The 113,334-nt window shown below is 70.3% G+C and carries 103 protein-coding genes (2 of these 103 cut by a window edge); 57 read left to right on the forward strand and 46 right to left on the reverse strand.

The annotated features are described in order from the left end of the window. Window positions 1-234, reverse strand: partial view of a GNAT family N-acetyltransferase gene (locus RNB18_RS01620; protein ID WP_311712306.1) — the beginning only. It extends 693 nt beyond the left edge of the window; the window shows 234 of its 927 coding nt (coding positions 1-234); it begins with the start codon at window positions 232-234; the stop codon falls past the left edge of the window. Between the two features lie 418 nt (window positions 235-652). On the opposite strand from RNB18_RS01620, the gene RNB18_RS01625 reads away from it, so the two are divergent. The 9 genes from RNB18_RS01625 to RNB18_RS01665 all read left to right on the forward strand — a co-directional run bounded on the left by RNB18_RS01625 (window position 653) and on the right by RNB18_RS01665 (window position 8,882). Further along, window positions 653-1,840 carry an ATP-binding protein gene (locus RNB18_RS01625; protein ID WP_311712307.1) on the forward strand — a complete coding sequence of 396 codons (1,188 nt, stop codon included), beginning with the start codon at window positions 653-655 and terminating at the stop codon, window positions 1,838-1,840. Further along, a complete protein-coding gene (locus RNB18_RS01630; RefSeq protein ID WP_057613125.1) occupies window positions 1,837-2,238 on the forward strand; it encodes a roadblock/LC7 domain-containing protein in 402 nt (133 codons plus the stop codon). The genes RNB18_RS01625 and RNB18_RS01630 overlap by 4 nt, the downstream gene beginning before the upstream one ends. Next, window positions 2,235-2,612, forward strand: a complete 378-nt coding sequence (locus RNB18_RS01635; RefSeq protein ID WP_007386762.1) for a DUF742 domain-containing protein — start codon at window positions 2,235-2,237, stop codon at window positions 2,610-2,612. Before RNB18_RS01630 ends, RNB18_RS01635 begins: the two co-directional genes overlap by 4 nt. Next, entirely contained in the window at window positions 2,584-3,192 is a 609-nt protein-coding gene (locus RNB18_RS01640; protein WP_057613126.1) for a GTP-binding protein, read from the forward strand. Before RNB18_RS01635 ends, RNB18_RS01640 begins: the two co-directional genes overlap by 29 nt. A 52-nt stretch (window positions 3,193-3,244) precedes the next feature. Then, window positions 3,245-4,597 carry a cytochrome P450 family protein gene (locus tag RNB18_RS01645; RefSeq protein ID WP_311712308.1) on the forward strand — a complete coding sequence of 451 codons (1,353 nt, stop codon included), beginning with the start codon at window positions 3,245-3,247 and terminating at the stop codon, window positions 4,595-4,597. Between the two features lie 138 nt (window positions 4,598-4,735). After that, window positions 4,736-6,412 (forward strand): hypothetical protein, encoded by a 1,677-nt coding sequence (locus RNB18_RS01650; protein ID WP_311712309.1) that lies wholly within the window; start codon window positions 4,736-4,738, stop codon window positions 6,410-6,412. Between the two features lie 36 nt (window positions 6,413-6,448). Then, complete coding sequence (locus RNB18_RS01655; RefSeq protein ID WP_311712310.1) at window positions 6,449-7,420, forward strand: phosphotransferase enzyme family protein; 972 nt, start codon at window positions 6,449-6,451, stop codon at window positions 7,418-7,420. Between the two features lie 57 nt (window positions 7,421-7,477). Continuing rightward, complete coding sequence (locus RNB18_RS01660; RefSeq protein WP_311712311.1) at window positions 7,478-7,906, forward strand: OsmC family protein; 429 nt, start codon at window positions 7,478-7,480, stop codon at window positions 7,904-7,906. Window positions 7,907-7,925: 19 nt separating this feature from the next. Continuing rightward, on the forward strand, window positions 7,926-8,882 hold the full coding sequence (locus tag RNB18_RS01665) for a GlxA family transcriptional regulator (protein WP_311712312.1): 957 nt from the start codon (window positions 7,926-7,928) through the stop codon (window positions 8,880-8,882). Here the strand turns inward: RNB18_RS01665 and rox are convergent. Beyond that, window positions 8,866-10,329 (reverse strand): rifampin monooxygenase, encoded by a 1,464-nt coding sequence (rox, locus tag RNB18_RS01670; RefSeq protein ID WP_311712313.1) that lies wholly within the window; start codon window positions 10,327-10,329, stop codon window positions 8,866-8,868. The two genes, RNB18_RS01665 and rox, sit on opposite strands and share 17 nt — an antisense overlap. 290 nt (window positions 10,330-10,619) lie before the next feature. On the opposite strand from rox, the gene gap reads away from it, so the two are divergent. Beyond that, the gene (gene gap, locus RNB18_RS01675; RefSeq protein WP_311712314.1) at window positions 10,620-11,618 is read left to right on the forward strand and encodes a type I glyceraldehyde-3-phosphate dehydrogenase; all 999 of its coding nucleotides are present in this window, start codon (window positions 10,620-10,622) and stop codon (window positions 11,616-11,618) included. A 110-nt stretch (window positions 11,619-11,728) separates the two neighbouring features. Then, a complete protein-coding gene (locus RNB18_RS01680) occupies window positions 11,729-12,421 on the forward strand; it encodes a haloacid dehalogenase type II (protein WP_311712316.1) in 693 nt (230 codons plus the stop codon). Window positions 12,422-12,451: 30 nt separating this feature from the next. Here the strand turns inward: RNB18_RS01680 and RNB18_RS01685 are convergent, their stop codons facing one another. Further along, window positions 12,452-13,639 carry an acyl-CoA dehydrogenase family protein gene (locus RNB18_RS01685; RefSeq protein ID WP_311712317.1) on the reverse strand — a complete coding sequence of 396 codons (1,188 nt, stop codon included), beginning with the start codon at window positions 13,637-13,639 and terminating at the stop codon, window positions 12,452-12,454. Window positions 13,640-13,789: 150 nt separating this feature from the next. Here RNB18_RS01685 and RNB18_RS01690 point away from each other — a divergent pair, with 150 nt between their 5' ends. From RNB18_RS01690 to RNB18_RS01720, 7 genes are all read left to right on the forward strand, one after another. Next, window positions 13,790-14,335, forward strand: a complete 546-nt coding sequence (locus RNB18_RS01690) for an ATP/GTP-binding protein (RefSeq protein ID WP_311712318.1) — start codon at window positions 13,790-13,792, stop codon at window positions 14,333-14,335. A 196-nt stretch (window positions 14,336-14,531) separates the two neighbouring features. After that, window positions 14,532-16,841 (forward strand): glycosyl hydrolase family 95 catalytic domain-containing protein, encoded by a 2,310-nt coding sequence (locus tag RNB18_RS01695; RefSeq protein WP_311712319.1) that lies wholly within the window; start codon window positions 14,532-14,534, stop codon window positions 16,839-16,841. A gap of 25 nt (window positions 16,842-16,866) precedes the next feature. Then, window positions 16,867-18,756 (forward strand): glycoside hydrolase family 97 protein, encoded by a 1,890-nt coding sequence (locus RNB18_RS01700; protein ID WP_311712320.1) that lies wholly within the window; start codon window positions 16,867-16,869, stop codon window positions 18,754-18,756. Window positions 18,757-18,883: 127 nt separating this feature from the next. Beyond that, entirely contained in the window at window positions 18,884-20,116 is a 1,233-nt protein-coding gene (locus RNB18_RS01705) for a 4-hydroxybenzoate 3-monooxygenase (protein ID WP_311712321.1), read from the forward strand. 55 nt (window positions 20,117-20,171) lie between these two features. Next, complete coding sequence (locus tag RNB18_RS01710; protein ID WP_311712322.1) at window positions 20,172-21,125, forward strand: expansin EXLX1 family cellulose-binding protein; 954 nt, start codon at window positions 20,172-20,174, stop codon at window positions 21,123-21,125. A 67-nt stretch (window positions 21,126-21,192) separates the two neighbouring features. Continuing rightward, a complete protein-coding gene (locus tag RNB18_RS01715) occupies window positions 21,193-21,618 on the forward strand; it encodes a VOC family protein (protein WP_311712323.1) in 426 nt (141 codons plus the stop codon). A gap of 179 nt (window positions 21,619-21,797) precedes the next feature. Beyond that, the gene (locus RNB18_RS01720) at window positions 21,798-23,312 is read left to right on the forward strand and encodes an FG-GAP and VCBS repeat-containing protein (protein WP_311712324.1); all 1,515 of its coding nucleotides are present in this window, start codon (window positions 21,798-21,800) and stop codon (window positions 23,310-23,312) included. A 31-nt stretch (window positions 23,313-23,343) separates the two neighbouring features. On the opposite strand, the gene RNB18_RS01725 is transcribed toward RNB18_RS01720, so the two are convergent. After that, the gene (locus RNB18_RS01725) at window positions 23,344-25,104 is read right to left on the reverse strand and encodes a protein kinase domain-containing protein (protein ID WP_311712325.1); all 1,761 of its coding nucleotides are present in this window, start codon (window positions 25,102-25,104) and stop codon (window positions 23,344-23,346) included. A 297-nt stretch (window positions 25,105-25,401) separates the two neighbouring features. Between RNB18_RS01725 and RNB18_RS01730 the strand changes: the two genes are divergently transcribed. The 4 genes from RNB18_RS01730 to RNB18_RS01745 all read left to right on the forward strand — a co-directional run bounded on the left by RNB18_RS01730 (window position 25,402) and on the right by RNB18_RS01745 (window position 30,264). Continuing rightward, entirely contained in the window at window positions 25,402-27,846 is a 2,445-nt protein-coding gene (locus RNB18_RS01730; RefSeq protein ID WP_311712326.1) for a WD40/YVTN/BNR-like repeat-containing protein, read from the forward strand. 37 nt (window positions 27,847-27,883) lie between these two features. After that, complete coding sequence (locus RNB18_RS01735; RefSeq protein ID WP_311712327.1) at window positions 27,884-28,126, forward strand: ABC transporter permease; 243 nt, start codon at window positions 27,884-27,886, stop codon at window positions 28,124-28,126. Between the two features lie 132 nt (window positions 28,127-28,258). Beyond that, the gene (locus RNB18_RS01740; RefSeq protein ID WP_311712328.1) at window positions 28,259-29,269 is read left to right on the forward strand and encodes a zinc-binding dehydrogenase; all 1,011 of its coding nucleotides are present in this window, start codon (window positions 28,259-28,261) and stop codon (window positions 29,267-29,269) included. Window positions 29,270-29,556: 287 nt separating this feature from the next. Then, window positions 29,557-30,264, forward strand: a complete 708-nt coding sequence (locus RNB18_RS01745; protein WP_311712329.1) for a GAF and ANTAR domain-containing protein — start codon at window positions 29,557-29,559, stop codon at window positions 30,262-30,264. Window positions 30,265-30,290: 26 nt separating this feature from the next. Here RNB18_RS01745 and RNB18_RS01750 read toward each other — a convergent pair whose 3' ends face one another. Genes RNB18_RS01750 through RNB18_RS01760 form a run of 3 tightly spaced genes read right to left on the reverse strand, consistent with a single transcriptional unit; the run spans window position 30,291 to window position 32,738 of the window. Continuing rightward, on the reverse strand, window positions 30,291-31,061 hold the full coding sequence (locus RNB18_RS01750) for a class I SAM-dependent methyltransferase (protein WP_311712330.1): 771 nt from the start codon (window positions 31,059-31,061) through the stop codon (window positions 30,291-30,293). Between the two features lie 13 nt (window positions 31,062-31,074). Beyond that, window positions 31,075-31,887 (reverse strand): LLM class flavin-dependent oxidoreductase, encoded by an 813-nt coding sequence (locus RNB18_RS01755; protein WP_311712331.1) that lies wholly within the window; start codon window positions 31,885-31,887, stop codon window positions 31,075-31,077. Beyond that, window positions 31,884-32,738 (reverse strand): alpha/beta fold hydrolase, encoded by an 855-nt coding sequence (locus RNB18_RS01760; RefSeq protein WP_311712332.1) that lies wholly within the window; start codon window positions 32,736-32,738, stop codon window positions 31,884-31,886. Before RNB18_RS01760 ends, RNB18_RS01755 begins: the two co-directional genes overlap by 4 nt. A 96-nt stretch (window positions 32,739-32,834) precedes the next feature. Here RNB18_RS01760 and RNB18_RS01765 point away from each other — a divergent pair, with 96 nt between their 5' ends. Beyond that, the gene (locus RNB18_RS01765; RefSeq protein WP_449657631.1) at window positions 32,835-33,740 is read left to right on the forward strand and encodes a LysR family transcriptional regulator; all 906 of its coding nucleotides are present in this window, start codon (window positions 32,835-32,837) and stop codon (window positions 33,738-33,740) included. 88 nt (window positions 33,741-33,828) lie between these two features. Here RNB18_RS01765 and RNB18_RS01770 read toward each other — a convergent pair whose 3' ends face one another. After that, a complete protein-coding gene (locus tag RNB18_RS01770) occupies window positions 33,829-34,515 on the reverse strand; it encodes an alpha/beta fold hydrolase (RefSeq protein ID WP_311712334.1) in 687 nt (228 codons plus the stop codon). 103 nt (window positions 34,516-34,618) lie between these two features. Between RNB18_RS01770 and RNB18_RS01775 the strand changes: the two genes are divergently transcribed. From RNB18_RS01775 to RNB18_RS01800, 6 genes are all read left to right on the forward strand, one after another. After that, window positions 34,619-35,590 (forward strand): helix-turn-helix transcriptional regulator, encoded by a 972-nt coding sequence (locus RNB18_RS01775; RefSeq protein ID WP_311712335.1) that lies wholly within the window; start codon window positions 34,619-34,621, stop codon window positions 35,588-35,590. A 102-nt stretch (window positions 35,591-35,692) separates the two neighbouring features. Further along, window positions 35,693-36,277: a dihydrofolate reductase family protein gene (locus RNB18_RS01780; RefSeq protein ID WP_311712336.1), complete on the forward strand. Its 585-nt coding sequence runs from the start codon at window positions 35,693-35,695 to the stop codon at window positions 36,275-36,277. Next, window positions 36,274-36,687, forward strand: a complete 414-nt coding sequence (locus RNB18_RS01785; protein WP_311712337.1) for a VOC family protein — start codon at window positions 36,274-36,276, stop codon at window positions 36,685-36,687. The genes RNB18_RS01780 and RNB18_RS01785 overlap by 4 nt, the downstream gene beginning before the upstream one ends. A gap of 38 nt (window positions 36,688-36,725) precedes the next feature. Beyond that, the gene (locus RNB18_RS01790) at window positions 36,726-37,160 is read left to right on the forward strand and encodes a VOC family protein (RefSeq protein ID WP_311712338.1); all 435 of its coding nucleotides are present in this window, start codon (window positions 36,726-36,728) and stop codon (window positions 37,158-37,160) included. A gap of 180 nt (window positions 37,161-37,340) precedes the next feature. Next, complete coding sequence (locus RNB18_RS01795; protein WP_311712339.1) at window positions 37,341-37,865, forward strand: hypothetical protein; 525 nt, start codon at window positions 37,341-37,343, stop codon at window positions 37,863-37,865. A 98-nt stretch (window positions 37,866-37,963) separates the two neighbouring features. Next, window positions 37,964-38,113: a hypothetical protein gene (locus RNB18_RS01800; RefSeq protein ID WP_167362992.1), complete on the forward strand. Its 150-nt coding sequence runs from the start codon at window positions 37,964-37,966 to the stop codon at window positions 38,111-38,113. Window positions 38,114-38,169: 56 nt separating this feature from the next. On the opposite strand, the gene RNB18_RS01805 is transcribed toward RNB18_RS01800, so the two are convergent. Both RNB18_RS01805 and RNB18_RS01810 read right to left on the reverse strand, forming a co-directional pair. After that, window positions 38,170-40,191, reverse strand: coding sequence for a non-reducing end alpha-L-arabinofuranosidase family hydrolase (locus tag RNB18_RS01805; RefSeq protein ID WP_311712340.1), 2,022 nt, complete (start codon window positions 40,189-40,191; stop codon window positions 38,170-38,172). A gap of 55 nt (window positions 40,192-40,246) precedes the next feature. Beyond that, window positions 40,247-41,869, reverse strand: coding sequence for a glycoside hydrolase family 43 protein (locus RNB18_RS01810; RefSeq protein WP_311712341.1), 1,623 nt, complete (start codon window positions 41,867-41,869; stop codon window positions 40,247-40,249). Window positions 41,870-42,243: 374 nt separating this feature from the next. Between RNB18_RS01810 and RNB18_RS01815 the strand changes: the two genes are divergently transcribed. Together RNB18_RS01815 and RNB18_RS01820 are read left to right on the forward strand one after the other, a co-directional pair. Then, a complete protein-coding gene (locus tag RNB18_RS01815) occupies window positions 42,244-43,890 on the forward strand; it encodes a glycoside hydrolase family 27 protein (protein ID WP_311712342.1) in 1,647 nt (548 codons plus the stop codon). Between the two features lie 35 nt (window positions 43,891-43,925). Then, window positions 43,926-45,215 (forward strand): cellulose binding domain-containing protein, encoded by a 1,290-nt coding sequence (locus RNB18_RS01820; RefSeq protein WP_311712343.1) that lies wholly within the window; start codon window positions 43,926-43,928, stop codon window positions 45,213-45,215. An 18-nt stretch (window positions 45,216-45,233) separates the two neighbouring features. On the opposite strand, the gene RNB18_RS01825 is transcribed toward RNB18_RS01820, so the two are convergent. Then, complete coding sequence (locus tag RNB18_RS01825) at window positions 45,234-47,465, reverse strand: alpha-L-fucosidase (protein ID WP_311712344.1); 2,232 nt, start codon at window positions 47,463-47,465, stop codon at window positions 45,234-45,236. Window positions 47,466-47,722: 257 nt separating this feature from the next. Here RNB18_RS01825 and RNB18_RS01830 point away from each other — a divergent pair, with 257 nt between their 5' ends. The 7 genes from RNB18_RS01830 (at window position 47,723) to RNB18_RS01860 (ending at window position 57,963) form a co-directional block, all read left to right on the forward strand. Continuing rightward, the gene (locus RNB18_RS01830; protein ID WP_311712345.1) at window positions 47,723-48,448 is read left to right on the forward strand and encodes a FadR/GntR family transcriptional regulator; all 726 of its coding nucleotides are present in this window, start codon (window positions 47,723-47,725) and stop codon (window positions 48,446-48,448) included. A gap of 135 nt (window positions 48,449-48,583) precedes the next feature. Continuing rightward, window positions 48,584-49,147, forward strand: a complete 564-nt coding sequence (locus RNB18_RS01835; RefSeq protein WP_311712346.1) for an MBL fold metallo-hydrolase — start codon at window positions 48,584-48,586, stop codon at window positions 49,145-49,147. Window positions 49,148-49,160: 13 nt separating this feature from the next. Then, entirely contained in the window at window positions 49,161-50,318 is a 1,158-nt protein-coding gene (locus RNB18_RS01840; RefSeq protein ID WP_394817570.1) for a sensor histidine kinase, read from the forward strand. Next, window positions 50,315-50,983 (forward strand): response regulator transcription factor, encoded by a 669-nt coding sequence (locus RNB18_RS01845; RefSeq protein WP_311712347.1) that lies wholly within the window; start codon window positions 50,315-50,317, stop codon window positions 50,981-50,983. Before RNB18_RS01840 ends, RNB18_RS01845 begins: the two co-directional genes overlap by 4 nt. Before the next feature lie 150 nt (window positions 50,984-51,133). Then, on the forward strand, window positions 51,134-51,349 hold the full coding sequence (locus tag RNB18_RS01850) for a hypothetical protein (protein WP_311712348.1): 216 nt from the start codon (window positions 51,134-51,136) through the stop codon (window positions 51,347-51,349). Window positions 51,350-51,355: 6 nt separating this feature from the next. Continuing rightward, window positions 51,356-53,536 carry an MMPL family transporter gene (locus RNB18_RS01855; RefSeq protein WP_394817571.1) on the forward strand — a complete coding sequence of 727 codons (2,181 nt, stop codon included), beginning with the start codon at window positions 51,356-51,358 and terminating at the stop codon, window positions 53,534-53,536. A 353-nt stretch (window positions 53,537-53,889) separates the two neighbouring features. Then, the gene (locus RNB18_RS01860) at window positions 53,890-57,963 is read left to right on the forward strand and encodes a beta-galactosidase (protein ID WP_394817588.1); all 4,074 of its coding nucleotides are present in this window, start codon (window positions 53,890-53,892) and stop codon (window positions 57,961-57,963) included. Between the two features lie 86 nt (window positions 57,964-58,049). On the opposite strand, the gene RNB18_RS01865 is transcribed toward RNB18_RS01860, so the two are convergent. The 3 genes from RNB18_RS01865 to RNB18_RS01875 all read right to left on the reverse strand — a co-directional run bounded on the left by RNB18_RS01865 (window position 58,050) and on the right by RNB18_RS01875 (window position 60,669). Then, the gene (locus RNB18_RS01865; RefSeq protein ID WP_311712350.1) at window positions 58,050-58,550 is read right to left on the reverse strand and encodes a pyridoxamine 5'-phosphate oxidase family protein; all 501 of its coding nucleotides are present in this window, start codon (window positions 58,548-58,550) and stop codon (window positions 58,050-58,052) included. A gap of 107 nt (window positions 58,551-58,657) precedes the next feature. Next, window positions 58,658-60,286 (reverse strand): sodium/solute symporter, encoded by a 1,629-nt coding sequence (locus RNB18_RS01870; protein ID WP_311712351.1) that lies wholly within the window; start codon window positions 60,284-60,286, stop codon window positions 58,658-58,660. Then, window positions 60,283-60,669 (reverse strand): DUF485 domain-containing protein, encoded by a 387-nt coding sequence (locus RNB18_RS01875; RefSeq protein WP_311712352.1) that lies wholly within the window; start codon window positions 60,667-60,669, stop codon window positions 60,283-60,285. The genes RNB18_RS01870 and RNB18_RS01875 overlap by 4 nt, the downstream gene beginning before the upstream one ends. Before the next feature lie 357 nt (window positions 60,670-61,026). Between RNB18_RS01875 and RNB18_RS01880 the strand changes: the two genes are divergently transcribed. From RNB18_RS01880 to RNB18_RS01900, 5 genes are all read left to right on the forward strand, one after another. Next, window positions 61,027-61,215, forward strand: a complete 189-nt coding sequence (locus tag RNB18_RS01880) for a hypothetical protein (protein WP_394817572.1) — start codon at window positions 61,027-61,029, stop codon at window positions 61,213-61,215. A gap of 320 nt (window positions 61,216-61,535) precedes the next feature. Next, the gene (gene kdpF / locus RNB18_RS01885) at window positions 61,536-61,625 is read left to right on the forward strand and encodes a K(+)-transporting ATPase subunit F (protein WP_311712353.1); all 90 of its coding nucleotides are present in this window, start codon (window positions 61,536-61,538) and stop codon (window positions 61,623-61,625) included. A gap of 8 nt (window positions 61,626-61,633) precedes the next feature. Further along, a complete protein-coding gene (kdpA, locus tag RNB18_RS01890; RefSeq protein ID WP_311712354.1) occupies window positions 61,634-63,313 on the forward strand; it encodes a potassium-transporting ATPase subunit KdpA in 1,680 nt (559 codons plus the stop codon). Continuing rightward, the gene (kdpB, locus tag RNB18_RS01895; protein WP_311712355.1) at window positions 63,310-65,436 is read left to right on the forward strand and encodes a potassium-transporting ATPase subunit KdpB; all 2,127 of its coding nucleotides are present in this window, start codon (window positions 63,310-63,312) and stop codon (window positions 65,434-65,436) included. Before kdpA ends, kdpB begins: the two co-directional genes overlap by 4 nt. A 5-nt stretch (window positions 65,437-65,441) precedes the next feature. Continuing rightward, entirely contained in the window at window positions 65,442-66,110 is a 669-nt protein-coding gene (locus RNB18_RS01900; protein WP_311712356.1) for a potassium-transporting ATPase subunit C, read from the forward strand. 85 nt (window positions 66,111-66,195) lie between these two features. Here RNB18_RS01900 and RNB18_RS01905 read toward each other — a convergent pair whose 3' ends face one another. The 4 genes from RNB18_RS01905 to RNB18_RS01920 all read right to left on the reverse strand — a co-directional run bounded on the left by RNB18_RS01905 (window position 66,196) and on the right by RNB18_RS01920 (window position 69,538). Continuing rightward, window positions 66,196-67,014 (reverse strand): ABC transporter permease, encoded by an 819-nt coding sequence (locus RNB18_RS01905; RefSeq protein ID WP_311712357.1) that lies wholly within the window; start codon window positions 67,012-67,014, stop codon window positions 66,196-66,198. Continuing rightward, window positions 67,011-68,000 carry an ATP-binding cassette domain-containing protein gene (locus RNB18_RS01910; protein WP_394817589.1) on the reverse strand — a complete coding sequence of 330 codons (990 nt, stop codon included), beginning with the start codon at window positions 67,998-68,000 and terminating at the stop codon, window positions 67,011-67,013. Before RNB18_RS01910 ends, RNB18_RS01905 begins: the two co-directional genes overlap by 4 nt. A 73-nt stretch (window positions 68,001-68,073) precedes the next feature. Next, a complete protein-coding gene (locus tag RNB18_RS01915; protein WP_311712359.1) occupies window positions 68,074-68,922 on the reverse strand; it encodes a DUF4097 family beta strand repeat-containing protein in 849 nt (282 codons plus the stop codon). A gap of 97 nt (window positions 68,923-69,019) precedes the next feature. Further along, the gene (locus RNB18_RS01920; protein WP_311712360.1) at window positions 69,020-69,538 is read right to left on the reverse strand and encodes a hypothetical protein; all 519 of its coding nucleotides are present in this window, start codon (window positions 69,536-69,538) and stop codon (window positions 69,020-69,022) included. A gap of 273 nt (window positions 69,539-69,811) precedes the next feature. Between RNB18_RS01920 and RNB18_RS01925 the strand changes: the two genes are divergently transcribed. After that, complete coding sequence (locus RNB18_RS01925; protein WP_311712361.1) at window positions 69,812-70,333, forward strand: GtrA domain-containing protein; 522 nt, start codon at window positions 69,812-69,814, stop codon at window positions 70,331-70,333. A 138-nt stretch (window positions 70,334-70,471) separates the two neighbouring features. On the opposite strand, the gene RNB18_RS01930 is transcribed toward RNB18_RS01925, so the two are convergent. The 5 genes from RNB18_RS01930 to RNB18_RS01950 are packed head-to-tail and all read right to left on the reverse strand — an operon-like array spanning window position 70,472 to window position 75,769. After that, window positions 70,472-71,332, reverse strand: coding sequence for a 3-hydroxybutyryl-CoA dehydrogenase (locus RNB18_RS01930; protein ID WP_311712362.1), 861 nt, complete (start codon window positions 71,330-71,332; stop codon window positions 70,472-70,474). Between the two features lie 53 nt (window positions 71,333-71,385). Beyond that, window positions 71,386-72,354 (reverse strand): PDR/VanB family oxidoreductase, encoded by a 969-nt coding sequence (locus RNB18_RS01935; protein WP_311712363.1) that lies wholly within the window; start codon window positions 72,352-72,354, stop codon window positions 71,386-71,388. 19 nt (window positions 72,355-72,373) lie between these two features. Next, the gene (locus RNB18_RS01940) at window positions 72,374-73,564 is read right to left on the reverse strand and encodes an acetyl-CoA C-acyltransferase (protein ID WP_311712364.1); all 1,191 of its coding nucleotides are present in this window, start codon (window positions 73,562-73,564) and stop codon (window positions 72,374-72,376) included. Between the two features lie 30 nt (window positions 73,565-73,594). Then, window positions 73,595-74,200, reverse strand: a complete 606-nt coding sequence (locus RNB18_RS01945) for a histidine phosphatase family protein (protein ID WP_311712365.1) — start codon at window positions 74,198-74,200, stop codon at window positions 73,595-73,597. Window positions 74,201-74,230: 30 nt separating this feature from the next. After that, on the reverse strand, window positions 74,231-75,769 hold the full coding sequence (locus RNB18_RS01950) for an AMP-binding protein (RefSeq protein ID WP_311712366.1): 1,539 nt from the start codon (window positions 75,767-75,769) through the stop codon (window positions 74,231-74,233). 198 nt (window positions 75,770-75,967) lie between these two features. Between RNB18_RS01950 and RNB18_RS01955 the strand changes: the two genes are divergently transcribed. From RNB18_RS01955 to RNB18_RS01965, 3 genes are read left to right on the forward strand one after another with little or no spacing between them, the layout of a single operon-like run. Beyond that, window positions 75,968-77,206 carry an acyl-CoA dehydrogenase family protein gene (locus RNB18_RS01955; RefSeq protein ID WP_311712367.1) on the forward strand — a complete coding sequence of 413 codons (1,239 nt, stop codon included), beginning with the start codon at window positions 75,968-75,970 and terminating at the stop codon, window positions 77,204-77,206. Window positions 77,207-77,243: 37 nt separating this feature from the next. Next, window positions 77,244-78,008 carry an SDR family NAD(P)-dependent oxidoreductase gene (locus RNB18_RS01960; RefSeq protein ID WP_280860607.1) on the forward strand — a complete coding sequence of 255 codons (765 nt, stop codon included), beginning with the start codon at window positions 77,244-77,246 and terminating at the stop codon, window positions 78,006-78,008. A 3-nt stretch (window positions 78,009-78,011) separates the two neighbouring features. Further along, window positions 78,012-78,809: a ThuA domain-containing protein gene (locus RNB18_RS01965; RefSeq protein ID WP_311712368.1), complete on the forward strand. Its 798-nt coding sequence runs from the start codon at window positions 78,012-78,014 to the stop codon at window positions 78,807-78,809. Window positions 78,810-78,872: 63 nt separating this feature from the next. On the opposite strand, the gene RNB18_RS01970 is transcribed toward RNB18_RS01965, so the two are convergent. From RNB18_RS01970 to RNB18_RS01985, 4 genes are read right to left on the reverse strand one after another with little or no spacing between them, the layout of a single operon-like run. Then, window positions 78,873-79,916: an NAD(P)-dependent alcohol dehydrogenase gene (locus RNB18_RS01970; protein WP_311712998.1), complete on the reverse strand. Its 1,044-nt coding sequence runs from the start codon at window positions 79,914-79,916 to the stop codon at window positions 78,873-78,875. Then, window positions 79,916-81,037, reverse strand: a complete 1,122-nt coding sequence (locus tag RNB18_RS01975; RefSeq protein ID WP_311712369.1) for an ABC transporter permease — start codon at window positions 81,035-81,037, stop codon at window positions 79,916-79,918. Before RNB18_RS01975 ends, RNB18_RS01970 begins: the two co-directional genes overlap by 1 nt. Window position 81,038: 1 nt before the next feature. After that, window positions 81,039-82,595 (reverse strand): sugar ABC transporter ATP-binding protein, encoded by a 1,557-nt coding sequence (locus tag RNB18_RS01980; protein ID WP_311712370.1) that lies wholly within the window; start codon window positions 82,593-82,595, stop codon window positions 81,039-81,041. 15 nt (window positions 82,596-82,610) lie between these two features. Continuing rightward, window positions 82,611-83,756 (reverse strand): substrate-binding domain-containing protein, encoded by a 1,146-nt coding sequence (locus tag RNB18_RS01985; RefSeq protein WP_311712371.1) that lies wholly within the window; start codon window positions 83,754-83,756, stop codon window positions 82,611-82,613. A 404-nt stretch (window positions 83,757-84,160) separates the two neighbouring features. On the opposite strand from RNB18_RS01985, the gene RNB18_RS01990 reads away from it, so the two are divergent. Genes RNB18_RS01990 through RNB18_RS02005 form a run of 4 tightly spaced genes read left to right on the forward strand, consistent with a single transcriptional unit; the run spans window position 84,161 to window position 87,148 of the window. Beyond that, window positions 84,161-85,567 (forward strand): aromatic ring-hydroxylating oxygenase subunit alpha, encoded by a 1,407-nt coding sequence (locus RNB18_RS01990; protein ID WP_311712372.1) that lies wholly within the window; start codon window positions 84,161-84,163, stop codon window positions 85,565-85,567. Continuing rightward, window positions 85,552-85,878 carry a 2Fe-2S iron-sulfur cluster binding domain-containing protein gene (locus RNB18_RS01995; protein ID WP_266512634.1) on the forward strand — a complete coding sequence of 109 codons (327 nt, stop codon included), beginning with the start codon at window positions 85,552-85,554 and terminating at the stop codon, window positions 85,876-85,878. Before RNB18_RS01990 ends, RNB18_RS01995 begins: the two co-directional genes overlap by 16 nt. Before the next feature lie 3 nt (window positions 85,879-85,881). After that, window positions 85,882-86,100: a hypothetical protein gene (locus RNB18_RS02000; protein ID WP_057613201.1), complete on the forward strand. Its 219-nt coding sequence runs from the start codon at window positions 85,882-85,884 to the stop codon at window positions 86,098-86,100. A gap of 4 nt (window positions 86,101-86,104) precedes the next feature. Next, entirely contained in the window at window positions 86,105-87,148 is a 1,044-nt protein-coding gene (locus tag RNB18_RS02005) for an NADP-dependent oxidoreductase (protein ID WP_311712373.1), read from the forward strand. Between the two features lie 51 nt (window positions 87,149-87,199). Here the strand turns inward: RNB18_RS02005 and RNB18_RS02010 are convergent, their stop codons facing one another. From RNB18_RS02010 to RNB18_RS02025, 4 genes are all read right to left on the reverse strand, one after another. Beyond that, the gene (locus tag RNB18_RS02010; protein WP_311712374.1) at window positions 87,200-87,514 is read right to left on the reverse strand and encodes a putative quinol monooxygenase; all 315 of its coding nucleotides are present in this window, start codon (window positions 87,512-87,514) and stop codon (window positions 87,200-87,202) included. A 74-nt stretch (window positions 87,515-87,588) separates the two neighbouring features. Further along, window positions 87,589-89,325 carry a PEP-utilizing enzyme gene (locus tag RNB18_RS02015; RefSeq protein ID WP_311712376.1) on the reverse strand — a complete coding sequence of 579 codons (1,737 nt, stop codon included), beginning with the start codon at window positions 89,323-89,325 and terminating at the stop codon, window positions 87,589-87,591. 37 nt (window positions 89,326-89,362) lie between these two features. Next, window positions 89,363-90,154, reverse strand: coding sequence for an SDR family NAD(P)-dependent oxidoreductase (locus RNB18_RS02020; protein ID WP_057613205.1), 792 nt, complete (start codon window positions 90,152-90,154; stop codon window positions 89,363-89,365). Window positions 90,155-90,183: 29 nt separating this feature from the next. Further along, window positions 90,184-91,452 carry an aromatic ring-hydroxylating oxygenase subunit alpha gene (locus RNB18_RS02025; RefSeq protein WP_311712377.1) on the reverse strand — a complete coding sequence of 423 codons (1,269 nt, stop codon included), beginning with the start codon at window positions 91,450-91,452 and terminating at the stop codon, window positions 90,184-90,186. A gap of 342 nt (window positions 91,453-91,794) precedes the next feature. Here RNB18_RS02025 and RNB18_RS02030 point away from each other — a divergent pair, with 342 nt between their 5' ends. Genes RNB18_RS02030 through RNB18_RS02040 form a run of 3 tightly spaced genes read left to right on the forward strand, consistent with a single transcriptional unit; the run spans window position 91,795 to window position 95,248 of the window. Then, window positions 91,795-92,805 (forward strand): thiamine pyrophosphate-dependent dehydrogenase E1 component subunit alpha, encoded by a 1,011-nt coding sequence (locus RNB18_RS02030; protein WP_311712378.1) that lies wholly within the window; start codon window positions 91,795-91,797, stop codon window positions 92,803-92,805. Window positions 92,806-92,810: 5 nt separating this feature from the next. After that, window positions 92,811-93,836 carry an alpha-ketoacid dehydrogenase subunit beta gene (locus tag RNB18_RS02035; RefSeq protein WP_311712379.1) on the forward strand — a complete coding sequence of 342 codons (1,026 nt, stop codon included), beginning with the start codon at window positions 92,811-92,813 and terminating at the stop codon, window positions 93,834-93,836. Continuing rightward, the gene (locus RNB18_RS02040; RefSeq protein WP_311712380.1) at window positions 93,833-95,248 is read left to right on the forward strand and encodes a 2-oxo acid dehydrogenase subunit E2; all 1,416 of its coding nucleotides are present in this window, start codon (window positions 93,833-93,835) and stop codon (window positions 95,246-95,248) included. Before RNB18_RS02035 ends, RNB18_RS02040 begins: the two co-directional genes overlap by 4 nt. A gap of 42 nt (window positions 95,249-95,290) precedes the next feature. On the opposite strand, the gene RNB18_RS02045 is transcribed toward RNB18_RS02040, so the two are convergent. Next, window positions 95,291-95,902 carry a TetR/AcrR family transcriptional regulator gene (locus RNB18_RS02045; RefSeq protein WP_311712381.1) on the reverse strand — a complete coding sequence of 204 codons (612 nt, stop codon included), beginning with the start codon at window positions 95,900-95,902 and terminating at the stop codon, window positions 95,291-95,293. 120 nt (window positions 95,903-96,022) lie between these two features. Between RNB18_RS02045 and RNB18_RS02050 the strand changes: the two genes are divergently transcribed. After that, window positions 96,023-96,676, forward strand: a complete 654-nt coding sequence (locus tag RNB18_RS02050) for a TetR/AcrR family transcriptional regulator (RefSeq protein ID WP_311712382.1) — start codon at window positions 96,023-96,025, stop codon at window positions 96,674-96,676. A 61-nt stretch (window positions 96,677-96,737) separates the two neighbouring features. Here RNB18_RS02050 and RNB18_RS02055 read toward each other — a convergent pair whose 3' ends face one another. The 7 genes from RNB18_RS02055 to RNB18_RS02085 form a co-directional block, all read right to left on the reverse strand. Beyond that, entirely contained in the window at window positions 96,738-97,442 is a 705-nt protein-coding gene (locus RNB18_RS02055) for an SDR family NAD(P)-dependent oxidoreductase (RefSeq protein WP_311712383.1), read from the reverse strand. A gap of 21 nt (window positions 97,443-97,463) precedes the next feature. Continuing rightward, window positions 97,464-98,618, reverse strand: coding sequence for a thiolase family protein (locus RNB18_RS02060; RefSeq protein WP_311712384.1), 1,155 nt, complete (start codon window positions 98,616-98,618; stop codon window positions 97,464-97,466). Then, window positions 98,615-99,034, reverse strand: a complete 420-nt coding sequence (locus tag RNB18_RS02065; protein WP_311712385.1) for a Zn-ribbon domain-containing OB-fold protein — start codon at window positions 99,032-99,034, stop codon at window positions 98,615-98,617. Before RNB18_RS02065 ends, RNB18_RS02060 begins: the two co-directional genes overlap by 4 nt. A gap of 69 nt (window positions 99,035-99,103) precedes the next feature. Continuing rightward, on the reverse strand, window positions 99,104-100,234 hold the full coding sequence (locus RNB18_RS02070; protein ID WP_311712386.1) for an acyl-CoA dehydrogenase family protein: 1,131 nt from the start codon (window positions 100,232-100,234) through the stop codon (window positions 99,104-99,106). Continuing rightward, a complete protein-coding gene (locus tag RNB18_RS02075; protein WP_311712387.1) occupies window positions 100,231-102,825 on the reverse strand; it encodes a putative PEP-binding protein in 2,595 nt (864 codons plus the stop codon). The genes RNB18_RS02070 and RNB18_RS02075 overlap by 4 nt, the downstream gene beginning before the upstream one ends. Beyond that, the gene (locus RNB18_RS02080) at window positions 102,822-103,454 is read right to left on the reverse strand and encodes a hypothetical protein (protein ID WP_311712388.1); all 633 of its coding nucleotides are present in this window, start codon (window positions 103,452-103,454) and stop codon (window positions 102,822-102,824) included. Before RNB18_RS02080 ends, RNB18_RS02075 begins: the two co-directional genes overlap by 4 nt. A 126-nt stretch (window positions 103,455-103,580) precedes the next feature. Then, window positions 103,581-104,405 (reverse strand): enoyl-CoA hydratase/isomerase family protein, encoded by an 825-nt coding sequence (locus RNB18_RS02085; RefSeq protein WP_311712389.1) that lies wholly within the window; start codon window positions 104,403-104,405, stop codon window positions 103,581-103,583. Window positions 104,406-104,624: 219 nt separating this feature from the next. Here RNB18_RS02085 and RNB18_RS02090 point away from each other — a divergent pair, with 219 nt between their 5' ends. Next, window positions 104,625-105,854 carry an acyl-CoA dehydrogenase family protein gene (locus RNB18_RS02090; protein ID WP_311712390.1) on the forward strand — a complete coding sequence of 410 codons (1,230 nt, stop codon included), beginning with the start codon at window positions 104,625-104,627 and terminating at the stop codon, window positions 105,852-105,854. 89 nt (window positions 105,855-105,943) lie between these two features. Here the strand turns inward: RNB18_RS02090 and RNB18_RS02095 are convergent, their stop codons facing one another. Beyond that, complete coding sequence (locus tag RNB18_RS02095) at window positions 105,944-106,165, reverse strand: helix-turn-helix domain-containing protein (protein WP_311712391.1); 222 nt, start codon at window positions 106,163-106,165, stop codon at window positions 105,944-105,946. After that, window positions 106,165-106,656, reverse strand: a complete 492-nt coding sequence (locus tag RNB18_RS02100) for a DUF2975 domain-containing protein (RefSeq protein WP_311712392.1) — start codon at window positions 106,654-106,656, stop codon at window positions 106,165-106,167. The genes RNB18_RS02095 and RNB18_RS02100 overlap by 1 nt, the downstream gene beginning before the upstream one ends. 237 nt (window positions 106,657-106,893) lie before the next feature. Between RNB18_RS02100 and RNB18_RS02105 the strand changes: the two genes are divergently transcribed. Further along, the gene (locus RNB18_RS02105; RefSeq protein WP_266512695.1) at window positions 106,894-107,049 is read left to right on the forward strand and encodes a DUF6131 family protein; all 156 of its coding nucleotides are present in this window, start codon (window positions 106,894-106,896) and stop codon (window positions 107,047-107,049) included. Window positions 107,050-107,151: 102 nt separating this feature from the next. On the opposite strand, the gene RNB18_RS02110 is transcribed toward RNB18_RS02105, so the two are convergent. The 5 genes in view from RNB18_RS02110 to RNB18_RS02130 are tightly spaced (at most 54 nt apart) and all read right to left on the reverse strand, a layout consistent with a single transcriptional unit that may run on beyond the window. Then, the gene (locus RNB18_RS02110; protein ID WP_311712394.1) at window positions 107,152-108,909 is read right to left on the reverse strand and encodes a cellulase family glycosylhydrolase; all 1,758 of its coding nucleotides are present in this window, start codon (window positions 108,907-108,909) and stop codon (window positions 107,152-107,154) included. 54 nt (window positions 108,910-108,963) lie between these two features. Continuing rightward, a complete protein-coding gene (locus RNB18_RS02115; protein WP_311712395.1) occupies window positions 108,964-110,472 on the reverse strand; it encodes a glycoside hydrolase family 43 protein in 1,509 nt (502 codons plus the stop codon). Window positions 110,473-110,510: 38 nt separating this feature from the next. Continuing rightward, window positions 110,511-112,649, reverse strand: coding sequence for an alpha-galactosidase (locus tag RNB18_RS02120; RefSeq protein WP_311712396.1), 2,139 nt, complete (start codon window positions 112,647-112,649; stop codon window positions 110,511-110,513). Window positions 112,650-112,686: 37 nt separating this feature from the next. Beyond that, on the reverse strand, window positions 112,687-112,803 hold the full coding sequence (locus RNB18_RS02125) for a hypothetical protein (RefSeq protein ID WP_311712999.1): 117 nt from the start codon (window positions 112,801-112,803) through the stop codon (window positions 112,687-112,689). Next, a protein-coding gene (locus RNB18_RS02130; protein WP_311713000.1) for a beta-galactosidase trimerization domain-containing protein crosses the window boundary here: on the reverse strand, window positions 112,800-113,334 show its 3' portion. Its footprint extends 194 nt past the window's final position; only the last 535 of its 729 coding nucleotides appear in the window; its start codon lies off the right edge, out of view; its stop codon occupies window positions 112,800-112,802. Before RNB18_RS02130 ends, RNB18_RS02125 begins: the two co-directional genes overlap by 4 nt.

Consider the following 113,334-nt stretch of genomic DNA (forward strand, 5'->3'; position numbering starts at 1 on the left):
GTTGATGCGCTCGCCCTTCGAGTCGTCCCACACGAGGGCGTACGCCACCAGACGGGCTCCGTCGAAGGCCAGCCAGGAGTCGCGGTCGAGGTCGGTGTCGGGGTGCCCCAGATCGGACTCCACCGTGTGCAGATCGGTCTCGGGCCGCCCGACCTCGATCAGGTCGATCTCGTTGAGCAGCTCGGTGACGGCCGGCGCGTCGGTGGGCGCGGCAGCGCGCAGGAGATAGGGCATGGGGCAAGGGTCCGAGGCGGGCCCGGCGGCCGCAAACGAGTTTTCACCGAGGGGTCGGAGAGCGTTCTCGCCGCCTTGGTAGGCTCCGCGTGTTGATCATGAACGGAACGGTGGGCAGGGTGAGGGCGGGCGGCGGCGACTCCTGACGGTGGTCGATGCGGCCTTTGCGGGATCTTTGTGGAGAGTCGTCAAGTGTGGCCCCTGATACGCCTGTTGACACTGCGACGGCTGATAAGATCATTACACTTTTCAGTAGGCTGATGACGCGTCATACGCGCGTACGGGGACAGCCAAAACGGCCCCATCGTGAAGGAGTGACGGTTGGTCCGCCGGTAAGGTCCGCGCCGCACAGTGGCGGGCATTTCCGGGGCCCATGCATGGTCAGTCTCCCGACGCGAGGCGACTTGAAGAGAGTCTCATGACGTCATTGTTCGAAGATCCACTCCTGTGGGTCCTGCTCGTGGTACTCATCGCTGCGATTTTCGCAGTGATGCGCGCACGGAGAACCAACATCCAGCTCCGCGCGAACAACAACAAACTGCACGGCGACGTGGCGAGTGTGCGAGGTCAGCTCGCCGAGCTCCAGACGACCTACTCGTCGGTGAGCGCGCGGCACGCCGCGGATCTGGAAGAGGTGCGCAAGGACGCCGAGTCGGCGACGAAGGCGACCCTGAAGTCGGCCGTCGGCACCCTGGCGACCCTCGCCGAGGAGCAGCTGGCCCTGCTCGACGGCCTTCAGCAGAAGTACGGCGACGACCACGCGGTCCTCGGCGACCTGATGCTGGTCGACCACACCGGCAGCCAGTTCAGCCGCCGTACCAAGGGCATCTCGGTGCTCTGCGGCGGGTGGCTCGGCCGGCGCGACCGGGACGCCTCGGTGTACGACGTCGCCCGCAGTGCCCAGGGGCGGATCCGCGACTTCGAGCGGGTCAAGGTCCATTCGCAGGCCAACGTCGCGATCACCAGCCGCGCGGTCGAACCGGTCGCCATGGTCCTGGCCGAACTGCTCGACAACGCCACCAAGTACAGCGCCCCCGGCACCCCCGTCGAGATCAACATCCAGGCCGTCCCCACCGGGATATGCCTGATCGTCGACGACGCCGGTCTCGGTATGGACCAGGAGACCAAGGCCCGCGCCGCGTCCCTGCTGACCACCGGCGGATCCGTGGACATCACCAGCCTCGGCGACCCGCCCAAGTTCGGCTTCGCCCTCTCCGGGAAGCTCGCCGCCCACTACGGGTTCCACGTCTCCGTCGACGCGGTCTCCCCCTACGGCGGTGTGCGTGCCGTGATCCGGGTGCCCGAGAACCTTCTGACGGCGGACGTGCCCGCACCCGCACCCGTCGAACTCGACGAGCACGAGGGCGAGCCCACGGCGGCCAAGCCGGCCCCCGTCGCCTCCCTCGTCGTCGGACAGACCGCCGGAGGCCTCCCCAAGCGCCGCCGGCGGCGCAACGGCTCCGTCTCCGTGGTGGCCTCGCCCGGCGCGGACGTACCCGACCTGGACGCGGCCGGCGAAGAGACCGCCTCGCGGCTCAAGGCATTCGCTCGCGGGACCCTGCTCGGGCGGGACTCGGACAACACGGAAGGACCTCAGAACCAGTGAATCCCGATCTGTCGTGGGTGCTGAACGACGTGCTCGAGGTGCGCGGAGCCCGCCACGCCATCCTCGTCTCGGCGGACGGCCTGCTGATGCAGCGGTCCGACGGCATCGTCCGTGACGACGCGGAGCGCAACGCCGCCGCGATGAGCTCCCTGCAGTCCCTGTGCCGCAGCGTCGCCCCCTTCGTCGGCGGCGGCAAGGGCCTCTGGAAGCAGACACTGATCGAGTTCGACGGCGGATGGATCTTTCTCATCGCCGGGGGCAGCGGCTCCTACCTCGCGGTCTCGACCGCTCTGGACGTCGACATGGAGGCCATGTCGATCCGGATGCAGAAGACGGTGGGTGCGCTGACCAAGGCGATGAGCGCCATTCCGCGCCAGAACACCGGCGTAGACGCATGACCTGGCCTGGCGAGGACGCTCCGGTAACCAGCGACTTCGTCCGCTCCTACGTCATCACGGGCGGTCGTCGTCTCCCCTCCGACGACGACCTGGCCCTGCACACGCTGGTGTGCCTGGCCCCCGACCGGACCCTGCCGCTCGGGGCCGGACCCGAGGTGCGGGCGATCTGGGAGCTCTGTTCGGGCGGCTACCTGTCGGTCGCCGAAGTCGCCGGTCATCTGGGACTGCCGGTCGGCGTGGCCCGACTGCTGCTGTCCGATTTATTCGAACAGGGGCACCTCCTGCGTCGCGCTGAACCGGCCCCCGCCCAGCACGTTCCCCGAGCGATACTCGAGAAGGTTCTGCATGGACTCGAAACCCTCAACATCGGCTGACCCCGGGGCGAACGGCTCCATCTACGTGTCCGCCGACGTGACCACCGCCGCGAAGATCCTGGTGGTCGGACACTTCGCCGTGGGCAAGACGACCTTCATCGGGTCTCTGTCGGAGATCACTCCTCTGCGCACCGAGGAGAAGATGACCCAGGCGTCCATGCACGTCGACGACCTGCGTGGGGCGCCGGAGAAGGCGACCACCACCGTGGCGCTGGACTTCGGCCGGCTGACCCTGAGCGAGGAGCTGGTGCTGTATCTGTTCGGCACCCCCGGACAGCAGCGCTTCATGCAGCTGTGGGAGGACATGGCGCGCGGTGCGCTCGGCGCCCTGCTCCTGGTCGACCCCTCACGCCTGGAGGAGACCTTCCCGGTCATCGACCTGATCGACGAGTACGGCCTCGAGTACGCGATCGCCGTCAACACCTTCTCGCAGACCAGCCACTTCGAGGAGGACGAGATCCGCGAAGCCCTCGACCTGCTTCCGGACACTCCCGTCATCTACTGCGACGCCCGCGACCAGCGCTCCTCCGCCCGCGCCCTGATCGCCCTCGTGCGTCACCTCCTCGACCGCGCCGCCTGAACCACCACCCCCCGCCCGGACCACACGGTCCGGGCCACCAAAGGACACAGACATGGACGTTCACGACACGGCCGCCACCGGTGCGGCCAGATGCCCCATGTACGACGGCTCCTTCGCGGCAGATCCGCAGAAGGTCTACGACTACCTCCGGGCGCACGGACCCGCGGGCCCGGTGGAACTGGCCCCCGGTGTCGACGCCACCCTGGTCGTCGGACACGAGACGGCCCTGCGGGTGCTCCAGAATCCCGCACTGTTCGCGCGCGACGGCCGCCGCTGGACCGCCCTCAATGACGGCCGCGTTCCCCTCGACAGCCCCGTCCTGCCGATGATGGCCTACCGGCCCAACTGCCTGTTCACCGACGGCGCCCAGCACCTCAGGCTGCGCAAGGCGGTCACCGAGAGCCTCGACCGGCTCAACGTCACCCGCATCCGCCGCGACGTCGAACCGATCGCCGCCTACCTCATCGACCAGTTCAGCGAGCGGGGCCGGGCGGACCTGATCAACGACTACGCCAAGCTGCTGCCGTTGCTGATGATCAACAAGCTCTTCGGCTGCCCCGCCGCCATCGGTGACCGCGTCACGAGCGCGATGGCCGACATGTTCGACGGCAGAGACGCGCTGCGCGCCAGCGACGAACTCACCGCCTGCTTCATGGAGCTGGTCTCCCTCAAGCGCCGCGAACCCGGCGACGACATCACCTCCTGGCTGGTCCAGCACCCCGCCGGCCTCAGCGACGAGGAGCTCAAGGACCAGCTGGTGATGCTGGTCGGCGCCGGAGTGGAGCCCGAGCGCAACCTCATCGCCAACTCCCTCCTGCTGCTCCTCGACCGGGAGGGCGACAACGGGCCGAGCATGCAGATCGAGGACGCCCTCGACCACGTTCTGCTCAACAACCCGCCGATCGCCAACTACGCGACGCACTTCCCGGTGCAGGACGTCGACCTCGGTGGAGTGGTGGTTCAGGCGAACTCCCCCCTGGTCATCAGCTTCGCCGGAGCCAACAGCGACCCGGTGCTCACCTCGTCGGGGCAGGCCCACAGCCGCGGGGCCCACCTCGCCTGGGGCGCGGGGCCGCATGCCTGCCCGGCCAAGAGCCCGGCCCAGGTCATCGCGGTCACCGCCATCGAGCTGATCCTCAACGCCCTGCCCGACCTGGTCCTGAGCGTCCCGGCCCAGAAACTGGAGTGGCGTCCCGGCCCGTTCCACCGCGCCCTGGCCACCCTCCCCGTCCAGTTCAGCCCCACCCCGGCCACCCGGATGGCATCGGCGTACGGGTCCTCCACCGCGCCCCGCCCGGCCGCCGTCCAGCAGCCCGCCCCCGCGGCACGCGTCCCCGCGCCCGCGGCGCAGAAGCCGGCCAAGAAGGGCTTCTGGAGCAGTTTCCTCGAGATCTTCCGTGTGTGACGGCTTAGCGCCGCCCGGCCGGTGCCGGAGAGAGGACTGACGGTTTCACCAGTCCACTCTCCGGCACCTGCGTTCGTTCGGGCGACAGATCGGCTCCCGCGCGGCCGAAAGGCCCTCCTTCGGGCAGAATTGCGGCGCATGGAGTACTACGACCTCGGTTCCCACGGCCGACCCGTCACCACCGACTCCGCCGAGGCCCAACTCTGGTTCGACCGTGGCCTGGTGTGGACGTACGCCTTCCACCACGAGGAGGCCGTGGCCTGCTTCGAGAAGGCGGCCGCCGCCGACCCCGACTGCGCGATGGCCCACTGGGGCATCGCCTACGCCCTGGGCCCGAACTACAACAAGCCCTGGGAGTTCTTCGACGACCGGGACCTGGCCCGGACCGTCCGACGCACCCATACGGCTGTCGAGTCGGCGCACGACAAGGCCGCCGCCCGGGCCACCGAGGTGGAGCGGGCCCTGATCGGCGCCCTCCGTGCCCGCTATCCACAGGCGAAGCCCGCCGAGGACTGCGCGGTGTGGAACGCGCCGTACGCCGACAGCATGCGCGCCGTACACGAACTCGCCCCGGACGACGTGGACGTGGCAGCCCTGTACGCGGACGCGCTGATGAACCTCACGCCCTGGCAGCTGTGGGACCTGCGCACCGGCGAGCCCGCTGACGGAGCGCGCACCCGCGAGGCACGGGCGGTTCTGGAGCGCGCCCTCACCGGCGCCACCGGTCGCACCCACCCGGGCATCCTGCATCTGTACATCCATCTGATGGAGATGTCGCCCACCCCCGAACTGGCCCTGTCCGTCGCGGACCGGCTGCGCGGTCTGGTGCCGGACGCCGGGCATCTCCTGCACATGCCCTCGCATCTGGAGGTGCTGTGCGGTGACTACCGGCGGGTGGTGGCGGACAACAGCGCCGCGATCGCCGCCGACGAGAAGGTCCGCGCCCGGACCGGAGCGATGAACTTCTACACGCTCTACCGCTCGCACAACTACCACTTCAAGATCTACGGCGCGATGTTCCTGGGCCAGTCGGAGACCGCGTTGGAGACCGCCGCGCAGCTGGAGGCGTCGATCCCGGAGGACCTTCTGCGCGTCGAGAGCCCGCCCATGGCCGACTGGCTCGAGGGCTTCCTCGCGATGCGCGTCCACGTACTGATCCGCTTCGGCCGCTGGACCGACATCCTGGACCTCTCGCTGCCCGCCGACCCGCGGCTGTACTGCGTGACCACCGCGATGCTCCACTACGCCCGCGGTGTCGCCTTGTCCGCCCTCGGCCGCATCACCGAGGCGGAGGGCGAACGCGCCCTGTTCCATGAGGCGGTCGCCGAGGTCCCCGGTACCCGCATGCTCTTCAACAACACGTGCGCCGACATCCTGGCGATCGCCTCGGCGATGCTCGACGGTGAACTGGCCTACCGCAAGGGCGAGTTCGACACCGCTTTCGCGGCCCTCGAGCGATCGGTCGAGCTGGACGACAACCTCCCCTACGACGAGCCGTGGGGCTGGATGCAGCCCACCCGCCACGCCTACGGTGCCCTCCTGCTCGAACGGGGACGCCTCGCCGAGGCCGAGGCCGTCTACCGCGCCGACCTCGGTCTCGACGACACCCTCCCGCGGCCTCTCCAGCACCCGGGCAACGTGTGGGCGCTGCACGGGCTCCACGAGTGCCTGGTCCGCGGGAAGAAGGAAGGGGAGGCGCGGATCGTCGCCCAGCAACTGCGGATCGCCGCCGCGCTGGCCGACGTACCGGTCGAGGCGTCCTGCTTCTGCCGGCTGGAAACCGGTTCGGCCGAGGGATCGGGCTGCTGCGGATAGGCTGTGATCAACTGCGCGGCGGAAGCGGGGAGTTGCATGCGGAACACGGGTGAACTCGTCGCGGACGCCTATGCCCTCGGCGCGGGGGACTGGACGATGACGCCCGTCGCCCGCGGCGCCCTGGGACAGATCTGGAAACTGTCCGGGAACGGCACCGCCTGGGCGGTGAAGGAACTGCTCTTCGAGAAGGACGAGCCGGACGTCGGCGCCGAGTCCGCACTGCGCGACGCGGCGGAGACGCTGGGTATCTCCGCGCCACGCCTCATGCCCGACCGCTCCGGCGCCCATGTCGTACGGCTCCCCGAAGGTTCCTGGGTGAAGCTGTACGACTGGGTCGACGGCACCGCGGCCGACCCGTCGGACCCGGCGACCCTGAGCTGGTGCGGCCGTACGCTCGCCATCCTGCACAAGGCGGGAGAGGGCACGAGCGGGACACCGAGCGGCTGGTACGAACGGTGCAACCCGGAGTCCGACTGGGCCGAACTGCTCGGGAAGGTGGAGCGGGCCGGCCTGCCCTGGGCGGGGGAGCTGGGCCGGTTCGCCGCCACGACAGCCGTTGAACTGGCGCGGCATGTCTCGCCGTCGTCCCCCGGTGACGTGGTGACCTCCCATCTCGACATGCGGCCGCAGAACGTCCTGGTCGGCTCCGACGGGCCGGTCCTGCTCGACTGGGACAACGCCGGGCCCGTCTCGGCGGAGCGTGAACTGGCCCGTGCCGTCCACGTGTGGTCGGGCGGCAACCAGTTCGACGCCGATGCGGCACGGCGCCTGGTGCGCGCCTACCGGGACGCCGGGGGCCGCGCGGTGATCAAGAACCTGGACGCGTTCTCGGTGCTCTTCGCGACCGACCTCAACTACGTGTACGTACAGGCCGATTGCGCGGTCGATCCGGCGAGGACCGCCGAGCAGCGTGCGTTCGGCAGCCGCGAGGCCGTGGCCAAGCTGCGCAGCCTGCCCGATCTGAGCGCCGTCTCCCGGCTGGTGGAGGCGCTGGAGGCCGAGTGGTGACGTACCGGCACTGTCGCCCGCGGGCACCGCTCGGCACGTCCGACTAATGTCCTCGGCATGAGCGAAAACTCCGCGCGGTCCGTCACCGTCGAGCGCACCAGTACCGGCCATTTCGTCGCCACCAACACCCGTGGCGGCACCATCAGCTTCGGCACCGGTTCCGACAGCGAGTTCACCCCGGTCGAACTGCTCCTCGCCGCGCTCGGCGGCTGCACGGCGGTGGACGTGGACCTCGCCACCAGCCGCCATGCCGAGCCCGCCTCCTTTTCCGTCGAGGTGAGCGGCAACAAGATCAACGACGAGCTCGGCAACCGGCTGACCGACCTCGCGGTCACCTTCACCGTCACCTTTCCCGACGGCGAGGGCGCGGACCGGGCCCGCACCATCCTGCCCCGCGCGGTGAAGACCTCCCACGACCGCCTGTGCACGGTCAGCCGCACGGTCGAGATCGGCACGCCCGTCACCGCGACGGTCGAGGACGCCTGACTCTGCGTAGCCTGTCCCCGTGTCCGCCTCCCGCCTTCGCCGCGTCGCCGTTCTCGTCCTCGAAGGCGCCAAGCCACTCGACGTCGGCATCCCCGCGCAGGTGTTCACGACCCGCGCGAGCATGCCGTACGAGGTGCGGCTGTGCGGCGCGGCCCCGGGGCTGGTGAGCGGTGGGGACGGGCTGTCGTACCACGTCGCCCACGGTCTGGAGGCGCTCGCGTGGGCGGACCTCGTCTTCATCCCCGGCTACCGGTTCCCGGACCGCGAGGACCCGCCGCCGGCCGTCGTCGAGGCGCTGGTCGCCGCCCACGGCCGGGGCACGCGGCTGGCCGCCATCTCGACCGGCGCCTTCGCGCTGGCCGCGACCGGACTGCTCGACGGCAGACGCGCCACGACCCACTGGCACTACACGAAGGCGCTCGCGGCGAGGCATCCGCTCGTCCGTGTCGACGAGAACGTGCTGTTCGTCGACGAGGGCCGTGTGCTGACGTCGGCCGGCGCCGCCTCCGGCATCGACCTGTGTCTGCACATCCTGCGCGGCGACCTCGGCGTGGCCGCGTCCAACCACGCGGCCCGGCGCCTGGTCGCGGCCCCCTACCGCAGTGGCGGTCAGGCGCAGTACGTGCCGCGCAGCGTGCCCGAGCCGCTCGGCGAGCGCTTCGCCGCCACCCGGGAATGGGCCCTGCACCGGCTCGACGAACCCCTCACCCTCGACCTCCTGGCGAGCCAGGCCGCGGTCTCGCCGCGCACCTTCTCACGGCGCTTCGTCGAGGAGACCGGATACACGCCGATGCAGTGGGTGATGCGCGCCCGCATCGACATGGCCCGCGAGCTGCTGGAGCGTTCGGAGCGGAGTGTCGAACAGATCGCGACCGACGTCGGGCTCGGCACCGGGGCGAACCTGCGCCTGCACTTCCAGCGGATCCTGGGGACGACGCCGAGCGAGTACCGGCGCACCTTCACCCGGGGCGAGTAGCCGTGGGAGCTGAGCGGCGGTCTGGCCGGGCCGGGTTGCCGAACCAGCGGGAGAGATGGTCGTCCAGGTCCTGCTGATCGTCGCCGATCCAGGCGACGTGACCATCGGGGCGCAGCAGGACGCAGGGCACATCCAGGGCCGCGGTGGGGTCCGCGAGGTGATCGACCCGGTCCGCCCAGCCGCCGACGGTCAGGCGTTCGGTGCGGTCCAGCAGCAGGCCGCGGCCGCCATGCAGCAGACCGTAGAGGCGGCCGCTTTTCACGTCGGTGTCGGGCAGGCGGCGGCCGAGCAGGTCGGGACCTTCGCCGAAGTCGTAGCGGATGGCGATCGCGGTGATCTTCTCGATGAGATGGCGGTTCACCTCGTCGAAGTCCATCAGTTCGGTGAGCAGCCTGCGCACGGCCTGCGGGCCCGGTTCGGTGGAGTGCAGTTCCATCTGGGCGCGGGTGTTGTCCAGCACGTCCTCGGCGACCGGACGGCGTTCGGTCTGGTAGGTGTCCAGCAGTGTTCCCGGCGCCCAGCCGCGGATCTGTGCGGCCAGTTTCCAGCCGAGGTTGAACGCGTCCTGAACGCCCAGGTTGAGACCCTGGCCGCCGGTGGGCGGATGGATGTGTGCCGCGTCGCCGGCCAGCAGCACCCGTCCGACCCGATAGCGCTCGGCCAGCCGGGTGGCGTCCCCGAAGCGGGACAACCAGCGCGGGGAGTGCACGCCGAAATCGGTTCCGGCGATGGTGCGCAGCTGTTGTCTGAAATCCTCGAGGGTGGGCGGTTCCGCGCGGTCGCCGGCTCCCGCGGCGGGGACTACGACGCTGTATGCGCCTCCGCCGACGGGCCGGAGCCAGAAGCGCTTGTTGGTCCTGCCGATTTCGCTCACCTTGGCGGCGATCTCCTCCTGCGGCACACCCACTTCCATCTCGCCCATGAGCGTCTCGGTCCGCGAGGGTTCACCGGGGAAGCCGACACCGAGCAGTTTGCGCACCGTGCTGCGCGCGCCGTCACAGCCGACGAGATAGCGCGACCGCAGCTGTTCCCCGTCGGCCAGCTCGACGGTCACCCCCTCGTCGTCCTGTTCGAAACCGGTCACCGCACCACCGCGCCGGACCTGCGCACCCAGGTGGGTCGCATGCTCTTCGAGCAGACGCTCGATCGCCGGCTGCGGGATGCCCAGCAAATAGGCGTGCGCGGAATCCAGGCCCTTGGGCACGGGCTTGTCGATGGCGGCGAAGAATCCGCGGGCCGGACGCTTTCTTCCGTGTTCGAGCATGCGGTCCAGCAGTCCGCGCATGGCCATCAGCTCAAGACTGCGCATGTGCAGACCGACGATGCGGACGAACGACACGGGCTCGGTTTCCTTCTCCAGGACGAGAACCCGCACGTCATGCAGCCGTAGTTCGGCGGCCAGCATCGCGCCGGTCGGCCCGCACCCGGAAATGATCACGTCGAACATGAGGGGGTTGCCTTTCGGGAGTGCCTTGTTGTGGAGGCGCTCCCGGCGACACCTACGTCAGTCGCCCGACCGTGCCGGCAAGGGGGAGCACCCACATCGATACAGAGTTCATGGGTCTCACCTCCTCGGGTGGCGTCGCGGTCGACTGCAAGCTACAAGCCCACGCATTGCTCCGTCCAACCCTTTCCAGAGAACGTGTGGCGCGATCCTTTTGAACCATGGCGATCCCGCCACTGTCAGCGGTCGACGCCGCGCGCGAGCCTGGTGGGCATAGGGAAGGGACACCATTCATGACTCGCATCGCCATCAACGGATTCGGCCGCATCGGACGCAATGTGCTGCGTGCGCTCCTCGAACGGGACAGCGCCCTGGAGGTCGTCGCCGTCAACGACCTCACCGAGCCCGCCACCCTCGCGAGGCTGCTCGCCTACGACAGCACGGCCGGCCGTCTCGGCCGTCCGGTGACCGCCGACGGGAACACCCTGGTCGTCGACGGCCGTCGCATCACCGTGCTCGCCGAGCGTGAACCGGCGCAGCTGCCCTGGGCCGAACTCGGCGTCGACATCGTGCTGGAGGCCACCGGACGGTTCACTTCGGCCAAGGCCGCCCGCGCCCACCTCGACGCGGGCGCGAAGAAGGTACTCGTCAGCGCACCCTCGGACGGTGCCGACGTCACCCTGGCGTACGGGGTCAACACCGACGCCTACGACCCGGACGTGCACACGATCGTCTCCAACGCCTCGTGCACGACCAACGCGCTCGCACCGCTCGCCTCGGTGCTCGACGAGCTCGCCGGTATCGAGCACGGCTTCATGACGACCGTGCACGCCTACACGCAGGAGCAGAACCTCCAGGACGGCCCGCACCGCGACGCCCGTCGCGCCCGCGCCGCCGGTGTCAACATCGTGCCCACGACGACCGGCGCCGCCAAGGCGATCGGCCTGGTGCTGCCCAACCTGGAAGGCAAGTTGTCCGGTGACTCGATCCGCGTCCCGGTCCCTGTCGGCTCCATCGTCGAGCTGAACACGACCGTCTCGCGTGACGTGACCCGCGAGGACGTACTGGCGGCCTACCGCTCCGCCGCCGAGGGGCCCCTCGCGGGCGTCCTCGAGTACTCGGAGGACCCGCTCGTCTCCTCGGACATCACGGGCAATCCCGCCTCGTCGATCTTCGATTCGGCCCTGACCCGCGTGGAGGGCCGCCATGTGAAGGTCGTCGCCTGGTACGACAACGAGTGGGGTTTCTCGAACCGTGTGATCGACACGCTGGAGCTCCTGGCCAACGGCTGACCGGCTCCCGGACACGTGCAGCCGCGCGTGACCGTCTTGACCGGTGATGATTCTGAGTGGCAGGATCGTCACCGGTCGAGCAGGTGACGTCGGCGTGAACGGGAGTCCGCATGGCCGTGATCCGTGACATCGAGGTCGTCGTCTTCGATGTCCTCGGCACCCTCGTCGACGAACCGAGCGGGCTCCGGGCGGGGATCCGCGAAGCGGTGCCCACGTCCGACGAGGCGCAGGTCGACGAACTTCTTGCGCTGTGGCAGCAGTACGGCGAGCGACAGCGGCAACGCATCGACCAAGGAAACCGCGCGTACGCCAACACCTCGGTCATCGACACAGAGGCCGCTCAACTGGTGGCCGCCCGCGCCGGGTTCGCCGATCCGCCGACCGTGGCCCGGCTGGCCACGGCGGGGCAGCGCCTGCCTCCCTGGGGCGACTCCCTGGCCGGTCTCGAGCGGCTGTCCCGGCACTTCCCCGTGCTCGGGCTCTCCAACGCCGCACGCACGGCTCTGCTCCGGCTCAACACCCATGCCGGACTCCGCTGGCACCAGGCCCTGTCCGCCGAAATCGTCCAGGCCTACAAGCCGGCCCCGGAGGTGTACCAACTCGCCCTCGACACCGCCGGATGCGCACCGGACCGCGTCCTCATGGTGGCCGCCCATGCCTGGGACCTGAGCGGAGCCCGGGCGAAGGGGATGCGGACCGCCTATGTCCACCGGCCCGTCGGGGACCCGCCGACGGCCCGCGACGACTTCGACGGACGGTTCGACGGACTGGACGAACTGGTCGTCGCGCTGACGGGCGGGTAAGTCCCCGTCGCCCCGGGGTCCCGACCGGGGCTACAGGAACGGCGTACCGGCGTCCAACCCGGACAGCACCCTCCCGTACAGCTCCAGATTGGCGGCGGGGTTGACGAAGGAGTGCAGGTTCAGGGCGTTGAGATCCCGCACGGCACGCTGGACCGGCACCTCCAGCTGCAGCGACGACGCACCCGATGCGGAACCGATCAGGTCCACGGCCTCCTTGCACAGCCGCGCCACATAGCCGGACTGGGCCCGGATCCGGGCCCGTTCCTCCGGCGTGTACGGATTGCCGTCCGCGACCCGGGCGTCGATCAGGGAGACGAAGTCGGCGGTGAGCAGTTCGGCACAGGAGATCTTCATCGCGGCCTCGGCGAACTGCAGATGCGTCACCGGGGCGGCATGCTGATGCTCGTAGATCGTGTAGGTGATGCCTCGTTGATGGATGCGCTCGCCGAACTCCGCCAGTGCCGCCCGGGCCGGACCGAGGGCGCCGGCCGCTGTCCAGGCGCAGAACAGCAGGAGGACGGGCATGCCGTAGAAGGGGTCCGCGCTGTTGCGCCGCGAGGGGTAGGACCCGCCCAGCAACGGCCCCAGTGGCAGGACACGGTGGGGCGGCACATGGACGTCATGGGCGACGACACTGTTGCTGCCGCTCCCGGCCAGACCGGAGACGTGCCAGTCGTCGAGCATGTCGAGGTCGGTCATCGGAATGGCCGTCCACAGCCGATCCGGTGGGCGGCCGCCCCCGGAGTCCGCCACCGCGGTCAGCAGGTGCCAGTCGGAGTCCTGGCAGCCGGTGGCGAACGGAGAGGTACCGTCGACCACGTAACCGCCGTCCACCGGACGGGCCTTCGCCCTCGGTATGAGGGTGCCGCTGACCCGTACGTCGGGGCCGGTGAAGATCTCGTCCTGCGCCTCGTCCGGGAAGAGTGCCGCGATGAACGCGCACCCGGCCTGGATCAGCGCCATGAACCCCGTCGACCCGCTCGCGGCGGAGACCTCGCTCAGTACGTCGACCTGGGTACGCACCGAGGTCTGGTAACCGCCGTACCGGCGGGGCACGTTCATGCGAAGGACCCCGGCGTCCGTGAGCGCCGTGACGACCTCGCCGGTCACCCGGCGTTCCTGATCGGTGCGCAGGGCGTGCGAGCGGATGAGAGGCTGAAGTTTCCGTACGCGTTCGACGAGTTCGGCGTCCGAGTTCGGTGCGGATGAACCAGCCAAGGCAAGACCTCCGGGGCCCGGTGCGCAGGGAACCCTCACCGTGACGCCGAACCTGTTGCGTGTCAACGCCCCCTTCAGGCCGTGCTGTTGACGCCCGAGACGGTCCCGACAGGGCAGAAGAACCCACCCCTCCACGAAAGGCTCCCCACCATGCGGCGTTACGTCCTCACGGGCACACCCGGCGCGGGCAAGACCTCCCTCCTGCACCGCCTGGGCGAACTCGGTCACGCCGTGGTGGAGGAGGCGGCGACGGAGGTCATCGCTCGGGCTCAGGCCCGGGGCGAGGACGAGCCGTGGACGCGGGTGTCCTTCATCGACGAGATTGTCGCGCTGCAACGGCAGCGGCAGCAGGAGACGAGCGGGGCCGCCGCCCTCCAGGTCTTCGACCGCTCACCGGTCTGCACCCTCGCACTCGCCACCTACCTGGGACGTCCGGTGTCCCGGACACTCGGGGCGGAGCTCGAACGGATCACCTCCGAGGAGATCTACCAGCGCCAGGTGCTCTTCATCCGCAATCTGGGGTTCTGCGAGCCCACCTCGGCCCGCCGGATCAGCTACCAGGAGTCTCTGGTGTTCGAGAAGGTCCACGAGGAGACCTACCGCGAGCTCGGCTATCAGCTCATCGACATCCCCGCCGCTGCCATGCCCCACCGTCTCGCCGCCGTCCTGTCGGTGATTGCGCCACCCATGTCGTAAACGACGCGGATACATCGGATGGGTGAAAGGGCTGGCCTAGGCCTGCTGACATGGGTCTCCGTGGAGAGGGCCGCGTGAATGTCCTGACTGTCATGTGATTCGCATGGCGCTGAAGTCATTGACAGGTACACAAGGGCCTCTTAGGTTCCCCGATACACCCGATGTATCGAGGATCCGTCAGGTAGAGAGGACGACGATGACCTCACAGCCGGAGAGACACTCGCAGCCGGCCCGCAGAGCCGTACTCGGCACCGCGCTGGGCGGAGCCGCGGTGGCCGCGTTACCCGGTACGGCCCGCGCCGAAGAACCGATGTCCTCGCCAGGTGCCGCCGGACGCCCCTGGAAACTCCGGGACACGATGACCACCGAGGGCGCGTGGGCCCGCTTCCTGCGCGACCAGGACCTGCTCTGGACCAGGCTGCCCACCCTCTGGTACGAGGGCCCGTTCCTCGGCGACGGCCAACTCGGCAGCATGATCTATCAGGAGCCCGGCGCCAACCAGATCCGCTTCACCGTGCAGCACGGACGGGTCCAGGACCACCGCCCCGAGTTCGGCAGCGGCTGGGGAACCTGCCGTCTCCCCGTAGGCCACCTCACCCTCGAACCGGCCGGCACCATCACCGCCGTCGACTGGCGGCTGAGCCTGTGGAACGCCGAACTCACCGGCACGGTCACCACCACGGCCGGCACCCTCACCCTCGCCGCCCTCATCCACGACGAGGTCCTGGCCGTCCGGGTGAAGGCCGCCGGCGGTGAACGCGCGACCTGGACCTTCCATCCCGAGGAGGCGATCAGCCCCCGCAAGATCAGCGAAGCCCCACCCACCGGATACACCGCCAACCCGGCCTGGATCACCCGCACCACCACCGACGGCACCGCACAGGTCCTCCAGCCCCTCACCGGCGGCGGCCAGACCGCCACCGTCCACCGCCGCACCGGCGACGACCTGCTCCTCAGCGTCGGCCACAGCCACCCCTCCGACACCGCCGCGGAAGCCGACTCGCTGCGCAACCTCCGCCGCGCGAAGTCGTACAGCACGCTCAGGAAACGCCACACCGACTGGTGGCACGAGTTCTACCGCAAGAGCTTCGTCTCGTTCCCCGACCAGCGGCTCCAGAGCTTCCACTGGATCCAGCTCTACAAGGTCGCCTCCGCGAGCCGCGCCGGCGGCCCCGTCATGGCCACCTCCGGACCCTGGCTGGAGCCCACGCCCTGGCCCGCGGTCTGGTGGAACCTCAACGTCCAACTGGAGTACTGGCTCATCCACGGCTTCAACCACCCGGAGCTCGACTCCCTCGCCACCACGCTGCGCCAGAACCAGGAACAGCTCATCGCCAACGTGCCGGCCGCCTACCGCGCCGACAGCTCCGGCGTCGGCCGCAGCTCCGACATGTTCGCCAACCGCGGCGTCGGCCGGCCCGGCACCGGCGCCGAGACCGGCGATCTCACCTGGGCCCTGCACAACGTGTGGCTGTCGTACCGGCACTCCATGGACAAGTCCCTGCTGCGCGACACGCTCTACCCGGTGCTGCGCCGGGCCATCAACTACTACCTGCACTTCCTCACCCCAGGCAGCGACGGCAGGCTCCACCTGCCCAGCACCCTCTCGCCCGAATACCCCGTCGTACCGCCGCAGGACACCAATTACGACCTGGCCCTGATCCGCTGGGGCTGCCGGACCCTCCTCGACTCCGCCGAACTCCTCGGCATCGACGACGAGTTGGCCCCGCGCTGGCAGGAGGTGCTGGCCAGACTCACGCCGTACCCGGTCGACGCCAACGGCTTCATGATCGGTGCCGACACCCCCTACGCCCAGTCCCACCGCCACTACTCGCACCTGCTGATGGTCTACCCGCTCTACCTCGTCAACTGGGACCAGCCCGAGAACCGCGACCTCATCACCAAGTCGCTGGTCCACTGGCACGCGCTGACCGGAGCCCACCGCGGCTACAGCTACACCGGCGCGGCCTCCATGTACGCGATGAGCGGCGACGGCGACACCGCGATCACCTACCTCCGCAAGTTCTTCGACCCCACCACCCGTTACCCGTGCCGGGCCAACACCCACTACACGGAGGCCGGTCCGGTCATCGAGACCCCGCTGTCCGCCTCGCAGTCCCTGCACGACATGTTCTGCCAGAGCTGGGGCGGAGTGATCCGCGTCTTCCCGGCCGTCCCGACCGCCTGGGCGGACCTCACCCTGCACAATTTCCGTACCGAGGGCGCCTTCCTGGTCAGCGCCGTCCGCAAGGCGGGGACCACCCGTTTCATCAGGGTCAGGAGCCTGGCGGGCGAACCCCTCAAGCTCCGGCACGGCCTCACCGGGCACCTCACCGCGGTGCTGGACGACGGCACCCCGGCCCGCACCCACGACCTCGGCGACGGCACCCTCGGCATCGATCTGCCACGCGGCCGCGAGGTGCTCGTCCACACCGGCTCCCGCCCCGACCTGAGCATCGCGCCCGTCGCCGTCAGCGAGCCGGGAACGGCCTGGGGTCTGCCGTAAAGGCCACACAACTCGGAGGTATCCGATGGCAGTTCCGATCAGAACCGCGGTCGCCGCACTCTGCGCCTCGCTGGCCGCCGCACTCCTCACCACAGCACCCGCACAGGCCGAACAGCACGACCAGGCCTGGTCCCTGTCCGCGGGAGCACACGCCCCGCGCGCGCAGGTCACCCTCGACGACGCCACGGGCACGCTGAGCCTCGCCGTGTCCCGGGAAGGCCGTACGGTCATCGAACCGTCACCCGTCGGCATCGTCACCGAACGGGCCGACCTGTCCGAGGACTTGCGCTTCCTGCACCGCAAGAGCCGTACGGTGCAGGAGCGTTACCGCGCGAAGTCCGGCAAGCGCCTGGACCGCCTCGTCCGCATGAACGAGACCCGTCTCTCCTTCGCCACGGCCGCGGGTGCCCGCGTCGACCTGGTCGTCCGCGCCTCCGCGGACGGAATCGCCTACCGCTATGCCCTGCCCGCGGGATCCGGTGACGTCCTCGGCGAGACGTCCGCCTTCAATCTCCCGGCGGACGCGAAGAGCTGGCTCGGCACCTACCGCGTGGACAACGAAGGCCAGTTCGCCCAGTACACGGCGTCGACCGCACCCACCGGTGAGTACTCCGACCAGGCCCTGTTCGCGACCGACGGCGGCTACACCCTGCTCGCCGAGTCCGACCTCACCGGCGCCTACTCCGGTGCCCGCCTCGCCCACACCCAGGGCACCGGCACCTACCGCATCAAGCTCGCCGACGACCGGGTGAAGAGCGATGGCCCCCTCGTCACCCCCTGGCGGGCCATGGTCACCGGTGACCTCGCCACCGTCACCCGGTCCACCTTCACCGACGACCTCGCCCCGGCCTCCAAAGTCGCCGACCCCTCCTGGATCCGGCCCGGCACAGTGCTGTGGACCTGGCTCGCCGGCGGCCGCGAAGCCGGCCAGAGCCTGACGGCGCAGAAGGCCTTCGTCGACTACGCCGCGCAGCGGAACTGGCCCTACGAGGCCGTCGACGCGGGCTGGTACTTCAAGACCGACGAATGGGACACCACCGACCCGAACTGGCAGACCAACAGCTGGATGCCGGAGCTCGTCGACTACGCGCGCGCCAAAGGCGTCGGCATCATCGTCTGGATCCACCAGCGCGACCTCGACACCCCGGAGGAACGCGCCCAGTGGCTGCCGACCCTGGAGAAGTGGGGTGTGAAGGGCGTCAAGATCGACTTCATGAACTCCGAGGCGCAGCCCATGCTCCAGTGGTACGACGCCATCCTCAAGGAGACCGCCACCCACCACCTCATGATCGACTTCCACGGCTCCACGATCCCCAAGGGCATCCAGCGCACCTGGCCGCAGGTCATGACCCTGGAGGGGGTCGCCGGCGAGGAGAAGCGCACCAACACCGCCGCCCATCTCACCACCCTGCCGTTCACCCGCAACGTCATCGGCTCCATGGACTTCACGCCCGGCGCCTTCCAGCGCGTCGGTCTGCGGCCCAACTCCGACGCGGCCGAGGTCGGTCTCAGCGTCGTCTACGAGTCGGGGCTGCAGATGTTCGCGGGCACCCCCGAGTCGTACGAGGCCCGGCCGCTCGCCCGGGCCTACTTCGACCAGGTCCCCGCGGCCTGGGAGGACACCCGCCTCCTCGCCGGCGAACCCGGTCAGGAAGCCGTGCTGGCCCGCCGCAGCGGCGAGCGCTGGTTCCTGGGCGGCGTCTACGCCGGTGCCGCCCGCACGGCCGCGGTGCCGCTGGCCCTCGGTCCGGGCCGCTGGCTGATGGAGACGATCCGGGACGGCGCCGACGGCCTGGTCCAGGACCGGCAGGTCCTGCGCGGCGGCGACACGCTGAGCGTCGACGTCGTGGCCAACGGCGGCTTCGCCGCGCTCGCCTGCCCGTGGCGGCCCGGCCTGACCACCTGCTACCGCTGAGCCCACTGCTGTTCCGGGAGCCGGATCCGATCAGCGGCGCCTGCGCTGATCGGATCCGCCTCGTTTCGGCCACCGTCCTCGCTAGGCTGGCTCCGGAGGTGCCCAAGTGGCCGAAGGAGCAAGACAGTTGCAGGATTCCTCCGAATCGACGACCGTCGTCGTGATCGGCGCGGGGCCGGCCGGGATGGCCGTCGCCACGCTGCTGCGGCACAGCGGCATCGACTGCGTCGTCCTGGAACGCCGCTCCCGTGACCACGTGGCCCAGCGCCAGCGGGCCGGCATCGTCGAGACCCGCGCGGTCCGCATGTTCGACTCCTGGGGGCTGACGGACAGGGTCCTCGGCGGTGTCCCGTACGACGGCATCCTGGAGTTCCGGGTGGACGGCCGCAGCCGTCTGGTGTCCGACAGCGACGGCTCCGACGGCCCTCCGGCCCGCCTGTGCCCTCAGCAGGTCCTCGTGCAGAAGCTCACCGCCACCTATCTCGAGGACGGCGGCGACCTGCGCTTCGAGGCTGCCGACGTCTCCCTGCACGACCTGACCGGCGACCGCCCGACCGTCCGCTACCGCACCGCCGACGGGACGCCCCGCACGATCACGTGCGACTTCGTCGCCGGCTGCGACGGCGACCACGGCGTCAGCCGTAGGACCGTCCCCGACGGCGTCCTCACCGCGTACGCCTTCGACCACGGCATCGGATGGCTCACCGTCCTGGCCGACGCCCCGCCCCCGGCCCACCCCCTTCTGGCCGTCAGCCGGGAGGGCTTCGCCGCTCACTTCCCGCGCGGGCCGAGTGCCAGCCGCTACTACCTGCAGTGCCCGCCCGACGACGACCCCGACGCCTGGCCCGAGGGCCGCGTCTGGGACGCCCTGCGCACCAGGCTGGGCGACCCCGGCCTCGTGTCCGGTGCGATCACCGATCGCGAGATCTTCCGGCTCCGGAGCCTTGTCCACGACCCCATGCGGTACGGCCGTCTCTTCCTGGTCGGCGACGCGGCGCACATCGTGTCACCCATGGGCGGCAAGGGCATGAACCTCGCCCTGTACGACGCCGATCTCTTCGCCCGGGCCGTGCGCGACTCCGTCCAAGGCGACGACACTGCCCTGCACACCTACTCGGCGCGCTGTCTGCGCCGCGTCTGGAACGACCAGGAGTTCTCCCACTGGCTCACCCGGACCCTTCACGACGCGGGCGACGCCGAGCCCTTCCTGCGCAACCTCGCCCGTGCCCGCCTCGACCGTCTCTTCACCTCCCCGGCCGCCGCCGGTGCCTTCGCGGAACTCATGACGGGACTGGACCCGGCCGGGGACGCGGTGGCCCAAAAAGTCCCCGGCAACCTTTCCGCGCTCGGCGGCGACTGACGAGTCGGAAGCACCCTCCGCCGGAGGCTTGCACGGATCACCGAAGGACGCACCAGTGGCATCTCGTTCGCATCGTTCCTCGTCGTCGGGCAGGCGGCGCACGGCCCTCGTCTCGGCGGCCGTCGCCGTCGTCGTCGCGCTCGTGGCGGTACTGTTCGTCACCTTCGGTCCTGACCGCGAGACCGACGCCGTCGATTCCGCCGCGGCCACGGCCGTCGCCGGCACCCCTGGCACGCCCACCCCGACGGCACAGGAGCCGAAGCCCACCTCGGCATCACCTTCGGCGTCGGCCCGCACAAGCAGCCCGAAGGCCACCGCGAGCACCGCGTCGCCCCGGCCGTCGACGGCGCCGGCCTCGCGCCCGGAGCGAAAGGTGTCCGCTTCGGCATCGCTGACCGGACGGATCAAACCGGGCGTCTCCTACGACGGGGTGGCCACCTTCTACGACGTGGGCAACGGCGACGGCGCCTGCCTGTACGGCCCGACCAGCGACGTCATGACCGCGGCGATGAACCACACCGACTACGAGACGTCCAAGGCGTGCGGGGCGTACATCCGCGTCCAGGCCGGGAGCGGCGCCTCCGTCACGGTCCGCATCACCAACGAGTGCCCCCTGCCCTGCGCACCCGGCCAACTGGACCTCAGCCCGCAGGCGTTCGCGAAACTCGCCGCCCCCGTGCAGGGCCGGATCCCGATCACCTGGAGCCTGCTGAGCCCCAGCACCTCCGACACGGTCTCGATCCGGTACAAGACCGGATCGAGCCGCTACTGGTGCGGTGTCCAGGCGATCGGCCACCGCAACCCGCTGGCCCGACTGGAAGTCGAAACCGCCTCCGGCTGGAAGGAGTTGCCCCGCACGGATTACAACTACTTCCTTTCCGAGCAGGGCAGCGGATGCGGTGGCGCGATCCGGATCACCGACATCTACGGCGAGCAACTGGAAATCGACGGTCTCGGCGTGAAGCCGGACGTCGTGCAGCCGACCCGGGTCCAGTTCGCCCAGCACTGACCGTCAGTGCAACAGCTCGCTTCTGGCGCGCCCGGCACACGGCGGCGAACCGGCGCACAGTGGAGGTATGACCGCAGACGACAGGAACATTCTGGCCCGGGGTCGCGTGGCGACCAGGCTTCCCGCGCAGGACCTGGACCGGGCCCGGCGCTTCTACGCCGAGCAGCTGGGTCTCGAGCCCGTCGACGAACGCCCGGGCGGACTGCTGTACCGCTGCGGGGGCACGGACTTCGCCCTCTTCCGGTCGGCAGGGGCCTCGCCCGGCACCTTCACCCAGATGGGATGGGAGGTGGACGACATCGAGGCCGTCGTCTCCCAGCTGCGACAGCGTGGCGTGGTCTTCGAGGAGGTCGACCTCCCCGGCTTCCGCACGGAGAACGGCATCGCCGACATCGACGGCAACTACCCCAGCAAGAACGCCCGAGGAGAGCGCGCGGCCTGGTTCCGCGACAGCGAGGGCAACCTCCTGGGCATCGGTGAGCCGGTGCACTGAGCTTGTGGACCCGCCCCCCGGGTGTCGTGGTGCGGCAACAGATGTCACTGGCGTGTCACAGCACGCCAGGGCCCCACAACCAGTTCCGGGCTCGTCGTGTCGAACCCTGCGTTGCACCAAGACCAGTCGGCCGGACCAGTCGACTGACGGAGCGTCAACATCCCACGGGGGGAACAGACATGAGCATCACCACGCGCACCAAGCGACGTACCGCAGGCTCGGCCGCCGTCGCAGCGGCCTCCTTCCTGCTGCTGGCGGGAGCGGGCATCCTGGCCGCACCGACCGCGTTCGCGGGCGTCCCGGGCGGCACCTCCGCCGCCGACCGCAACAGCGACTTCAACGGCGACGGCTACAGCGACCTCCTCACCGGCGTCCCGGAGGGCACGGTCGACGGCAAGGAGGGCGCCGGATACGTCACCGTGCAGTACGGCGCCCCCAACGGCATCGGCACCAACACCACCGTGCCCAAGGGCCGGGTCCAGCTCGTCAGTCAGTCGACCAAGGGCGTGCCCGGAACCTCCGAGACCGGGGACCACTTCGGACAGGCGGTCGCGACCGGCGACCTGGACGGCGACGGCTACGACGACGCGGTCATCGGCACGCCCGGTGAGGACGAGGGCACCGTCGAGGACGCGGGCCGGGTGACCGTCGTCTACGGCTCGTCCAACGGCATCGACACCGGGCGCACCGCGACCGTCGCCGCCGCCACGCCCACCGAGGGCGCACGGTTCGGCCATTCGGTGGCCGCCGCCCGGTTCACCGGGGACATCGTCGGCGACCAGCTCGTCGTCCTGGACCAGAAGGCGGGCCTGCACGTCTTCACGTATCACGCCGGCGTGCTGCGGCAGGTCGGCACTCCGCACTCCACCGGCCACACCCTCCAGGCCGCCTACCTGACCACCGGCGACTACGACGGCGATGGTTTCGCCGACCTCGTGGTCTCCGGCTACAGCCCCGATGACGACTACGCCAAGGGCTGGTCCGCCTACTACGCGGGTGGCGCCGAAGGCCTGAGCTACGGGCGCGACCTGCACGGCGGCCTGGGCAGCGCCTCCGGTGACATCAACGGCGACGGCTACGACGACCTCGTGGTCGGCCAGCTGAGCGCCGTGGACGAAGCGGCCGGTGACGCGGAAGCGCCCGGCGGTCTGGTCGGCGTCTACTACGGCGGTGAGGACGGGCCCGCCGGCACGGAGGGCCCCGGCACCGCCCCGCAGTGGTGGTCGCAGAACTCCCCGGGCGTGCCCGGCGCGGGGGAGAGGGACGACTCCTGGGGCAACGACCTGTCCGTCGCGGACGTCGACGGTGACGGTTTCGCCGACGTGGCGGTCGGCGCGCCCGGCGAGGACGCGGACGGCGAAGCCGGTGCCGGCGCTGTGTGGCTGCTGCGTGGCGCGCAGGAGGGCCTGACCGGCACCGGCGCTCAGTCCTTCGACCAGAACACCCCGGGCATCCCCGGCGCCGTCGAGGCCGGTGACGGCTGGGGCGCCCAGGTGCGGCTGATCGACACCGACGGCGACGGGCGGGCCGAGCTGGTGGCCGCCGCGCCCGACGAGAACGCCGGCGACGGCGCGGTGTGGCTGCTGCCGGCGAGCGGCAAGGGGCTGCTCGCCGAGGGTTCCCGTTCCTACGGCGCCGCCGCCCTCGGCGGTAGCGCCCACGGCGCCCACTTCGGCTCGGTGATCGACGAGTGAGCGCGGCGCGTGGGCCGTCGGTCCGGGGTCGTCACCCGGCGCTGCGCAGGGCGACCCACGTGTCGTGCCCGACGACGCCGTCGGCGTTCAGCCCCCGCTCGCTCTGGAAGGCCTGGACCGCGGTCTCCGTGTCCGGACCGAACTCACCGTCCACACCGGTGCTTCCCACGCTGTACCCGCGCTCTGTCAGGATGCACTGCACCTGCTGTACGCGTTTGCCGCTGTCGCCGAGGCCGGTGCGTCCGTTGCCGGCGTAGTACGTGCACTCCGCGAGCCAGGGCGCGGTGTCGGTCCCGGCGGACGGGCTGTCGGCGGACGGCGTGGGGGAGAGCGCGGTGGACGGAGTGTCACCGGGAGGCACCGCGTTGTCGTCCTGGTCGCCGACGGAGCCCGAGGCCTCGGGCTCCGTCGAGGCGCTCCCCGTCTCGGCGTCGCGGTCCTCCTCGACGGCGCCGTCGACGTCCGCGTGGGTCAGTCCGCTCGTACTCGGGGACACCGAACCGCTGGAGGCGTCGCGGGGGCCGGTGCCGTCTGCCCTGGTGGCACCGGCTTTCGGGGATGCGGCCGCGGGAGGATCCTGACGGATGAGCAGTAAAGCCACGGCGGCCACGACGCAGATCGCGATGGCCGCGACGGCGACCCGTAACGCTCTCCTACGGCTCCGGGCGGGGACTTCCACCGGTCCCGGCGATCCGGGCAGGGGCGCGGCCGCGGAGCCCTCGTCCTTCTCCGGTGACCGCGAACCGGGCGGAGCGGCCTCGGGCACCCGCACGGACGGAGGCAGCGGCAGGTCGCCCGGCGACCGGAGACGGGTGATGCCCTCGACAGGCAGATGGTGCAGTGCCTCGTACGCCTGCTGCCGGGCGAGCACCTTGCCGCCCAGCGGCTCCGGCCAGGTCGCCGGCACGGGGCGTGACCCCGCGGCGTCGATCAGCTCCTGCGGAGTGGGCCGCCGCGCGGGCTCCTTGTCCAGGCAGGCGGTCAGCAGCGCACCGAGCTCCGCGTCCGCCTCCGCGATCTCACCGACCACCTCGGGGTTCGGGTCCTCGTACGCCACCCGGTGCATCACGTCGACCCCGGTGCCGTCGCCGAACGGCGCACGCCCCGTTGCCGCGTAGACCAGTGTTCCGGCCAGCGAGAACACGTCCGACGCCGTGTCGGACCGGCCCTCTCGCAGATGCTCGGGCGACATGTAGGCCGGCGTCCCCACCCGGTTGCCCGTGCCGGTGATCGCGCTCGCGTCGGCGGCCTTGGAAATACCGAAGTCGATCACATGCGCGCCCCGGACGGACAGCAGCACGTTGGACGGCTTCAGGTCGCGGTGCACGATCTCCTCGACGGCGAGGCCCGCGAGTGCCTGCCCCAGCTCCGCCACCAGCCGCCAGACCGCGGCCGTCTCCAGGGCGCCGTACGCCTTCACGGCTTCCGCCAGGTCGAAGCCGGGGAGGTACTCCGTGGCCATCCACAGCAACTCGTCCTCGAAGCCCGTGCCGCACAGTCGGGGTGCGTGCGGTGTACGAAGGCGGGCGTGCACGGCTGCCTCGCGCTCGAACCGGCGCCGGAACCTGGGATCCTCCGCGTACTCCGGCCTGATCACCTTCACCGCGACCAGGCCCGGACTGTCGTCCGCGGGACGTGCCAGATAGACCCGGCCCATGCCACCACTGCCGAGCAGCGCCACCGGCGCATAGGGTCCGACGCGCCTCGGGTCGCCGAGGCGCAGTGGTAAGGCACCGGTCTGCCGCAGTGCGGCAGCCGCGTCGTCCGCCGAGGCCGGCCGCTGTCCCGACAAGGAATCCCCCGAAGTCACGTTCGATGCACGCCAGTTCCCCCCAGCGGGTGATGAGCGTAACCCAGCCCGTGCACGCGTTCAGGAAATCGGCCGAGCGCGTGACCGTCGAGTTGGCACGCCCCGGCGCCCGGGGTGACGATGGTCGAAGGGCCGAGTGCACAGGCTTTGGCCATAGCCTGACAACTCATGCGGCACAAAGCGGAGTTATCCCACTCGCTTATCCGGACGGCATTGTCGAACCCTCATAAAGCGAGCAGTGTTCGGGGCAGGCTTCAGCGCGTCCTCTCAGGGGGCATCATGACCATCTCCGATGCACAGCTGGCACGGGCGAAGAACATCCGGATCGAACAGGTGCCGCTCCTGCGCAGGAGCCGTGGCGCGACGAACGAAACCCTCCACGGACTGCCGGACGCCGCGATACGGCGGGCACTGCGCCGTCTGAACCATCCCGATCTCCCCAACGCCCGACGGCTGTTCAGGCTCGAACAGGAACGCGGTGACGACGGCACCGTGCCCGCGCACGCCCAGGGGACCGCCCTCGACCGGATGCGCGCGCGCCTGCAGAGCGGCGAACCCCCTTCCGCGCAGACCGCGGGCATCCCCACCGGCCCAACCGGCGAGGGACTCGCGGGTGGTCCGACCCCGACGGCCGGGATGCAACTCACCCGGTGGGAATGGCTCGGCCCGGGCAACATCGGAGGCCGCACCCGCGGCATCGCGATCCACCCCGAGGACCCGCTGAAGATCTGGGCCGCGAGCGCCGGCGGCGGGGTGTGGCACACCCGCGACGGCGGTGGGCAGTGGGCGCCCGTCGACGACTTCCTCGGCAACCTGTCCTGCTCCTGCCTGACCATGGACCCGAGCACCCCGACGACGCTCTACGTGGGCACCGGCGAGGGTTTCTCCAACAGCGACGCCCTGCGCGGCAACGGCGTGTTCCGCACCACCGACGGTGTCGACTGGGCGCCGCTCACCGCCACACAGACCGCGGACTTCCGTGCCGTGACCCGGATCGCGGTCTCCCGCACCGGCGAGGTCGTCCTCGCGGCCACCACGACCGGCCTGTTCCGCTGCTCCGACGCCGAGCGCAAGACGTGGACGCAGGTCCTCGACGTCCCCGTCGGCATCGTCCTGTTCGACCCCACCGACGACAAGCGGGCCGTGGCGGGCGCGCTGGACGCGGGTGCGGCCTTCGTCAGCTCCGACGGCGGACAGACCTGGCAAACGGCGACCCACGAGAGCAAGCCGTGGTCGGGGCGGGTGGAACTCGCCTACGCGGCCAAGGACCCCGCCATCGTCTACGCCTCGGTCCAGATGACCAGCGGCCGAATCTGGCGCTCCACGGACGGCGGCCGGAGCTACCACCTCCGCAAGACCCTCGATTCCAGCGGCCACGTGGCCGACTACCTGGGCGACCAGGGCTGGTACGGCAACGCCGTGTGGGCCGGTGATCCGACGGACGAGAACCTCGTCGTACTCGGCGGCATCGACCTGTGGCGCAGCACCGACGGCGGCGACCACCTCACCGAGATCAGCACCTGGTGGCACGGGCGGTCGGTGCACGCCGACCACCACGCCATCGTCTCGCACCCCTCGTACGACGGGACCGACAACCGCACGGTCTTCTTCGGCAACGACGGCGGCGTCTTCAAGGCGGACGACCTGGCGCGGACCGGCACCGAGCCGCAGGCTCCGTTCGTCGACGGATGGACCGAACTGGACAACAACTACGGCGTCACCCAGTTCTTCTCCGGAGCCGGCAGCCGGCTCAGCGGAAAGATCATCGGAGGCGCACAGGACAACGGCACCCTCTGCTTCGACCCCGGCACAGGGACCGAGGGCTGGCAGGAGATCTTCGGGGGCGACGGGGGCTGGTGCGCCTCCGACCCGGACGATCCCGATGTCTTCTACGGCGAGTACGTCTTCCTGAACATCCACCGCAACACCGACGGCGGCACCAGCGACGACACCGAGGGCGACCGCTACATCAGCGGCCAGTTCTGGAACAACGACATCAGGGACTGGGACTGGAAGCCCCTGCCCTTCCACATCCCGGACGCGAAGAACAACCAGGCACTCTTCATCGCCCCGTTCGCGTTGGACCCCAACAACTCCGACCGACTGCTCGCCGGCGGTCTGTCGCTCTGGCGGACGAACGACGCCAAGGCGACCAACACGGCCGCGTCCGGGCCCAGTTGGCAGGCCGTCAAACCCAGCGCCGGATCGAAGATCAGTGCCCTTGCGGTGGCACCCGGCAACTCCGACCTGATCTGGGTGGGACACGTCAACGGCATGCTGTTCCGCACGGTCAACGGCACGGCGGCGACGCCAAGCTGGGAACGTGTCGGGGTGACCGGACCCAGCCGACTGCGTCCGAGCCGCTACTGCACCTGCGTCGCCGTCGATCCGCAGGACCTGGAGACCGCTTTCGTCGCCTTCGGCGGATTCGAACCGGACAACCTCTGGGTGACCCACGACGGCGGCGCCCGGTGGACCCAGCTCGCCCAGTCGCTGCCGGACGTTCCGGTCAGGGCGGTCGCCATCCATCCACGCCGTACCGAACTGCTCTACTGCGGTACGGAGGTCGGGCTCTTCGCCAGCGAGGACCGAGGGGTGACCTGGTCGCCGACCAACGAAGGGCCCGCCAACTGCTCCGTCGACCAGTTGTTCTGGATGGACGAGACGCTGGTCAGCGTCACGCACGGCCGCGGCATGTTCCGAATCGACCTGTCGACGGTCTGACCGGGCCGCGACTCGGCACTCATCGAAGGTGACGGCGATGACACGAAACATGCGGCTGCGGGGCCGGATCGAGGCGGTGGCCGCCGGCCTGTGCGGACTGCTCTTCCTGGTGACGCTGATCTGGCCCGACTGGATCGAGGAAGTCTTCGGAGTCGACCCCGACCAGCACAGTGGCGCCCTGGAGTGGGCGATCGTGGCCCTGGCCCTGTGCGCCACGCTGACGTTCTCACTGCTCGCGCGCGGCGAATACCGCAGAGCGCGGACCCTGACCACCGAGTGACACCGGACGCGATGACCACCTGGGCGGAATCCCAACAGGGGGAGATCCGGGACGAGTCGGGAATGAACCCGCAGCGGCCGCACGTTGACCACCGCCGACCGACTCTCCCGCCCCCGGGTAGAAAGCAGGCTCATGACGTCCTCGCCGAGCACCATGCGCGCCGTCCGGCTCTCCGCTCCCGGCCCCGTGGACAACCTGCGGCTGACCACGCTCCCGCTCCCGCCCGAGAAGGACGGCTGGGTACGGATCCGCGTCGAGGCGTTCGGCCTCAACCGCTCGGAACTGAAGCTCCGGCTGGGCCTGGGCGTCGGTGTCAGCTTTCCCCGCGTGCCCGGCATCGAGGCCGTCGGTACGGTCGATGCGGCCCCGGCCGGCAGTGGGCTGGCCCCCGGGCAGAAGGTCGTGGCGATGATGGGGGACATGGGGCGCACCTACGACGGCGGCTACGCCGAGTACACCTCGGTGCCGCTGTCCCAGGTCATCCCCGTCGACACCGACCTGCCCTGGGAGGTGCTGGGTGCGCTGCCGGAGATGGTGCAGACCGCCTATGGCTCACTCACCGTCGGCCTGGACCTGAAGCCGGGCCAGTCCGTACTGATCCGCGGCGGCACCTCCTCGGTCGGCCTGGCAGCCGCCGCGCTGGCCATCTGGCGCGGCGCCACGGTGCTGTCCACCACCCGGCGGGCCGACCGCCTCACTCTCCTGTCGGAGCACGGCGTCGACCATCCCCTCCTCGACACCGGCGAGGTCGCGCCCGCCGTACGCGAGCTGTACCCGCAGGGCGTCGACGCCGCCCTCGACCTCGTCGGCACACCGACCCTGCCCGACACTCTGCGCGCGGTACGCGTACACGGCACGGCCTGTTTCGGTGGCAGCCTCTCCAACCAGTGGACGGTGCGGGACTTCTCCCCGAACGAGTACCTGCCGAGGGGCGTACGCCTCGCGGGTTACTTCGGGGATGCCGCCGACCTGCCTCGGGAGGCCTTCCAGGAGATCCTCGACGCCGTCGCCACCGGCCGGCTGGCCTTCCCCGTGGACCGCGTCTACGACGGCCTGGAGCAGGTGCCGCGGGCCCACGACGACATGGAACACGACCGCGCCACCGGCAAGCTCGTCGTCCGCGTCCGACACGAGGACCGTTGAAAGGTTGATCACGTCCGGTGGCTGTCGGCCCACGTCCGTCACGGCATGCAGGCACCGGATTGCGCAGGAGTAACGCGGTCAGGGGTGGGGACTTGAAGGGCAGGCCGGGTGTGGCGGCGTACCCCATGGGGGCCGCTCCGGCCAGGCTTCTCCGGTTCTGCCAACGAGCCGGAGAGGCCGCGCCCAGGTGAGCCCGTCATGCTGCCCACGCCGGGGCGAGGCCGGTTCGGCCGATAGTGGAGAGCGGGTCGGCGGTAGGGTGGGCGCACCGAGGGGCGAGGTGGGTGATGGCGGTGGAGTGGCGGGAATTCGCCGAGGCGATGGCCCAGCTCGCGCGGACGTTGCTGGCGCAGGAGTCGGTGCAGGGGACGCTGGACGAGATCGCGGCGTCGGCGGTGCGGCTCGTGGAGGGCTGTGACGCTGCCGGGATCCTGGCGGTCCGCAAGGGCCGGGCGGTCACCTTGTCCTCGTGCGGCGACGTTGTGGAAGCATCCGACCAGCTGCAGGGCGAGCTGGCGGAGGGCCCGTGCTTCGACCTCGCGGCCCGCGCCACCGGCGGGGACGGGGAGCGCGTGTTCCGGATCGCGGACATCACCGAGCCGCAGCCGGCCTGGCCGCGGTTCGCCACGGCGGCTCGCGACCTGGGTATCGGCAGCATGACCGGGGTGCTGCTCTACACCCACGACGAGGACTTCGGCGCGCTGAACCTGTACTCCCGCAGCCCGGGCGCCTTCGGCAAGGACATCGAGACCGCCGGCTGGATGCTGGCCTCGCACGCCGCCGTCGCTCTGGCCGATGCCCGCACCATCGACCAGCTCGAGGACGCCATGAAGACCCGGCACGCCATCGGTGAGGCCATGGGCATCCTGATGGAACGCCACAAGCTGAGTGAGGACGACGCCTTCAACGTGCTGCGCCGCATCTCGCAGCAACACAACATCAAGCTGCGCGACGTCGCCCAGCGGGTCCGCACCACCCGCGCCGCCCAGGCCTGACCGCCCCTGCGTCCGCTCGCAGACGGTCAACGTCGGCGCGCGCCGACCAGCCAGGCGCGGGAGTCGAACCACACGCCGTCGCCGGTGTCGTGCGCGTCGAGCGTCGCGGACAGCCGATCGAGGGCGCGCTCGGTGGACGCGGCATCCAGATCGGCGAGCCATTCCTTCGCCATGCGCAGCTGGAGTACGGCAGCACGCGCACGGTCGGCATCCGGGCCGTACCGGACGGGCTCGCGTACGTCGACGACGTCCACCGCCGTGAAGCCTGCCGAGGTCAGAACCTCGGCCACGACGTCCGGATCGGCCAGCGTGAAGGGGTCGTCGGCCGTCGAGGCCGACGCCGATGACACATGCCCGCCGGCGAGCGCCGCCCGGATCGCGGTATGCCACTCCTGACGGTCGGCGGCCTGCCAGACCAGCTGCACGAAGCGCGCACCCGGACGCAGGGCTCGCCCGATGTTGGCGAACGCGACCACCGGGTCGGAGAAGAACATCGTGCCGAACCGACTGACGCCCACACTGAAGTACTCCGGCGGGAACGGATGTGCCTGGGCGTCGCCCTGTACGAAATCGACATTGCGGAGGCCTTCCGTCGCGGCCTGTCGGCGGGCCCGCGCCAGCATGGGGCCCGACACGTCGATGCCGAGCGCGCTGCCGGGCGACGCCGCTCGGGCCGCGTCCCGGGTGGTCCGGCCGGTGCCGCAGCCGATGTCGAGGACACGATCGCCGGGGCGGATGTCGAGGGCTTCCAGCAGTCGCTCGTGGTGGCGAGCGAGTTCCGCGTCGTAGTCGAACAAGGTGACCGTCTCCTCACGCCGCTGGGCCGTCGCGGAGTACGCCCCGCACGGTGTCGAGCCGTACCCCCGGCTCCAACTCTGGCAGCCACCACGTCGCGCCGGCTCGCGCGTACGGTTCGGGATCGACACCGAGGGGCAGCCCTACGGCGATGTCGTACGACGCCATCCGGCCCCGGCGCAGTGCGGCGAGGGAGCCCACGACCTCGGCGAGCTGGTCCGGGTGCTCGAGATTGGCCGGGAAGAAGCCGTCGAGTCGTGCGGCACGGCGGATCGGCTCGGCGTTGCCCGGGAATCCGGCCGCCCAGACCGGCACGCCCGGCCGCTGAACCGGCCGCGGCAGGAAGGCGAGGTCGTCGACGGTGTAGTGCTCGCCGCGGTGGCGCACCGGCTCGCCGGACCAGGCGGCGGCCAGGACGGCCAGGGACTCGTCGAGCATCCGCCCGCGCCGCCGGTCGTCGAGCTCCTCGCCGGTCCTGGACAGCTCGCCGGCGAACCGGTCGCTCCCCAGGCCGACGCCGAGGGTGAGACGGCCGTCGCTGAGCCGGTCGAGTGTCGCGCTCTCCCGGGCGACCTTGGCCGGCCGTCGACGGGGAAGCGCCGACACCATCGGGCCGAGCCGGATCCGCTCGGTCACGGTCGCGATCGCCGCCAGCGCGATCCACGGGTCGGCGACCTGGTGGACCGGCTCCCGCCAGCACAGCTGATCCCACACGAAGCAGCCGTCCCACCCGGCTTCCTCCGCGTCGGCGGCGAGGCGGGCAACCACCCGCGGATCGGCGAGGTCGTCGAAGAGCGGCAGCCAGAGTGCCGACCGCAGCCGGTTCATGAGCGGCCTCCTTCCGTGTGCCGCTCCAGAGCCGACACGAAGTCGTCCCACACCGGTCGCGGCAGGTCATGTCCGGCGCCCTCGAGGACCAGCAGCTCCGCACCTGGGACGGCATCGCGCAGCGCCTCACCGTGCGGCAGCGGCAGCAGTGGGTCGTGATCGCCGTGGACCACGAGCGTCGGCGCCGCGATGTCGCCGAATCCGCCGTGCGCCGGCCCGGTGGGCTCGATGGCGAAGTGGTTGACCAACGTCGACGCGTAGTTCCTGGCGCGCGCCACGTCGCGTTCGACCAACGCGCGGATCGCGGTCTCGTCGAAGTACGGCGAGCCACCGGCGTACGCCCTCGCGCCGGCGACCACGTACTCCACGACCGCGGCCGCGTCGGAGACGTCCGGCTCGGCCGGCATGGCCAGGTCGCTCGATGGCGCCGGCAGGTCGTCGGCACCGGTCGAGGTCGAAACGAACGTCAGCGACGCGACCCGGTCGGGATGATCCACACCGAGGACGAGTCCGAGCCCGCCGAACATCGACTGACAGACCACATGGGCGCGCTCGATGCCCAGGGCGTCCTGGATACCGAGGACATCGAGGGTCAGATCAGTGAACGAGTACGTCGGCTGTCCCGGTGGGCAGCAGGCCGACCGGCCGGTGTCCCGATGGTCGTACCGGACCACGAATCGGCCACGGGCGGCGATCTCTTCGCACAGGTCGGCGTCCCACCACAGCATCGAGGCGGCCGCCCCGGCGACCAGCACGATCGCCGGGTCCGCGCGGTCGCCGAAGGTCTCGGCACACAGCTCGACGCCGTTGATTTCGAGTAGTTGCTCGCCGTGAGATCGAAGTGAGGACATGTCCAGCACGCTAGAGTCCACGACTCCATGGTGAAAAGCGATGATTTCCGATCGATTCGATCGTTCATGCCAATGGACGTCGCTACGCTGGAGCGTGTGAGCAACTTCGAGCTGCGCCACCTCGCGGCGATGGCCGCCATCGCCGAGGAGGGCTCGTTCGGTCGGGCAGCCGCCCGTCTCGGGTACACCCAGTCGACGGTGAGCCAGCAGATCGCCGCGTTGGAGCGGGCCGTCGGCGGTCCGGTGTTCGACCGGCCGGGCGGCCCCAAGCCGGTGCGGCTCACCCCGCTCGGCTCCGTGGTCCTCGACCACGGTCGCGCACTGCTGGCGAAGGCGGCGGCACTGGCCGACGCCGTGGACCGGTTCCAGGCGGGGGACGGCCGTATCGACATCGGGACGTTCCAGAGCGTGTCCAACGTGATCCTGCCGTCGGTCGTACGCCGGCTGAGGGACGAGCACCCCGGCTGCGACATCAGGTTGTCCGAGGAGGAGCCGGATCAGCCGCAGATCGGCGACCTCGACCTGCTGTTCTACGACGGGCGCATCGACGGCGACGCCGAGCACCGCAAGCTGCTCGACGATCCGTACCTGCTGGTGGCACGCGTCGGCGCCTTCCCCGAAGGGCCGGTCCCGCTGGATCAGCTCGACGGGACCCCGATGGTGGCCTGGCCGCTGACCTGTGACCAGCCCTTGATGGAGCAGGCGGTCGCCCGCAGCGGCGCCCGTCCGCAGATCGTGTTCCGCTCCGCGGTCAACGACACCCTGCTGTCGATGGTGCGAGCCGGCCTGGGATCGGCGCTCCTGCCCTGGCTCGCCATCCTCGGAGCCGACGTGCCTTCCGACGACAGGCTCCGCATCCACGAGCTACGGCCCACCCTGCCGCCAAGGGAGATCTACCTGCACTGGCAGGCCGGACGCATCCACTCACCCCTTGCCGCCCACGCCGTCGACATCGCCCTCGAGGTCGCGGCCGAACTCGCACCGCCGCCAACCACTGCCTGACGCAAGCCGGTTGCCCCTCGGCGGGGGTGTCGACCTCACGCCGGCTTCCGAAGTCGTACGCGCGTCTGTGCGTGATGCCTGCGCGGGCTCAGGCGTCGGCGGCCGCCGCGGCCAGCAGCCTGGCGAGTTCGACCGGCTTGGTGAACATCGGCCAGTGGCCCGAGTCGATGTCCGCGAAGTCCAGGTGCCTGGTGCGGGTGACCTCGGGCACGTCACCGGCGTCGATCCAGTCCCGGGCCTGGGTAGGGGTGAACTCGGGGCACACGAGCAGCATCGGGACGTCGAACCTCCGCTCGTCCTTCAGCCGCACCGTGCCCTTGGCCACCCTCTCGGGCACAGGGATCGCCGCCGAGGCAAAGCGGCTACGCGTCTCCTCGTCGAGGTCGGCGGAGTCCGGTCCTTCGAACGGGCCCCAGCCGGGGAAGGGCATCACGCCGTCCTTGGTCTCGAAGAAGTCGGCGTACGGCTGCCCGTCGGTGGACGGGAAGCCTCCGACGAGGGCCACCTTGGCGACCCGCTCCGGCCGCGAGTCGGCGGCCAGCCAGGCCAGCGTGCAGGCGGCGGAGTGCCCGACCACCATGGGCTTCTCCGGTGCCGCGTCCACGGCGGCGAGCACCGCCGCCGCCTGGTCCTCCAGCGTGGCGGACGCAGCTCCGTCACCCTGACCGGGGAGGGTGAGCGCCACAGGGCGGTGGCCGAGTTCCTCGAGTGCGGGCACGACGCCGTCCCAGGCGGATCCGTCGAGCCACAGGCCGGCGATGAGCAGGATGTCCATGGATCAGTTCTCTTTCCGTGAAGCCCGTGAGGTCGGTGCCACGCTACGACTGGTTCCGGACAATCCACTTCCGGTATATCTCGTGACCACCTAATCTGCTCGGGTGCCGACCGATCTCAGCCCCACCGCGCGAGCCCTGCGCACCCTTGAGATCCTCCAGTCCCGCACCGCGGGAGTGACGGCCGACGAGATCGCCGCGTCTCTCGGGGTCACGGAGCGGGCCGCGCGCCGGTATGTCGGGATCCTCCGCGAGGCGGGCGTCCCCGTGCACTCGGAGCGGGGCCCCTACGGCGGCTACCGACTGGGGCGCGGGGCGAGGCTTCCGCCGGTCGTCTTCACGGAGCCGGAGGCGCTGGGCCTGGTCATGGCGGTCCTCGACGGTCAGCCGGCGGCCGCCGACCCCGATGCCGACGACCTCGTCGGTGCCGCCCTGGGCAAAGTCATCCGGGCGCTGCCCGAGAGCGTCGGCCGACAGGCGGCCGCCCTGCGCGAGCACGCGTCGGCGGCGCCCGACCGGAACGCGTCCCGTCCGGATCCGGCCCTCACGAGCACGCTCGTCGCGGCGAGCGCGGTGCGGCGCCGGGTACTGGTCACGTACCGCAGTGAGTCCGGCAACGAGTGGGAGGCCGAGGTGGACCCCTGGGCGGTCGTCGTCCGCTACGGCCGCTGGTACCTCCTGTGCCACTCCCACCACGCGAACGCGATCCGCACCTACCGGATCGACCGGGTCCGCGCGGTCCGGGAGACCGCCCACGGCTTCGAGATGCCCGACGGCCTCGACCCGGTGGCGGTGCTGGAGGAGAACCTGGGCAAGGGGTGGGAGTTTCCCACGCGGGTGGTGTTCGACGCCCCGATGGCCGAGGTACTGCCGTCGATCCGCCCGCCCATGGGGCGGCTCGAACCGTCGGGAGACGGATGCGTGCTCGTCGGCAGCACGCGGAATCCCACGATGTACGCGCAGGAGTGGCTGGCGCAGCTGCCGCTCGCCTTCCGCGTCGAGGGCGGGGAGGAACTGCGCGCGGCGGTGCAAGCGCTGGCCACGCGTTTCAGCGCGGCCGTGACGGACGAGACCTGAGCGTTCACCGCGAATGACCCATCTGAGCCTCAGCCGATGAGTTTGCCGGTTGCCTGAAGTCTCCCTTGTGACCCGTGTCATGGAGGAGAGGCGGAGGCCAGGATGAACAATCCGATTCGGCTGTACATGTCGATGTCGCTCGACGGCTATATCGCCGGCCCGGACGATCGGCCGGGGCAGGAGCTCGGACGCGACGGCGGACGGCTTTTCAACTGGCTCGACGACCGGGAGTCCGACGGTCCGAGCGGCCGGGTCTACCGCGAGGCGCTGGCGACCGGCGCGCTGATCTCCGGTCGTCGGACCTTCGAACTCGCGGGGCGCTGGCAGGGCGACCACCACGACGGCGTGCCGATCCTCGTCCTCACCCACCAGGTGGACGACGGGGACGTGCCACCCGGCCACGCACGTTTCGTCACCGACGTCGAGGACTGCGCCCGTCAGGCTCGCGAGGCCGCAGGGGGCCGGCCGGTCATGGTCCATGGGGCGGGGGCGGCCCAAGCGCTTCTCCGAGCCGGACAGTTGGACGAGATGGAGATCCACCTGGTGCAGGTCCTCCTCGGTGGCGGTCGACGGCTGTTCGACCACCTCGGTGGTGATCACATCGAACTCGACCTCGTCCGACGGCTCGAGGATCGAGACGTGACGCACCTCCGCTACCGGGTGCGCCGAGCGGAGGAGGCCGTATGAAGACGCTCTTCGTCGCCTACCGCGTCACCGATCTGGATCGCTCGCTCGGTTTCTACACCGCCTTGGGCTACGTCGAGCTGGGCAGGGTCGAGGCCGGCGACGGGGGCCGCCTCGTGATCCTCAAGTTCCCCGGCGAACCGGCGGCCTCGCTCGAACTGGTTCACCGTCCCGCCGACGGACGCGTCGACGTGGGCAGCGGAGTCGACCACCTCGCGATCCAGGTGGACACACTGACTGTCACCCTGAAGACGCTGGCCGAAGCCGGCCTGGAGCCGGAGCCTGTCCAGTACCCGGGCGGCCCTCACGGCCCGAAGACGTCGTGGCTCACGGACCCGGACGGCTACCGGATCGAGTTGGTGGAGTGGCCGCTCGGACATCCCGACGGCATCACCGCAGCAGACTTCTCCTGAGGTGGGGCCCTCCACAGGCCCCCTGCTAAGGTGCGCCGATGCCATCGATCAAGCAGTTCCAAGTCACCTTCGACTGCGCAGAACCGGAGCGCGTCGCTCGCTTTTGGTGCGAGGTGCTGGGGTACGTCGTACCGCCGCCGCCGGAGGGTTTCGCCACTTGGGAGGATTTCGACCGCTCCCTGGCTCCTGAGGAACAAGGTTCATGGTTTGCGTGCGTTGATCCCTCAGGTGTCGGCCCGCGGCTGTTCTTCCAGCGCGTTCCCGAAGGCAAGGTCGTCAAGAATCGGCTGCATCTCGACGTGCGGGCCGGCACCGGGCTCGTGGGTGCAGAGCGGCTGGCCACGCTTGAGGCCGAATGCGCACGACTGGTCGCGCTCGGTGCGGTCCGCGTGCGACTCCTGCCGGCCGACGACGACAACGAGTCGTGCATCGTGATGCAGGACATCGAGGGCAACGAGTTCTGCCTCGACTGAGTGGGGCCGACAACCAAGTGCCGGCCATGACTTGCCCTTCGTCGGTCCCACGGTAGTCAAACATTCAAAAAAGGGATCTCCGCGACCGGCAAAGAGGTCTACCCGCATAGACGACCTCAATGCTGTCATGCTCACGACCGCCCGGAACTCCTGCCGGGCACCCCTCCGGGAGATCCCCCCATGCCCCGAATATCCCGCTCCCTGGTGACCGCCCTCTCCTCCCTCGCCCTCGCCGCCGCAGGCCTCACGGTCGCAGCCGGCACCGCGCACGCGCAGAGCTGCAGCCAGGGCTACCTCCCCCTGCCCGATCCGAGTTGCCAGCCCGGCGACTTCAACCCGGATGTCACCCAGTCCACCATCGGCTCCACCATCTGCGTCTCCGGTTGGACCGCGACCGTCCGGCCGTCCAGCTCCTACACCACCGCGCTGAAGAAGACGCAGATCGTCGAGTACGGCTACACCGACACCAGCACCTCGGACTACGAGGAGGACCACTTCGTCCCCCTCGAACTCGGAGGTGCTCCCAAGAGTGCGCTCAACCTCTGGCCCGAGCCGGAGTACGGCACCACGACCGCCGCCAACAAGGACACCGTCGAGAACAAACTCAAGAAGGCCGTCTGCGCCGGCACCGTCAGCCTCGCCGACGCCCAGGACGCGATCGTCACGGACTGGACGACCGCCCTGTCGAACCTCGGCCTGAGCTGATCCCGTCCACATGGGTCGACGGCAGGGGTGGGACGGTGGGCGCGGGGTAACCGCGTCTGTACGAAGGCCTTGTCGTCGACCTTCCCAGGAGGACAGTCGTGCCTGGCATGTTGGAGAAGATCAAGCAGTTCAGCAGGAGCCCGCAGGGGCGACGTGCCGCCGAGCAGGTGCGCCGTGCCTCGGCCGATCCGCGTCGCCGAGCCCAGGCTCGGCAACTCCTCGGCAGGCTCCGGGGACGGCGCCACTGACACTCGCGACCCGTAGTCGTGGCATGGGCCCCGCACACCGTGCGGGGCCCACTCGGTCAGCAGGTCGAGTTGCTCTGGCTGAGCAGACCCAGTCGCCACGGCAGGTTGTTGTAGTCACCGCCGGCGTTGGGGTCCTTGCCCTGGTACAGGTACTGGAGCTTGCAGGCCGGGATCGTGAGCGTCTGGTCGTAGCCCGCGCGGATCATCTCACCGTGACTGATGTCCCGGGTCCAGGTACCGGCGGGGAACGTCACGTTGCTCGACTTGGCGAACGGGTTGCTCTCGGACGCGGCCAGGGGTGACCAGGAGCCGGCGAGGCCGCTCGCGGTCCAGGAGCGGAAGTAGCGCCGGCCGTCCGAGCTGATCGCCTCGACCAGGAGCAGATATTGGTTGCTGCCCTGCACCTTGTACACGTTGCTCGCCTCGAACATGGCGAACTTGGAGTCCTGGGCCGCGATCACGGTGTTGGTGAAGCCGTTCGGGAACTGGCCGACGGTCGTCTGGGAGCGGTACAAGTGGCCGTTGTCGTCGGAGGAGAACAGGTAGCAGTTGGCACTGTCGCAGATCACCCACATGTCGACCCAGTAGCCGTTGCCGATGTTCTGCTTGATGATGTCCGGCATCGACGAGTAGAAGTTCTTAGGGGCGCTCCACCCGTTGGGGTTGCTGATGTCGGGGTTCGTCGAGTACGAGGCGTTGCCGGTCTGGTAGACGAGGTACCACAGGCGCTGCTGGGTGTTGTAGAAGACCTGCGGCGCGGCCCGGTACCCGGCGCCGATGGCGCTGCGGTCCAGGTAGTGGTGCGTGGCCGAGCCCGCCTGGGACCAGTCGGAGAAGCTCAGGTACACCAGGTTGTACCCGGCCGAGCTCGCGGTGCTCGCGAACACGTGGTACTTGCCGTTGTAGTAGACGACCGACGGGTCCTTGATCCCCGCGATGTTGTGCGTCGCGTCCGGCTTCGGCGCGATCAGGGGGCCGCTCGAACTCCAGCGGAAGGAGGAGGGGAGTGCCGCGGCGGACCGGGGCGAAGGGGCGGCGCCCGTCCGCTGTGCCGCGGCACTGCCGCCCAACGCGGTGAGCGTCGGCTGGTAGGCGGGCTTCTTGTTGCCGTTGCGGTCGAACAGCAGCGGGTTCTCACCGCTGCGCCAGGAGTCGCTGTCGCGGATGCCCCAGACGGTGATGCCGGTGCAGCGCGCCACGTTCATGCAGGCCCGCACCGTGTTCGCGTACGCGGCTGTCGGCGCCTGCGCGATGTCCAGTTCGGTGATCTGGACGTCCACGCCGAGCGCGGCGAAGTTCGTCAGGGTCGTCTGGAAGCCGGCCGGCGGTCCGCCCGCCCCGAAGTGGGACTGGAGGCCGACGCAGTCGATGGGCACGCCGCGCGCCTTGAAGTCGCGCACCATGCGGTAGACACCCTGGGTCTTGGCGTCGCTCCAGTTCTCGATGTTGTAGTCGTTGTAGCAGAGCTTGGCCGACGGGTCGGCCGACCGCGCGCTACGGAAGGCCTCCTCGATGAAGCCGGTGCCCAGCACGTCCCGGAAGACCGAGCTGCGCATCTGGCCGCTGCCGCCGTCGGCGAAAGCCTCGTTGACCACGTCCCAGGCGTAGACCTTGCCCTTGTAGTGGTTCATCACCTGGGTGATGTGATTGTTCATCACGCCGCGCAGGGTGTTGGCGTCCCTGATGGAGCTGACCCAGCTCGGCAGTTGCTGGTGCCAGACCAGGGTGTGGCCGCGCAGGCGCTGCCCGTGCGCCGCGGCCCGGTTGGCGATCTGGTCGCCGGGGCCGAAGTTGAACGAGCCGCGAGAGCGCTCGATGGTGTCCCACTTCATCTCGTTCTCGGGCGTGACCGAGTTGAACTCGCGGTCCAGGATCCCGGTGTACGTGCCGTCACCGAGCCTTCCGGCGGCCACGGCGGTCCCGAAGTACCGTCCGGACTGGGCCGCTTGGGCGCCCAGAGTGGAGGCGCGGACGGCGTCGGGTGCGGCGGTCGCGGCGGCGGGCGTGACCAGGGTGGTCACGGCCAGCAGGGCTGATACCGAGGCTCGGCGACGGCCGAGCCGCTTCAGCGGGTTCATGGTTCTCCTCGTTGGTTCGGGTGGGGGGTTGCGCTGTGCGGTCGACGGGACGGGATCAGGGCGTCGACAGCTCGAACCGCAGGACGCGGACCGCGCCGCCGAGCGCCTGGGTGGCGTGGTTGAAGAGGGCGTATCGGTAGCCCATGAAGAAGCGCCAGTCGTTGCCCAGGGAGAAGGACGGGCCGAGGCGGATGAAGTTCGTGCCGTCGGTGCTGTAGAAGAAGGTCCCGGGGCGTGCCGAGCCGGGGCGGATGTCCGCGGTCGCGCGCAGCCAGACGCGGCCCCCTGAGACGGCCGTGCTCGCGAGCTCGGTGCCGGTGCCGGTGGTGTTCCAACTTCCGTCCATGGTGAGCCCGTTGACCATCGTCACCCGTGTCACTCCGCCGTCGCGCCTGACACCGATCCACGCGGAGGAGTCACGCAGCAGCGCGAGTCCCGCCCGGTCGCCGTCCCGCATCGCCGAGAAGTCGAGCTGGACCGTGGCGGTGGAGGTGGGGCCCTGGATGCGGTGCGTGAGCGTGTTGCGGGCCCAGTACAGGTCGTTGGTGACGGTCGCGGTGCGCAGCGTCAGGCCGTTGCCGGACGACCACTTGGTGTTGTCCGGGTTGTGGTTCCATTCCCACCTCGGCTTGAGGCTCGTACCGTCGAAGGTGTCGACGCCGGTCATCGGAGTGACCTGGCGGGGTGGGGTGGGCACGGCCGGCCCGGGATACGAGGTGCCCCAGGCACCGTCGACCAGTTGAACGACGGGCCAGCCGTCGGAGGTCCAGGTGACCGGCGCGAGGACCGGGACCCGGCCGCCGGGATAGGCGTCCACGAACGCCATGTAGTACCAGGCGCCGCCCTGGGTCTGCACCAGCCCGCCCTGGTGCGGGACACCACCGCCGGCAATCGGCCCGCGCAGGTCGAGGAGGACCTGTCGCATCGTGTACGGACCGAACGGGCCGCCCGACGACTTGAGGATGTACTGGCCGTTGGCCGGGCGGGTCAGGAAGATGTAGTACTGCCCGTTGATCTTGTAGAAGCGGGAGCCCTCAAGGGTTCCGACACTCGACGGTGTGGTGAACACCTGCTGGGTGCGGACCTGGTCGCGGCCGTCGGGGGAGAGCTGGGCCACGCTGATGGTGGTGTTGCCGTACGCCACGTACAGGGTGTCGTCGGTGTCGACCAGCAGCCCCGCGTCGTAGTACGGGGTGCTGATCGTCGTCAGCCTGCTCCAGGGCCCCTCGACGGCGGTGGCGGTGTAGACGTATGTCCTGGCGAAGTCGATCTGGCCGAGCCAGTAGAACGTCCTGTTGCTCGGGCGGTATGCCAGTGACGACGCCCAGATCCCTCTGACATAGCCGCGGGCACCGTTCAGGTCGTACTTGGCGCCGAAGTCGAGGACGGGCACCGCGTGACCGGCGATCTCCCAGTTCACGAGGTCGTACGAACGCAGGACGGGTGCGCCCGGTGAATAGTGCATCGTCGAGGCGGAGGCGTAGTAGGTGCCGCCGACGCGGATGACGTCGATATCCGCGAAGTCCTGCCAGATCACCGGGTTGGTGTACGGGGCTGGGGCCCCGGGGGCCGGGACCCGGGCGGGAGCGGAGGCGGCGGTGGGGGAGGGCCCCGCCAGAGACAGGAAGGCGCCGGTGGCCAGGCCGCCGGCGGCGGTCAGCGCCCGACGGCGATCCATCTTTTGGCGAGGGCATGACATATCCATGTGTCGTTCTCTCTGCGAGGGGGCTCGTTCGAGAGTGCGAACGCTGACTGATGTGTCGAGCAACCAGGATGATAGGAGGCTGACACATCCCGTCAATGCCTCACGCAGCATTCGCTGTTGACGTCGAAATGTTTCGGAGATCTGAGCAGTGTGTACATGCTGAAGTGAACAGTTGACTGCTCATCAGGTGTTGACATGTGCAGGACTCTCTCTAGCATCCGTACAGCCAACGCTCCGAAAGTCGACCGAAATTTCGAACTGCCGGCGAGTGTCGTATACGTGACACGGGTCGGCCCTGTGCAGTCGTCATCCTCTGTTTGCCCCATGTCCTTCGGAAGGAGTTCACGGTGCCCCGACCATCAGGCAGACAACTGCTCCGTTTCTTCGCGGCCACCGCGCTGGCGGTGACCGCGTCCTTGACGGCGTCTGTCCACTCCACCGCTTCGGCCGCCCCCGGCAGCCCCGCACTCACTCCGCCCCTGGGCTGGAACAGCTGGAACAGCTTCGGGTGCGGTATCACCGAGGCACAGGTCCGCCAGGCCGCCGACGCGATGGTGTCCTCCGGCATGAGGGACGCCGGCTACCGGTACGTCGTGGTCGACGACTGCTGGTTCGACCCGCAGCGTGACGCGGCGGGCAACCTGCGGGCCAACGCGACCAAGTTCCCCAGCGGTATGAAGGCGCTCGGGGACTACATCCACGGCAAGGGCCTGAAGTTCGGCATCTACCAGGTGCCGGGCGAGCGCACCTGCGCGCAGACCAGCGGCGCCTATCCGGGTTCGACGGGCAGCAGGGGGCACGAGGCCCAGGACGCCGCCACGTTCGCCTCGTGGGGCGTCGACTACCTCAAGTATGACTGGTGTTCGTCCAGCGGCACCCGTGACGAGCAGGTCGCGCGTTTCACCCTGATGCGCGACGCCCTGCGGGCCACGGGGCGGCCGATCGTCTACAGCATCAACCCCAACAGCTTCCACGCCATCACCGGCGCCACGTACAACTGGGGCGAGGTCGCCGACCTGTGGCGGACGACCGAGGACCTGCTCGACATCTGGCAGAACGGCAACACCAACAGCTATCCGATGGGCGTCGGCAACGTCCTCGACGTCACCGCGCCGCTCGCGGCGCAGTCGGGCCCGGGACACTGGAACGACCCCGACATGCTGGTCGTCGGCCGCCCGGGACTGTCACTGACCGAGTCCCGTTCACACTTCGCCCTGTGGGCGCTGATGAGTGCCCCGCTCATGGCCGGCAACGACATCCGCACCATGTCCGCCGACGTGAGCGCGATCCTGCGCAACCCCCGTCTGTTGGCGGTGAACCAGGATCCGCTGGGCGCGGGCGGGCGCAGGGTGCGCGACGACGGCAGCACCGAGGTGTTCGCCAAGCCCCTGTCCGACGGCTCGGTCGCCGTGGGCCTGTTCAACCGGAGCGGCGGCACCGCGACGGTCACCGCCACGGCCGCGCAAGTCGGCCTGTCCGGCGGGCCGTTCACCCTGACGGACCTGTGGACCGGTGGTACGTCCAGTACGTCCGGACAGATTTCGGCGAGCGTCCCCGCGCACGGCGTGGCCGTGTTCCGGGTGACCGGTGGCAGCCCGGTGGCCGCCACCACCTCCCGGCTGCGGGGCAACGCCTCCGGCCGCTGTGCGGACGTCGACAACGCCTCCACCGCGGCCGGGGCCACGGCACTGATCTGGGACTGCCACACGGCCGCCAACCAGCTGTGGACCACATGGGCCGGCGGCGAGATCCGCGTCTTCGGCGACAAGTGCCTCGACGCCTACAACCAGGGCACCACGAACGGCACCCGTGTCATCACCTGGCCCTGCAACGGCCAGGACAACCAGAAGTGGACCCTCGGCTCCGAGGGGACGATCCGCAACGTTCACGCCGGGTTGTGCCTCGACGCCGACCAGTCCGGCACCGCCAACGGAACGCCGCTGGTCCTGTGGAGCTGCACAGGCCAGGCCGGCCAGAAGTGGACCCGTACGTGACCCCGGCGTCCCCTGAACAGAAGGGCAGTAGCACGATGACAAGAACACGAACCCTCTTATGGCCCGCCATGGTCGCGGTGCTGGTCGTCCTGAGCATGGGCGGTACGGCACTGGCCCGCGGCCAGGGCGAGAGCACCGGGCCCACGGCCTCCGGCACGGCTGCCGCACCCTCGCGCGCCGCTGCCGCGAGCCCCGGTTGCGGCAAGGCGCCCACCCTGACGAGCGGTACGTACACGATCCAGAGCGGCGGCAAGAACCGCAGCTTCACCCTGAAGATCCCGGACGGCTACGACCGCAACCACCCCTACCGGCTGGTCTTCGGGTTCCACTGGCTGGGCGGCACCTCCACCGACGTCGCCACGGGCCGCACGGTGGAAACGGGCACCTGGGCCTACTACGGGCTCCAGCGACTGGCGAACAACAGCGCCGTCTTCGTCGCACCACAAGGCCTCAACAACGGCTGGGCCAACTCCGGCGGAGAGGACGTCACCTTCGTCGACGACATGATCCGGCGGATCGAGGCGGACCTGTGCGTCGACACCACGCAGCGCTTCGCGCTCGGCTTCAGCTACGGCGCCGCCATGTCGTACGCCCTCGCATGCGCCCGCGCGACGGTCTTCCGCGCGGTCGCGGTGCAGAGCGGCGGGCAGCTCAGCGGATGCAGCGGCGGAACCCAGCCCATCGCCTACCTCGGAGTGCACGGCCTCCGGGACAGTGTCCTCGGCATCTCCGGCGGACGGGCGATGCGGGACACGTTCGTCAGGAACAACGGCTGCACCCCTCAGAACCCGCCCGAGCCCGCCCAGGGCAGCCTGACGCACCGGGTCACCACCTACTCGGGCTGCTCGACCGGGCATCCGGTCGCCTGGGCCGCGTTCGACGAGGGACACATCGCCGCTCCACAGGACGGCGCCCCCGGTGACAGCGGCAGGACCTGGCTGCCGGGAGAGGTGTGGAAGTTCTTCACGCAGTTCCAGACCTCCGACCCGTCACCGGGGACCGCCACCTGCCGGGTCACCGGCACCGTCAGCGCGTGGAACAGCGGCCTGACCTCGAACATCACCATCACCAACACCGGCACCACCGCGATCGACGGCTGGTCCCTGGTCTTCACCCTGCCCGGCGGCCAGGCCATCACCTCCGGCTGGAACGCGGACTACGCGCCCGCCTCCGGCCAGGTGACGGCCAGGAACCTCGCCCACAACGCCACCATCGCTCCGGGCGCCTCCGTCGGCATCGGCTTCCAGGCCGTCCACACCGGCGACACGGCCATGCCGGCCTCCTACACCCTCAACGGCAACACCTGTGCCGGCACGGGCAGTTGAGCGAAGCCGGTACTCGGGTCACGGCGCCGTGAAGGTCCACAGCAGGTTCGTGCTGCTGCCGTAGGTCCATTGTTTGGTGACGGAGCCCGAGGCGACGTTGCCGCCGCCGTCGAGGACCAGGCCGGTGGTGCGGTTGGCGATGGAGTAACGGTCGCTGCCCCGGTGCGTGATCGTCCACTGCTGGTTGGTGCCGCCGTTCCAGGTGGCCTGCCGGGCCGCGGAGCCGTCGGCGGTGGCACCCCAGCCGTCGGCGACCATGCCGTTCGTGCGGTTGACCAGCTTGTAATAGCCGCCTTCGACAGCCTCCGCACGCCATTGCAGATTGGGACTGCCGTCCCAGGTCCACTGCTTGAGGTTGGAGCCGGAATCCACGGTGCCGCCGCTGTCCAGCGCGAGACCGTCGGTGACGTTGGTGATCCGGAAGTACGCAGCCGGGTTGAACTGGACCTTCAGTGAGGTGATGTGGTCGTTGTTGCCGGTGACCCTCAGGTCGGAGTTGTCGGCGGTGAAAGTCCACGCGGTGCCGGTGAAGTTGTCGCCGGAGTAGCCGATCACCTGGTAGCCGGGTGCCGGCCGGAGGGAGGAGAGGGTGCCCGGCCCCGGCCCGGCCGTGCGCAGGTCGGCCGCGGTGTAGTCGCCGACGGTGAGCACAGCGGCCGTGCCGGTGTAGTCGACGTCTGTGAACACGATGGCGCCGGCGAGCGGCCGCAGGCTGGGGATCGCGCCGGAGAAGGCGAGCTTCAGTACATAGGCGTTGGCGTTGTAGGGCGCCGAGGACGGCAGGGTGACGGTGAGGCCGGAGGAGCTCTGGGTCGGCGCCGCGAGGTCGATATAGCTGCCGGCGGTGGAGCCGAGGAGCTTCACCGAGGTCAGCGACGAAAGGTTGATCCGGTCCGAGCCGAGTGTCTTGATCGTCAGTGAGCTGCCGGGCCAGCCCAGGACGGTGGCGTACAGGACGTTGTTCGCCTTGTTGCGGGTGAAGCGGATGTCCTGCGCCGTACCGGCATGCGGAGTGGTGAACGAGCCGCCGCCCATCTTCGTCGGGCCCTCGCCGTACGCCGTCCAGGCGCGCGTCTCGTACACCGACTCGCCGAAGCGCTTCAGGTGGTCACCGATACCGAGCAGGATGTCCTTCTGTGCCTGAGGGACCGTGCCGTCGGCCATCGGCGCGATGTTCAGCAGCATGTTGCCGTTCTTGCTGACCCGGTCGATGAACGAGTGCAGCATCTGCTGGATGCTGTAGTAGCCGATGCCCTGGGTGTAGCACCAGCTGCTGCTGGAGATGCTGTCGTCGGTGAGCCAGTACGGGGTGGTGAGGTCGGCCGGGCCGCCGCGTTCGTAGTCGAAGACCTCGCCCTTGCCGTTCATGCCGTCCTTGTACGTGGCGACGACCTCGCGGCCCCAGCTGCCTGCCTGGTTGTAGTAGTACGCCAGGAAGTTCAGGCGCTGTGTCTCCTCGACGGCGTCCAGATTGAAGTCCTGCCACAGGATGTCGGGCTGGGCGCGATCGATGACCTCCTTGAGCTTGTCGAACCAGAGCTGGTTCTCCGCGGCCGGGCCCAGCTGCCCGTAGAGCTTCTTGAGGCCGGGGTCGGTCTGGGCGGGGGCGAACTCGTAGAAGCCGGTGAAGTTGTACGCGTGGTGCATGGCCACCAGCAGCTTCAGGCCCTTGGCGCGGATGGCCGTGGAGAAAAGCCGCAGCAGGTCGAGGCCAGGGCCCTTGTTCACCGAGTTCCACTCGTTGACCTGGCTGTCCCACATGGAGAATCCGTCATGGTGCTCGGCCACCGGGCCGGCGAACCGGGCGCCGGCGTCGGCGAACAGCTGCGCCCACTCCTCGGGATCGAACTTCCCGCCTGCCGACTTCAGCTTCGGCGCGAACTTCACGGTGTTGCCCGCCAGGTCCCGCGCCCCGTTGATGAAGTTGTGGTAGGGCCAGGCCGACGGTTGGCCGTACGTCGCGATGTGGTGCTGGTTGGCGTTGCTGCCCGGCTGGTACATGTTGCGCGGGTACCACTCGTTGTCGAAGGCCGGGACGCTGAAGACACCCCAGTGGAAGTAGATCCCGAACTTCGCGTCCTGGAACCACTCCGGGGCCGGCGGGTGCTGGTCGACCGAGTTCCAGTCGGGTGTGTACGTGGTGGACGCCGCCTGGGCGACACCGGAGCCGGTCGCGCTTCCGGTAACGGCCGCCGCGGCCACGCCGGTGGCACCGGCCAGCAATTGGCGTCTGCTGATCGAACTCGACATGGAGACATCCCTGGGGCGGAAGGGCAGCTTGTTACGCATGACGGTCTGTCATGTCTCCATGTGATGTCAATCGGCGTGCAGGGATGAATGTGACTGCGCGATAAGGCGACTTACCCCTTTTGTTGCGCTTTATTGTGTAATGCCGACAAGGAAACATCACATGTATTGCGGCGAACGCACCCCAGTATCATCAACGTCACCCTTGGCATGCGGACTGCGGCACGGGTCGGGGCGCAACGTGGAGAAAGGGATGCGCGGTGTCTCTGACAGACAAGGCGATCGAGCAGATCCGTGAGCTGATCCGGACCGGTGCCCTGCCTCCGGGGTCGAAGCTCCCTCCGGAGCCGGACCTGGCCGCACAGCTGGGACTGTCCCGCAACCTCGCCCGCGAAGCGGTCAAGGCCCTGGCCGTCGCGCGGGTTCTGGAGGTCCGGCGGGGCGACGGTACCTATGTGACCAGCCTGCAACCGAGCCTTCTCCTGGAGGGACTCGGCGGAGCGGTGGAGCTGTTGCAGGGTGACTCGGTCGCTCTCCAGGACCTCATGGAGGTACGGCGGCTCCTCGAACCGGTGGCCACGGGCCTTGCCGCGACCCGGATATCCGACGACCAACTGGCCGAAGTGAAGGGTCACTTGGACGCCATGCGCGAGGCCCGTGACGACGTCGAACGGCTCAATGCCCATGACGCGGCCTTCCACCGGGCCGTCGTGTCGGCCACGGGCAACGAATCCCTGCTCGCCCTCCTGGAGGGCATTTCCGGCCGCACGCTGCGCGCCCGGATCTGGCGCGGCCTGGTCGACATCCAGGCGGCGGGCCGTACCCTCGCCGAGCACGAGGCGATCTTCGCGGCCCTGTCCGCACGTGACGCGGCTCTCAGTCAGGCCGCGGCACTGCTGCACGTGAGCAACACCGAGAAGTGGCTGAGGGAGCACCTGCGCTCGGCCGAAGCCGAAGCCCTTCCCTTCGGCACGGCTTCGGGCTGACGGGCGAGCGACGCACCGCGGCGCCACGAGGTCGAGGGCCGAGCCGAGGATGAAGCAGATGATCTCCCACATGATCCGCCAGACCCCCGAGCCCGCGTTCGTCCGTTCCACCCGCCTTCACCCGAGGAGTACCTGATGACCGCCGCCTTCCACGTCCTGACCACTGGCTACGCCGATACGCGGGTGGCCGGCACCGTCACCCTGCTCGTCGACGGCGAGACGGTCGCGATCGTCGATCCCGGCATGGTCGCGGACCGCCGGCTCATCCTCGATCCGCTCACGCACCACGGACTGAGCCCGGAAGACGTCACCGACGTGATCTTCAGCCACCACCACCCCGACCACACGCTGAACGCGGCCTTGTTCCCCGAAGCCCGCTTCCACGACCACATGGCCATCTACCGCGACGACATCTGGGAGGACCGCGACGCCGACGGCTTCCGGCTCTCGCCGTCGATCGCCCTCATGACGACCCCCGGCCACACCGCGGAGGACGTCAGCACCCTGGTCACGGCCGCCGAGGGCCTGATCGTCCTGACCCATCTGTGGTGGACCGCCGAGGGGCCGGCCGATGACCCCTTCGCCCCCGACCGCGAGCAGCTGCGCACGGCCAGGGAGAAGGTCCTGGCCCTCGGCCCGGCCCTGATCGTGCCCGGCCACGGAGCGCCGTTCGTGCCGTCGTCGTCGACGCCCCTCTGAGGCGTGTGCACTTGTGTGTACGTCTCACCACCGGCCCCGATTCCGGCTGCTCCACGGCGCCCGAGCCGACGCAGCACTCGCGCTCGGGACGTTCGTGTTGGTGGCGGTCCCGGAGGGGCAGTTGCTGCGAAGCGGGGCGGGCTCGACGCCCGTGCGCCTCGCGTGCTGGCTGCTGATCGTCGTGGTGTGCGGAGTGCTGCTGTTCCGGCGCCGGTACCCGGTGGCGGTGGGCTGGTGCACGGCGCTGGGCACGGGCGGCTACTACCTGTTGAGCGACACCGACGGTCCGCTGGTCGTGGTGCCGATCGTGGCGTTGTACGCCATCGCGGCCCAGGGCCGGCTGCAGGCCGCCGTCGCCATGGCGGCGGCGATGGTGATCGGCATGTCCGCGGGCATCTTCGCGGGCACCAGCGACATCAACGGCACGGCGGTGTTCATGCTCACGGGCTGGCTGGTCGCCGTCGTCGCGCTCGGCACCGTACGGCACGGCCGGGCGGCCTATGCCGAAGAGGAGGCGCGACTGCGTGCCACCGAGGAACGGCTGCGTATCGCCCGTGAGGTGCACGACGTGATCGGGCACAACATCTCGATGATCAACGTGCAGGCAGGTGCGGCGCTGCACCGGCTGAAGAAGGACCCCGCACAGGCCGAGGAGGCGCTCGGCGCGATCAAGGCGGGCAGCCGGGAGACCCTGCGGGAGCTTCGGGCCACCCTCGGGGTGCTCCGCCGGGTCGACGAGGCGGCACCCACGGCACCCGCGCCGGGGCTCGCCCGGGTGGACGAGCTGGTCGCTTCGGCGAAGCTCGCCGGGCTCACGGTGCGGATCGTGCGGACCGGAGTGGAACGCCCGCTGCCCGCCCCGGTCGACCTGGCGGCGTACCGGATCATGCAGGAGTCGCTGACCAACGCCGCCAGACACAGCGGCGCCGGGCGGGTCTCCGTTCGGCTCTCCTACGAGGACGAGGAGTTGGCACTGGCCGTCGAGGACGACGGCCGGGCCACGCCGGCCGGGGCCGCCGGTGGCGGCAGCGGGATCGCCGGAATGACCGAGCGCGCGCGGGCACTCGGCGGCGAACTGACCGCAGGTCCCCGGCCGGAGGGTGGGTTCGCGGTGCGGGCCCGCCTCCCGTACGGCATGACACGAGAGCCGATGAAGGAGAGCGACGGATGATCAGGGTCCTGCTGGCGGACGACCAGAGGCTGGTGCGTGCGGGGTTCCGGTCGATCCTCGCGGACGAGGACGACATCGAGGTGGTGGGCGAGGCCGCCGACGGGCAAGCCGCGGTCTCGGCCTGCCATGAGCTGAGGCCGGACGTGGTCCTGATGGATATCCGGATGCCGGGGATGGACGGGCTGGAAGCCTCCCGGGCGATCGCCGGGGACGAGCGGCTGGCGTCGGTGAAAGTGGTCATCCTGACGACCTTCGATCTGGACGACTACGTGTACGGGGCGTTGCGCGCCGGGGCGACGGGCTTCCTGGTGAAGGACACCGAGCCGGAGGAACTCCTCCAGGCGGTGCGGGTGGCCGCCCGCGGTGACGCCCTGATCAGCCCGTCGGTCACCCGGCGGCTCATCGCCGAGTTCGCTGGGCGGGTGAAGGGCCCTCGGCCGGATCTCCGGCTCGGTGCCCTCACCGAACGGGAGCGTGAGGTCATGCAGTTGGTGGCCGCGGGGCTCACGAACGACGAGATCGCGGCGCGCCTCGTACTGGCACCGTCGACGGCGAAGACGCATGTCAGCCGGATCATGTCCAAGCTCGGCGCGCGGGACAGGTCGCAGGTCGTGGTGCTCGCGTACGAGTCGGGCCTGGTCAGCCCGGGCTGGCTGGCGGACTAGACCGCAGGCGCGGGCAGCCGGCGCACGGCCGGCTCGACTCCTCGCAACCTCTGGGGTACGGCCCGGCGGCGGCGTACATCCGCTGGGGTACGACGGGTGTCGGCCGGAGGCTGACGATTCGGGCCCCGCCGCGCAGGCACGATCGACGCCATGGACGCACCCCTGTTTCCCGGACGGGCCACGGCCGCGCTGGTCGGCACGCTCGTCGGTGCCGCCGCCGGAATCCTGCTGGTCTCGGCCGCCGGGGCCCTGGCCGTGGAGGTCGACGGCGTGTTCGCCCTCCTGGCGATCTGCCTGCCCGCGCTCTGCGGCGCCGTGGTGGGCGCGTTCGTCACCCGAGGCCACTCACGCTCGAATCCGAGGTAGTCACGCATGTCTTCCACCGCCGGCACGACCGCGCCCATGGCACCGCCCACACCACCACCGGACCGGCCGCGCGGCGGCCGGTTCGGCTCCCTGGCCGACTGGGCGCAACGGCACCGCGGGGCCGCCCTGCTGATCTGGGCGGTCGTCCTGGTCGCCGTCACGCTGGGATCGCAGGCCGCAGGCTCCGCGTACAAGAACGACTTCGCCCTGCCGGGCACCGATTCGCAGGCCGCCACCGACCTGTTCACGCATCACGGCTCGGCCCGGGCCGGGGACAGCGTCGACATCGTGCTCAAGGACAGGCAGGGCATCGACGTGCCCAGGGCGGCCGTCGAGAGGATGCTGGCCGAGGTCGGACGGCTGCCGGGCGTCGCCGAGGTTCGCAGTCCGTACACCGACGCCTCCGCCGTGTCCGAGGACGGCACGATCGGCTACGCCACCGTCACACTCGACGCGAAGGCCGAGGCCATGCCGAAGGAGGATGTCACCGCGATCATCGACACCGCGAAGAGCGCGGAGGGGGACGGTCTCCAGGTCGAGGCCGGCGGCGAGGCCGTGCGTGGCGCCGAGGAGAAGGGAAGCCCGACCGCGGAACTGGCCGGCGTCGTGGCCGCCCTGGTCATCCTCGGGCTGCTGTTCGGCTCACTGGTGGCGGCCGCCGTGCCGCTGCTGACCGCCCTCTTCGCGGTCGGCTCCGCCCTCGGGCTGATCGTTCTCGCCTCGCACGTCTTCACCGTCGCCGACTTCACACCGCCGATCACGATGCTCGTCGGACTGGGCTTCGGCGTCGACTACGCCCTGCTGATCTTCTACCGCTACCGGCACGAACTCACGCACGGCGCCGACCCCGCCGCGGCCGGCCGCAAGGCCCTGGACGCCGCCGGCCGTACGGTCTTCTTCGCCGGCTGCACAGTGATCATCGCCCTCCTCGGCCTGGTCGCCCTCGGCCTCGGCTCCCTGCAAGGCGTGGCCCTGGCTCTGGCGCTGACCGTGCTGACCACCATGGCCGCCTCGTTGATCCTGCTGCCCGCGCTGCTGGCGCTCTTCGCCGGGCGCATCCAGCGTCACGTGCTGAAGCACGCGGCCAGGGCGGAGGCCAAGGGCAACCCCGAAGGCCGCCGCTGGCGGGCCCTGGCCACCGCCGTACAGCGCCGTCCGCTGCCGTCACTCCTGGTCGCCGTGCTGGCCCTGCTGGCCCTGTCCGCGCCGGTCCTCGGCATGCGTCTCGGTTTCGCCGACGCGGGCAACGACCCGAAGACCACGACCTCCCGGCAGGCGTACGACCTGCTCGCCGAAGGTTTCGGCCCGGGCTTCAACGGTCCGCTGGTCGTCGTGACGCAAGGAGACGAAACAGCGGGCAAGGCCGTTCGTTCCGAACTGGCCAGGACCGAGGGCGTGGCGGCGGCAAGCCCCGCGATGCCCTCCGAGGACGGCGCCCTGTCCACCGTGATCGTCTACCCGAAGACGGCACCACAGGACGAAGGCACCACCGACCTCCTGCACCGTCTCCGTGACGACGTGGCGCCGAAGGCGGAGCACGACACCGGCGCGGAGATCCTGGTCGGCGGAGCCACCGCCGCGTCCCAGGACTTCGCCGACACGGTCTCCCAGCGGCTGCCGCTCTTCGTCTCCGTCGTCGTCGGACTGTCGTCCCTGCTGCTGATGCTGGTCTTCCGGTCGATCCTGATCCCCATCAAGGCAGCCCTGCTCAACCTGCTCTCGATCACCGCCGCGCTCGGCGCCATGGTTCTCGTGTTCCAGCACGGCTTGTTCGGAGTGCAGCCGGGCCCGGTCGAAGCCTTCCTGCCCGTGCTGATCTTCGCGATCGTGTTCGGACTCTCCATGGACTACGAGGTGTTCCTGGTCTCGCGGATGCATGAGGAGTGGGAGCGCACGAAGGATCACTCCCTCGCGGTACGGGAAGGACTGGCCTCCACCGGCAAGGTGATCACGGCGGCCGGTGCCATCATGATCGTGGTGTTCGGCGCCTTCATGCTGAGTGCCGACCGGATGCTCCAGCAGTTCGGCCTCGGCCTCGCGGTGGCGATCCTGATGGACGCCCTGGTCATCCGCTGCCTGATCGTCCCGGCCCTGATGCAGCTGATGGGCAAGTGGGCCTGGTGGCTGCCCGCCCCGCTCGCCCGGCGCCTCCCCAGGGTGGCGCTCGAACGCCCTGCGGACAGCTGACCACCGCGAACGGTTCCGCATGTGCGGCGAAGGGTCCCACGCAGAGCTCGCGGCTGGAACTCCGGTCGAGAGCTCTGCGTAGCGGGAAGGCCCGCCATCGGGCTGTGCGCTGACAGTCGCTCGGCCGTCAGCCGTCCCCTCCGCCCCATCCGTGTTCTACCGCCCCATTGTGCAGAGCCAACGGCCCCCCTACTGTTCGACTTTGCCTGAGTCTGTTTGATGCTGATTGCTCAGGCGATAGGGAGGCCGCAGTGTGGGGTAATCCGATCGATTCAGAGGCTGCGAGACCCGGTCGCCGTGGGTGGTGGAGGGCGGCCATCGCGACGGCCGCGACCATCGCCCTGGCCGTGGGCATGGCCGCGCCCGCCGCGGCGCGGGAGGCGGACGGGCCGGCACCCGCCGCCGCATCCGCCGCCAACGCCCAGGCGCACACGGTGACTCTCGACGGCTACTCGTTCCTCGTCGACGGCAAGCGGACCTACCTCTGGTCCGGCGAGTTCCACTACTTCCGGCTTCCGAGCCCGGACCTGTGGCGGGACATCTTCCAGAAGATGAAGGCCGCCGGCTTCAACTCCACCTCCCTGTACTTCGACTGGGGCTACCACTCGCCCAAGCCGGGCGTGTACGACTTCACCGGGGTGCGTGACGTCGACAAGCTCCTCGACATGGCCGAGGAAGCCGGGCTCTACGTGATCGCGCGCCCCGCGCCGTACATCAACGCGGAGGTCGACAGCGGCGGCCTGCCCGGCTGGCTGACCACGAAGGCCGAGAACAACCGCAGCGACGACCCGCGGTTCCTCAAGTACGCCGACGAGTGGCTGACGCAGATCGACAAAATTATCGCCCGGCATCAACTCACCAACGGCACCGGGTCGGTCATCGCCTACCAGGTCGAGAACGAGTACTACAACGGCTCCGCCGCCGCCCGCTCCTACATGCAGCACCTCGAGGACAAGGCCCGCGCCGACGGCATCACCGTGCCGCTGACCGGCAACAACAACGGCACCTTCAACTCCGGTGCCGGCGCCCTGGACGTGGACGGCCCGGACTCCTATCCGCAGGGCTTCGACTGCTCGAACCCCTCGAAGTGGAACGGTGTCCCCGACATCAGCTACGACCACCCCGCCGGCAAGCCGCTCTACTCCCCGGAGTTCCAGGGCGGCGCCTTCGATCCCTGGGGTGGTCCGGGTTACGACAAGTGCGCCGAGCTCATCAACGATCAGTTCGCCAACGTCTTCTACAAGCAGAACATCGCGGTCGGCGCGACCGCGCAGAGCTTCTACATGACCTACGGCGGCACCAACTGGGGCTGGCTGAGCATGCCGCAGAACTACACGTCGTACGACTACGGAGCCGCGATCCGCGAGACCCGCCAGCTCGATCCGAAGTACGACGAGGACAAACTGATCGGGTACTTCACCCAGTCGGTGGCCCCGCTGACCAAGACCGACGCGATCAGGACCACGCCACCGGACGACTCCGCGGTCGTCGACACCGCCCGGATGAACCCGGACACCAAGACGCAGTTCCATGTGCTGCGGCACGGCAACTCCACGTCCACGGCGGTCGACAGGACTCACATCTCGCTGGACTTCAACGCCCAGCCGGCCGGGGACACCAGCTACACCTGGGACGACCCGGACTCCGCGCTCCAGTACGCCGGTTCGTGGTCGCACGTGGCCAACCAGAGCTACACCGGAGGCGACTACAAGAAGACCGAGTCGTTCTCCAACAAGGCCGGTGACTCGGTCACCGTCCCCTTCGACGGCACCGCGATCCGCTGGATCGGCTCGAAGACGAACAACCACGGCAACGCCGACGTCTACCTTGACGGCACCAAGGTGGCGACGGTCGACGACTCCGGCAGCGAGAACCAGGCGGTGGTCTTCCAGAAGACCGGCCTGGCGGCCGGGGCGCACACGCTGAAGATCGTCGTCTCCGGGAGCCACAGCTCGGGGTCCACCGACAACTACGTGGCCATCGACGCCATCGACGTGCCCACAGGTGACGCCGCCGCGCAGCCGACCTACCCGGTCGTCCCCCAGCAGCCGGGCACCGCGATCACGCTCGACGGACGCGACTCGCACGTGATCGTGGCGAACTACCGTCTCGGGGAAGCGCAGTTGCAGTACTCGACCTCGGAGATCATGACCGGGGCGACCATCGGCGACCGGGACCTCGCCGTGCTCTACGGCGACCCGGACAGCGACGGCGAAACCGTCCTGCGCTACTCCTCCAGGCCCACGGTGACCACCAGCGGCGGCACCGTCACGAGCACCTGGGACCAGGCCACCGGTGACCTGCGGCTGAACTACACCCACAAGGGCCTGATCCGGATCAACGTCAGCGGCGCCGGACAGCGCCCGCTGCTGCTGCTCGTGGGCGACAAGGCCACCGCGAAGACGTTCTGGCGTCAGGACACCGCGACCGGTCCGGTCCTGGTGCGCGGCACGCACCTGCTGCGGACGGCGACCAGCCTGAACGGCGGCCGTACGGTGGCGCTCACCGGCGACAACGCCGACGACAAGAACATCGAGGTGTTCACCTCCGCGGCCCGCGTCACCTGGAACGGCCGGCCGGTGGACACCCGGGCCACCGACACCCGGAGCCTGACCGGCACGATCCCGACGGCCGCCGCGATACACCTGCCGGCCCTCACGAACTGGAAGCACGCCGAGGAGTCCCCCGAAGCGGCCCCCGGCTTCGACGACACCAGCTGGCAGGTGGCCGACAGGACGACCACCAACAGCGTCTCCGGCATCAACAAGCTGCCGGTGCTCTACGCGGACGACTACGGCTTCCACACCGGCAACACCTGGTACCGCGGCCGCTTCCGCGCCACTGGCAAGGAGACCGGCATCCACCTGGTCTCGGACTCCGGCGGAGGCGCACAGGCCTTCTCCGCCTGGCTCAACGGCACCTTCCTGGGCAGCTCGACCACGGGCAGCGCCGACTTCACCTTCCCGGCCGGTTCGGTCAAGACCGAGGGCGACAACGTCCTCTCCGTGCTCACCGTGAACATGGGGCACGAGGAGGACTACAACTCCACCAACGGCAACAAGACCGCGCGCGGCCTGACCAGTGCCTCCCTGGTCGGAGCCCCGCTGACCTCCGTCACCTGGCGCCTTCAGGGCGTACGCGGTGGCGAGGACCTGCAGGACACGGTGCGCGGCCCGCTCTCGACGGGCGGCCTGTACGGCGAGCGGGCGGGCTGGTCCCTCCCGGGTTACCCGGACGGCAAGTGGAACCGGGTCACCCTGCCGACGACCGACACCCGCCCGGGGGTGTCCTGGTATCGCACCGATGCCACTCTGGACCTGCCCCGCGGCCAGGACACCTCACTCGGCCTGACGTTCACCGACGACCCGTCCCGCAAGTACCGTGCCACGCTCTTCGTGAACGGCTGGCAGGTCGGCAACTACGTCAACTACCTCGGCCCGCAGCACACGTTCCCCGTCCCCAACGGAATCCTGAACCCGAACGGCCGCAACAGCATCGCCATCGCCGTGTGGAACCTGGACGGCAGCACCGGCGGCCTCGGCAAGGTTTCCCTCACCGACTACGGCAGCTACGCCTCTTCCCTGCGCGTGGCGCAGAACGACAGCCCACGCTACGACCCCCGGAAGTACGCGATGCCGAAGCGTCCGGGAGCGGGCGTCACCCTGGACGTGCCCGATACCGCTCAGCCGGGAGAGGCCTTCACGGCCCGGACGACCGTGCGGGTGCCGAAGGGCGCACCGCCCGCGTCCCGGCTGACGGCCTCGCTCTCCGCACCCGACGGCTGGAGCGTGAGCGCCACGAGCCCGGTGTCCCTCAAGCGCCTGCAGCCGGGCGGATCGGCCACCTTCACGTGGCAGGTCCAGCCACCGACCGGTGATCTGCCCTCCGCCTCGGCACTGACCACCACGGTGCACTACCTGCAGAACGGACAGCAGGCCACTGGTGTCGACGAGCGGATCATCGGCGGGATACCACCGGCGCCGCCGGCCGGGACGACCGCTGTGAGCGACCTGCCGTTCCTGTCCTCCACCAACGGATGGGGGCCGGTGGAGCGTGACAGCAGCGTCGGCGAGCAGGCGGCCGGGGACGGCCGTGCGATCAGTATCGGCGGAGTGGGGTACGCCAAGGGCATCGGCACGAATGCGCTCAGCGACGTCCAGCTCTACCTCGCAGGAAACTGCTCGCGGTTGACGGCGGAAGTGGGCGTCGACGACGAGACGGGTGGCGCGGGAACGGTGACGTTCTCCGTGATCGCCGACGGCAAGACGCTGATGACCACGCCGACGATCCGCGGCCGCCAGGCCGCCGTCCCCATCGACGTCGACGTCAGCGGCGCCCAGGTGATCGACCTCAAGGTCGGCGACGGAGGCGACGGCAACGGCAACGACCACGGCGACTGGGCGGTACCCACACTGACGTGCGGCTGACAGCCGTATAGGGGAAGTGGGTCCCGGATTCTGCTGCCCGTGCCTCGCGAGGCACGGGCAGCAGAGGCGCGTCACCGTGTCTGTGCTCAGGCCCGCTGACGCTCCTCCCGCTGCCGGACCAGTTCCTCGACCGCGCTCGGCAGGGTCGTCTCGAAGTCGATCAGCTTTGCCCAGGTCGGTGTCACGACGATCCGGACCATGCCGTCGTGGTAGAGCGAACGCACCTCCGCCTCCCACTCGACCCGTTGCTCGGGGGTCATGTCGTAGGTACTGGTCGGCTGGAGATACTCGTCCGGGATGCCGTCGACGAAGTCCAGCTCCACCCGACCCCGGATGAGAAGGATCTTGGGCGGGTGCACCTCGGTGTCGATCGTCAGGGCGACCGCCGGGTTCTCGCGCAAGGCCGGCAGCTTCGGGGCGTTCTTCGTGGTGCACATGACGATCTCCGAGCCGTTCCAGACGAACGCGATCGGGACGTTGCGGGGTGTGCCGTCCTTGGCGACGTACGCCAAGCGGGTCACATCGCGAGCCAGCAGCTCCTGGCTGATCGGTCGGTTCAGAACCTCGGTGATCTCGTTCGTGTCCACGGTTGTTCCTCCGTTGTCCTTCTCGGTCCGGCCGACGGCTCGTTGGGGTCGGTCATACCTGGGACGGAGCCGGCGCCACATTCTCGACACCCGGAACCAACTGAGTTCTAGTCGTTGTCGCTCCAGCTCGGGCGGCGCTGCGGAGGTCCGGCGAGGATCAGTTGCTCGATGCCGGCGTACCGTTCGCGTGCACGACGGGCGCTGCGGCGTCCGCTCAGGACGGTGCCCAGCCAGCCGCAGGCGAAGCCGACCGGTACGGAGACCAGGGCGGTGGTGGTGAAGGGGAACCAGTTCAGGTCGGCTTCCGGGAACGCTGATGCCGGGGAGCCGGAGACGAGCCGGGTGCCCGACATCAGTACGAGGACGGCGACCGAACCGCCGACCAGCGTGCCGAGCAGCCCGGCCTTGCCGAAGCGTCGCCAGAACAGCGAGTAGACCAGCGCGGGCGCGATGGCGGAGGCGCCCATGCAGAAGGACAGGGTGGCCAGCGGCTGAAGGCTGCGGTGCTGGGCCACGGCCGCCAGCAGCACCACCGGTACGCCCACGATCAGCGCGCCGGCCCTCGCCAGGGTCATCTCCCGCAGGGCCGGCATCCCACTGTGCCGGGAGGCCGCGACGTCGTGCGCCAGGGAGTTGGCGCAGGCGAGCGTCATCCCGGCGACGGACGCCAGGAGGGTCAGGAAGATCGCCGTGGTGACGGTGCTGAACACCAGGCTCTCGGTGCGGGAGACGTCGGGGCCGAACACGGCACGGGCGCCCAGCAGGTAGGCGGTGCTGCCGTGCGGGTCGGCGGCCGTGATCCGCTCGCGGCCGACCAGTGCGGTGGCGCCGAGGCCGATGACGGTGATCACCAGCATGAACAGGGCGACCGAGGACACCGCCCAGGACATCGTGCGCCGTACCTGGCGGGCGTTGCCCGCGGTGTACATCCGCATGGTGACGTGTGGCAGGCAGGCGCCGCCGAGCACGATGGCGACCTGTGTGCTGACCATGTCCAGTCCGGGGTGCGGCCCGTCCGCGAACTGCAGGCCGTACTGAAGGAACGCCTGACCGGTCCCGCTGCGCTGTGCGGCGGTGTCGACCAGCGTGCCCGGGTGCCAGCCGAAAGTGGCGAGGACGAGTACGGCGACCACGAGGCCGGATCCGAGGAGCATCACCGTCTTGATGATCTGGATCAGCGCGGTCCCCCTCATCCCGCCCAGGGCGGCGTAACTGATCATCAGGATGCCGGCGCCGGCGATGCAGCCGGTCTGCATGGCACGGTCGGAGAAGCCCAGGATGAACGCCAGCAGCTGTCCCACGCCCGCCAGTTGCACGATCATCATCGGGATCAGCGACAGCAGGGTCACCGCACACGCGGTGATGCGCACGGCCCGCCCGGGGACACGTCGGCTCAGTGCGTCGCCCATGGTGAACCGGCCGGTGTTGTGCAGGGGTTCGGCGAGCAGGAACATCAGCAGCAGCAGGGACAGCAGCGTGCTCAGGGCCAGGACGACTCCGTCGTAGCCGCACAGGGCGATGACCCCGCCGATGGTGAGCACGGTCGCGGCGGAGATGTAGTCGCCGGCGACCGCCAGGCCGTTGCGCAGCGGGGACAGTGTTCGGTAGCCGGTGTAGAACTCCTCCAGGTCGTCGCGGTCGGGGCCGGTCAGGACGCACAGCAGGAGCGTGAGGGTGACGACGCTGCAGAACGCGACCAGGGACCAGGACTGCGCGGAGCCGCCGAGGTCGGTCATGCCTGTGCCCGTCCGTCGTCGTCGGCCGGTGGCGCGTAGCGGCTGACCCTGCGGGCCAGGGGATCGACGAATCGCCGTGCCGAGTACTCGAAGAGCAGGACGGCGAGCCAGGTGACGGGGATCTGTACGACGGCGAGCAGCAGGCCGGTGGGAAGTTCGCCGAGGGCCGGGCGAGCCATCAGGGCGGGGGCCTCGACGGTGAGGGTGAGGAAGGCGGCGAAGTAACCGAGGGCGGCGAGGGTGGCCACGCGCCGCTGCCACCGGCAGGCGCGGCGCAGGACGCGCAGGGCGCGGTGGTAGCTGGACCACGGCGGCCGGTGCGCGGAGGGGACCCGTCCGTTGTGCCGGTGCGACAGGGATAATTCCGAGCGGTCGTAGGACATCCCAAAACTCCTAGCGCGGTGGGGGCGCGGTTCGGGTCACCGCACGTTATGCGGGTGTCCGGGCGGTGGATGGGTGTTCCGTTGAACTTTCTGCGGGGAGCCCCGAAGGCGAGCAGGTCGCGGTTGGTGTCTATGGTGCGGGTGTGGCGGGAGTGTCTCCTGTGTATCTTTTTGCTTGGAATTCGCTCACCTGTATGTCGTACGTCAGTCCCTGTCGACAGGGTGATGACCGGTACGTCGAATGCCGCAGTGGTGTGCCGTCCATCGAGGGGGTGGTACTGCTGGCATATGCCTGTCGACTATCGCACTGCCTGAACGGCGCGCTCCTCCGGCGTCCTTCCGACTCCGAATGCCGCGGTGAGGTCCGTAGCGGTGGTCCGAGCCGTCGACGAAGGCGATCTGCCCCCGCAGACCGATCCGGGACTGCTGGCCCGCTACGTCACCACCTTCGCCTACGGCATCGCCGTCCAGGCCGCGAGCGGTGTCGGCCGCGACGAACTCCCGGCGCTGGCTGACGCCGCTCTGCGCAACTGGCCCCTCTTCTGAGAGTTTCCCGGCTTACGTCGACGTCACGTGCGGCACGTTCCCGCAGGGCGGGCAGGTCGGGTTCCGTCGTGAGAAGCCCCTGCTGTGGCAGCGGCTGCTGCAGAACGTCCCGCGGCGTATGAGTCCCGTCAAAGGTGGGGGGGCCGCCGTAAGAGAGGCGTCAACGACCGCGGAATCGGGCCGGAAGGGCGTTTTCCTCTAATCGTCCGTTCCACCCGAACCTCACTCCAGGAGTTCGCGATGGCCGATCTGGCCTTCGTCGTCACCACAGTCGCGGTCTTCGCGCTGGTGGCACTCGTCGCCAAGGGGGTGACGAAGCTGTGACCGCCGAAAACGTCGTCGGCCTGATCGTGGCCGTCGCCATGCTGGGCTATCTCGTCCTCGCGCTGATCTTCCCCGAGAGGTTCTGAGACACAGCATGGGTCCCGTACTCGCCGGCGTGCTCCAGCTGCTCGCGCTCATAGCGGCGCTGGCGCTCGCCTACGTCCCCCTCGGCACCTACATGGCCAGGGTCTACTCCTCCGACAAGCACTGGCGCGTCGAGAAGTGGATCTACAAGGGCATCGGCGCCGACCCGAACACCGAGATGCGCTGGCCGGCCTACCTGCGCGGTGTCCTGGCCTTCTCGGCCGTGAGTGTCGTCTTCCTCTACCTGCTCCAGCGGCTCCAGGGCCACCTGCCCGGCTCGCTCGGCTTCAAGGCGATCGACCCCGACCAGGCGTTCAACACCGCCGCGTCCTTCGTCACCAACACCAACTGGCAGTCGTACTACGGCGAGCAGGCCATGGGCCACGTCGTGCAGACCGCCGGGCTCGCGGTGCAGAACTTCGTCTCGGCGGCCGTCGGTATCGCCGTGGCGGTGGCGCTCGTACGAGGGTTCGCGCGCTCCCGCACCGGCGAGCTGGGCAACTTCTGGTCGGACCTGGTGCGCGGTGTGACCCGCATCCTGCTGCCGCTCTCCGTCGTCGCCGCGATCGTCCTGGTCGCCTGCGGCGCCATCCAGAACTTTTCCGGCATCCACGAGGTCGGGCAATTCTTCAGTGGGCACAGCATGGGCGGCCACCAGCAGTGGAACGGCGGCGCGGTCGCCTCGCAGGAGGCCATCAAGGAGATCGGAACCAACGGCGGCGGCTACTTCAACGCCAACTCCGCCCACCCCTTCGAGAACCCGACCCCCTTCACCAACCTCTTCGAGATCTTCCTGCTGCTGGTCATCCCGTTCGCGCTGACCCGCACCTTCGGCATCATGGTCGGCTCCCTCAGGCAGGGCTACGCGATCCTCGCCACCATGGCCACCATCTGGGTCGGGTTCATCGCGCTGATGATGTGGACCGAGTTCGCACACCACGGTCCGGCGCTCCAGATCGCCGGGGGAGCGATGGAGGGCAAGGAGACCCGGTTCGGGGTCGGCGCCTCGTCGATCTTCGCGGTGTCGACCACGCTCACCTCGACCGGCGCGGTGGACTCCTTCCACTCCTCGTTCACCGGCCTGGGCGGCGGGATCACCATGCTGGGCATGCAGCTGGGCGAGATCGCGCCCGGCGGCACCGGCTCCGGGCTCTACGGCATGCTGGTCATGGCGATCATCGCGGTGTTCATCGCCGGTCTCATGGTCGGCCGCACGCCCGAGTACCTGGGTAAGAAGATCGGCACCCGCGAGATCAAGTTCGCGGCCTGCTACATCCTCATCACCCCGGCGCTGGTGCTCATCCTCACCGCCGCCGCGATGGCCCTGCCCACCCCGGGCCACTCGATGACCAACAGCGGTGCGCACGGATTCTCCGAGATCCTGTACGCCTACAGCTCGGCCGCGAACAACAACGGTTCGGCCTTCGCCGGTCTGAACGCGGACACCCAGTGGTTCAACAGCACGCTGGGGCTGGCCATGGTGCTGGGCCGTTTCCTGCCGATGGTGTTCGTGCTGGCGCTGGCCGGTTCGCTCGCCGAGCAGAAGCCGGTGCCCGCCACCGCGGGCACACTCCGCACCGAGAAGCCCCTGTTCACCGGCCTGCTGGTGGGCGCGATCCTGATCATCACCGGTCTGACCTACTTCCCGGCCCTCGCGTTGGGTCCGCTCGCCGAGGGGCTGGCGTCATGACGACAAACACGCAGAAGCAAGAGGACTCGATGTCCACAGCCACCCCTACCCGCCCACCCCACCAGGACGTCCCCACCGGTCACAAGGAGAGCCGTGTCGGCGCGGGCCTCTTCGATCCCAAGCAGCTGCTGAAGTCGCTGCCGGACGCCTGTCGCAAGCTCGACCCGCGAGTGATGGTCAAGTCACCCGTGATGTTCGTGGTGTGGATCGGCTCGGTGCTGACCACCGTCTTCTCCTTCAAGGACCCGGGTGACTGGTTCGGCTGGACGATCAGCGCCTGGCTGTGGCTGACGGTGGTCTTCGCCAACCTGGCCGAGGCGGTCGCCGAGGGCCGTGGCAAGGCGCAGGCGGACACCCTGCGCAAGGCCAAGACCGACACGGTGGCCCGACGGCTCGTGGGGGAGTCCGAGGAGCAGGTGCCCGGCACCGAGCTGCGGATCGGTGACCTGGTCGTCTGCGAGGCCGGCGACATCATTCCCGGCGACGGTGACGTCGTCGAGGGCGTCGCGAGTGTCGACGAGTCGGCGATCACCGGCGAGTCGGCGCCCGTCATCCGGGAGTCCGGCGGCGACCGGTCCGCGGTGACCGGTGGCACGAAGGTCCTGTCCGACCGCATCGTCATCAAGATCACGACGAAGCCGGGCGAGACCTTCATCGACCGGATGATCAACCTGGTCGAGGGCGCGGCCCGGCAGAAGACGCCGAACGAGATCGCGCTGAACATCCTGCTCGCCTCGCTCACGATCGTCTTCCTGCTCGCGGTGGCGACCCTGCCGCCGTTCGCCGACTACGCGGGCACCCACCTCACGATGGTCGTGCTGGTCGCGCTGCTGGTCTGTCTCATCCCCACCACCATCGGCGCGCTGCTCTCCGCGATCGGCATCGCCGGCATGGACCGGCTCGTGCAGCGCAACGTGCTGGCCATGTCCGGCCGGGCGGTCGAGGCCGCCGGTGACGTGTCGACCCTGCTGCTCGACAAGACCGGCACCATCACGCTGGGCAACCGGCAGGCGTCCGAGTTCGTGCCGGTGAGCGGGACGACGGAGGCCGAACTGGCCGACGCCGCCCAGCTGTCGTCGCTGGCAGACGAGACGCCCGAGGGCCGCTCCATCGTCGTACTCGCGAAGGAGAATCACGGCCTGCGCGAGCGCCACCAGGGCGAGTTGACCGACGCCGAGTGGATCGCGTTCACCGCACAGACCCGGATGTCCGGCGTGGACGTCGACGGGCGCAAGATCCGCAAGGGCGCGGCCGGTTCGGTCGTCGCCTGGGTCCGGGAGCAGGGCGGCGAAGTGTCCGAGGATGCCGGCGCGCTCACCGACCGGATCTCCGAGGCGGGCGGCACGCCTCTGCTCGTCGCGGTCGAGGACACCGACGGCGCCCGGGTGTTGGGCGTCATCCATCTCAAGGACGTCGTCAAGGAGGGCATGCGGGAGCGGTTCGACGAGCTGCGGCGCATGGGCATCAAGACCGTCATGATCACCGGTGACAACCCGCTGACGGCCAAGGCCATCGCCGAGGAGGCCGGCGTCGACGACTTCCTCGCGGAGGCCACCCCCGAGGACAAGATGGCCCTCATCAGGCGGGAGCAGGCGGGCGGCAAACTCGTCGCGATGACCGGCGACGGCACCAACGACGCGCCCGCGCTCGCCCAGGCGGACGTCGGCGTCGCGATGAACACGGGTACGTCGGCCGCGAAGGAGGCCGGCAACATGGTCGACCTCGACTCCAATCCGACCAAGCTGATCGAGATCGTCGAGATCGGCAAGCAACTGCTCATCACCCGGGGCGCGTTGACCACGTTCTCCATCGCCAACGACGTCGCGAAATACTTCGCGATCATCCCGGCGCTGTTCGCTGCGGTCTACCCGGGCCTGGACAAGCTCAACATCATGGGTCTGGCCTCGCCGGACTCCGCGATCCTGTCCGCCGTCATCTTCAACGCGCTGATCATCATCGCGCTGGTGCCGCTGTCGCTGAGGGGTGTGCAGTACCGGCCCGTCAGCGCGGACAAGATGCTCCGCCGCAACCTCACGATCTACGGCATCGGCGGCCTGGTCGCCCCCTTCGTCGGCATCAAGCTCATCGACCTGCTCATCTCCCTCATCCCCGGGATCGGCTAGAGGCCATGAACTACTCCGTAACCAACACCGTTCGGTTGCTCTGGGCGGGCCTGCGCGCCCTCCTCGTGCTGACCCTGGTGACCGGCGTCATCTACCCGCTGGTGGTGACCGGTATCGCTCAGGGGCTGTTCAGCGACCAGGCCAACGGCTCCGAGATCAAGGCGGACGGCAAGGTCGTCGGCTCGTCCCTGATCGGGCAGTCGTACAACTTGCCGCTGAAGAAGGGCCAGGAGACCCCGGGGCCCGACCTGAAGTGGTTCCAGGGGCGCCCGCAGAACGGACTCGGCACCAACAGCGTCAACACCCAGTACAAGCTGATCCTGTCCGGCGCGACCAACCGGTCCGCGGACAACAGGGACCTGATCGGCTGGGTGACCGCCGCCAAGAAGGCCGTCATAGAGGACAACTCCGTGAACGGCTACACGGTCAAGCCCTCCGACGTGCCCGCCGACGCGGTGACCTCCTCCGGCTCTGGCCTCGACCCGGACATCTCCCCGCAGTACGCGGACATCCAGGTCCACCGGATCGCCGAGAAGAACGGCGTCTCCGTGGCCCAGGTGCAGAAGCTGGTCGACGACCACACCGAGGGCCGCACCCTTGGCTTCATCGGCGAGCCCCGGGTGAACGTCCTCGAACTCAACGTCGCGCTCAAGGAACTCGTTTCGAAGAGCTGATGGCGTTACGGGGCGGTGTACACCGACGCAGTGCCGGAGTACACCGCCCGCGGGCGGGACGAGCTGTCGAAGGCAGTTCGCGCGGTCACTTCGGGTCGCGGTCGAACACCGCCTTCGACCAGCGGTAGCCGAGCGCCGCGAGGCCCACGCACCAGACGATCGTGATCCACCAGTTGTTGCCGATCTCGGTGCCGAGCAGCAGCCCGCGCAGGGTCTCGATGGCGGGCGTGAAGGGCTGGTACTCGGCGATCGGCTGGAACCAGCCCGGCATTGCGTCGACCGGCACGAAGGCGCTGGAGATGAGCGGCAGGAAGACCAGCGGCAGCGCGTTGTTGCTGGCTGCCTCGGCGCTGGGGCTGACCATGCCCATCCCGACCGCGATCCAGGTGAACGCCAGGGCGAACAGCGCGAGGAGCCCGAGAGCCGCGATCCACTCCAGGGCCGAGGCGTCCGTGGAGCGGAAGCCGATGGCCACACCGACGGCGCCGACGAGGACCACGCTGATGACCGACTGGAGCACGCTGCCGATGACGTGTCCGATGAGCACGGAGCCGCGGTGGATCGCCATGGTGCGGAAGCGGGCGGTGATGCCCTCGGTCATGTCCATGGAGACGGACACTGCGGTGCCGACCAGGGTGCCGCCGATGGTCATCAGCAGGATGCCCGGGACGAGATACGCGATGTACTCCGAGCGGTCGGCGCCGCCACCGCCGATGCCCGCGCTCATCACGTCACCGAAGACATAGACGAACAGCAGCAGCAGGACGATCGGTGTGAGCAGCAGGTTCAGGGTGAGAGAGGGGTAGCGGCGCGCGTGCAGCAGGTTGCGGCGCAGCATCGTGCTCGAGTCCCGCACGGCGAGCGAGATCCGGGTCGGGCGGGCGGGAGCCAGGGGGGAGCTCATCGGACGGCCTCACCTTTCTTGTCGGTTCGGTCGGCTCCGCCGGTCAGGGCGAAGAACACGTCGTCGAGGTCGGGGGAGTGCATGGTCAGCTCATCGGCCTCCACGCCGGCGGCGTCCAGCCAGTCGAGCAGGGAGCGCAGCTCGCGCTGGCTGCCTTCGCTGGGGATCTGGAGCGCGAGCGCCTCGTCGTCCGGGGTGGCCTCGCGCAGGGCGGAGGCAGCGGACCGGTATGCGGCCGGGTCGGTGAAGCGGAGCCGGACGTGCCCGCCGGGGATCAGCCGCTTCAGCTCGTCGGCGGTGCCCTCGGCGGCGATCCTGCCGTCATTCAGCACGGCGATGCGGTCGGCGAGTTCGTCGGCCTCCTCCAGGTACTGGGTGGTGAGGAAGACGGTGACGCCGTCGGAGACCAGTTCGCGGATGATCTGCCACATGTTGTGGCGGGAGCGCGGGTCGAGGCCGGTGGTGGGCTCGTCGAGGAAGATGATCCGCGGGCTGCCGACCAGGGTCATGGCGATGTCGAGGCGGCGCTTCATGCCGCCGGAGTAGGTGGAGGCGGGCTTCTTGGCGGCCTCGGTGAGGTCGAACCGTTCCAGCAGTTCGGCGGCGACCCGCCGCCCCTCGGCCTTGGGCAGGTGGTGCAGGTCCGCCATCAGGAGCATGTTCTCCTCACCGGTGATCAGCCCGTCCACGGCGGAGAACTGCCCGGTGACACCGATCGCGGCGCGCACGCCGTCCGGTGACGTGGCGACATCGTGGCCCGCGACCTGTGCCTGTCCGCCGTCGGCGGTGATGAGCGTGGAAAGGATCTTCACGGCGGTGGTCTTGCCGGCGCCGTTCGGTCCGAGCAGCGCGAACACCGTCCCGGCCGGGATGTGCAGATCGATGCCGTCGAGGACGGTCTTGCCGCCGTACGACTTGCGCAGACCGACGGTGGAGACGGCGGCGGGCGACTGCGGACCGTCGCCCCGCCGCCTGGGCGTGGGCATGACAGATGAAGGCATGGGGCCCTCCGATCGAAGGTGAAGTGAGTGGGGTAGGAGCTCGTTGACGATGTGGTGCTCAGGCCCTGGCGCGGCGGACGTCGATGTTGCCGTACTTGGTGCGGGCGCGGATCTTGACGGTGTCGTCGGTCTGTTCCGGGGTCTCGGACGCGGTGAGCGTGTTGCGCACCTGGCCCGAGCCGGAGCTGACGTCGAGCCAGGCGGCCGTGCCCTCGCGGACGCCGACGTCGATGGCGCCGTGGTTGGTCTCCAACTGGACGGTGCCACGGGCCACTTCGCCCACCCGCAGGGTGCCGTGGGCGGTGGTGGCGGTGACGGAGTCCTCGGCGCGACGGATCTCGATGTCGCCGTTGGCGCCGCTCACCCGCAGCTCGCCGGTCGCGGCGTCGACCGTCGTGGTGCCGTGTGAGTTCTTCAGGACGGCGGGGCCGTCGAGGAGGCCGACGCGCAGGCTGCCGGAGCTGGTGGTGATCTCGGCCCGGCCCTCGACCCGGTCCACGGTGATCGAGCCGTGCGACGCGGTCAGCTGGAGCGGGCCCGTCGTGTCGAGGCGGACGTCCCCGGACGAGGTCTTCACGTGGACCTCGCCGAGCCGGCCCTCGCCCAGCACCTGGGCCCAGGCGCCGGTCATGTCGATGCGCGACTCCGCGGGCAACTCGACCATCACGTCCACGGTGCCCGTGCGGCCGAGCCCGAGCAGATTGCCCTTGGGCGTCCTGACGGTCAGGACGCCGCCCGCGTACGTGACCTCGGTCTGCTCGGCCGCCCGTACGTCCAGGTCCTTCTTCGGGTCGCGGGGCCGCACATCGACGACCGTGTCGAGGCGGTCGCCCGCGGTGAACTGGATGGAACCGGCCTCCACGCGCGCCGTGACCGAGATCGCTTCGGGAGTGTCGAAAGAAGGCATGGCTGTCCCGTCCTCTTGAGTCATTGGGTCGTCCCCGCTGGTGGGACGTGGTGTGGGTGCGGTGCTGGTTTTTTTGGGGTGTGGGCGGGGAGCGCGGCTAGCGCACCCAGCCCGTGAAGCTCTGTCCGACGGTCTGGGCCTTCTCCGTCGTACGCGGCCGGGTGCCGCCGTCGACCGCGGCCGACACGGCGCGCACCAGCCACGCGTTGACCGACAGGCCCTCGCGGGTGGCGGCCTCCTCGGCGCGAGTCTTGAGGTGGGCCGGCAGACGCAGGTTGACGCGGGCCGTGCCCCCGTCGTCGCCGTCGGCCGGGACCGGGGCCCTGAATGCTTCGGCGGGCGCGGCCGGCTCAGCGGGGGCACCGCCATAGGTGGGCGGCGGTGTCACCACGAAGTCGGGGTCGAGCCCGCGCAGTCGTACGTCGACCGAGCCGGGGGCGAGTTCACGGGTGATCTCGTCCATCGCGGCGGAGAGCATGTTGAGCATGGTCAGACGGGTGGCCGACTCCAGGGGAGCGGTGAGCCTCTCGGCCAGCTCGCGGGCTTCTTCGCCGCCGGCTTCGGCGGCCACCGCGAGTTCGCGGCGGAGGGAGTCGACATACGGGGTGAGGTCCATGACGCCATGGTGGCACCAAACCTGTGCCACATGCAACCCCGGGTGGTGCCGCTGCCTGGTGGGCCGTGTTCTCTGGGTGCGCGGAATGGCGTCAGTGACACCTGCCGGTGTCGTCCGGGTCATCCGGTGCGCTGTGGCTTCACTGCTGGGGCGCCATTTTGGGCTCGCAGTGGTGCCAGAGATGTGCCATAGTGGCGTCATTGACGGCGCACCCCTGGTCTCGCAGGCCGGGGGTGCGCGTTTCGCTGAGTGAGTCATCGAAGGGGTCGGATCATGGAGTCAGCACACAGCCAGGAGCAGGCGGCGCCCGCGGCCTTCACCGCCTTCGCCCGCTTCGTGCTCCTCGGCGGTGGGGTGGGGATCGCCTCAAGCGTCGCCGTGGCGGCCCTCGCCTCCTGGATTCCCTGGGCTCTGGCCAACGCCCTGATCACCGTGGTCTCCACGCTCCTCGCCACCGAGTTGCACGCCCGGTTCACCTTCGGGGGCGGGCGCGCGACCTGGCGCCAGCATGCGCAGTCGGCCGGGTCCGCAGCGATCGCCTACGCGGTCACCTGTGCGGCAATGCTGCTCCTGCAGCAGCTGGTGGCGGCGCCCGGTGCGGTCCTCGAGCAGGTCGTCTACCTGTCCGCCTCCGCATTCGCCGGTGTAGCGCGATTCACGGTGCTGCGCCTCCTCGTCTTCGCGAGGAACCGCTCGCAGGCCGCGCCCACCGCGGGCACAGCCCTTCCCGTGCGGGCGACCGTGGCCCGCACCGCGGCCCCGGCCGGCCCCGCGGTCCTCTGCCACGCCGCCTGACCGTTCCGCCGGGCGGGAGGTCACCGGACCGAACCGGACCGGACCCCCACCTGCTCGGACCGGACTGATCACCTCACCGGGACGGCAATGCACATCCGGACGCCGAGGTCGAACCCGACCTCGGCGTCCGGATCTTGTTCAGCTGTCGTAGGTGTGAAACCCGCGACCGCTCTTGCGTCCGAGGTGCCCCGCGGCGACCATCCGGCGCAGGAGGGCGGGCGGTGCGTACAGCGGCTCCTTGTACTCCTCGTACATCGACTCGGCCACGGCCTGGGCGGTGTCGAGGCCGATGAGGTCGAGCAGGCGCAACGGCCCCATGGGGTGCGCGCACCCGAGTTCCATGCCCCGGTCGATGTCGTCCGGCCGCGCCGAGCCCGACTCCACCATCCGTACCGCGCTGAGCAGGTAGGGCACGAGGAGGGCGTTGACGACGAAGCCGGAACGGTCGGGCGCCTGGATGGCCTGTTTGCCCAGCTGCTCGGCGAAGCCGCGGGTCCGCCTCACCGTGTCCGCGCCGGTGACGAGGGAGGGAATGACCTCGACCAACTGCTGCACGGGGACGGGGTTGAAGAAGTGCAGGCCGATGACCCGTTCGGGCCGATCGGTGACGACGGCGAGATCGACGACGGGGATCGAGGAGGTGTTGGTGGCCAGGACCGCCGCAGGGTCTTCGATCGCCTTGTCCAGGTCGCGCAGGACACCGGTCTTGATGTCGCGGTTCTCGGCGACGGCCTCGATGACGAACTGGCGGTCGGCCATGTCACCGAGGTCACGGGTGAAGGAGAGCCGGGCGAGGGTCTGGTCTCGTTGTTCCTCGCTGAGCTTGCCACGCCGCAGACCTCGGTCGAGGGAGGCGGTGAGTCGGCGGCGGCCTGCCTCGACCGCGTCATGCGTGGCCTCGGCGACACGGACGTCGATGCCGCTGCGGGCGGCGACTTCGGCGATGCCGGAGCCCATGAGGCCGCATCCGACGACGCCGAGACGGGTGACGGGATCCATCCGGGGTCCGTCCTTTCTGGTGAGCGGGTCTGGTGAGCGAGAGGCGATCGGCGTCAGAGATCGAGGACGAGACGGGGCCCGCACGAGCGGGAGACGCAGATGAGCATGGTGTCGCCGGCGGCGCGTTCGTCCTCGGTCAACAGCGAGTCGCGGTGGTCGGGCGTGCCGTCCAGTACGTCGGTCTCGCAGGTGCCACACGTGCCTTCCCGGCAGGAGAAGTCGACCGTGACGCCGGCCTCCTCCACGGTTTCGAGCACCGAACGGTCCGGCGGCACGGTGAGGGTGAGCCCGGAACGGGCGAGCTCCAGCTCGAAGGCCGTGGCCGCGCCGGTCTCGGTCGTCGCGACCGGGGCGAACCGTTCGACGCCCAGCGTGCCGGGCGGCCAGCCCGCGCACTGCTCCTGCACCGCCCGCAGCAGGGGCTCGGGACCGCAGGCGTGCACCAGGGTGCCCTCCTTGGGCACGCCGAGGTGGGCGGCGAGGTCCAGGAGGCCGTACTCGTCCTGCGGACGGACGAGTACCCGGTCCCCGTGCGGGGCGAGACGGTCCAGGAACGCCATGGAGGTCCGGGTGCGCCCGCCGTACAGCAGACTCCAGTCGGCCCCCGCGGCCTCGGCGGCCTCGACCATGGGAAGGATGGGCGTGATGCCGACGCCGCCGGCGACGAACAGATGGCGGGTGGCCGGCCGCAGCGGGAAGTTGTTCCGCGGTCCGCGGACCCGCACGGTGGAGCCTTCACGCAGGTGGTCATGGACGTACGCGGAACCGCCGCGGCCCTCCGGCTCGCGCAGCACCGCGATCTGCCAGACCCCGCGGTCGGCCGGCTGTCCGCACAGGGAGTACTGACGGACCAGGCCGTCGGCGTCACCGTCCAGGAGTACGTCGATATGGGCGCCGGGCGTCCAGGCGGGGAGCATGCCGCCGTCGGGGCGGCGCAGGGTGAGGGAGACGACGCCGTCGGCGGCGAGGGTGCGGGCGGCCACCGTGAGGGTGGTCGGGACCGGGGGCAGTTGGTCGTTCATGCTGGTTCGGCTCCCGGTCTCAGGCCTGCGTCGGTACATGCAGCAACAGCGCGTCACCCTGACCGCCGCCCCCGCACAGGGCCGCCGCTCCGCTGCCGCCTCCGCGCCGGCGCAATTCCGTCGCGAGGGTCAGCACCAGCCGGGCTCCGGTCATGCCGACCGGGTGGCCGAGCGCGATCGCTCCGCCGTTGACGTTCACCTTGTCCACCGGGATGTCCAGTTCGCGCAGGGAAGCCAGGGCCACTCCGGCGAACGCCTCGTTGATCTCGAACAGGTCCAGGTCGGCCGTCTTCAGCCGGCCGTCCCGGTCCAGGGCGTCGCGGACGGCGCCGGCCGGCTGGACGAGCAGTGAGGGGTCGGGGCCCGCGACCGTGCCGTAGGCGCCGATCTCGGCGAGCGGTGTCAGGCCCTCCCGCCGGGCGCGCTCCGCGCTCATCACGACGACGGCCGCGGCGCCGTCGGAGAGCTGGGAGGAGTTGCCGGCGGTGATGGTGCCCGTGCCGGAGAAGGCCGGCCGCAGGCGGCCCAGGGTCTCGGCGGTGCTTCCCGGCCGTACGCCCTCGTCGGTGTCCACCACCGTCTCGCCCCGGTGTCCGGCCACCGTGACGGGGGCGATCTCCTCGGACAACGCGCCCGACTGCTGGGCGTGGGCGGCCCGTTGATGGGAGAGCGCGCTGTACTCGTCCTGTTCCTGCCGGGTCAGGGCGAACGGCTGCTGGTAGCGCTCGGTGGCCGCGCCCATGGAGACGCCGTCGAAGGCGCAGACGAGGGCGTCCCGGTCGAGGGCGTCCTCGACCGCGTTCGAGCCGTACTTCCAGCCGGCGCGTGATCCGCGAAGCAGGTGCGGGGCGCCGGACATGGACTCCATGCCGCCCGCGACGACCACCTCGTGACGGCCGGAGGCGATCATGAGGTCGGCCAGGGCGATGGCGTGCAGGCCGGACGGACAGAGCTTGTTGACGGTGCTCGCCGGGACGGAGAAGGGAATGCCGGCGAGGACCGCGGCCTGCCGGGCCGGGTTGGGGCCGGCGCCGGCCTGCACCACATGGCCCATGACGACGGCCTGCACGGCCTGCGGGTCCAGAGGGACGGCGGCCAGAGCCGCGCGGATGGCGTGGGCGCCGAGATCGACCGCGGACAGCGGGCTGAGGGCGCCCAGCAGTTTGCCGATGGGCGTCCTTGCTCCGGCGACGATGACGGATCCGGGCATGGCCGGGACCTCCTGGGGTGTGGGACGGGGTCAGGCGACGGGGTCGACGGCACGTTCGGCGATCATGTGGGCGGTCTCGTTCACCGAGTGCAGAACGACTCGGCCGCCGGGCATGCGCCGCACCCGGCTGACGGAGGTGTAGCCGGGGTGGAACCAGAACATCGTCGGCAGACCGAGCACCGTCGCGAGATAGGTGTTGGTGATGCCGCCGTGGCACACGGCGGCGACCCGTCCACCGGGATGGGCGTCAAGGATGGTGTCCATGGCGCGCACGGCCCGCCCGCGAAAAGCGTCCCAGTCCAGGTCGGGCACGAAGTCCTCGAAGCGTCCCTCGGCGAGCGCCGCCGCCCGGGGGTCACCCGTCCCGATCTGCTCCGGTGGGGTGTAGGGCTGGGACGCGTCCGTGTCCCACTCGCGCAGGTCGTCGAGGACGGTGGCCGTCATGCCGGTGAGCCGTTCCAGGGGCGCCACGGTCTCGCGGGCCCGCTGGAACGGGCTGACGTACAGGGCGTCGAGGTTCTCGTGTCCCAGCCAGTCGGCGAGGCGTTCGGCCTGGGCGGTGCCCTCCGGCGACAGCCCCGGGTCGAACACGCCCGCCACGGGGAGGCCGTGCCGGACGAGGAGGAGTTCGGTCATGGATGATCCTTAAGTACGGGAGGGAGCGGCTCAGCCGGCGATGGTCCGTTCCGAGCCCCAGTAGGGGCGGCGCATCGCGCGTTTGTCGAGCTTGCCCATGGCGTTGCGCAGCAGCTCGGGAACGATCTCGTACGACTTCGGGCACTTGTAGGCGGCGAGACCCTCGCGGCAGAAGGCGTCCAGCTCGCCGGCGGGCGGCTCGTCCCCGGCCACCACGACCAGCGCCCGCAGCGACTCGCCGAAGTCCGGGTCGGGCACGCCGATCACGGCGACCTCGACGACCGCCGGGTGGCGGCGCAGGACCGCCTCGCTCTCGGCCGGGTACAGGTTCACGCCGCCGGAGACCACGACGTCCGCGGCCCGGTCGGTGATGAAGATGTAGCCGTCGGTGTCGATGTAGCCGATGTCGCCGAGTGTGAAGACGCCGGGGGAGAGGTAGGCGGCCTTGGTCTTGTCGGGGTCCGCGTGGTAGCGGACACCTTGGTCGTCGGGCGCCCGGAAGGCCAGCAACCCGCGTTCCCCGGACGGCAGTTGCCCGCCCTCGTCGTCCGTGACGAGCACCTCGAACGGGGGCCGTACCCGCCCGACCGAGCCCGGGTGCGCGAGCCACTCGGTGCTGCTGATGCGGGCCACGGTTCCCGCTTCGCTGGCGCCGTACGACTCGGTCAGCACCGGACCGAACCAGTCGATCATGGCGCGCTTCACGTCCGGCGGGCACGCGGAGCCGGTGTGGGAGACCTGCCGCAGGCTGGAGACGTCGTACCGGGCGCGGATGTCTTCCGGGAGGGCGAGCAGCCGTTGGAAGTGGGTGGGGACCATCACCGTCGAGGAGACCCGCCACTTCTGCACCCGGCTGAGGAAGGACTCCGCGTCGTATCTGCCGAGGACGACCACCGGCTGACCGGCCGCCAGGTGTCGCAGCGAGGTCAGTGGCGCGTTGTGCTGCAGGGGGCCGCACACCAGGTGGGGTCCCGGCGGGAATCCGGGCCGGGCGGACATCGCGGCGAGGTAGGCGGAGCTGTCGGCGACCGGGCCGCTCACCCAGCGCACCTCCGTGCCGCGTGCTCGTCCGGTGGTTCCCGAGGTGTACACGAGCGGAGGCCGGGCGGGCCGGTCCGTCGGGAGGGTGTGTCCGGCGGGCGCGGCGGCCAGCCACTTGTCCCAGTCGAACGCGTGCCCGGCTGGCGGGGTTCCGTGCGTCACGATCGGCAGACCCAGTTCCCGGGCCGCGTCGAGGGCGGCGCCCGCGCCGGCCGGTCCCGCGACAATGCCGGTCACGCCCGCGTCGATGATCTGGTCGACGAGCTCGCCCGAGGTGAGGTTCCGGGACGTGGCCACGGTCCCCACTCCGGCTCGCAGGCCCGCCAGATGGGCCACCAGCGTCGGGATCGCGTTGTCGCCGAGGACGGCGATCCGGTCGCCGGGGCCCGGCGCGAACTCCAGCAGCCGGGCCGCCGCCCGGGCCACCTGGTCGGCGAGGCCGGACCAGGACAGCACTCCCAAGTCGTCCGCCAGGGCGGGCTCATCGGGTGTCTCCTGGGCGCGACGGTCGAGTGGCAGCAGCGACATGGCTCCTCCGGCGGCTCCGCGGTCCTCTCCCGATGTCGACGGGAGAGAGGGAATGCGGAGACTGTAGCGTTTATCAAGAAAGTACGGAACACTCTGACCTCAGACGAAGCCGTTCCCGCATGTTCCAGCGGTGAGAGAGACCTACGGCCCACTCATCGTTACTCAAACCGTCGTCTGGTAAGTACCCGAGGAGGAGCCATGTCCCAGCCCGATCCGGACGCATGGCGCCGGCAGGTCCGGCAGTGGCTGGCCACGGTGCTCGAACCGGCGCCGGCGCCGGAGTCCACCGCACAGGCCGCCGACCTCGCCGTGTTCCACAACCTTCCGGAGGACGAGGAACGCCTCCTGCTGGATCGCTGCCGCGCCTATCAGCGGGCCCGCTTCGACGCCGGCTACCAGGCGCTGACACTCCCCGAGGACAAGGGCGGCGCGGGCCTGAGCGCCGCGCACGTGGCGGTCTTCGCCCAGGAGGAGTCCGCGTTCGAGGTGCCGCCGTCCACCGAGCTGATCAGTGTCACGGTGCGCCTGGTCGCGATGGCCGTCTCCCTGTTCGGGACGGACGAACAACGCCACGGCCACGCCCGCGCGTTCCTGCGCACCGACCTGCTGGCCTGCCAGCTCTTCAGCGAACCCGGCGCCGGCTCCGACCTCGCGGCGCTGCGCACCCGCGCCCGGCAGGACGGCGACGAGTGGGTGATCGACGGCCAGAAGGTGTGGACCTCGGGCGCCCAGTTCGCCGACTACGGTCTGCTGCTCGCCCGGACCGACCCCGACGTCGTCAAACAGGCCGGCATCACCGCCTTCCTGGTCCCGATGGACGCCCCCGGAGTGGAGGTGCGCCCCATCCGGCAGATGAGCGGCGGCGCCTCCTTCAACGAGGTGTTCCTCAACGGCGTACGCGTCCCGGACCGGCTCCGGATCGGGCGGCCGGGCCAGGGCTGGGAGGTCGCCAACGCCACCCTCGCCTTCGAGCGGACCGCCTCCGGCAGCGGCAACCGCCGCAAGGGCGGAACCTTCCCGGACGTCCTCGCGCTCGCCCGCTCCCTCGGCCGGACCGGGGACCCATTGGTCCGCCAGCGCCTGGCCGACCTGTACGTCCGTGCCGCCCTGCGCGCGGCCACCGTCGACCGCGTCGCCCGGACGAGCGCCGCCGGCGGCCGGCCGGGTCCGGAGGCCTCGTTGACCAAACTCATGGCCTCCGAGCTGCTCACCCGCACCGGCCAGGTCGCCGCCGAACTGATGGGGGCGCGGATCAGCGCCGACACCGGGGAACCGGGCACCTTCGCCTGGACCCAGCATCTGCTCGGCGCCCCCGGCTACCGGCTGGCCGGAGGCACCGACCAGATCCAGCGCAACCTGATCGGCGAACGGGTGCTCAAGCTGCCGCCGGAACCCCGGGTGGACCGGGCGCCGTTCTCACAGCTTCCCGGCGACTAAAGGCTTCCAGAGGCTTTCTCACAAAGGAGTGACATCGATGGAACTGGGACTGACAGGCGCGAAGGCGCTGGTGACCGGCGCGAGCCGGGGTATCGGCCGGGCGATCGCCGAGACTTTGGCGGCCGAGGGCTGTGCACTGGCCCTGTGCGCCCGGGGCGAGGAAGGGCTGGCCAAGGCGGCCGCCGAACTGCGGGCCGAAGGGGCCACCGTCTTCGCGGAACCGGTCGACGTCACCGACCCGGCCGCCCTGGCGGGCTTCGTGGAGCGGGCGGCCGGTGAACTCGGCGGACTGGACCTGCTGGTGTCCAACGTCTCGGCGGGCAACGTCAAAGGGCCCGAGTCGTGGGAGGCCAGCCTGCGCGGCGACCTGATCCCGTTCGCCGGCCTCGTCGAGGCGGCTCTTCCCCATCTGGAGGCCTCCGACCGGGCCGCCGTCGTGGCCATCGGCACCACCAACGCCTCCGACACCGCCCGCCCGGCGGGCGCCAATTCCTACTCCGCGCTGAAGGCCGCCGTCGTCCAGCACGCCTCGGCCCTCGCCCATGCCCTCGCCCCGAAGGGCATCCGCGTCAACACCGTCTCGCCCGGCCCGATCGACTTCCCCGGCGGCGCCTGGGAGACCATCCGCACCAGCCGCCCGGAGGTCTACGAGGAGGTGCTCGCCAAGCTGCCGATCGGCCGCTACGGCACCGCCGAGGACGTGGCCGCGGCAGTGGCGTTCCTGCTCGGCCGGACGGGCTCCTTCTGTGTCGGAGTCAACCTCGTGGTGGACGGCGGGCTGCTGACCCGCGTCCAGTACTGAGCCGTGGCGGGCCCGGCAGGCCGCCTGGACGCCGTACTGGTCTGCGGCGGCAGATGGCACGACTTCGACCACGCGCGGCTCAGGCTGCTGGAGATGCTGGGCGACCACCCCCGGGTCCGTACCAGGGTCTACCAGGACTACGACTGCGTCCCCGCGCTGGAGCAGGCGGATCTGCTGGTCAGCTACACCTGCGATGTGCGGCCCCGCCCGGCCCAGCGGGACGCGCTGGCACGCTTCACCGCGCGGGGTGGGCGCTGGCTCGCCCTGCACGGCACCAACTCGGTGATCGAGGCGCCCGCTCCCGGCGGACCCCGGATGTTCTCCACCCCCCGGCTGCTCGGGCAGCTGGCCGAGGTGCTCGGCAGCCAGTTCCTGGCGCACCCGCCCATCGAGCCGTACGAGGTGCGCGTGACCCGGCCCGACCATCCGCTGGTCGCCGGGATCGAACCGTTCACCGTCACCGACGAGCTGTACGTGTGCGAGCTGCACGGGGAGCTGGAAGTGCTGCTGCACGCCGAGTACACCGGGCCGTGCCGTGGCTTCGAGGAGGGTGACACGGCGGCGCTGGACGGCGCGGCCCGTCCCGTCCTCTATCTGAAGCGGCACGGTCTCGGCGAGGTCTGCTACTTCACCCTCGGCCACTGCCGGGGCCGGTACGACATGCAGGACCTCGGCGTGGACGACACCGGGCGCGTGGACCGGGGGCCCTGGGAGACACCGGAGTTCCTGACGGTGCTCGGACGGTGTCTGGAGCGGGTGGTGGGCGCGGAGCGTCCGGTCACCGTACCGGCGGCGCACTGAGCGCGAAGCCGGACGTGTCCGGGCCCGGGTCCCCGCGGGGACCCGGGCCCGGACACGCGTGGCTCAGCCGTGCGGCAGCACGACCGCGCGCCCGCCCACCTCCCCGGCGTGCAGGCGCTCGTACGCCAAGGGGGCGTCCTCGATCGAGAAGGTCTCGACGTGGGAGGAGACGAGTCCCTGCCTCGCCAGTTCGAGGACCTCGATGAGTTCCCGGCGGCTGCCCCAGTAGGGGGCGCAGACGGACACCTCGAACGGCAGACCGCCGCCGAAGCCGACCGGGAGAGTGCCACCCCCGATACCGACGACGGTGACATCGCCCGCCACCGCCACCGAAGCGGCGGCCACGGCCAGGGTCGCCTCGGCCCCCACGAAGTCCAGCACCACCTCGGCCCCGATGCCGTCGGTCAGCTCCCGCACCCGGGCCGCCGCCTCGCCGTCGGAGAGCAGCGTCTCGTGCGCGCCGACCGCGCGGGCCAGTTCCAGCTTCTCCTTGCTGACATCGAGGGCGACCACCCGGGCCGGGGTCAACGCCCGCAGCAGTTGTACGGCGATATGCCCCAGGCCGCCGACGCCGACCACCACCGCCGTGCTGCCGGGCACGAGCTTGGGCAGGGACGCGCGGATCGCGTGGTACGGCGTCAGGCCGGCGTCCGTCAGCGGTGCGGCCTGCGCCGGGTCCAGCCCGTTCAGCGGCACCAGATGGCGCGGCGAGTCCACCACCATGTACTCCGCGAGCGCGCCCGGCGAGCCGAGCCCTGGCGGCATGATGCCGAGCCCGGCGGCGTGCGGGCAGGAGTTCTCCCTGCCCTCCGCGCACGCCCGGCACAAACCACAGCCCCACGGGCCGTACACCGCCACCTCGTCGCCCTCGGTCACTCCCGTGACCCCGCTGCCCAGTCCCGCGACGGTGCCGACGCCCTCGTGACCGAGCGTCATCGGCAGGGGATAGGGGAACTGCTCCTGCGGCCAGCTCATGACCGCCAGGTCCGAGTGGCACAGCCCCGCGGCCGTCACCTTCAGCAGCACCTGTCCCGGGCCCGGCTCGGGCACGGGAACCTCGACGACCTCGGGCGCGCTGCCCACCGTCCGGTACTGAACGGCCTTCATCATGTGAACTCCTTGTCCGGCGCGGATACGTCGTCAGTCTCGGCGACCGTGGGCGCCTTGTGGCGGCGCAGGACCGCCGGCAGGGTGATCCGCCCTCCCGTGAGAACGAGCGCGACGATGAGGACGGAACCGGTGAACAGACTCGCGGCCCACTGCGCGCTGGTGGCAAGTCCGAGCCCGGTGATGCCGGTGCCCAGCAGCAGCACCGCGATCACCGTCCCCCATGCGTTGAAGCGGCCCGCACGCAACTGGGTCGCCCCGACGAAGGCCGCCGCGTAGGCCGACAGCAGATACGGGGTGCCCGCGCTCGGCGATCCGGACCCCACCGAGGACGCGAAGACGACTCCCGCGAATCCCGCGAGCAGCGCGGACGTCACCAGGGTCAGAAAGCGCAGCCGGTTGGTGCGCACTCCCTGAAGGCGTGCCGCGTCGGCGTTGAAGCCGGTCGCGTACAACCGGCGTCCGGTCGCGGTGTGTTCCAGCAGGAACCAGATGGCCGTCGCGGCGAGCAGCAGATACAGCACCGGCAGGGTGATGCCGCCCGCGTCGAGCTGGGCGATGTTCGCGAACGGCTTGGCCAGCAGCTTCACACCGGTGATGGAGCTGTCGTTGGTGACCATGGTGATCAGGGACTGGATCAGCGCTCCGGTGGCCAGCGTGGCGATGAACGAGTCGACCCGCAGCACCACCACCACGACTCCGTTGACCAACCCGATCAGCAGGGCGGCGGTCATCGCCAGGGCGATCGCGGTGCCGGGGCCGAGCCCTTTGGTGACCATGAAGTAGGCGGTCAGCACACTGGTGAGGGACATGGTGAAGGCGACCGACAGGTCGAAGACGCGCGCCGCCAGCGGAAGGACGACGCTGATCGCCACCAGCCCGGCCACCGCGTTGCCGTTGAGGACCTGCTTGACCGTGGTGACGGTCGGGAACGTGTCCGGCGCCCACACGGAGAAGAGGACGATGATCAGCAGCCACACGTAGACGGCGCCGATGGTGCGGAACGACAGGGCTGCCACCGCCCGTCGGCTCAGCGTGCCCAGGGACCGTGCGCCGGACACCGTGGGCACCTCCGTTCCGCTCGGCCGGAACTCGGCGGTCCGGGTCGGGGTGGATGTCATGTCACTCGGTTCCTTCCATGGCGTGGACCAGCGCGGGCTCGGTGATGTCCCGGCCGCTGATCTCCCGTACGATCCGGCCGTCCCGTACCACCAGGACCCGGGTGCACAGGGCGAGCAGGTCCTCGGTGTCGGACGAGGACACGATCACGCCCATCCCCTCGTCGGCCTGACGCTCTATCAGGTCGTACAGCTGCAGACGGGTCGCGATGTCGACGCCCGCCGTGGGTTCGCACAGCACCAGTACCGGCGGCTGCTGGGCCAGGCAGCGGGCCACCACGACCTTCTGCTGGTTGCCGCCGCTCAGCGTGGTGATCCGGGCGCCGCGGCCGGCCGCGCGCACCCCGACCCGCCGGATCCATTCCTCGGCGAGTGAGGATTCGCGGCGCCGGTGCAGCCGCCCGGCCCGGGCCCGGAGCCGGTCGAGCAGCGGGAGGGTGAGGTTCTCGCCGACCGAGAAGTCACCGATCACGCCCTCACCGGCCCGGTCCGCGGGGACGAGAGGGACACCGAGCCGCCCCGCGTCCTTCGCGTCGACCCAGCGCGGGGAGCGCTCCGGTACCCGCACCTGGCCGCGCACAGGTCCGCCGTACGCCCCGCACACCGCGTACGGCACCACCTCGTGGCCCGAGCCGACCAGGCCGGTGATGCCCAGCCGCTCGCCCCGGGCCAGGGTGAAGTCGACGCCGTGCAGCGGACCGGCCGACAACCCGCGCACCTCCAGCACGGCCGCGGCGCCATCGGAAACGGGCCGCGGCCGGTGCTCGGTCTCCGTCTCCTCGCCCGCCATCAGCTCCGCCAGCGACCGGGGAGTGAGTTCGTCGACCCGGCGGGTGGCGATCCGGCGACCGCCGCGGATCACGGTGACCCGGTCGGCGAGCGCGAAGATCTCGTCCATCCGGTGCGAGACGTACAGGACGCTGGCACCGGAGTCGCGGATCTCCCGCACGATGTCGAAGAGCCGGGCCACCTCCCCGGGCGGCAGCACCGCGGTCGGCTCGTCGAGCACCAGGACGCCACGGCGGCCCTCCCAGCCCTGCAGGGCGGCGGCGATGGCCACCACCGCGCGCTGGACGGGGGTGGCAGTCGACAGGGGACGGCGTACGTCGATGCCGAGGCCGAAACGCTCGACCAGGGCGGTCGTCCGGCGTTCCATCTCCGGCCAGCGGATGTTGCCCAGGGCCGTACGGGCGAAGCCGCGGCTGAGCGCGAGGTTGTCCGTGGCGCTCAACTCGCCGACCAGGCCCAGCTCCTGGTGGACGAAGCGGAGCCGGTCGTGCCGGGAGCCGGTGACCTGTCCCAGGTCGAACGGCTCGCCGTCGAGTTCGGCGGCCGCTCCCGGGGCGGCGTGGTGATATCCGGCGAGGATCTTGATGAGGGTGGACTTGCCGGAGCCGTTGGGCCCGATCAGCGCATGGATCTCGCCGTGGGCGATGTCGAGGTCGACGTCCTGGAGTGCCTGGGTCGCGCCGAATCGCTTCGACAGTCCGGATACCCGCAGCACGGGCCGGTCGGTCTCCTGCGTCCCGGCCGACCCGAGCGGCGTTTCAGCGTGCACCATCGCTCCTTCCGGCGCTCAGCTCAGACCCCAGAGCGCCTTGAACTGCGCCTGGTAGTCCTCGACGAGCGGGAAGTCACCGTCGGCGGACGGGAGGTTGTCCTTGCCGGTGATCAGCATGTTGGGCAGCACCGCCTTCTGATCCACCGCCATGGACTGGCCGGTGAAGTGGCGGGCCAGCGCGTCGACCTGGAGCCAGGCGGTCTCGTGGGAGTTGAGGGCCATGGCGGCGTCGCTGAGACCGCTCTCGATGTACTGGTAGTTCTGCGCGTCGCCGACGTTCACCGCGATGTGCTTGCCGGTGATGCCGGCGGTCTTCAGTGCGGCCGGCACGCCCACGTTGAGCAGGCCCAGCGAGAAGACGATGTGGGTCACCTTCGGGTGCGAGCGGACGTAGGAGACCACGCGGTCCGGCATGTCCTTGCCGATCGCGGTGATCGGCACGTCGACGGTGTCCAGCCCGCAGCCCGCGCACCACTGCTGGTACTTGGCCGCGAACGTGTCCTTGACCGGCTTGAGGATGGTGTAGGCGGGCAGGTCGAAGTAGACGGTGTCGGCCTTGGCGCCGCTGTCCGACACCACCCACGAGGCGAGCATCTCGCCCTGGACGGCGACGTCCTTGGGCCCGTTCTTCAGCAGGGAGATGCCGTCGCCCGCCACGTCGTCGGCGTTGGACTGGATGACCGGGATCCCCGCCTGCTTCAGCTGCGCCAGCTGCTTGGCGTACACCGCGCGCGGGAACCCGGAGGCGACGACGGCGTCCGGCTTGTCGCGCAGTGCCTGTTCGTAGGCGGCCTGGACGGACTCCGGTGTGCCCTGCGTGGCGATCTGCTTGACGTCCCAGCCGAGTTCCTTGGCCCCCGCGGTGAAGAAGTCGGCCAGATCCTTGCAGGACTGCACACCGCACAGGATGAAGTCGATCTTCTTGCCCGCGGGGATCTTCTTGCCCACCGGTGCGGTGACGGGGATCTTGTCCGGGCGCGCCGAGTACTTCGTCATGGCCGCGCGGGCCGCGCTCAGCCCGGCGGGGTCGGCGCCCGCGGCCTTGGCGGAGTCGGCGGCCGGAGTGGTGTCGGTGCCGCACGCCGCCAGGGTGAGAAGGGCGGTGACGGGGACGATCGCGGTGAGCGCGCGACGGAGCGCGCGTCCGGGTCTGGGACTCATCGTTGAGTACTCCCGTGGTGTGGGCCTGCGCTGCGGCGGCCCGCGTCGCTTGTGCGTCCGCGGCGGCCGGCTCTGTCAGGCGGGATCCGTTGCCGCCCGGTCCGGGACGGCACGCATGGGTGATCGAAAGCTGCGTGGATCGCCGTGTGGGGTACGGCGCGGGCCGTCGGGGTGACCGGGCGGCGCTGTGGCCGAGACGGGCGGAACGCCACCTCTGGCCGTGGAGAAACTTTTGAGGCTCTACAGCCTCGGATGCGACGGAGTGTGACACGCCCCGACCGGCTTGGGGAGGGGTTGGTCACCACTAATTCAAGGTGGACGTCGCTTGGCTGATGTCGGGAGTGTTGCTCCTGGCCGCGATCGATAACTACACTCACTCTAAAGTTTCTGTCTGAGGAGCGAAGATGGACGATACGTCGGAGACGGGCACGGCGCGGTGCCCCGGACCCAGCGTCCAGGACTATCTCGACCGGGACAGCCGGCCGGTCCCCAAGGCGCTGAGGTTCGACCACAACGACCACATCGGCAGCGAGGACATCGACGCCGCCCGCTTCACCTCCCGCGCCTGGGCCGAACGCGAGATGGAACAGGTCTGGCGGCGCGTGTGGCAGTTCGCCTGCCTGGAGAGCGAGATCCCCGAGGTCGGCGACCACGAGATCTACGAGATCGGTGACGACTCACTGATCGTCGTGCGCACGGCACCCGAGGAGATCCGCGCGTACGTCAACGTCTGCCTGCACCGCGGCCGCAAGCTGCGCACCAGCGGCGGCAACGTCGGCGAGTTCCGCTGCCCCTTCCACGGCTTCGCCTGGAACCTCGACGGCAGCATGCAGAGTCCGCCCTGCGCCTGGGACTTCCCGCACGTCACCCCCGAGAAGTTCTCGCTGCCCGAGGCCCAGGTGGCCACCTGGCGCGGCTTCGTCTTCATCAACATGGACCCGTACGCCGAGTCCTTCGAGAGCTACCGCGGCACCTTCGACGACTACTACATCTGGCCGCTGGAGAACCGCTACAAGTCGCTGCACATCGCCAAGGTGCTGCCCTGCAACTGGAAGGTCGCCCAGGACGCGTTCATCGAGTCCTTCCATGTGATCGCCACGCACCCGCAGATGCTGCCGTGGCTGGCCGACGCCAACTCCCAGTACGACGTGATGGCGGACCAGCCGAACTGGAACCGGATGATCAACATCCAGGGCGCCCCGAGCCCCCACGTGGCCGACTCCGTCACGGAGGAGGACGTCCTGGAGACCTTCTACGACTCCCGTGCCTTCTACGCGGCGGCCCAGGGCCGGGATCTGGTGATCCAGGAAGGCGATGAACTGCCTTCGATCCCGCCCGGCGGCACCGCCCGCCAGGTCCTCGCCCAGCGGATGCGCGATCAGCTGGCGACCACCTCGCACCAGGACTTCTCGCAGACCGCGGACACCGAACTGCTGGACGCCATCAACTACCTGCTGTTCCCCAACTTCAACCCCTGGGGCGGCGCCAAGTCCAACATCATCTACCGGTTCCGGCCCCACGGCCTCGACCCCGACTCCTGCACCGCGGAGATCATCTTCATGTCGGCCCCGAAGAAGCGCGGCGAGATGCCGCCGCCGGTCAAGATCCGCTGGGTGCCGGACGACATGCTCTTCGCGGACATCCCCGAACTCGGCGTCCTCGGGCCGGTCTTCGACCAGGACTGCGAGAACCTGCCCTATGTCCAGCAGGGCCTGAAGGCGATGCGCAAGCCGGGCATCACTCTGTCCAACTACCAGGAGAGCCGCATCCGCCACTTCAACCAGACGCTCGACCAGTGGATGAACAAGTGACCCACACGGTGGCGGTCAGGCCCTCGGACGTCGAGATAGAAGTCCGCGACGGCGAGGACCTGTTCAGCGCCGCCCAGCGGCTCGGCTACCGCTGGCCCACCGTCTGCGGCGGCAAGGGCACCTGCCGCACCTGCTTCGTCCAGGTCGAGGAGGGCGCCGAGAACTGTTCTCCCGTGGGCCCGCTGGAGCGCGAGGGCATCGAGGCCCTGCGCAGGCCGGTGGACGGCCTGACCCGGCTCGCCTGCCGGCTCCGGGTCGAGGGCCCGGTGACCGTGACCAAACGCGGCGTACGCCGCCGACCGCAGGAGTGAGCCGTGAGCCCCAAGCAAGTGACCCATCCGCTGACCGGGCAGGTGTACCGGCTCACCGAGGACGGGCTGGTCGAGGTGACCGACCCACGGACCGGAGCCAGCGGCATCTTCGACTTCCAGGCCCGCTGGCAGTCGGGCGAACTGCGCCACGCCGACCTCCAGATGGCCGGCTGGGTGGGCCGTCTCGCCCAGCGGCGCGGCGCCACGCCGCCGGAGGCGTGAGCCGGTGCCGCCCCGCACCACCCGCGTGGTCTGCCTGGTGCGCCGGCCCGACGGGGAGCCGGCTCTCGGGGACTTCGCCGTCGAGGAGCGCCCGCTTGCGCCCCTGAGCGAGGGGCAGTTGCTCGTCCGCAACCTCTACATGAGCGTCGACCCGTCGATGCGCGGGCGGCTGGAGAGCACCGAGAAGCACTACACCCACAATTTCGCCCCCGGCTCACCGCTGGACGGCCGCGCCCTCGGCGTCGTGGTGGAGAGCCGCTGTCCGACCGTGCCGCCGGGAACCTTCCTGCGCCACCAGCTCGGCTGGCGGGAGTGGGCCGTGCTCGACGCGGCGGACACCGATGCCGCGGGCCGTATCGACCCGCAACTCGCCCCGCTGCCCACGTGGTTGGGGCTGCTCGGGCAGACCGGCTTCACCGCCTATGTCGGGCTCACGCGGATCGCCGAAGTGCGCCCCGGCGACACGGTCTTCGTGTCGGCGGCGGCCGGGGCCGTCGGCAGCGCAGCAGGACAGTTCGCCCGGCTGCTGGGCGCGGAGCGCGTCATCGGAACCGCCGGAGGGCCGGACAAGTGCGCCCTGCTGGTCAAGGAGTTCGGCTACGACGCCGCCGCGGACTACCGGGCCGAGCCGGTGCGCGACGCGCTCGCGCGGCTGGCGCCCGACGGCATCGACGTGTACTTCGACAACGTCGGCGGGGAGCAACTGGCCGCCGCCCTGCACGCGTTGCGGACAGGGGGCCGGGTCGCTCTGTGCGGCATGATGTCGCAGTTCGGCGGCGAGCGGCGGTCCACCGACATCAACCAGTTGATCCAGGCGGTCCTCAAGCGGCTCACCCTGCGCGGCTTCATCGTGCGCGACCACGACGACCTGCGGCCGGAATTCGAGAGCCGTGTCGCCGACTGGCTCCGCTCGGGCCGTATCACCGCCCGCGAGACGGTGACGGACGGCCTCGACAGCGCGGCCGGCGCCCTGCTGGCGCTGCTGGACGGTGGCAACGTCGGCAAGATGCTGGTCCGGCTGGCCGACGATCCGTACAGCCGCGCATAGTTCAGGGGGCGTAGGCCGCGCGGCCTACGCCCCCCAGTCACGCCCGTATGCCTACCGCATGGAGTGACTCGCCCCGATGCTGAAGACCTCCATGGAGACACCCACCCGCGTCAGCCCCGTCGTGGCCGCACGGAAGTCCTTGATGTGCGCGGTGGCGAAGTGCTCGTCGAGGGCCTGCTGGGACACCCAGCGCTCATACACCCGGATCCGGCGCTCGTCGGCGGGATCCGCGGTCATGGCGTAGTCCAGACAGCCGGGCTCGGCCGCACGCGTGCGCATTCCGACCTCGACGAGGTGGCCCAGCATCGTGTCGCGGTCCGCGGGCTCGTAGTCCATCCAGCCGGCGACGATGATTTCCTCTGCCACGGTGGTCCTTTCCGTACTCACGCCCGTGGGCCCGCCGCCCCCTGTCAGGAAGGAACGACGGGCCCGCGGGCCGTTCAGATGGCGAGTGCCGCCGGGACGCCGTCCACGGAGACCGTGCCCTTGGTGCCGTCGACCGTGATCACCATGCCGTCCCGCAGTCGCCGGGTACCGCCCTCGACGGAGATGACGGCCGGGATGCCCAGCTCCCGGCAGACCACGACGGCGTGGCTGTTGAGCGCGCCCACGTCCACCACGGCGGCCCCGGCGACCAGGAACAGCGGCGTCCAGGCCGCGTCGGTGATCGGCGCCACCAGCACCTCGCCCGGCTCCAGCGCCTCGCACGACGCGGGGTCGGTGACCACCCGCACCCGGCCGGTGTAGGTGCCCTGGCTGCCGCCCACGCCCGTCAGCACATCGCCTTCACCGGCGGACGTGATCCCGTCCTCGCTCCGCCGCGGCCAGGTGTCGATCGCCGTCTGGGCGTCCTGGGCGACGAAGAAGGGCGGTTCCAGCTCCCGCAGCCCGGCGTACTCCCCAAGCCGCTGCGCGATGACGGGGCCGAAGCGGCCCGGGTCGGCGACATAGTCGTCGAGCTCGCTCTCCAGCAGCATCATCACGTCCTCGGGCTCGGCGAAGAGCCCCGCCCCGACCCCGCGGCGGCCCAGTTCCCGTACCGCCATCCGGATCTCGTTGATGACGGTCACGCAGTTCGCCTTGGTCCGCTCGCGGGCCGGGATCCACACCTGGGAAGCGTGCATTCCGGCGTCGAACACCGGCTGGACGTCCTCGGGGAGGGCGTCCCGGATCTCCTTCGCGAGCCGTTCGCGGCGCTCGGTCAGCCGACGGTGGCGCGCGGCCGGGGAGTCGTCGTCCGGGCTGTGCCGGATGCGGTCGACGAGAGCCAGGACCTGGACCGGCGCCGCCTCCCAGGACAGCGCGTGGATGTCCCACTCGTTGGGGCCCCGGTCACCGGACGCAGCCAGGAACTCCTCGAAGGCGTCCCGGAACGCCTTCACGTCCCCGCTCGCCCCGTCGAGCGCCCGCTCCACCGCCGCCGTACCCCGGTCGAACAGCGCGGTCAGCTCGGCCGAGGTCACCACCTGGCGGGACAGTGCCCACAGCCCGGTGGAGGGGGAGGCCGAGTCGACGTCACCGAGACCGCCGATGAGGTCCAGCATGGCGCCGGGCCGGTCCAGACCCGCGCACAGCGGACCGAGGATGGCCGGTCCGACGGACGCCGGCAGCGACGACTCGACATGCCGCTGGAAGGTGGTCTCCACCTCGTCGAGGAGCGAGCGGGCATGTGCCACGAGTTCCGCGGCGGACAGCTGCGTCAGGTCGGGCCGCTCACGACGGATCCGGCGCAGCCGTTCCTGGTCGGCGTCCGCCTCGGGGAAGCCGGACTGTCCCAGCATCCGCTGCACCGTCGCCCCGGCCTTGGCCGTCAGCTCCGCGTCCTCGTCCTCCGGGTGCGCCACGTACACAGGCGTGTCGGAGCGCTGGCCGACGAAGGCCGTGTCGATCTGGTCCGCCGTCTGCCCCATACGGATGCCGAACAGCCGCATGTGCGACAGGTTGAGGTAGAAGTACCCGCCGAACATGCCGGCGAACGGCGGCCAGGGGCCGGCCACTTCCTCCTCGTGGTAGATGCCGAACCCGACGAAACCGCGGCGCCAGCCCTGCAGCCCGCGTCCCCACACCAGGGTCCAGCCCAGTGGGCTGGCGGGCTCCGGCAGGGTCTCGCCCGCGTTGGCGCGGGTGTAGTGGGGCAGCCGCTCACTGCGGCGCCCGTCCGTGATCCAGCTCTTCATGCCGAGGATCTCCTGCTGTCCGTGTCGGTGCCGGTCTCTACCATTGCGCCGTTCCGCCGTCCACGCTGATCAGCGTGCCCGTGATGCCCGCGCCGGCATCGCTCGCGAGGAGCGAGGCGACCGCGGCCACCTGCTCCACGGTGGTGATCTGCTTGGTGGCGGCGTGCTCGGCGAAGCGGCCCAGCCATTCCTCGTACGAGATGCCCTCGGCCTCGGCCGCGGCCGGACCCGCGGCCCGCATCAGGTCGGTGTCGACGGCGCCGGGGCAGATGGCGTTGCAGGTGATGCCCTGGGTGCCGTACTCGAAGGCGGTCGCCTTGGTCAGGCCGTGGATGGCGTGCTTGTTGGTGATGTAGTGGCTGATCGCGGGCTTGTTGGCCTGCTTGCCCTCGACGGAGGAGATGTTGATGACGCGTCCCCAGCCGCCCGCCAGCATGGTCGGCAGTGCGCGGCGGGTGCCGTAGAAGTAGGCGTTGAGGTTCAGGTCGAGGGCGTTGTGCCAGGCCTCGTCGCTGAGCTCGTGGACGGGGGCGAAGCCCGAGGTGCCGCCGACGTTGTTGACCCAGATGTCGAGCCGGCCGAAACGCTCGGCGGCGAAGTCGGCGAGGGCCTCGATGTCCGCCTGGCTGTTGGCGTCGCAGGGGTGGAAGACCGCCTTGTCCCCGGCGTCCAGCTCCTCCAGCGCCTGCTTGCCCTTGAGCTCGCTGCGGCCGCTGATGACGACCGTCGCGCCGTGGGCCAGGAAGGCCTCGGCGATGGCGCGGCCGATACTGCGTGTGCTGCCCGTGATCACCGCGACACGTCCGTCGAGGCTGCCCGTAGCCACCATGTTGTTCTCCTGCGAGGGTTGTCGGTGCGTCACCTGGCGGCTCTGCTGTCCAGGTGTGCGTGAACGGTGCGGTGGAAGTGCTGGAGTCCGGGCTCGTTGCGTCCGAAGACGAAGTCGGTCCCGTTCAGGGCCGCAAGCCCCTGCTGGACTCCGTAGGTGGTCGCGTAGTCCTCGTCGCGGACCACCTCGTAGAACCACTCGCCGAACTTGTCGGCGGCGTGCCGCTCCTCCTCGGTCACCGCGGGGTCGCGCAGCAGGATGATCTGCTGGGTCACCGACTCGGTGGCCGTCCGGGGGAGCACCAGGGACACGGCGATCTTGTGGCGCCAGCCGCCCGCGATCGCCAGACCGGGGTAGAGCCAGTAGATGGCTCCGACGCAGTCTCCGGGATCGCGTCGGTCCGCGGGCAGCTCCGCCGCCTGCGCGATGGGACGCAGGGCCGGTGCGATGCGCTGGTGGGCGCCCCAGGTGTCGTGCGCCATCATGTTCGAGAGGTTGGTCTCGAACACGGTCTTCGGGTGCAGCGAGGCGAAGTGGTACGTCTCCAGATAGCCGTCGAGCGTGACCTTCCAGTTGGGGCTGGTCAGCTCCTTGGTCGAGTAGTGGTGGCAGTCCGCGAGGCGCAGCCCCTCGAGGAGCGGCTGCAGATCCCCGAGCCAGGCGTCGAGGTCCGGCTCGGCCGCCGGGTCCAGTGACACGAAGACGATGCCGGCGCGCTCCCCGGCCGGGAGCCGTACGAGACTGCGCCCGGTGCGGGGCACGTCGCCGAAGGTCTTCTCGGCGTACACGCCCCGCAGCTCACCGGCCAGGTCGTAGGACCAGGAGTGGTAGGGACAGGTCAGCCGCTTGGAGACCCCGCAACCAGGCTCGATCAGCTTGGCCCCGCGGTGCCGGCAGGCGTTGATCATCGCGTGTACGGTGCCCTGCCGGTCCCGGGTGATCAGCACCGGCACACCGAGCACGTCGAGTGCCTTGTAGGTGTTCGGTCCGGGGAGTTCGGCGGACATGGCGAGCGGCAGCGGGACGGTCCGGTGGACGGCGTCCATCTCCCGTTGCCAGCGGTCGGCGTCGAGGTAGTTGGCGACGGGTTCCGTCCACTGGCCGTCCGCCTCGTGCGTCGAGTTGTTGCGGTAGTGCTCCAGCACGCGCTCGACGAGCTCGGCGGCTTCCTGCCGCATCGCCACGGCGGCGGCATCGGTGGACCGGTCCTGGCTGATCCACGAGGAGTACTCGGGAGCCGGGGGCGGCCGGCGATCGGCACCTGTCTCCCGGATCTCCGGTGAACTGGTCTGGACCACGATGTCCTCACAATCCTCTCAGCCGCGAACCGGCGAGGGGCTTCAGGTGCGGCGGCCGGGCTGTGAGCGACACGACAACAGGGGTAAGTGTTGTCTGTCAATAGAAAGTCCGGAACTCGCAGCTCGGTATACCGCAGGTCACATCACCTTCACCCGGGGCAAAGGGTTCCAAAACCGGTTCGATCTTTCTAGGGAGCGGCTCCAGTCACTCTCGCATGGCCGGACCGAGGCATAGTAATTAGAGAACCTCTCCAGTAACGTGCCCTTGCTGCTGGTTACTGTAGACCGGCACAACAAAGTCCGATTGCTGGAAACACCTCGCTCGGGGCGAAGGGGCGGACGATGGCTCAAAGGGCATCGAAGAAGTCGGCCGATCCGGCCGCGAACCACACATCCGCGCAGGTCGTCAGGGATCTGCACGAGCGCATGGTGCGCATCCGGCTGTTCGAGACCGAGGCGGGAAAGCTCATGGAGGCCGGCAAACTGCCCGGCTTCCTGCATCTCTACGTCGGTCAGGAAGCCGTGGCCGCGGGCGTGATGGCGGCCCTGCGCGACGACGACCAGATCACCTCCACCCACCGGGGACACGGACACGCCGTGGCCAAGGGGGTCAGCTTCAAGCACATGTACTCGGAGCTGTACGGCCGGGTCACCGGCGCCTGCCTCGGCCGCGGCGGAAGCATGCACATCAACGACGTCTCCCTCGGCATGCTCGGCGCCAACGGCATCGTCGGCGCGGGCGTCCCGATCGCCGTGGGCGCCGCCTTCGCCGCCCAGTACCGGGGCGAGGACAACATCGCCGTCACCTTCTTCGGCGACGGCGCCACCAACATCGGCAGCTTCCACGAGGGCGCCAACATGGCCGCGATCCTGCGGCTGCCGGTCCTGTTCATCTGCGAGAACAACGGCTACGCCGAGTTCACCCCGCAGTCCAAGCACATGCTGATCACCGACGTCGCCGAGCGGGCCGCGTCCTACGGCATGCCGAGCGTGATCGTCGACGGCATGGACGCGCTCGCCGTCCACCAGGCCACCCTCGAGGCCGTCGCACGCGCCCGGGCCGGCGAGGGCCCCATGTTCATCGAGGCCAAGACCTACCGCTACTACGACCACCAGGGCGTCAAGGGACTGCGTCACCCCTACCGCTCGGACGCGGAGGTCGAGGAGTGGAAGGCCCGCGACGCGATCGACCTGCTGGAGGCCCGTGCCCTCGCCGACGGCACCGCCACCCGTGCCGAGCTGGACGACACCTGGCAGCGCACCCGCGACGAGATCGCCGAGGCCATCGCCTACGCCGAGGCCAGCCCGCTGCCCGACCCCGCCGACCTCCTCCTCAACGTCTACTCGGGATGAGCGCCATGACCACCACCACCGAAGCTCCGGCCCTCGCTCCGGACGGCACGGGCCGCAAGCTCACCTACGTCAAGGCGTTCAACGAGGGCCTGGCGCAGGTCATGCGCGAGGACGAGAACGTCTTCGTCGCCGGGGAGGACGTCGCCGGGTACGGCGGGGTCTTCCGCATGTTCGACAACCTGCTCGACGAGTTCGGCCCCCGCCGCATGATCGACACCCCGATCTCCGAGGCCGCGCTCGTCGGCCTGGGCGTGGGCGCCGCCGCCCGGGGACTGCGCCCCGTCGTCGACCTGATGTTCATGGACTTCATCGGCGTCTGCCTGGACCAGATCGTCAACCAGGCCGCCAAGATGAAGTACATGTTCGGCGGCTCCGTGTCGGTGCCGCTCACCATCACCACCGCCTCCGGCGCGGGCCTCGGCGCCGCCGCCCAGCACAGCCAGAGCCTGGAGGCCTGGCTCGCGCATGTCCCAGGCCTCAAGGTCGTCATGCCGTGCGACGCGTACACCGCCAAGGGCCTGACTGTCTCCGCGATCCGGGACAACAACCCGGTCGTCGTCATGCTCAACAAGGTCCTGCTGGGCAGCAAGAGCGAGGTGCCCGAGGAGATCTACGGGATCCCGCTCGGCCAGGCCCACACCGCGCGGCAGGGCTCCGACGTCACCGTCATCGCCCTGGGCCGCATGGTGGGCGAGGCCCTCGCGGCGGCCGAGGAACTGGCCGCCGACGGCATCGAGGTCGAGGTCATCGACCCGCGTACCGTGCAGCCCCTGGACACCGAGACCATGATCGCCTCCGTGCGCCGCACCAACCGGGTCCTCGTGGTGCACGAGGCCGTGACCTTCGGCGGGCTCGGCGGGGAGATCGCCGCCCAGATCCAGGACGCGGCCTTCGACTACCTGGACGCTCCGGTCCTGCGCATCGGCGCGGCCTTCTCCCCGGTGCCGTTCTCCCCGGTGCTGGAGAAGGCCTACGTGCCCGACCAGGCCCGCATCGTGCAGGGCTGCCGTCGTCTCCTCGAAAGGTCGTGACCGAAGTGGCGGTCGAGGTTCTGCTGCCGAAGATCGGCCTGACCATGCAGGAAGGCACGATCGACGAGTGGCTCGTGCCGACCGGTGGCGCGGTCTCGGAAGGTGACGCACTGCTGCGGCTGGCCACCGACAAGGTCGACGTGGACGTCGAGGCGGAGGCCGGGGGCCTGTTCCACCCCGTGGTCCAGGCCGGGGCGACCCTTCCGGCAGGGGCGCTGATCGGCTGGCTGCTGGCCGAAGGGGAGGAGCTGCCGGTATCCGGGGGGTCCGTGCCTGCCGGGTCCGTGGGCGCCGGCACGGCGGACGAGGTGTCGGCTGACGCAGGAGTTCCCCCCGTGGCTGCATCCCTCAATGGGAGCGGTGGGCTCAACGGCTCGGGGGGCCGGCTCCTGGCTTCCCCGAACGCCCGGCGGGTGGCCGCCGAGACCGGCGTCGACCTGACCGTCGTACGCGGCACCGGGCCCGGTGGACGGATCGTCTCCGAGGACGTGGAGGAGTACCTGCTCGCCTCGGCGGCGCAGCCGCCCGTCGTCCTCCCGGCCGACCCGGTGACCCCCACCTCCCCCCTCGTCCGCCGGCTGGCGAAGGAACGGGGCATCGATCTCGCGGACGTACACCCCACCGGTGCGGGCGGGCGGATCAGACGCGCCGACCTCGACGCCGTCACCCCGGCGGCCGCACCGACTCCGGCGCCGGCCCGCCGGGCCATCGTGTCGCCACAGCCAGGGGACGTCATCCCGCTGACCGGGATGCGCGGCGCCATCGCCCGCCGGATGCACGCCAGCCTCCAGGAGATGGCCCAGCTGACACACGGCTACGAAGTGCGGATGGACGCCGTCGTGGCCCTGCGGGAGCAACTCAAGCAGGAGTGGGCCGACAGCGACCTGCCGGTGCCCAGTCTGGGCGACTTCCTGATGAAGGCCGCCGCACTGGCCCTGCGGGACCATCCGCTGCTCAACGCCGGGGTGCTCGAGGACGGCATCCACCTGTTCGAGGACATCCACCTCGGGTTCGCGGTCGCGGTGCCGAACGGCCTGCTCGTCCCGGTCATCCAGGACGCGGCGGACCTGTCGCTGCCCGAAATGGCGCGCTGCTCCCGGGAGTTGGCCGAGAACGCCCGCGCCGGCCGGATCTCCCCGACGCAGTTGGAGGGCGCCACCTTCACCGTCACCTCACTGGGTGGGTACGGCGTCGACTTCTTCACCCCCGTGGTCAACCCCGGCAACGTGGCCATCCTCGGCGTGGGCAGGCTCAGGGACGGCGTCGAATGGGTCGACGACCAGCCGCGGCGGACGCGCGTGCTCACCCTGAGCCTCACCTTCGACCACCGTGCCGTCGACGGGGCTCCGGCGGCCGAGTACCTGCGCACGCTCGGTGAACTGCTGCGCAAGCCGTTGCGGTTGCTGGTCTGACGTCGTCTCCGGGGCCGGCAGCCGTCTCTTCCGGCGGAGCGCTCAGCCCTCCGTCACCGGATCGGCGATCCGCTCCGCGAGGCGGCCCACCTCGCGGAGAAAGGAACGATGCCCCAGGGAGCGGTAGGCCTCGTCCCCCCGCGCCTGTGAGATCGCCGCGGTCTCCAGCAGCGCCAGCACACCCAGGCCGATCACCGCCGCCTCCGCGTCCGTGACCGGCCCACTGGCCTTGCGGACCAGCCGCACCAGGTCCTCCAGCAACTGCGTGCGGACCTCGTGCCGCAGCGCCTCCGCCTCCTGGCTCATGCCGGCCGAGGACACGAAGAAGACGGTGGCGGCGGAGCGGTGTTCGCCCAGCCAGGCCACCAGCGCCGTGATGGCAGCACCGATCTCCGTGCCGGGCGCGTGGGTCTCGGCGAGCGTCTCCACCTGCTCGCGCAGCGCCGCGGCGAACACCCGCATGCCCTCCACGAGCACCTGGTCCTTGGAGGAGAAGTGGTAGTACACCGCGGCCGATGTCATCTCCGCCCGCGCGGCGATGTCGGCCACCGTCACCTCGTCCGGAGGCTGGGTGGCGAACAGCTCCGTGGCCGCCTCGATCACCCACTGCCTGCGCGAGGGGCGGTGAGCGGCGCGGGTTCCGGATGTAGTCATGGTGTCAAGTATGCCGGGATCTTTCTGTGCCCGTACCGCACAGGCACCAGGAATTACGGTCCCGACCAGGCGGAGTTACTGGATAACATGGTGAGTACCGTCGGGCGTACAGGGAGCAGCATGGCCACGAAGCAGAACGGCAAGCAACCGGCCCACCGTCCCTCGCGGCGGCAGCACATCATCGCGGCCGCGGTCAGGGTCTTCGGGCGCAACGGTTTCGCCGAGACCAGCGTGCAGGACATCGCGGACGAGGCCCAGGTCGTGCCCACGGCCGTCTACTACCACTTCGCCGGCAAGGAGGAGCTGCTCGAACTGTCCATGCGGCGGGTCTTCGACCAGCTGAACGCGGTCGTGGAGGCGGCCCGGCCGGAGTCCGAGCCGGGCGACGCCGAGAGCCTGGTGCGGGTCATCGACGCCGTGTGGGACTGGGTGGAGAAGAACCCGGACGAGGCCCGGCTCTACCAGGTCCAGGTCGCCTCCGCCAACGGCAACCTCAAGGCGCTGCGCGACGAGTTCGAGCAGCGGCACATCCAGCGGGCGTACGACTATCTGCCGGACGGCGCCACCCGCAACCCGCGAGCGGCCAAGTCGCGCCATGCGTCGCAGGCGCTCGCCGTGCGCACGCTGATCAGTACGACCATCCTCGTCACCGCGCTGCGGGCGGAGGGCGGGCCGCTGTCGGAGCTGCCGTCCCGGTCCGTGCAGGAGGCCGTCAGGGCCCTGGCGCTGCGCATCGTCGCCGCCGACCGGGGGAGTGCCGCCGCCCCGGCCTGAGACCGCCCTCGGACCGTCTCGGCGGAGCCGGTCACCAGGGCAGCGGATCGCAGACCTTGGTTCACCAGGGCAGTGGCTCGCGGCCGGCGAACAGCCCGCCCGTCGTGTCGTCGCCGTCGGGGAGGGTCGCCAGCCAGACGGGCGTGTCCGCGCCCTCCTCCGGCCCGCGCGGAGCGGACGGACCGCCCATGCCGCTGCGGGTCCACCCGGGGTCGGCCGCGTTGACCAGGACGCCCGTGCCGGACAGCTCGCCGGCGAGCATCCGCGTGAAGGCGTTGAGCGCGGTCTTGGAGACGCGGTAGGCCGGGTGCCGACCGGAGTCCATCAGCGCCAGGGAGCCGTACGAGCTGGTGAGGTTGACCACGCGTCCATAACCGGCCCGCACCATGCCCGGGACGACCGCCTCGGCCACCCGCCAGGCGCCCACGAGATTGACGTCCAGGGTGGCACGCAGGACCTCCTCGTCGACGTACGGAGGCCGCAGCTCGCCGTCCAGGGACACTCCCGCGTTGTTCACCAGTACGTCCACCCCACCGCCGGTCAGCTCTCCGGCCTCCCGCACCGCTTCGGTGACGCTCTTCGCGGAACTCACGTCCAGGGCCAGCGGCAGCGCCCCCGGACCGATGGTGCGGCATGCCTCCTCGGCTGCCTCCAGCTGCCGTGCCGCGACCAGTACCCGCAGCCCCCGCTCCGCGAGTTGCCGGGAGATCTCCACACCGATCCCGCGAGCGCCGCCGGTGACCAGGGCGGTTCTGTTCTCGTTCATGGCCATTCCCTTCGACTGCGGTCAGACCGTCAGGACCGCGCAGGCGCTGATGCCGGGCGCCCCGTACACATGGGTGAAGCCCACCCGGGGACCGCCCGGCACCTGCACGCCCGGCGCGCGGCCCTGCAACTGCCGTACGACCTCGTGGAACTGGCGCAGCCCGGACGCGCCCACCGGCTCGCCGCCGGCCAGGCAGCCGCCGTCGGTGTTGACCGGGATCCGGCCGGTGGGGTCGGTGTCACCCGAGGCCAGCAGCTCCGGCTGCTCGCCGTGTCCGCACAGCCCGGTCTCCGCCAGGTGGATCAGTTCGGAACCGCTGTCGGTGTCCTGCAACTGCGCGACCTGGACGTCCGAGGGACTCAGACCGGCGCCGCGGAAGACGGCCTCGGCCGCGTCCACGCTGGGGCTGCGGTGCGGTCCCGGCGGCAGCCAGGGAGCGAACACCTCGAAGGAGCCGAACCGTCTGGTCCGGAAGGCCAACGAGGCCAGCTTCACCGGACGTTCGCACAGATCGAAGGCGCGGTCGCCACGGGCGAGGACCAGCGCGGCCGCGCCCTGGCCCGGAGAGCAGAACATGTACTGGGTGAGCGGCGGGCTGACCTCGGCGGAACCGAGGATCTCCTCCTCCGTCAGCTCCTTGCGCCGCCAGGCCAGGGGGTGGCGGGAGCCGTTGCGGAAGGCGCGTGCCGCCACCGTGGCCAACGCCCGCTCGGGGATGGCGTAGTCGTGCAGATACCGCTGCGTCTTCAGCGCGAAGAACTGGGTCGTCAACATCAGCCCGGTCTCCGCGTACCAGTCGCCGAGCCCGTAACGGGCCGCGGAGACATGGAACGCCCCCCGCTCGTGCTTGTCGAAACCGACGGCGAGTCCGAGCGACGCCTCGCCCGCCCGCAGCGCGTTGGCGACGGCGAGCACCGTCGAGGCGCCGGTCGCGCAGCCGTTCTGCACATTGACGAACGGCACGCCGGTCAGCCCCAGACGGCCCACCAGAGTGTCGGGTTTGCCGGACACGTCGGAGCCGCCGGCCGCGTACCCGATGTCGGCCCAGGCGACACCGGCGTCGGCCAGTGCCTCCCGTATCGCCCGTTCGGCCATGTCCATACCGCTGACGGTCTCGTCCCGGCCGAAGGGATGCATGCCGCATCCGACCACGTAGATCTCTTCGGGGCGGCTCATCGCTCGTCCTCGGCAGCCGAGCCGAAGGCGAAGGTCAGGATCTGGGTCCCGTCCTCGTCGCGGTACGCCTCCACCGTGGTCAGCCGGACCGGCAGCCCGATCCGGATCAGCCGGCGGGGTATGTCGAGGCGTGCCTCGACCAGGATCTCTCCGAGGTCGACATAGCCGAGGGCATACGGCTGGTGGCCCTCGGCCGGTGGGCGGTAGGGCTCTTTGGGCCGGAACGACTGCACCGTCCACGACCAGATCTCGCCACTGTCCGGCAGTACGTGCGCGGCCATCGCCCCGTCCGAGCACCGGGGGCAGGAGTCCTGCCGGGGGAAGACGACGGTGCGGCACCCGGTGCAGCGCGCGCCCACGAGGCGCGGCGGATCCGCGCCGTCGAAGAGGCTCTCGTCGATGAGTCTGGTGGTCATGCCGCCCGCCTTCTTCCTGCCGTCACCGGTCGGCCCTTTCCGAGATCACCGGTCGCTTCCGTCCTGCGGTCACCAGCTCAGGAGCCCGGCGAGTCGTTCCCGGTGGTGGGCCGAGCCGCCCAGCAGCACGGCGTCGGACTGCGCGCGCCGGAAGTACAGGTGCGCGTCGTGCTCCCAGGTGAAGCCCATCCCGCCGTGCAACTGGACGCATTCGGCGGCGACGAACGTGAACGCCTCGCCGCACCAGGACTGCGCCACCGCCGCGGCCTCCGCGAGCGCCTCCGGCGACCCGGCCGCCCGTACCGCCCGGACCACCGCGGACCGCGCGGACTCGACCTGGAGCAGCATGTCCGCGCAGGTGTGCTTGATCGCCTGGAAGCTGCCGATCGCCCGGCTGAACTGCGTACGGTCCCGCACATGCGCCACCGTCATGTCCAGGGCCGCCTGCGCCCCACCGAGCTGCTCGGCGGCCAGCGCCACGAAGGCCACGTCGAGGGCGCGGGTGACGACCTCCGTCCCCTCGCCCCCGGCGGTCAGCGCCCGCACCGGGGCAGCGGTGAAGGTGACCACGGCCTGGCCCCGGCTCAGGTCCAGCGTGGGTACTCGGCGGACCGTCACGCCCGGCCCGCGCGGGTCGGCGAGGAAGAGGTCCACGCCGTCGGGGCCGGCGGCCGCGACCACGAGGGCCTCGGCGTCGGCGCCGTCGAGCACGAAGGGTGCGATGCCGTCCAGCGTCGGGGTACTGCCCTGCCAGGTGACGCCGACCGGCACGGCGTCCGGCCGCCACACGCCGTCGGGCGCGGCCACGGCCAGGGCGTGCACCGTGCCTCCGGCCACCGCCGCCAGCGGTGCTTCGGCCGTACCGCAGCCGGCCAGCACCTGCCCGGCGAGCACGGTGGAGGACAGCAGCGGCACGGCGGCCGGCGTTCTGCCCAGTTCCTCGCAGACCACGGCGATCTCCGCCAGGCCGCCGACGCCTCCCACCGCGTCCGGCAGTCCGAGGGCCGCGAGGCCCACCTGCCGGCCGAGGGTGTCCCAGAGGCCGGCGTCGATGCCGGGGGCGTGCTCGTCGAGCCGGCGCACCGCGGTGATGCCGCCCGCGTCCGCGCACACGGACCGCACGGTCGCGCGCAGATCCTCGAGTTCGGCCTCCGAGGCCTCGGTCGTTCCGGCGGCGGGGCCGGTCACGGTGGTCGTCATGCCGGTGTCCCGTTCTCGTTGCTTCCGTTCCCGCTTTCGCTTCGGCTCTCGCGCAGCGCGCTGTGTGCCGCCGCCATCCGGGCGACCGGCACGCGGTGCGCGGAGCAGGAGACGTAGTCCAGTCCGACGTCGTCGCAGAACGCGATCGACTCGGGGTCTCCGCCGTGCTCACCGCACACGCCGAGCTTGATGTCCGGCCGTACGCTCCTGGCCCTTTCCACGGCCAGGGCGATCAGCGCGCCGACGCCGTGCGGATCGAGCCGGGCGAACGGGCTGGCGGTGAGGAATCCGCGCTCCTGGTACGAGGCGAGCACCTGCCGCTCCACGTCGTCCCGGGAGAATCCGTAGGTGAGCTGGGTGAGGTCGTTGGTGCCGAAGGAGAAGAACTCGGCGTGCTCGGCGAGTTCGGCGGCCAGCAGGGCGGCGCGCGGTGTCTCGATCATCGTGCCGAGCCGGTACGGCACCCGGACCCCGGTGCGGGCGGCCACCGTCTCGGCGGCGTCGCGTACGAAGGCGGCGGCTGCCTGCAGTTCCTCCGGCAGGCTGACCAGCGGGATCATCACCTCCAGCCGGGGGCGGACGCCGGTGGCGGCGACCTCCACCCAGGCGGAGAAGAGGGCTTCCGCCTGCGCCGGGTACAGCCGCTCGTGGAGCAGCGCCAGGCGTACCCCGCGCAGCCCGAGCATGGGGTTGGCCTCGCGCAGTGACGCGGCCCGCTGCTCGGCCGCCGCGTCCCCGGCCTCGCCGGGAGCGGGCAGGAATTCGTGCAGGGGGGCGTCCAGCAGACGTACGGTCACCGGGCGGTCCGCGACCGCGGTCAGCAGCGCCGTGAAGTCCTCGTGCTGTGCGTGCTCCAGGGCGAGCAGCGCCTCGTCGCGAGCCGCCGGGTCGGCGGCCAGGATGACGCTGCGGATCAGGGGCAGCCGGTCGCCGAGGAACTGGTGCTCGGTACGGCACAGGCCCACCCCCTCCGCGCCCAGCGCGACGGCCGTGGTCACCTCCGCCGCGGTGTCGGCGTTGACCCGTACTCCGAGCCGCCGGGAGTCGTCCGCCCACTCGAGCAGGGTGGACAGCTCCGGCGGCGGTCCGGCGACGCTGACACTGAGCGTTCCGGCGTACACCGTGCCGGTACGGCCGTCGAGCGACACCGCGTCGCCCTCGCTCAGCACTCGCTCCCCGATCCGTACCGTGCCGGCCGCCTTGTCCAACCGCAGCCCCTCGATACCGCAGACCGCCGGCTTGCCGGCGCCCCGCGCCACCACGGCCGCGTGTGAGGCGATGCCGCCGCTGCCGGTCAGCACCGCGGTGGCGGCCAGCATGCCGGGGACGTCGGCCGGTGTGGTCTCGTGCATCACCAGGACGGCGTGCGCGCCTTCGGCGGCCAGTTCGAGGGCGCGTTCGCTGGACAGGGCGACCGTGCCCGTCGCGGCGCCCGGGGACGCGGGCAGACCCCGTGCCAGAAGTTCCTCGTCGCCGGTCAACTTCAGCTGCGGATGCAGGAGTTCCTGCACCTGGGCGGGGCCGATCCGGCGTACCGCCGCGTCCTTGTCGAGGGCGCCGTCACGGACCAGGTCGACCGCCAGGCACACCGAGGCGCGCAGCGGCGGGCGGCTCTGCGCCGAGGCGGCGAGCAGCGAGACCTCGCCGTCGCGCACCTCGAAGTCGACGGACACGGGTGCGTGCAGATGCCGTTCGAGAGTGAGCAGGGCATGCTCGAGGAGCACCGTGCCGCCCGAGAGCTTCTCCAGCGGTTCGCCGGTGTGCGGGGGCGGTGCGCTGCGGCGTACGCCCCGGAAGAACGAGCCCTGCGGCGAGAAGCGGCCGGTCTCGGGGTGGCGGCTGACCGCCGTGCCGTAGCCGGAGCGGTCGGCGGGACCGATGCGCAGCGCCTGGACGTGCAGCGCGATGTCCAGGTCGGCGGGAAGCTTTTGAGCCTTGCGTGCTCTTCGGGCCCTTGGCGAGTCCCAGCGGGCGAGGACCGCGCGGGCGGCCAGCGCGAGCTGCTCGGCCGGGTCGTCGGGGAAGGGCCGTCCGGCATGTCGAGCGACCACGGAGAGCAGTGCCTCGACGCGGGCGCGGGGGGCGGGGCTGTCGAGGAGGGCGTCGTCCAGCAGCGCGGCCGGTACGTCGAGGCCGTACTCGGCGATCATCCGCACCGTGGCCGCCCAGACCTCGTCCAGGGCGTCCGCGCGGCCGATGACGGTGCACAGGTCCCCGGCGCTGTCGGGGGTGACACCGAGACAGGCGAGATCGGGCGGCAGCCCCGCGATGTCCGTCGGCGCGCTGGCCGACAGCCGCAGCAGCAGCGGCCTGGCGGAATCGCCGACGCGGCGCCCGGACAACTGCTCGACGAGCTCGACGGCCGCACGGGCGGTGCCGGGCTCGCCCAGCGAGGCCGCGGTGCCCGCGGGCACGGTCAGCCCCGGTACCACCGTCAGCCCGAGGGCCACCAGCCGGTCCATCGCGACGCCGTGCGTGCCCAGCGCGTCCGCGTCCAGTCCGCGGGTCCGTCCCTGGCCGTACGGCACCAGGGCGAGACCGGGGGCCTGCGGCGACGCGGCGACGCCGGGGCGGGGGTCGGTGATGTTCACCCGTGGCTCCCTCGGACGAGCTGCTCCTCGCGGGCCTCGTCCTCGGCGCGGCTGATGCCCAGGACCAGCAGCAGTTCCTGGTGCAGCCGCATCCACACGGTGTGGTACGAGTCGCACAGGGGGGAGGCCAGCCACTGCCGGTCGCCGTCGTCGAACCGGTCGAGAGCCTCCTCCAGGCCGGTCAGATACCGGCCGCTGTCCGCGAGCAGCCGCTCCAGCCTGCGCAGTACCGGCTGGATGGCCTCGTGCACATCCTCCAGCAGCTCGCGCACCTCGGCGTCGTAGACGCTGTCGCCGTGGTCGTTGACGCTGCCGTCCGGGCGGCACTGCCAGGCCGTGCAGACCTCGCGGATCTTCCTGTTGATCGGCAGGAACGCCTCGTAGACCGCGGTGATCTGCGCCTCCTGCCCGGAGCCGGCCGGGATCCGCAGCATCTGCGCTGCGGCCTGCTTGGCGGACTCGGTGGGCAGCACCATCGGGCCCTTCACCATGGCCAGCCCGGCGTCGACCAGCGGGCGGTGCACGGACTCCTGGGTACCGCGCCACATGCCGCGCAGGACGAGGTCGATGACGGCGTCGGCGAGGGACGGGTCGATGGTGTCTGTCCGCTCCACGGCAGCAGAATGCATCTCCACACCTTTGTTCCTGTGGGGGCGCGGACTCAGGCCGCGCGGCGACGGATGCCGGGTCGCAGGGAACTGCGATCTGTGTTGCCCGGAGGTTACGCTCCAGCGACCCTGTTAGTGAAGAGGAACTCAAGAAACACTTTGCGGCTCATGGTCTGCCGGCCGGTCGGCCGACGCCCTGCCGCGGCGCCGGGCGGCGAGGAAGGACTCCATCGCGTCCTGGGCCTCCGTGCCGCCCGCCAGGACGGCTATGGAGCGCGCCTCCTCGGCGAGTTGGTCCTCCAGCGGCGTTTCGGCCGCCGCTCGCAACAGCGCCTTCGCGGCCCGCAGCGCGCCCCGTGACCCCGCGGCCAGGGCGGCGGCCGTCCGGTAGGCCGTGTCGTCCAGTTCGGTGTCCTCCACGACCCGGGACACCAGACCCCATCCCTCGGCGTCGTCGCCGGTCAGCACGCGATTGGTGAGGATCAGATCCGCGGCCCGTCGTGGGCCCAGCAGGCGCTGCAGCACCCAGGACGCGCCGCAGTCCGGGGTGAGCCCGATCGCCGTGTAGGCCAGCCGGAAGCGTGCCGAGCGGGCCGCCACCACGATGTCGCCCGTCAGCGCGAGCCCTACTCCGCCGCCCGCCGCGGCGCCGCGCACGGCGGTCACCACCGGCACGGGCAGCCCGTGCAGCGTCTGCACGGCCCCGTGGGCGGCGGTCGCGACCGCGTGCACGTAGGAGCCGGTTTCCGTGCCCCGGCCCGCGAAGGCGCGCAGGTCACCGCCGACGCAGAAGTTCCCGCCCGCCGCCCGCAGCAGGACCGCGCCGCCGGGGTCCCGGGCGATGTCGGAGGCAGCGTCCCGCAGCGCCTCGGCGGTCGGAAGGTCCAGTGCGTTTCCGCGGCCGGGATCGTCCAGCAGCAGTTCGACGACCCCGTCGGAGTGGCGGACGACCCGGACCGGTTGGGTGCTCATCGGAGGTCTTCTCCCATCGTTGGCACAGCTCGTCGGGGATCGGGCTCACATACTGGGCCCGCCCTAAAGTTTTGGTGACCGCAGGTCCTCTTCTGGTCACAAATGAGGGCTCTTCAGAAGAGGATCGCCGCCACCCCTCGGGAAAGATACTTGACCCGTTGTACAGTTTCTACGACGCGACGGGCACCGGCGCCCGTACGCCCGTCGGCCGGAGGAACCATGCCGATCCAGTTCGATGTCGATCCGTCCGTCGCCCGGCTCGCCGAGGCCACCGCCGAGTTCGTCCGCGACGTGGTGATCCCGGCCGAGCGCGAGTGCGGCGGGTCCGTCCACGACGCTCCGCACGCACTGCGGGAGACCCTGCAGAAGGGCGCCCGTGAGGCGGGCGTCTTCGCGCCGCACCTTCCCGAACGGTGGGGCGGACACGGCCTGGACCTGCGGGGGCAGGCTGTGGTGTTCGAAGCCGCCGGGTACTCGGTGCTCGGCCCGCTGGCACTGAACTGTGCGGCTCCCGACGAGGGCAACATGCACCTGCTCGAGAAGGTGGCCACCGAGGAGCAGCAGGAACGCTATCTGCGCCCGCTGGCTGCCGGTGAGTACCGTTCCTGCTTCGCGATGACCGAACCGGCGCCCGGCGCCGGAGCCGACCCCCGGGCGCTGCGGACCACGGCAGTGCGGGTTCCCGGCGGCTGGCGCATCGACGGGCACAAGTGGTTCATCACCGGAGCCGGCGGTGCCGACTTCACCATCGTGATGGCCCGCACCGAGGGCGGCCCCGGCAGCCCGGGCGGTGCGACCATGTTCCTCGTCGACGCCGGCACCCCCGGCATGCGCATCGTCAGGAACATCGACACCCTGGACGAGAGTTTCTTCGGCGGTCACGGCGAGATCGTGTTCGAAAACTGCGTGGTCGCCGAGGAACAGGTACTCGGCCAGGTGGACCGGGGTTTCGAGAACGCCCAGGTCCGCCTCGGCCCCGCCCGGCTGACGCACTGCATGCGCTGGCTCGGGTCCGCGCGCCGCGCCCAGGACGTCGCGCTGGAACACGCGGGGAGCCGCGAGGCCTTCGGCTCGCTGCTGGGCGACCTCGGCATGGTGCAGCAGATGCTCGCCGACTCCGAGATCGACATCGAGGCGAGCCGCGCGCTGATCTGGCGTACCGCATGGGAGTTGGACACCGGCTCCAGAGTCGCCGCCCAGTTCTCCTCGGTGTCCAAGGTCTTCGTGGCGGAGGCGGTGGGCCGGGTGGTCGACCGGTCGGTGCAGATCTGCGGGGCGCTCGGCATCTCGGCCTCGGACGCCCCGCTGGCGCGGCTGATCCGGGAGGTGCGGCCGTTCCGGATCTACGACGGCCCGTCCGAGACCCACCGGTTCGCCATCGCCCGCCGCGTGGTGAAGCCGTACCGGCAGTCGCGTCCGGCGGGATCCGCCGGTTCTGCCGGATCCTGAGGGGTGGTCACCCGCGGCTGTAGTTTCTGTTCATTGACTACAGCGTCGGGGCGACCAGGGACAGTTGACCGGGGCGAGGGCGGTCCACGTCATTCGCCCGCGGCGTCCTCGGCCTCCCAGCGCAGCAGGTCGCCCGGCTGGCACTCGAGTACGTCGCAGAGCGCGGCGAGCGTCGCGAAGCGTACCGCCTTGGCGCGGCCGTTCTTGAGTACCGCCAGGTTGGCGGGCGTGATCCCCACACGGTCCGCGAGCTCGCCCACGGACATCTTCCGCCGGGCCAGCATCACGTCGATGTCGACGGCGATCGGCATCAGATCACCTCGTCCAACTCGGCCCGCATCTGCGTCGCTTCGACGTCACGAGCAACGGCCTGGGCGAGCAGCATCCGCAGCACGAGCACGATGAGCGCGACCCCCAGGATGGCCACGCCGATGCCGCCCATGATGACGGTGACGCCCGGGTCGTCCCGCTGACCGGGCGCATTGACGAGGGTGACCGCGAACCACACGAGGGCGGCCGCCACGATGGCGCCGATCACCCCGTCCACGTACCGGAAGGCGGCGTGGGAGAACACGGTTCCGCGTCGCACCATCGTCACCAACCGCCCCACACAGGCCGCGGCGATCTGGACCGACACCATGCCCAGAATCGTGATCACGCGCAGTGCGGTGAGCGGGAGTGACCCGTCCTCCGGATCGCTGCCGCTCACCAATGTCCACACCATCAACGCCTGTACCAACACGGTGCCGAGGAGCACCACCACGAGCACAACGCGCAGCGCACCCACGGCCAGCTTTCCCATGCCCTGTCCTTCCATCGAATCGCGATGGAAACCTATCGAAATTCGATAGGTCAGGCAAGAGCTGGGATGAAAGACGCCCTCGTGCCGACCGCCGGAGGGCTGACGGCGGGCGGGGCCGGGAGGCGACCCCTGCCCAAAGTCCCGTCGGCAGTTGCCTCTTGCTCGCCGGGGTGGGGTGAGGTTGCCGGTTCGGGGCACTCGGGAGGTAACACATCAGCTCACGCCAGGAGGTACGTCATGATCGCGCTCGGCATCATTCTGCTCATTGTCGGTTTCCTCACCGGCATATCGATCTTGTGGACCCTTGGCATCATCCTGGCCGTGGTGGGCGCCGTTTTCTGGGTGATGGGATCCGCAGGGCACGCCGTCGCCGGCCGACGCCACTATTGGTGACCGCGACTGTCTCGAACGGCGCCTGACTCAAGGGCTGGTCCTTGAGAAGCGATGCTTCGGGCGACCCCGGGTGCCGCCTTCGGCACCCGGGGCGAGGGACCGTCAGCCGACGGTGCCGGTCACCGAACTGCCGGACTTCGTCACGTGGTACGTCACGGTGGCTCCGCTCCAGAAGTGGAAGGTGAGTGTCACCGGCGCACCGTCGCGCAGTGCGTTGAGGTAGTCAGGGGTGAGGGTGAGGGCGTTGTTGGGGTAGTCGGGGGAGAAGGCGCCGTTGAACTCCTGGTAGGGGGTCCAGTCGGTGTTGCCGGCGTTGGTGCCGTCGGCGTAGGTGGACTCCATGGTCGCGAGCTGGTCACCGCGGTACTGGGTGGGGATGGTGAGACCGCCGGTGGTGCCGGTGGCGTTGGAGAGCGCCGGGCGGTCGTAGGTGATCACTCGGATCGGCCAGGCGAGACCGGCGGAGAACCTGGCCTCGATGGTCGCGTTGGTCCCGTAGGCGCGGTTTCCGGCCAGTCGGGTCAGCGCGGAGGCCGTGAGGGTGAGCTGGTTGCCGGAGACGTTGTAGTCCCGGCCCTGGGCGAGTTGGGTGCTGCCCTGCCAGAGGCCACGGAACGTGAGGCCGTTGGGGTTGAGGGTGAGCGTCTGGGCGGTGATCGCGCTGGACTTCGCCAGGAAGACCTGGTCCGAGGAGGCGGTTCCCGAGCGGGTGGTCCAGCTCGACCTGATCCGGTTGATCAACTCCGGGTCGGTCCACTGCAGCGTGCTGCGGCTCAGGTAGGCGAAGGTTCCGGGGTCCCACAGGGCCGTGGTCACTCCGGCGGCGCGGGCCTCGTAGCCGAACTGCTCGAAGTACTTGAAGGCCTCGCCCCGTTCGACGCGGGAGGGGTGGTTGCTGTCGGGGTACGCCAGCAGTCCGTACTCACCGAGGTAGACGGGGATTCCCTTGGAGGTGAAGGTGGCGCGGAGCCGGTTGAAGTTGTCGGTCATGTCCTGCTGCGAGGTGGCGTCGAAGCGCGTGCCGCCCGCGACGTTCACACTGAACGGGTAGTAGCCGTAGTAGTGCACGGTGACCACGAGGTTGGGGTCGTTGAGCGACTTCATCTCGCTGGACAGGGCGTCCAGGAAGGTCTGCCCGGAATTGGTGTGCAGGGTGGGCAGCACGAGCAGACGGGTCGCGTTGTTGCCGCCGGACTGGCGCACGATGGTGTGGAACGCGGTGTTCAGCTCGTCGTTGTACTGGATGCCCTGGGCGTCGGTGGTGTTGTTGAACTGCGGCTCGTTGTTGCTCTCGAACAGCAGGGTCTGGGAGGAGTCCCTGAACTTGGCGGCGATCTGGGTCCAGGTCGCCTTGAAGCGGGCCAGGACGTTGTCGTGGTCGGTGGGCATGGAGGAGATCCACTGCCACGAGTCGTGGTGGACGTTGAGCACGACGTAGAGACCGTCCGCCTGCGCCCAGTCGACCACCTGCTTGACGCGGTTCATCCAGGTCGCGTCGATCGTGTACGGGGCCGTGGCGGACTGGTGGCCCGACCAGGTGACGGGAAGGCGGACGCTGCGGAAGCCCTGGGCCTTGATGGTGTCCAACAGGGGTTTGGTGACCGCGGGGTTGCCCCAGGACGTCTCGTCGGGGATGGCGTCCAGGCTGTTGCCCAGGTTCCAGCTGGGCTGCATCGCGGCCACGGCGCTCATGGGGCTGAGTGCCTTGGGACTGAGCGGCGCGGACGCGTCCTTGTGGGCCGGTGCCGCGAAGGCGGTGGTGCTGGTCAGCCCGATCGCGGCGATCAGCGCCACCACGAGGCCGAGCAGTCGGCCGGGGCCGCTTCTGCGTCGGCCGGTGGGGTAGTGCGTTCCCTTCATCTTCGATCCTTCTCTGTTGGCGAGCGGACGTTCCGCCCGTGGGGGGAATGGAGTTCAGGGGACGAGCGGCTCGTAGTCGAACCAGTCGAAGTGGACCGTGCCGGCCGCCGCGTACAGGCCGATGACCCGTCCGGTGAACCCGCCGGCCACCTCGGTCGACAGGTAGCGGCCGTCGAGCTCGCCGAGAGCGATGAAGGTGCCGTCCGGCTCCTCGATGCCGAACGTGAGGACGTCGGGACCGGTGCGGGGGCCCTTGGGAGGGGCGTCGGAGACCTGGAGGCGGAGCACCACGGGACCGGCGGGCACGGACCGTGCTCCCACGACCGTGCGCAGCGTTCCCACACGGCTGAGGACGCGCACCTCGCCCTCGGCCGCCTCGATCTCGAAGTGGTGCTCCTCGTCCAGGCGGACGGCGAGACCACCGCGCCCCTCGACCGGTTCGATCAGGGCCCGCACCCGGCAGGACAGGTGCTTCTGGCGACGGCCGACGAACACGACGTCCGGCTCGTCCAGGGAGTCGCCGCGGGCACGCAGGGTCAGGTGGCCGGACCGCTCCTTGGTGGTGCAGTACTCGGCGGGACGGTCGCGTACGGAGATCCACTGCGGCCGCAGCTCGCTGAGGTCGAAGTCGTCCCGGACCTCCTCGGCGGGGCCGGGGACGAGCGGCCAGGCGGGCACGGGCAGGACGGACGGCACCTCGTCGACGACGGGCCAGTCGTCCACCCACCTCACCGGCGCGAGGAAGGTCTCGCGGCCCAGCACATGCCAGCCGGGGGTCCCGCCGCGCGGCCGGACGCCCAGCAGCACCATCCACCAGGAGCTGTCAGGCCCTTGGACCAGATCCGCGTGCCCGGTGTTCTGGACGGGGTGGTGGGTGCCGCGGTGGGTGAGGACCGGGTTGTCCGGGCACGGTTCGAAGGGGCCGTCGGGCGTGCGGCCGCGTGCGATCGAGACACCGTGACCGCGCTCGGTGCCGCCCTCGGCGATGAGGAGATACCAGTAGGCGCCGATGCGATACAGGTGCGGGGCCTCGGGGGCCATCGCACCGGGGGTGCCTGCCCAGACCCTGCGAGGCGGTCCGAAGGTCTCCCCGGTGTACGGGTCGATGCGGACCTGTGCGCCGCCCGCGGAGGTGCACCAGCAGATGCCGTCCTCGTCCCAGGCCAGGTCCGGGTCGATACTCGGAACCCCGGGCAGACGGACGGGATCGGACCAGGGACCGGCGGGGTCGGTGGCGGTGAACAGCATGTTGCCACCGCCCTCGGTCACATTGGTGACGATCAGCCAGAAGCGGCCGTCGTGGTGGCGCAGGGTGGGGGCGTAGATGCCGCCGGACGACGGAGCGGCGGTGAGGCTGAGCTGGCTCGGCCGGTCCAGGGCGTTGCCGAGCTGTGTCCAGTGGACCAGGTCGCGGCTGTGGAAGACGGGGATGGCGGGGAAGTACTCGAAGGTGGAGCAGACGAGGTAGTAGTCGTCTCCCACGCGGCAGACGCTGGGATCGGGGTGAAAGCCGGGGATGACGGGGTTGGCCGCGGTGGCATCCGCCCGCAGTGTCTCTGACACTCGGTCAAGTCCCTTCGGAATGGGGTGGGTCGGCATGTTCAGGGGGTGTCCGGCGCCGCGTGGGCAAGGCGGAGCAGCACCGCCGAAGGGGCCGCGGGCAGCGTGAGGGTGAGGTCGGCGGTGTCCGGGTGCCAGGAGGTGACGGCCTGGCTCGCGGCGGGGTAGAGGACGTCGACGCGGGCCGCGCGGCCGTGCAGATGAGAAAGAGGGAGGGCGGCGGTGGTCTCCGCACCGGGGCGGCGCCAGACCGTGAGATAAGTGGTGGCCGGGGTGTGGAGCGCCAGAGCGAGCCACAGGTCGTCCCAGGCCGGCAGGCCCAGCGGCCAAGCGGGCACGGCCTGGGCCAGGTCGGTCCGGATGGCCTTGTACACGGTGACGGCCTCGTGGACCAGGGCACGGGCCTCGGGCGGCAGGTCCGGGAGCATCCCGGACAGGTGGATGCGGCCGAGGAGGGCGTTGGCCATGGTGAAGGCCACCTCGTCCGAGGAGTCCTCCGGCTGTGGATAGGCCCATACGGCACCCTGTTCGGGGGTGACAGCGGTGGGCGCGGAGGCCGCGATGGGGGCGTACAGCTGGAGGTTCTGCTGGTCGCTGGTGGACTGCAGTTGCAGCCGGGACAGCAGCGCGTAGTCCCAGCGCATGCCGCCGGAGGAGCAGTTCTCCACCACCAGGTGCGGATAGCGGTCCAGGATGCCGTCGAGCCAGTCGAGGTGCGCCCGGTTGTGGCCGAGCAGTCCGGCGCCCGGGGTCTCGCCGGGGTGGGCGCTGGTACCGGAGCCGGGGTCGATGTTGTGGTCGAGCTTGAGGTAGCCGACGCCCCACTCGCCGACCAGGCGGTCCACGACCTGGTCCAGGTGGGTACGGGCGGCAGGGTGGCGCAAGTCCAGGTGGTGGCGGCCGGTCTCGGTGACGCGGACGCCGTCGCGGCGGAAGAAGGCCTCGTCCGGAAGGGACTTGGCCATGGGGCTGCGGACGCCGATCACCTCCGGCTCCAGCCACAGACCGGGCACCATGCCGCGCTCCCGGATGTGGTCCAGCACCTCGTGGATCCCGCGCTCGCCGGGGAACCGGGACGCGGCCGGCTCCCAGGCTCCTACGCTGTCCCACCAGCCGCCGTTCTCGCCGTCGTACCAGCCGGCGTCGATGACGAAGTACTCCGCGCCCGCCTCGGCCGCCGCGTCGATCAGCGGCAGCAGCTTCTCCGTGGTGGGATCGCCCATCAGGCAGTTCATGTAGTCGTTGAAGATGACCGGGAGCCGCAGGTGGTCGGCGTGCGGGCGGCGGGCGGCCCGGCGATGGCGGGTGAGCGCGGCGAACGCCTCGTCCGGGCCCCCGTCGTCGCTGAACGCGAGGGCGACGGGCACGGTGCGGAACTCCGCGCCCGGCTCCAGTGGATGCCGCCAGCCGTGGTGGGTGTCGGTCGGGCCGAACAGGGCGAGGTAGGCCAGCGTGTCGCGCTCGCCGCACTCCCAGTGCCAGCCGCCTCCGTTGTGCTCGATCTGCCACAGCCACGTGCGGCCCATGCGACGGTCGGTCAGACCGCCCATGGGCAGCCGGCCGCAGCTCGACCACACACCCCGCCCGGTCCGGGTGAACTCGCCCTTGCCGTTGTCGTAGACCACACGGCCGGCGAGGACCGGCGAAGTCACCCGCATCGGCCGTCGCTGCCAGCGGCATTCGGCGACCCAGTCGTTCTCGGCCCACAGCAGGTCGGCGCCGTCGATGGCCTCCGGGCCGTCGGCGAGGGGACCGACGACGAGGGAGGAGACGGACTCCAGATGCAGGGTGGCGTCCCCCTCGTTGCGCAGGACCACCTCGCTGCGCAGTACGGGCACTCCGTCCGGCGAGCGGTAGATCACCTCGGCTGCGAGCCCGGTCTCCGGGTCGTGGAGTTCGACGGTGAGCACATGCCAGTCACCGTCGCGGGTCGCACGGTGCGCGCGGTGACGCAGCCGCCCGCCGATGTACGAGTCGATGAGGCGCCCGCCCGACCAGGCGCGGCCGTGGCCCGCCGCCGTCACCTCCACGAGGGGCAGCGAGGGCCACGACCGCCGCTCGGGATGCAGTCCGCCGGGGACGCCGAGACGTGCGAGACGGGCGATGCCGTCCTCGTCGACGACGATCTCGGCCTCCAGGGCCCGGTGGCCCCATCGGACGATCGGGGGTGCGCTGGTCATTGCTGCCTTTCCGAAGAGAGGGGGAAGGAGACGGTGCTCAGGAGATACGGAGTACGGCACTGCCGCCGGCGGCCAGTTCGGCGACCGTGCCGCCCGTGAGCAGGTCGTGGGCGGGCCCGGGCAGAGGCACGGGCTCGGTGCCGTGGTTGATCAGGAAGCGCCGGCGGCGGCCGTCCGCGGCGTGCCGGGTGACGGCCTCGACCTGCGGGTCAGCCCTGGCGTCTCGGGGCCCACTCCGGTCTCGTCGAGCAGCCGGGCGACCAGTGCGCCGTAGCCGACGTGGTCGGGGCGGGTCGAGAGATACCAACCGCGCCCGGTACCGAAGGCGTTCCGGGTCACCGCCGGGCTGCCCGAGGGCATCCCGTGGGTGTAGGTGGCGAGTGTCTTGGCGCCCTCGGCGTGCAGGGACTCGCTCCACGCGGTGCCCTGCGTGCCGTCCGACAACGTGATCCGTTCGTCGCGCCGCAGCGGCCGGTACTCCTCGACCCGGATGCCCAGCGCCTCACGCAGGGGGCGGCGGGACAGCCGTCGAGGCGGGCGCGGAGGCGGTCGTTCACGTAGCCGCTCGCGTGCTGGACGAGGAGTGTTCCGCCGCCCGCGACGTTGGGGCGCAGATTCTCGGCGGACCCCTCGGACAGCAGGAACAGGGCCGGGGCGATGACGAGCGGGTTGCTTGTTCGACACC

It is taken from the genome of Streptomyces doebereineriae (genome assembly GCF_031845645.1).
GTDB lineage: Bacteria > Actinomycetota > Actinomycetes > Streptomycetales > Streptomycetaceae > Streptomyces > Streptomyces canus.

Excerpts from the sequence above, each read along its gene's own strand:
- RNB18_RS01870 (WP_311712351.1), bottom strand. The coding sequence starts at position 60,286 with ATGACCGACCTCGGCGGCTCCGCGCAGTCCTGGTCCCTGGTCGCGTTC.
- RNB18_RS02110 (WP_311712394.1), bottom strand. The coding sequence starts at position 108,909 with ATGAAGGGAACGCACTACCCCACCGGCCGACGCAGAAGCGGCCCCGGC.
- RNB18_RS01820 (WP_311712343.1), top strand. The coding sequence starts at position 43,926 with ATGACAAGAACACGAACCCTCTTATGGCCCGCCATGGTCGCGGTGCTG.
- RNB18_RS01975 (WP_311712369.1), bottom strand. The coding sequence starts at position 81,037 with ATGACATCCACCCCGACCCGGACCGCCGAGTTCCGGCCGAGCGGAACG.
- RNB18_RS01845 (WP_311712347.1), top strand. The coding sequence starts at position 50,315 with ATGATCAGGGTCCTGCTGGCGGACGACCAGAGGCTGGTGCGTGCGGGG.
- RNB18_RS01950 (WP_311712366.1), bottom strand. The coding sequence starts at position 75,769 with ATGTCGCTGCTGCCACTCGACCGTCGCGCCCAGGAGACACCCGATGAG.
- RNB18_RS02080 (WP_311712388.1), bottom strand. The coding sequence starts at position 103,454 with ATGCATTCTGCTGCCGTGGAGCGGACAGACACCATCGACCCGTCCCTC.
- RNB18_RS02120 (WP_311712396.1), bottom strand. The coding sequence starts at position 112,649 with ATGACCAGCGCACCCCCGATCGTCCGATGGGGCCACCGGGCCCTGGAG.
- RNB18_RS01755 (WP_311712331.1), bottom strand. The coding sequence starts at position 31,887 with ATGAACCGGCTGCGGTCGGCACTCTGGCTGCCGCTCTTCGACGACCTC.
- gap (WP_311712314.1), top strand. The coding sequence starts at position 10,620 with ATGACTCGCATCGCCATCAACGGATTCGGCCGCATCGGACGCAATGTG.
- rox (WP_311712313.1), bottom strand. The coding sequence starts at position 10,329 with ATGTTCGACGTGATCATTTCCGGGTGCGGGCCGACCGGCGCGATGCTG.
- RNB18_RS02065 (WP_311712385.1), bottom strand. The coding sequence starts at position 99,034 with ATGACCACCAGACTCATCGACGAGAGCCTCTTCGACGGCGCGGATCCG.
- RNB18_RS01920 (WP_311712360.1), bottom strand. The coding sequence starts at position 69,538 with ATGGACCTCACCCCGTATGTCGACTCCCTCCGCCGCGAACTCGCGGTG.
- RNB18_RS01915 (WP_311712359.1), bottom strand. The coding sequence starts at position 68,922 with ATGCCTTCTTTCGACACTCCCGAAGCGATCTCGGTCACGGCGCGCGTG.
- RNB18_RS01855 (WP_394817571.1), top strand. The coding sequence starts at position 51,356 with ATGTCTTCCACCGCCGGCACGACCGCGCCCATGGCACCGCCCACACCA.
- RNB18_RS01785 (WP_311712337.1), top strand. The coding sequence starts at position 36,274 with ATGAAGACGCTCTTCGTCGCCTACCGCGTCACCGATCTGGATCGCTCG.
- RNB18_RS01795 (WP_311712339.1), top strand. The coding sequence starts at position 37,341 with ATGCCCCGAATATCCCGCTCCCTGGTGACCGCCCTCTCCTCCCTCGCC.
- RNB18_RS01740 (WP_311712328.1), top strand. The coding sequence starts at position 28,259 with ATGACGTCCTCGCCGAGCACCATGCGCGCCGTCCGGCTCTCCGCTCCC.
- RNB18_RS01835 (WP_311712346.1), top strand. The coding sequence starts at position 48,584 with ATGACCGCCGCCTTCCACGTCCTGACCACTGGCTACGCCGATACGCGG.
- RNB18_RS02015 (WP_311712376.1), bottom strand. The coding sequence starts at position 89,325 with ATGAAGAGCTGGATCACGGACGGGCGCCGCAGTGAGCGGCTGCCCCAC.
- RNB18_RS02095 (WP_311712391.1), bottom strand. The coding sequence starts at position 106,165 with ATGCCGATCGCCGTCGACATCGACGTGATGCTGGCCCGGCGGAAGATG.
- RNB18_RS01850 (WP_311712348.1), top strand. The coding sequence starts at position 51,134 with ATGGACGCACCCCTGTTTCCCGGACGGGCCACGGCCGCGCTGGTCGGC.
- RNB18_RS01695 (WP_311712319.1), top strand. The coding sequence starts at position 14,532 with ATGACCTCACAGCCGGAGAGACACTCGCAGCCGGCCCGCAGAGCCGTA.
- RNB18_RS02105 (WP_266512695.1), top strand. The coding sequence starts at position 106,894 with ATGATCGCGCTCGGCATCATTCTGCTCATTGTCGGTTTCCTCACCGGC.
- RNB18_RS01960 (WP_280860607.1), top strand. The coding sequence starts at position 77,244 with ATGGAACTGGGACTGACAGGCGCGAAGGCGCTGGTGACCGGCGCGAGC.
- kdpA (WP_311712354.1), top strand. The coding sequence starts at position 61,634 with ATGGGTCCCGTACTCGCCGGCGTGCTCCAGCTGCTCGCGCTCATAGCG.
- RNB18_RS01715 (WP_311712323.1), top strand. The coding sequence starts at position 21,193 with ATGACCGCAGACGACAGGAACATTCTGGCCCGGGGTCGCGTGGCGACC.
- RNB18_RS01760 (WP_311712332.1), bottom strand. The coding sequence starts at position 32,738 with ATGTCCTCACTTCGATCTCACGGCGAGCAACTACTCGAAATCAACGGC.
- RNB18_RS01650 (WP_311712309.1), top strand. The coding sequence starts at position 4,736 with ATGGAGTACTACGACCTCGGTTCCCACGGCCGACCCGTCACCACCGAC.
- RNB18_RS01745 (WP_311712329.1), top strand. The coding sequence starts at position 29,557 with ATGGCGGTGGAGTGGCGGGAATTCGCCGAGGCGATGGCCCAGCTCGCG.
- RNB18_RS01690 (WP_311712318.1), top strand. The coding sequence starts at position 13,790 with ATGCGGCGTTACGTCCTCACGGGCACACCCGGCGCGGGCAAGACCTCC.
- RNB18_RS01700 (WP_311712320.1), top strand. The coding sequence starts at position 16,867 with ATGGCAGTTCCGATCAGAACCGCGGTCGCCGCACTCTGCGCCTCGCTG.
- RNB18_RS01680 (WP_311712316.1), top strand. The coding sequence starts at position 11,729 with ATGGCCGTGATCCGTGACATCGAGGTCGTCGTCTTCGATGTCCTCGGC.
- RNB18_RS02090 (WP_311712390.1), top strand. The coding sequence starts at position 104,625 with ATGCCGATCCAGTTCGATGTCGATCCGTCCGTCGCCCGGCTCGCCGAG.
- RNB18_RS01730 (WP_311712326.1), top strand. The coding sequence starts at position 25,402 with ATGACCATCTCCGATGCACAGCTGGCACGGGCGAAGAACATCCGGATC.
- RNB18_RS01940 (WP_311712364.1), bottom strand. The coding sequence starts at position 73,564 with ATGCCCGGATCCGTCATCGTCGCCGGAGCAAGGACGCCCATCGGCAAA.
- RNB18_RS02055 (WP_311712383.1), bottom strand. The coding sequence starts at position 97,442 with ATGAACGAGAACAGAACCGCCCTGGTCACCGGCGGCGCTCGCGGGATC.
- RNB18_RS01935 (WP_311712363.1), bottom strand. The coding sequence starts at position 72,354 with ATGAACGACCAACTGCCCCCGGTCCCGACCACCCTCACGGTGGCCGCC.
- RNB18_RS01970 (WP_311712998.1), bottom strand. The coding sequence starts at position 79,916 with ATGAAGGCCGTTCAGTACCGGACGGTGGGCAGCGCGCCCGAGGTCGTC.
- RNB18_RS01825 (WP_311712344.1), bottom strand. The coding sequence starts at position 47,465 with ATGTCGAGTTCGATCAGCAGACGCCAATTGCTGGCCGGTGCCACCGGC.
- RNB18_RS01925 (WP_311712361.1), top strand. The coding sequence starts at position 69,812 with ATGGAGTCAGCACACAGCCAGGAGCAGGCGGCGCCCGCGGCCTTCACC.
- RNB18_RS02050 (WP_311712382.1), top strand. The coding sequence starts at position 96,023 with ATGGCCACGAAGCAGAACGGCAAGCAACCGGCCCACCGTCCCTCGCGG.
- RNB18_RS02035 (WP_311712379.1), top strand. The coding sequence starts at position 92,811 with ATGACCACCACCACCGAAGCTCCGGCCCTCGCTCCGGACGGCACGGGC.
- RNB18_RS01780 (WP_311712336.1), top strand. The coding sequence starts at position 35,693 with ATGAACAATCCGATTCGGCTGTACATGTCGATGTCGCTCGACGGCTAT.
- RNB18_RS02030 (WP_311712378.1), top strand. The coding sequence starts at position 91,795 with ATGGCTCAAAGGGCATCGAAGAAGTCGGCCGATCCGGCCGCGAACCAC.
- RNB18_RS01985 (WP_311712371.1), bottom strand. The coding sequence starts at position 83,756 with ATGAGTCCCAGACCCGGACGCGCGCTCCGTCGCGCGCTCACCGCGATC.
- RNB18_RS01945 (WP_311712365.1), bottom strand. The coding sequence starts at position 74,200 with ATGACCGAACTCCTCCTCGTCCGGCACGGCCTCCCCGTGGCGGGCGTG.
- RNB18_RS01625 (WP_311712307.1), top strand. The coding sequence starts at position 653 with ATGACGTCATTGTTCGAAGATCCACTCCTGTGGGTCCTGCTCGTGGTA.
- RNB18_RS01980 (WP_311712370.1), bottom strand. The coding sequence starts at position 82,595 with ATGGTGCACGCTGAAACGCCGCTCGGGTCGGCCGGGACGCAGGAGACC.
- RNB18_RS01810 (WP_311712341.1), bottom strand. The coding sequence starts at position 41,869 with ATGGATCGCCGTCGGGCGCTGACCGCCGCCGGCGGCCTGGCCACCGGC.
- RNB18_RS01900 (WP_311712356.1), top strand. The coding sequence starts at position 65,442 with ATGAACTACTCCGTAACCAACACCGTTCGGTTGCTCTGGGCGGGCCTG.
- RNB18_RS01655 (WP_311712310.1), top strand. The coding sequence starts at position 6,449 with ATGCGGAACACGGGTGAACTCGTCGCGGACGCCTATGCCCTCGGCGCG.
- RNB18_RS01640 (WP_057613126.1), top strand. The coding sequence starts at position 2,584 with ATGGACTCGAAACCCTCAACATCGGCTGACCCCGGGGCGAACGGCTCC.
- RNB18_RS02045 (WP_311712381.1), bottom strand. The coding sequence starts at position 95,902 with ATGACTACATCCGGAACCCGCGCCGCTCACCGCCCCTCGCGCAGGCAG.
- RNB18_RS01955 (WP_311712367.1), top strand. The coding sequence starts at position 75,968 with ATGTCCCAGCCCGATCCGGACGCATGGCGCCGGCAGGTCCGGCAGTGG.
- RNB18_RS01910 (WP_394817589.1), bottom strand. The coding sequence starts at position 68,000 with ATGCCCACGCCCAGGCGGCGGGGCGACGGTCCGCAGTCGCCCGCCGCC.
- RNB18_RS01660 (WP_311712311.1), top strand. The coding sequence starts at position 7,478 with ATGAGCGAAAACTCCGCGCGGTCCGTCACCGTCGAGCGCACCAGTACC.
- RNB18_RS01790 (WP_311712338.1), top strand. The coding sequence starts at position 36,726 with ATGCCATCGATCAAGCAGTTCCAAGTCACCTTCGACTGCGCAGAACCG.
- RNB18_RS02100 (WP_311712392.1), bottom strand. The coding sequence starts at position 106,656 with ATGGGAAAGCTGGCCGTGGGTGCGCTGCGCGTTGTGCTCGTGGTGGTG.
- RNB18_RS01930 (WP_311712362.1), bottom strand. The coding sequence starts at position 71,332 with ATGGATCCCGTCACCCGTCTCGGCGTCGTCGGATGCGGCCTCATGGGC.
- RNB18_RS01770 (WP_311712334.1), bottom strand. The coding sequence starts at position 34,515 with ATGGACATCCTGCTCATCGCCGGCCTGTGGCTCGACGGATCCGCCTGG.
- RNB18_RS02085 (WP_311712389.1), bottom strand. The coding sequence starts at position 104,405 with ATGAGCACCCAACCGGTCCGGGTCGTCCGCCACTCCGACGGGGTCGTC.
- RNB18_RS01860 (WP_394817588.1), top strand. The coding sequence starts at position 53,890 with ATGGCCGCGCCCGCCGCGGCGCGGGAGGCGGACGGGCCGGCACCCGCC.
- RNB18_RS01635 (WP_007386762.1), top strand. The coding sequence starts at position 2,235 with ATGACCTGGCCTGGCGAGGACGCTCCGGTAACCAGCGACTTCGTCCGC.
- RNB18_RS01805 (WP_311712340.1), bottom strand. The coding sequence starts at position 40,191 with ATGAACCCGCTGAAGCGGCTCGGCCGTCGCCGAGCCTCGGTATCAGCC.
- RNB18_RS02020 (WP_057613205.1), bottom strand. The coding sequence starts at position 90,154 with ATGGTGGCTACGGGCAGCCTCGACGGACGTGTCGCGGTGATCACGGGC.
- RNB18_RS02070 (WP_311712386.1), bottom strand. The coding sequence starts at position 100,234 with ATGACGACCACCGTGACCGGCCCCGCCGCCGGAACGACCGAGGCCTCG.
- RNB18_RS01875 (WP_311712352.1), bottom strand. The coding sequence starts at position 60,669 with ATGTCCTACGACCGCTCGGAATTATCCCTGTCGCACCGGCACAACGGA.
- RNB18_RS01720 (WP_311712324.1), top strand. The coding sequence starts at position 21,798 with ATGAGCATCACCACGCGCACCAAGCGACGTACCGCAGGCTCGGCCGCC.
- kdpB (WP_311712355.1), top strand. The coding sequence starts at position 63,310 with ATGACGACAAACACGCAGAAGCAAGAGGACTCGATGTCCACAGCCACC.
- RNB18_RS01735 (WP_311712327.1), top strand. The coding sequence starts at position 27,884 with ATGACACGAAACATGCGGCTGCGGGGCCGGATCGAGGCGGTGGCCGCC.
- RNB18_RS02060 (WP_311712384.1), bottom strand. The coding sequence starts at position 98,618 with ATGAGCCGCCCCGAAGAGATCTACGTGGTCGGATGCGGCATGCATCCC.
- RNB18_RS01645 (WP_311712308.1), top strand. The coding sequence starts at position 3,245 with ATGGACGTTCACGACACGGCCGCCACCGGTGCGGCCAGATGCCCCATG.
- RNB18_RS01905 (WP_311712357.1), bottom strand. The coding sequence starts at position 67,014 with ATGAGCTCCCCCCTGGCTCCCGCCCGCCCGACCCGGATCTCGCTCGCC.
- RNB18_RS01990 (WP_311712372.1), top strand. The coding sequence starts at position 84,161 with ATGGACGATACGTCGGAGACGGGCACGGCGCGGTGCCCCGGACCCAGC.